Source organism: Pseudarthrobacter sp. MDT3-1, from assembly GCF_054510755.1.
In genome coordinates, this window is sequence record NZ_JBTNDX010000014.1 from 1 (window position 1) to 113185 (window position 113185).

The 113185-nt window shown below is 65.6% G+C and carries 107 protein-coding genes, 1 tRNA gene and 6 pseudogenes (1 of these 114 cut by a window edge); 41 read left to right on the forward strand and 73 right to left on the reverse strand.

Going from position 1 to position 113185, the window contains the following annotated elements; translation table 11 throughout:
* Positions 1-705, forward strand: a pseudogene (locus tag ACX80X_RS12295) (rhodanese-like domain-containing protein); the annotation flags it as partial.
* Positions 706-895: 190 nt separating this feature from the next.
* On the forward strand, positions 896-2095 hold the full coding sequence (locus tag ACX80X_RS12300; RefSeq protein WP_252614500.1) for an MFS transporter: 1200 nt from the start codon (positions 896-898) through the stop codon (positions 2093-2095).
* A 14-nt stretch (positions 2096-2109) separates the two neighbouring features.
* Here ACX80X_RS12300 and ACX80X_RS12305 read toward each other — a convergent pair whose 3' ends face one another.
* The gene (locus tag ACX80X_RS12305) at positions 2110-3333 is read right to left on the reverse strand and encodes a site-specific integrase (protein WP_252614499.1); all 1224 of its coding nucleotides are present in this window, start codon (positions 3331-3333) and stop codon (positions 2110-2112) included.
* A complete protein-coding gene (locus ACX80X_RS12310) occupies positions 3251-3928 on the reverse strand; it encodes a hypothetical protein (RefSeq protein ID WP_252614498.1) in 678 nt (225 codons plus the stop codon). Before ACX80X_RS12310 ends, ACX80X_RS12305 begins: the two co-directional genes overlap by 83 nt.
* A 56-nt stretch (positions 3929-3984) precedes the next feature.
* Here ACX80X_RS12310 and ACX80X_RS12315 point away from each other — a divergent pair.
* Positions 3985-6348: pseudogene (locus tag ACX80X_RS12315) on the forward strand (pullulanase X25 domain-containing protein); the annotation flags it as partial.
* A gap of 110 nt (positions 6349-6458) precedes the next feature.
* On the opposite strand, the gene ACX80X_RS12320 reads toward ACX80X_RS12315, so the two are convergent.
* The gene (locus tag ACX80X_RS12320; protein WP_252612033.1) at positions 6459-7151 is read right to left on the reverse strand and encodes a GntR family transcriptional regulator; all 693 of its coding nucleotides are present in this window, start codon (positions 7149-7151) and stop codon (positions 6459-6461) included.
* A gap of 141 nt (positions 7152-7292) precedes the next feature.
* Here ACX80X_RS12320 and ACX80X_RS12325 point away from each other — a divergent pair, with 141 nt between their 5' ends.
* Positions 7293-9032 (forward strand): L-lactate permease, encoded by a 1740-nt coding sequence (locus ACX80X_RS12325; protein ID WP_252612035.1) that lies wholly within the window; start codon positions 7293-7295, stop codon positions 9030-9032.
* The gene (locus ACX80X_RS12330; RefSeq protein WP_252612037.1) at positions 9032-11857 is read left to right on the forward strand and encodes an FAD-binding and (Fe-S)-binding domain-containing protein; all 2826 of its coding nucleotides are present in this window, start codon (positions 9032-9034) and stop codon (positions 11855-11857) included. Before ACX80X_RS12325 ends, ACX80X_RS12330 begins: the two co-directional genes overlap by 1 nt.
* A gap of 45 nt (positions 11858-11902) precedes the next feature.
* Here the strand turns inward: ACX80X_RS12330 and malQ are convergent, their stop codons facing one another.
* From malQ to ACX80X_RS12345, 3 genes and pseudogenes are all read right to left on the reverse strand, one after another.
* Entirely contained in the window at positions 11903-14125 is a 2223-nt protein-coding gene (malQ, locus tag ACX80X_RS12335) for a 4-alpha-glucanotransferase (RefSeq protein ID WP_459312195.1), read from the reverse strand.
* A 114-nt stretch (positions 14126-14239) separates the two neighbouring features.
* A pseudogene (locus ACX80X_RS12340) lies at positions 14240-15242 on the reverse strand (LacI family DNA-binding transcriptional regulator).
* 6 nt (positions 15243-15248) lie between these two features.
* Positions 15249-15833, reverse strand: a complete 585-nt coding sequence (locus ACX80X_RS12345) for an HhH-GPD-type base excision DNA repair protein (protein ID WP_252612048.1) — start codon at positions 15831-15833, stop codon at positions 15249-15251.
* A 607-nt stretch (positions 15834-16440) separates the two neighbouring features.
* Here ACX80X_RS12345 and ACX80X_RS12350 point away from each other — a divergent pair.
* Positions 16441-17358: an ANTAR domain-containing protein gene (locus tag ACX80X_RS12350; RefSeq protein WP_252614496.1), complete on the forward strand. Its 918-nt coding sequence runs from the start codon at positions 16441-16443 to the stop codon at positions 17356-17358.
* 122 nt (positions 17359-17480) lie between these two features.
* Here ACX80X_RS12350 and ACX80X_RS12355 read toward each other — a convergent pair.
* Positions 17481-17553, reverse strand: a tRNA-Lys gene (locus tag ACX80X_RS12355).
* Between the two features lie 205 nt (positions 17554-17758).
* Here ACX80X_RS12355 and ACX80X_RS12360 point away from each other — a divergent pair.
* From ACX80X_RS12360 to ACX80X_RS12370, 3 genes are all read left to right on the forward strand, one after another.
* The gene (locus ACX80X_RS12360; protein ID WP_056347859.1) at positions 17759-18418 is read left to right on the forward strand and encodes a hypothetical protein; all 660 of its coding nucleotides are present in this window, start codon (positions 17759-17761) and stop codon (positions 18416-18418) included.
* A 269-nt stretch (positions 18419-18687) separates the two neighbouring features.
* Entirely contained in the window at positions 18688-19305 is a 618-nt protein-coding gene (locus tag ACX80X_RS12365) for a DUF47 domain-containing protein (RefSeq protein ID WP_252602466.1), read from the forward strand.
* A 1-nt stretch (position 19306) separates the two neighbouring features.
* Positions 19307-20320 (forward strand): inorganic phosphate transporter, encoded by a 1014-nt coding sequence (locus ACX80X_RS12370; protein ID WP_252602467.1) that lies wholly within the window; start codon positions 19307-19309, stop codon positions 20318-20320.
* Between the two features lie 78 nt (positions 20321-20398).
* Here ACX80X_RS12370 and pstB read toward each other — a convergent pair whose 3' ends face one another.
* From pstB to pstS, 4 genes are all read right to left on the reverse strand, one after another.
* A complete protein-coding gene (gene pstB / locus ACX80X_RS12375; protein ID WP_058930354.1) occupies positions 20399-21178 on the reverse strand; it encodes a phosphate ABC transporter ATP-binding protein PstB in 780 nt (259 codons plus the stop codon).
* A 79-nt stretch (positions 21179-21257) separates the two neighbouring features.
* A complete protein-coding gene (pstA, locus tag ACX80X_RS12380) occupies positions 21258-22370 on the reverse strand; it encodes a phosphate ABC transporter permease PstA (RefSeq protein ID WP_252602468.1) in 1113 nt (370 codons plus the stop codon).
* On the reverse strand, positions 22371-23303 hold the full coding sequence (pstC, locus tag ACX80X_RS12385) for a phosphate ABC transporter permease subunit PstC (RefSeq protein WP_104063028.1): 933 nt from the start codon (positions 23301-23303) through the stop codon (positions 22371-22373).
* A 102-nt stretch (positions 23304-23405) separates the two neighbouring features.
* Positions 23406-24527 carry a phosphate ABC transporter substrate-binding protein PstS gene (pstS, locus tag ACX80X_RS12390; protein ID WP_252612042.1) on the reverse strand — a complete coding sequence of 374 codons (1122 nt, stop codon included), beginning with the start codon at positions 24525-24527 and terminating at the stop codon, positions 23406-23408.
* Positions 24528-24760: 233 nt separating this feature from the next.
* On the opposite strand from pstS, the gene ACX80X_RS12395 reads away from it, so the two are divergent.
* From ACX80X_RS12395 to ACX80X_RS12410, 4 genes are all read left to right on the forward strand, one after another.
* Positions 24761-25888: an FUSC family protein gene (locus tag ACX80X_RS12395; protein WP_104063030.1), complete on the forward strand. Its 1128-nt coding sequence runs from the start codon at positions 24761-24763 to the stop codon at positions 25886-25888.
* A 199-nt stretch (positions 25889-26087) separates the two neighbouring features.
* Positions 26088-27461, forward strand: coding sequence for a DNA repair protein RadA (radA, locus tag ACX80X_RS12400; RefSeq protein WP_252602469.1), 1374 nt, complete (start codon positions 26088-26090; stop codon positions 27459-27461).
* A 70-nt stretch (positions 27462-27531) separates the two neighbouring features.
* The gene (locus ACX80X_RS12405; RefSeq protein WP_252612044.1) at positions 27532-28506 is read left to right on the forward strand and encodes a hypothetical protein; all 975 of its coding nucleotides are present in this window, start codon (positions 27532-27534) and stop codon (positions 28504-28506) included.
* A gap of 11 nt (positions 28507-28517) precedes the next feature.
* Positions 28518-29204: a sensor histidine kinase gene (locus ACX80X_RS12410; RefSeq protein ID WP_252612046.1), complete on the forward strand. Its 687-nt coding sequence runs from the start codon at positions 28518-28520 to the stop codon at positions 29202-29204.
* Positions 29205-29214: 10 nt separating this feature from the next.
* Here ACX80X_RS12410 and ACX80X_RS12415 read toward each other — a convergent pair whose 3' ends face one another.
* From ACX80X_RS12415 to ACX80X_RS12470, 12 genes are all read right to left on the reverse strand, one after another.
* Positions 29215-30336, reverse strand: a complete 1122-nt coding sequence (locus ACX80X_RS12415) for an L-idonate 5-dehydrogenase (protein ID WP_459312199.1) — start codon at positions 30334-30336, stop codon at positions 29215-29217.
* Positions 30336-31106 carry an SDR family oxidoreductase gene (locus ACX80X_RS12420; protein ID WP_252614492.1) on the reverse strand — a complete coding sequence of 257 codons (771 nt, stop codon included), beginning with the start codon at positions 31104-31106 and terminating at the stop codon, positions 30336-30338. Before ACX80X_RS12420 ends, ACX80X_RS12415 begins: the two co-directional genes overlap by 1 nt.
* Before the next feature lie 190 nt (positions 31107-31296).
* Positions 31297-32238, reverse strand: a complete 942-nt coding sequence (locus tag ACX80X_RS12425; protein WP_252602481.1) for a 2-hydroxyacid dehydrogenase — start codon at positions 32236-32238, stop codon at positions 31297-31299.
* Positions 32239-32315: 77 nt separating this feature from the next.
* A complete protein-coding gene (locus ACX80X_RS12430; protein WP_252602483.1) occupies positions 32316-33065 on the reverse strand; it encodes an SDR family oxidoreductase in 750 nt (249 codons plus the stop codon).
* A gap of 80 nt (positions 33066-33145) precedes the next feature.
* Positions 33146-34486, reverse strand: a complete 1341-nt coding sequence (locus tag ACX80X_RS12435; RefSeq protein ID WP_252614491.1) for an MFS transporter — start codon at positions 34484-34486, stop codon at positions 33146-33148.
* A gap of 50 nt (positions 34487-34536) precedes the next feature.
* Positions 34537-35550 (reverse strand): 5-oxoprolinase subunit C family protein, encoded by a 1014-nt coding sequence (locus tag ACX80X_RS12440; RefSeq protein ID WP_252602487.1) that lies wholly within the window; start codon positions 35548-35550, stop codon positions 34537-34539.
* Positions 35547-36263: a 5-oxoprolinase subunit B family protein gene (locus tag ACX80X_RS12445; protein WP_252602489.1), complete on the reverse strand. Its 717-nt coding sequence runs from the start codon at positions 36261-36263 to the stop codon at positions 35547-35549. Before ACX80X_RS12445 ends, ACX80X_RS12440 begins: the two co-directional genes overlap by 4 nt.
* Position 36264: 1 nt before the next feature.
* Complete coding sequence (locus tag ACX80X_RS12450) at positions 36265-37053, reverse strand: LamB/YcsF family protein (protein ID WP_459312202.1); 789 nt, start codon at positions 37051-37053, stop codon at positions 36265-36267.
* Positions 37054-37280: 227 nt separating this feature from the next.
* The gene (locus ACX80X_RS12455; RefSeq protein WP_252602492.1) at positions 37281-38096 is read right to left on the reverse strand and encodes an ABC transporter permease; all 816 of its coding nucleotides are present in this window, start codon (positions 38094-38096) and stop codon (positions 37281-37283) included.
* Positions 38097-38098: 2 nt separating this feature from the next.
* Positions 38099-39019, reverse strand: a complete 921-nt coding sequence (locus ACX80X_RS12460) for an ABC transporter permease (protein ID WP_252602493.1) — start codon at positions 39017-39019, stop codon at positions 38099-38101.
* Positions 39016-40128, reverse strand: a complete 1113-nt coding sequence (locus tag ACX80X_RS12465) for an ABC transporter ATP-binding protein (protein ID WP_252602494.1) — start codon at positions 40126-40128, stop codon at positions 39016-39018. The genes ACX80X_RS12460 and ACX80X_RS12465 overlap by 4 nt, the downstream gene beginning before the upstream one ends.
* 49 nt (positions 40129-40177) lie before the next feature.
* On the reverse strand, positions 40178-41266 hold the full coding sequence (locus tag ACX80X_RS12470; RefSeq protein WP_252602495.1) for an ABC transporter substrate-binding protein: 1089 nt from the start codon (positions 41264-41266) through the stop codon (positions 40178-40180).
* Positions 41267-41582: 316 nt separating this feature from the next.
* Between ACX80X_RS12470 and nac the strand changes: the two genes are divergently transcribed.
* From nac to ACX80X_RS12485, 3 genes and pseudogenes are all read left to right on the forward strand, one after another.
* Positions 41583-42500 (forward strand): nitrogen assimilation transcriptional regulator NAC, encoded by a 918-nt coding sequence (gene nac / locus ACX80X_RS12475; protein WP_252612173.1) that lies wholly within the window; start codon positions 41583-41585, stop codon positions 42498-42500.
* A gap of 116 nt (positions 42501-42616) precedes the next feature.
* Positions 42617-42910: a hypothetical protein gene (locus ACX80X_RS12480; protein WP_252612171.1), complete on the forward strand. Its 294-nt coding sequence runs from the start codon at positions 42617-42619 to the stop codon at positions 42908-42910.
* 132 nt (positions 42911-43042) lie between these two features.
* Positions 43043-44535 (forward strand): annotated as a pseudogene (locus ACX80X_RS12485) (HNH endonuclease signature motif containing protein).
* A 133-nt stretch (positions 44536-44668) separates the two neighbouring features.
* On the opposite strand, the gene ACX80X_RS12490 reads toward ACX80X_RS12485, so the two are convergent.
* Positions 44669-45346, reverse strand: a complete 678-nt coding sequence (locus ACX80X_RS12490; RefSeq protein WP_252601669.1) for a 4-carboxy-4-hydroxy-2-oxoadipate aldolase/oxaloacetate decarboxylase — start codon at positions 45344-45346, stop codon at positions 44669-44671.
* Between the two features lie 26 nt (positions 45347-45372).
* Positions 45373-46581, reverse strand: coding sequence for an aspartate transaminase (locus ACX80X_RS12495; RefSeq protein WP_252610963.1), 1209 nt, complete (start codon positions 46579-46581; stop codon positions 45373-45375).
* Positions 46582-46850: 269 nt separating this feature from the next.
* On the opposite strand from ACX80X_RS12495, the gene ACX80X_RS12500 reads away from it, so the two are divergent.
* Positions 46851-47381 carry a hypothetical protein gene (locus ACX80X_RS12500; protein ID WP_252614489.1) on the forward strand — a complete coding sequence of 177 codons (531 nt, stop codon included), beginning with the start codon at positions 46851-46853 and terminating at the stop codon, positions 47379-47381.
* Positions 47382-47385: 4 nt separating this feature from the next.
* Here ACX80X_RS12500 and ACX80X_RS12505 read toward each other — a convergent pair whose 3' ends face one another.
* Positions 47386-48615, reverse strand: coding sequence for a beta-ketoacyl-[acyl-carrier-protein] synthase family protein (locus ACX80X_RS12505; RefSeq protein WP_252601674.1), 1230 nt, complete (start codon positions 48613-48615; stop codon positions 47386-47388).
* 6 nt (positions 48616-48621) lie between these two features.
* Positions 48622-50235, reverse strand: coding sequence for a peptide chain release factor 3 (locus ACX80X_RS12510; RefSeq protein ID WP_252601675.1), 1614 nt, complete (start codon positions 50233-50235; stop codon positions 48622-48624).
* 222 nt (positions 50236-50457) lie between these two features.
* Between ACX80X_RS12510 and ACX80X_RS12515 the strand changes: the two genes are divergently transcribed.
* Positions 50458-51654 (forward strand): Fic family protein, encoded by a 1197-nt coding sequence (locus ACX80X_RS12515; protein WP_252614488.1) that lies wholly within the window; start codon positions 50458-50460, stop codon positions 51652-51654.
* Positions 51655-51772: 118 nt separating this feature from the next.
* On the opposite strand, the gene ACX80X_RS12520 is transcribed toward ACX80X_RS12515, so the two are convergent.
* Together ACX80X_RS12520 and ACX80X_RS12525 are read right to left on the reverse strand one after the other, a co-directional pair.
* Complete coding sequence (locus ACX80X_RS12520) at positions 51773-52177, reverse strand: VOC family protein (RefSeq protein ID WP_252610954.1); 405 nt, start codon at positions 52175-52177, stop codon at positions 51773-51775.
* A 56-nt stretch (positions 52178-52233) separates the two neighbouring features.
* Positions 52234-53121, reverse strand: coding sequence for a GNAT family N-acetyltransferase (locus tag ACX80X_RS12525; RefSeq protein WP_459312228.1), 888 nt, complete (start codon positions 53119-53121; stop codon positions 52234-52236).
* Between the two features lie 98 nt (positions 53122-53219).
* Between ACX80X_RS12525 and disA the strand changes: the two genes are divergently transcribed.
* Positions 53220-54296, forward strand: coding sequence for a DNA integrity scanning diadenylate cyclase DisA (disA, locus tag ACX80X_RS12530; RefSeq protein WP_104060140.1), 1077 nt, complete (start codon positions 53220-53222; stop codon positions 54294-54296).
* Between the two features lie 34 nt (positions 54297-54330).
* Here disA and ACX80X_RS12535 read toward each other — a convergent pair whose 3' ends face one another.
* The gene (locus ACX80X_RS12535) at positions 54331-55014 is read right to left on the reverse strand and encodes a hypothetical protein (protein ID WP_252601685.1); all 684 of its coding nucleotides are present in this window, start codon (positions 55012-55014) and stop codon (positions 54331-54333) included.
* Positions 55015-55166: 152 nt separating this feature from the next.
* Here ACX80X_RS12535 and ACX80X_RS12540 point away from each other — a divergent pair, with 152 nt between their 5' ends.
* The 5 genes from ACX80X_RS12540 to ACX80X_RS12560 all read left to right on the forward strand — a co-directional run bounded on the left by ACX80X_RS12540 (position 55167) and on the right by ACX80X_RS12560 (position 58046).
* Positions 55167-56156 carry an HhH-GPD family protein gene (locus ACX80X_RS12540; protein WP_252614486.1) on the forward strand — a complete coding sequence of 330 codons (990 nt, stop codon included), beginning with the start codon at positions 55167-55169 and terminating at the stop codon, positions 56154-56156.
* Positions 56157-56221: 65 nt separating this feature from the next.
* On the forward strand, positions 56222-56653 hold the full coding sequence (locus ACX80X_RS12545; protein ID WP_252614485.1) for a DUF3592 domain-containing protein: 432 nt from the start codon (positions 56222-56224) through the stop codon (positions 56651-56653).
* Between the two features lie 3 nt (positions 56654-56656).
* The gene (locus ACX80X_RS12550) at positions 56657-57088 is read left to right on the forward strand and encodes a DUF3592 domain-containing protein (RefSeq protein WP_252614484.1); all 432 of its coding nucleotides are present in this window, start codon (positions 56657-56659) and stop codon (positions 57086-57088) included.
* Positions 57089-57124: 36 nt separating this feature from the next.
* Positions 57125-57619 carry a hypothetical protein gene (locus ACX80X_RS12555; protein WP_252614483.1) on the forward strand — a complete coding sequence of 165 codons (495 nt, stop codon included), beginning with the start codon at positions 57125-57127 and terminating at the stop codon, positions 57617-57619.
* Between the two features lie 133 nt (positions 57620-57752).
* Positions 57753-58046, forward strand: coding sequence for a DUF3040 domain-containing protein (locus ACX80X_RS12560; protein ID WP_252614482.1), 294 nt, complete (start codon positions 57753-57755; stop codon positions 58044-58046).
* A gap of 17 nt (positions 58047-58063) precedes the next feature.
* Here the strand turns inward: ACX80X_RS12560 and dhaM are convergent, their stop codons facing one another.
* The 5 genes from dhaM to ACX80X_RS12585 form a co-directional block, all read right to left on the reverse strand.
* Positions 58064-58771 (reverse strand): dihydroxyacetone kinase phosphoryl donor subunit DhaM, encoded by a 708-nt coding sequence (dhaM, locus tag ACX80X_RS12565; protein ID WP_252601703.1) that lies wholly within the window; start codon positions 58769-58771, stop codon positions 58064-58066.
* Positions 58768-59400 carry a dihydroxyacetone kinase subunit DhaL gene (gene dhaL, locus ACX80X_RS12570; protein WP_058930378.1) on the reverse strand — a complete coding sequence of 211 codons (633 nt, stop codon included), beginning with the start codon at positions 59398-59400 and terminating at the stop codon, positions 58768-58770. The genes dhaM and dhaL overlap by 4 nt, the downstream gene beginning before the upstream one ends.
* 2 nt (positions 59401-59402) lie before the next feature.
* Positions 59403-60404, reverse strand: coding sequence for a dihydroxyacetone kinase subunit DhaK (gene dhaK / locus ACX80X_RS12575; RefSeq protein WP_252601706.1), 1002 nt, complete (start codon positions 60402-60404; stop codon positions 59403-59405).
* Between the two features lie 244 nt (positions 60405-60648).
* Positions 60649-61158, reverse strand: a complete 510-nt coding sequence (locus tag ACX80X_RS12580) for an amino-acid N-acetyltransferase (protein WP_252601709.1) — start codon at positions 61156-61158, stop codon at positions 60649-60651.
* Between the two features lie 54 nt (positions 61159-61212).
* Positions 61213-61725 carry a VOC family protein gene (locus ACX80X_RS12585; RefSeq protein WP_252601712.1) on the reverse strand — a complete coding sequence of 171 codons (513 nt, stop codon included), beginning with the start codon at positions 61723-61725 and terminating at the stop codon, positions 61213-61215.
* Positions 61726-61798: 73 nt separating this feature from the next.
* On the opposite strand from ACX80X_RS12585, the gene ACX80X_RS12590 reads away from it, so the two are divergent.
* Positions 61799-62614 carry a helix-turn-helix transcriptional regulator gene (locus ACX80X_RS12590; RefSeq protein ID WP_252601714.1) on the forward strand — a complete coding sequence of 272 codons (816 nt, stop codon included), beginning with the start codon at positions 61799-61801 and terminating at the stop codon, positions 62612-62614.
* A gap of 118 nt (positions 62615-62732) precedes the next feature.
* On the opposite strand, the gene ACX80X_RS12595 is transcribed toward ACX80X_RS12590, so the two are convergent.
* The gene (locus ACX80X_RS12595; RefSeq protein WP_252601716.1) at positions 62733-65225 is read right to left on the reverse strand and encodes an ATP-dependent Clp protease ATP-binding subunit; all 2493 of its coding nucleotides are present in this window, start codon (positions 65223-65225) and stop codon (positions 62733-62735) included.
* Positions 65226-65380: 155 nt separating this feature from the next.
* On the opposite strand from ACX80X_RS12595, the gene ACX80X_RS12600 reads away from it, so the two are divergent.
* On the forward strand, positions 65381-65812 hold the full coding sequence (locus ACX80X_RS12600) for an anthrone oxygenase family protein (protein WP_252614481.1): 432 nt from the start codon (positions 65381-65383) through the stop codon (positions 65810-65812).
* Between the two features lie 15 nt (positions 65813-65827).
* On the opposite strand, the gene ACX80X_RS12605 is transcribed toward ACX80X_RS12600, so the two are convergent.
* The 5 genes from ACX80X_RS12605 to lysS all read right to left on the reverse strand — a co-directional run bounded on the left by ACX80X_RS12605 (position 65828) and on the right by lysS (position 69041).
* The gene (locus tag ACX80X_RS12605) at positions 65828-66193 is read right to left on the reverse strand and encodes a PxKF domain-containing protein (protein WP_459312209.1); all 366 of its coding nucleotides are present in this window, start codon (positions 66191-66193) and stop codon (positions 65828-65830) included.
* Positions 66130-66594, reverse strand: coding sequence for a hypothetical protein (locus ACX80X_RS12610; protein WP_252614479.1), 465 nt, complete (start codon positions 66592-66594; stop codon positions 66130-66132). The genes ACX80X_RS12605 and ACX80X_RS12610 overlap by 64 nt, the downstream gene beginning before the upstream one ends.
* A 257-nt stretch (positions 66595-66851) precedes the next feature.
* Positions 66852-67181, reverse strand: coding sequence for a histone-like nucleoid-structuring protein Lsr2 (locus ACX80X_RS12615; protein WP_104060154.1), 330 nt, complete (start codon positions 67179-67181; stop codon positions 66852-66854).
* Positions 67182-67326: 145 nt separating this feature from the next.
* Positions 67327-67506 carry a hypothetical protein gene (locus ACX80X_RS12620; protein ID WP_252601721.1) on the reverse strand — a complete coding sequence of 60 codons (180 nt, stop codon included), beginning with the start codon at positions 67504-67506 and terminating at the stop codon, positions 67327-67329.
* A 2-nt stretch (positions 67507-67508) separates the two neighbouring features.
* Positions 67509-69041 (reverse strand): lysine--tRNA ligase, encoded by a 1533-nt coding sequence (gene lysS / locus ACX80X_RS12625; RefSeq protein ID WP_252614478.1) that lies wholly within the window; start codon positions 69039-69041, stop codon positions 67509-67511.
* 67 nt (positions 69042-69108) lie between these two features.
* Here lysS and ACX80X_RS12630 point away from each other — a divergent pair, with 67 nt between their 5' ends.
* The 3 genes from ACX80X_RS12630 to ACX80X_RS12640 are packed head-to-tail and all read left to right on the forward strand — an operon-like array spanning position 69109 to position 71760.
* Complete coding sequence (locus tag ACX80X_RS12630; protein ID WP_252614477.1) at positions 69109-69993, forward strand: alpha/beta fold hydrolase; 885 nt, start codon at positions 69109-69111, stop codon at positions 69991-69993.
* 38 nt (positions 69994-70031) lie between these two features.
* Entirely contained in the window at positions 70032-70895 is an 864-nt protein-coding gene (locus ACX80X_RS12635; protein ID WP_256471135.1) for an alpha/beta fold hydrolase, read from the forward strand.
* A 34-nt stretch (positions 70896-70929) separates the two neighbouring features.
* Entirely contained in the window at positions 70930-71760 is an 831-nt protein-coding gene (locus tag ACX80X_RS12640; protein WP_252610929.1) for an alpha/beta fold hydrolase, read from the forward strand.
* An 89-nt stretch (positions 71761-71849) separates the two neighbouring features.
* Here ACX80X_RS12640 and ACX80X_RS12645 read toward each other — a convergent pair whose 3' ends face one another.
* Positions 71850-73313: a DHA2 family efflux MFS transporter permease subunit gene (locus ACX80X_RS12645; RefSeq protein WP_252614476.1), complete on the reverse strand. Its 1464-nt coding sequence runs from the start codon at positions 73311-73313 to the stop codon at positions 71850-71852.
* 231 nt (positions 73314-73544) lie between these two features.
* On the opposite strand from ACX80X_RS12645, the gene ACX80X_RS12650 reads away from it, so the two are divergent.
* Positions 73545-74447, forward strand: coding sequence for a serine hydrolase (locus ACX80X_RS12650; protein WP_252614475.1), 903 nt, complete (start codon positions 73545-73547; stop codon positions 74445-74447).
* 119 nt (positions 74448-74566) lie between these two features.
* Here ACX80X_RS12650 and ACX80X_RS12655 read toward each other — a convergent pair whose 3' ends face one another.
* Positions 74567-75199 (reverse strand): TetR/AcrR family transcriptional regulator, encoded by a 633-nt coding sequence (locus tag ACX80X_RS12655; RefSeq protein ID WP_252601742.1) that lies wholly within the window; start codon positions 75197-75199, stop codon positions 74567-74569.
* 127 nt (positions 75200-75326) lie between these two features.
* Here ACX80X_RS12655 and ACX80X_RS12660 point away from each other — a divergent pair, with 127 nt between their 5' ends.
* Positions 75327-75608 carry a hypothetical protein gene (locus ACX80X_RS12660; protein WP_252601745.1) on the forward strand — a complete coding sequence of 94 codons (282 nt, stop codon included), beginning with the start codon at positions 75327-75329 and terminating at the stop codon, positions 75606-75608.
* 9 nt (positions 75609-75617) lie between these two features.
* Here the strand turns inward: ACX80X_RS12660 and ACX80X_RS12665 are convergent, their stop codons facing one another.
* From ACX80X_RS12665 to dacB, 20 genes and pseudogenes are all read right to left on the reverse strand, one after another.
* A complete protein-coding gene (locus tag ACX80X_RS12665; RefSeq protein WP_252601747.1) occupies positions 75618-76328 on the reverse strand; it encodes a GAF and ANTAR domain-containing protein in 711 nt (236 codons plus the stop codon).
* A 9-nt stretch (positions 76329-76337) separates the two neighbouring features.
* Entirely contained in the window at positions 76338-77033 is a 696-nt protein-coding gene (locus tag ACX80X_RS12670) for a GAF and ANTAR domain-containing protein (RefSeq protein ID WP_252610923.1), read from the reverse strand.
* A gap of 126 nt (positions 77034-77159) precedes the next feature.
* Positions 77160-77417: a hypothetical protein gene (locus ACX80X_RS12675; protein WP_252601751.1), complete on the reverse strand. Its 258-nt coding sequence runs from the start codon at positions 77415-77417 to the stop codon at positions 77160-77162.
* Positions 77398-77619, reverse strand: coding sequence for a hypothetical protein (locus tag ACX80X_RS12680; protein WP_252610921.1), 222 nt, complete (start codon positions 77617-77619; stop codon positions 77398-77400). Before ACX80X_RS12680 ends, ACX80X_RS12675 begins: the two co-directional genes overlap by 20 nt.
* Before the next feature lie 292 nt (positions 77620-77911).
* Complete coding sequence (locus tag ACX80X_RS12685; protein WP_252614474.1) at positions 77912-78838, reverse strand: 4-phosphopantoate--beta-alanine ligase; 927 nt, start codon at positions 78836-78838, stop codon at positions 77912-77914.
* 1 nt (position 78839) lies between these two features.
* Positions 78840-79730: a Rossmann-like and DUF2520 domain-containing protein gene (locus ACX80X_RS12690; RefSeq protein WP_252614473.1), complete on the reverse strand. Its 891-nt coding sequence runs from the start codon at positions 79728-79730 to the stop codon at positions 78840-78842.
* Positions 79723-81288, reverse strand: a complete 1566-nt coding sequence (locus ACX80X_RS12695) for a PH domain-containing protein (RefSeq protein WP_252614472.1) — start codon at positions 81286-81288, stop codon at positions 79723-79725. Before ACX80X_RS12695 ends, ACX80X_RS12690 begins: the two co-directional genes overlap by 8 nt.
* Positions 81285-81797, reverse strand: coding sequence for a PH domain-containing protein (locus ACX80X_RS12700; protein ID WP_252614471.1), 513 nt, complete (start codon positions 81795-81797; stop codon positions 81285-81287). The genes ACX80X_RS12695 and ACX80X_RS12700 overlap by 4 nt, the downstream gene beginning before the upstream one ends.
* Complete coding sequence (locus ACX80X_RS12705; RefSeq protein WP_252601763.1) at positions 81778-82311, reverse strand: DUF3180 domain-containing protein; 534 nt, start codon at positions 82309-82311, stop codon at positions 81778-81780. Before ACX80X_RS12705 ends, ACX80X_RS12700 begins: the two co-directional genes overlap by 20 nt.
* Before the next feature lie 3 nt (positions 82312-82314).
* Complete coding sequence (gene folK / locus ACX80X_RS12710) at positions 82315-82854, reverse strand: 2-amino-4-hydroxy-6-hydroxymethyldihydropteridine diphosphokinase (protein ID WP_252601766.1); 540 nt, start codon at positions 82852-82854, stop codon at positions 82315-82317.
* A complete protein-coding gene (gene folB / locus ACX80X_RS12715) occupies positions 82851-83252 on the reverse strand; it encodes a dihydroneopterin aldolase (protein ID WP_252601769.1) in 402 nt (133 codons plus the stop codon). The genes folK and folB overlap by 4 nt, the downstream gene beginning before the upstream one ends.
* A gap of 11 nt (positions 83253-83263) precedes the next feature.
* Positions 83264-84184 carry a dihydropteroate synthase gene (gene folP / locus ACX80X_RS12720; RefSeq protein ID WP_252614470.1) on the reverse strand — a complete coding sequence of 307 codons (921 nt, stop codon included), beginning with the start codon at positions 84182-84184 and terminating at the stop codon, positions 83264-83266.
* A gap of 10 nt (positions 84185-84194) precedes the next feature.
* Positions 84195-84839 carry a GTP cyclohydrolase I FolE gene (gene folE, locus ACX80X_RS12725; RefSeq protein WP_252601775.1) on the reverse strand — a complete coding sequence of 215 codons (645 nt, stop codon included), beginning with the start codon at positions 84837-84839 and terminating at the stop codon, positions 84195-84197.
* A gap of 10 nt (positions 84840-84849) precedes the next feature.
* Positions 84850-86916, reverse strand: a complete 2067-nt coding sequence (ftsH, locus tag ACX80X_RS12730) for an ATP-dependent zinc metalloprotease FtsH (RefSeq protein ID WP_252601778.1) — start codon at positions 86914-86916, stop codon at positions 84850-84852.
* A gap of 187 nt (positions 86917-87103) precedes the next feature.
* Positions 87104-88007 (reverse strand): annotated as a pseudogene (locus ACX80X_RS12735) (LacI family DNA-binding transcriptional regulator).
* Between the two features lie 94 nt (positions 88008-88101).
* A complete protein-coding gene (gene hpt / locus ACX80X_RS12740; protein ID WP_056347981.1) occupies positions 88102-88653 on the reverse strand; it encodes a hypoxanthine phosphoribosyltransferase in 552 nt (183 codons plus the stop codon).
* A 30-nt stretch (positions 88654-88683) separates the two neighbouring features.
* The gene (gene tilS / locus ACX80X_RS12745; RefSeq protein WP_252614469.1) at positions 88684-89745 is read right to left on the reverse strand and encodes a tRNA lysidine(34) synthetase TilS; all 1062 of its coding nucleotides are present in this window, start codon (positions 89743-89745) and stop codon (positions 88684-88686) included.
* Positions 89746-89841: 96 nt separating this feature from the next.
* The gene (locus ACX80X_RS12750; RefSeq protein ID WP_252601783.1) at positions 89842-90975 is read right to left on the reverse strand and encodes a zinc-dependent metalloprotease; all 1134 of its coding nucleotides are present in this window, start codon (positions 90973-90975) and stop codon (positions 89842-89844) included.
* A 135-nt stretch (positions 90976-91110) separates the two neighbouring features.
* Entirely contained in the window at positions 91111-92097 is a 987-nt protein-coding gene (locus ACX80X_RS12755) for a hypothetical protein (RefSeq protein WP_252601785.1), read from the reverse strand.
* 496 nt (positions 92098-92593) lie between these two features.
* Positions 92594-94090, reverse strand: a complete 1497-nt coding sequence (dacB, locus tag ACX80X_RS12760) for a D-alanyl-D-alanine carboxypeptidase/D-alanyl-D-alanine endopeptidase (RefSeq protein ID WP_374209928.1) — start codon at positions 94088-94090, stop codon at positions 92594-92596.
* A gap of 154 nt (positions 94091-94244) precedes the next feature.
* Between dacB and ACX80X_RS12765 the strand changes: the two genes are divergently transcribed.
* The 3 genes from ACX80X_RS12765 to ACX80X_RS12775 all read left to right on the forward strand — a co-directional run bounded on the left by ACX80X_RS12765 (position 94245) and on the right by ACX80X_RS12775 (position 96932).
* A complete protein-coding gene (locus tag ACX80X_RS12765) occupies positions 94245-94733 on the forward strand; it encodes an inorganic diphosphatase (RefSeq protein WP_056347687.1) in 489 nt (162 codons plus the stop codon).
* Positions 94734-94893: 160 nt separating this feature from the next.
* Positions 94894-96183, forward strand: a complete 1290-nt coding sequence (locus ACX80X_RS12770) for a carboxylesterase family protein (protein ID WP_252610965.1) — start codon at positions 94894-94896, stop codon at positions 96181-96183.
* Positions 96180-96932, forward strand: coding sequence for a DUF429 domain-containing protein (locus ACX80X_RS12775; RefSeq protein ID WP_252601789.1), 753 nt, complete (start codon positions 96180-96182; stop codon positions 96930-96932). The genes ACX80X_RS12770 and ACX80X_RS12775 overlap by 4 nt, the downstream gene beginning before the upstream one ends.
* Here ACX80X_RS12775 and ACX80X_RS12780 read toward each other — a convergent pair.
* Complete coding sequence (locus tag ACX80X_RS12780) at positions 96929-99379, reverse strand: phosphoketolase family protein (RefSeq protein ID WP_252614502.1); 2451 nt, start codon at positions 99377-99379, stop codon at positions 96929-96931. The genes ACX80X_RS12775 and ACX80X_RS12780 overlap by 4 nt on opposite strands.
* A gap of 143 nt (positions 99380-99522) precedes the next feature.
* On the opposite strand from ACX80X_RS12780, the gene ACX80X_RS12785 reads away from it, so the two are divergent.
* A complete protein-coding gene (locus tag ACX80X_RS12785; protein WP_252601791.1) occupies positions 99523-100122 on the forward strand; it encodes a hypothetical protein in 600 nt (199 codons plus the stop codon).
* A 22-nt stretch (positions 100123-100144) separates the two neighbouring features.
* Here ACX80X_RS12785 and ACX80X_RS12790 read toward each other — a convergent pair whose 3' ends face one another.
* Positions 100145-100480 carry a DUF1761 domain-containing protein gene (locus tag ACX80X_RS12790; protein ID WP_252601793.1) on the reverse strand — a complete coding sequence of 112 codons (336 nt, stop codon included), beginning with the start codon at positions 100478-100480 and terminating at the stop codon, positions 100145-100147.
* A gap of 149 nt (positions 100481-100629) precedes the next feature.
* Between ACX80X_RS12790 and ACX80X_RS12795 the strand changes: the two are divergent.
* A pseudogene (locus ACX80X_RS12795) lies at positions 100630-101088 on the forward strand (ThuA domain-containing protein); the annotation flags it as partial.
* Between the two features lie 224 nt (positions 101089-101312).
* On the opposite strand, the gene ACX80X_RS12800 reads toward ACX80X_RS12795, so the two are convergent.
* A complete protein-coding gene (locus ACX80X_RS12800) occupies positions 101313-102173 on the reverse strand; it encodes an HAD family hydrolase (RefSeq protein WP_252610908.1) in 861 nt (286 codons plus the stop codon).
* A gap of 171 nt (positions 102174-102344) precedes the next feature.
* Here ACX80X_RS12800 and ACX80X_RS12805 point away from each other — a divergent pair, with 171 nt between their 5' ends.
* On the forward strand, positions 102345-102722 hold the full coding sequence (locus ACX80X_RS12805) for a hypothetical protein (protein WP_252601799.1): 378 nt from the start codon (positions 102345-102347) through the stop codon (positions 102720-102722).
* 64 nt (positions 102723-102786) lie between these two features.
* Here the strand turns inward: ACX80X_RS12805 and serS are convergent, their stop codons facing one another.
* Positions 102787-104067 (reverse strand): serine--tRNA ligase, encoded by a 1281-nt coding sequence (gene serS, locus ACX80X_RS12810; RefSeq protein ID WP_252614468.1) that lies wholly within the window; start codon positions 104065-104067, stop codon positions 102787-102789.
* Between the two features lie 92 nt (positions 104068-104159).
* Here serS and ACX80X_RS12815 point away from each other — a divergent pair, with 92 nt between their 5' ends.
* A complete protein-coding gene (locus ACX80X_RS12815) occupies positions 104160-105218 on the forward strand; it encodes a diacylglycerol/lipid kinase family protein (protein ID WP_252610905.1) in 1059 nt (352 codons plus the stop codon).
* 12 nt (positions 105219-105230) lie between these two features.
* Here ACX80X_RS12815 and ACX80X_RS12820 read toward each other — a convergent pair whose 3' ends face one another.
* From ACX80X_RS12820 to ACX80X_RS12830, 3 genes are all read right to left on the reverse strand, one after another.
* Entirely contained in the window at positions 105231-105440 is a 210-nt protein-coding gene (locus ACX80X_RS12820; protein WP_056347667.1) for a hypothetical protein, read from the reverse strand.
* A gap of 124 nt (positions 105441-105564) precedes the next feature.
* Positions 105565-106503, reverse strand: a complete 939-nt coding sequence (pheA, locus tag ACX80X_RS12825; protein ID WP_252601805.1) for a prephenate dehydratase — start codon at positions 106501-106503, stop codon at positions 105565-105567.
* A 39-nt stretch (positions 106504-106542) separates the two neighbouring features.
* Positions 106543-106869, reverse strand: coding sequence for a rhodanese-like domain-containing protein (locus ACX80X_RS12830; RefSeq protein ID WP_056347663.1), 327 nt, complete (start codon positions 106867-106869; stop codon positions 106543-106545).
* A gap of 111 nt (positions 106870-106980) precedes the next feature.
* On the opposite strand from ACX80X_RS12830, the gene ACX80X_RS12835 reads away from it, so the two are divergent.
* The 3 genes from ACX80X_RS12835 to ACX80X_RS12845 all read left to right on the forward strand — a co-directional run bounded on the left by ACX80X_RS12835 (position 106981) and on the right by ACX80X_RS12845 (position 109458).
* Positions 106981-107724 carry a Type 1 glutamine amidotransferase-like domain-containing protein gene (locus ACX80X_RS12835; protein WP_252610904.1) on the forward strand — a complete coding sequence of 248 codons (744 nt, stop codon included), beginning with the start codon at positions 106981-106983 and terminating at the stop codon, positions 107722-107724.
* Positions 107717-109171 carry an amidase gene (locus ACX80X_RS12840; protein WP_459312218.1) on the forward strand — a complete coding sequence of 485 codons (1455 nt, stop codon included), beginning with the start codon at positions 107717-107719 and terminating at the stop codon, positions 109169-109171. Before ACX80X_RS12835 ends, ACX80X_RS12840 begins: the two co-directional genes overlap by 8 nt.
* Positions 109172-109254: 83 nt before the next feature.
* On the forward strand, positions 109255-109458 hold the full coding sequence (locus ACX80X_RS12845) for a hypothetical protein (RefSeq protein WP_459312220.1): 204 nt from the start codon (positions 109255-109257) through the stop codon (positions 109456-109458).
* Positions 109459-109528: 70 nt separating this feature from the next.
* On the opposite strand, the gene ACX80X_RS12850 is transcribed toward ACX80X_RS12845, so the two are convergent.
* From ACX80X_RS12850 to ACX80X_RS12860, 3 genes are all read right to left on the reverse strand, one after another.
* On the reverse strand, positions 109529-111061 hold the full coding sequence (locus tag ACX80X_RS12850; RefSeq protein ID WP_252614466.1) for an acetyl-CoA carboxylase carboxyltransferase subunit alpha/beta: 1533 nt from the start codon (positions 111059-111061) through the stop codon (positions 109529-109531).
* Position 111062: 1 nt separating this feature from the next.
* Positions 111063-112280 (reverse strand): CaiB/BaiF CoA transferase family protein, encoded by a 1218-nt coding sequence (locus tag ACX80X_RS12855; protein ID WP_252610901.1) that lies wholly within the window; start codon positions 112278-112280, stop codon positions 111063-111065.
* A gap of 78 nt (positions 112281-112358) precedes the next feature.
* On the reverse strand, positions 112359-113185 hold the 3' portion of the coding sequence (locus ACX80X_RS12860; protein WP_252610900.1) for an SLC13 family permease. 541 nt of this gene lie beyond the right edge of the window; 827 of the gene's 1368 nt are visible here — the last part of the coding sequence; its start codon lies off the right edge, out of view; the stop codon is at positions 112359-112361.

The window sequence follows — 113185 nt, forward strand, 5'->3', positions numbered from 1 at the left end:
ACGGCCAGCCCGACGCCCACGCCTACTTCGGACGGATGAAGCGCGAAAACCGTGAAGGCCCGGCGGTCATGGGCGAACGCACCCCGCTTCAGGAACTGGACCCAGCCGACGTCGCCAAGGACCTCGCCCAGGACACCGTCACCTTCATCGACACCCGCCCCAACACCGAAGTCCACGAAGGCACCGTCACCCGCTCCTTGAACGTTCCCGCCGGCAAGTCCGTGGCCAGCTACGGCGCCTGGGTCGTGAACCCGGAAACCGACAAGAACCCGCTCGTNCGTGCTGCTCGCCGCCGGGCAGAAACAGGCCCAGGATATGTGGGACCACCTGGTCCGCGTCGGCATCGACAACGTCGCCGGCTACGTCACCACCATCGAGGGACTCCCCGTCAGCACCCCGCCCCTGATCCGGCCCGAAGAACTGGGCAGCTTCGATGCAGCCATGGTGCTGGACGTCCGCAACCGCACCGAGCACACCGCCGGGCACATCCCCGGCTCCCACCAGCTCAGCGGCGGCCGCGCCATGTGGCACCTGGACCAGCTTCCGGCCGAAGGAACCATCGTGACCTACTGCCAGTCCGGGGTCCGGAACTCCGTCGCGGCCAGCGCCCTGCGCCGCGCCGGGTACGACGTCGTCGAACTCGACGGCAGCTACGCCGCCTGGGACGCCTGGCAGCAGGAACGCGAATCCGTGTCCAGCAACTAAACAAAAGCACCACGAACCCTGGTTGAGAGCCTTGGCGGCGGCACAGTAGGCCCGGCCGCCGCCATAGCTTTGCCCTCGACCACCTCGCCCTGACACTTGGAGCACATCCGTGAGATCCGGCCACACCTCTTCACCGCCCAGGCAAAGGGATCCAATCAGACTGGGCCTGCGCCAGAACCTGGCGCAGTTCATGCTCCTCGTAGCCGTCAACGCCCTCGTGGGCGGCACCCTCGGCCAGGAGCGCACGGTACTGCCGCTGCTGGCCGAAAAAGTCTTTCACCTCGACCAGTACACCTCCGCCCTGACCTACATCCTGGCGTTCGGCCTGGCCAAAGCCGCCACCAACTACTTCGCCGGTACCCTCTCGGACCGGTACGGCCGCAAGCCGGTCCTGGTCGCCGGCTGGCTCATCGCCCTCCCCGTCCCCCTCCTGCTGATCTTCGGGCCCTCCTGGGGCTGGATCGTCACAGCCAACGTGGTTCTGGGCATCAGCCAGGGCCTGACCTGGTCCACCACCGTCATGATGAAAATGGACCTGGTGGGCCCCGAACGCCGCGGCCTCGCCATGGGGCTGAACGAAGCGGCCGGCTACCTCGGCGTCGCAGGCACCGCACTGGCCACCGGTTACATCGCTTCCTCCTACGGACTGCGCCCCGGGCCCTTCCTGCTCGGCGCTGCCTTCATCGCCGTCGGCCTTGGCCTGTCCGTGCTGACCATCGGCGAAACACACCACCACGCCAAAGCCGAAGCCGCAGTGCACGTCCCGGTCCACGCCGGCAGCCATGCCGGGCTGAGCAACCGTGAGGTGTTCACTCTGACCAGTTTCCGGGACAAGTCCCTGTCCTCCGTCAGCCAGGCCGGGATGGTGAACAACCTCAACGACGGCCTCGCCTGGGGCCTGTTCCCTGTCCTGTTCGCCACCGCAGGGCTCAGCATCGAACGCATCGGCATCCTCGCCGCCGTCTACCCGGCAGTCTGGGGCGCCGGTCAACTCGTCACCGGTCCCCTCTCGGACCGGATCGGGCGCAAACCACTGATCGCCGGAGGCATGCTCGTCCAAGCCCTGGCGCTGGGCATGGTCGCCCTCGGAAATGACTTCGGAACCTGGCTTGCCGCCGTCGTCCTGCTCGGTGCCGGCACCGCCATGGTCTACCCCACACTGCTTGCAGCGATCGGCGATGTCGCCCACCCCGAATGGCGGGCCAGATCAGTGGGCATCTACCGGCTGTGGCGCGACGGCGGGTTCGCCGTCGGCGCCCTGCTCTCCGGCATCATCGCCGACGCCTACGGCATCCCCGCCGCCGTCGCCGCCGTCGCCGCCCTGACTGCGCTCTCCGGCATCATCGTCGCTGTTCGAATGCGAAGCAGGGACCACCGCGGCCAGAGATGAACGAGGGAACCAATTCAAGGACGGATGACCGGGATGCCCAGGTCGGTCGGCCCCAGCCGGGCCAGCCGTTGTGCATCTGCGCGCTTGTCGTGGAGGAATCGGAGGGTCAGGTCGATGCCCTCGAGCTCGCCGAGCCATCCTTTTGTTTCGGCGAGCTCGCGTCGGGTGATGAGGTCTTCATTGATTTCGTCGAGGCGCTGGATCATGACAGGGTCGACTTGGAGCATCGGGCAGCGGATGCAGGCGTGTTCGTGCTCGCAGGGGGTGGCGTAGGGCCGCCAGCAGTTGCCGAGTTCGACCTTGCGTTTGTCGAAGTGCTCTTCGAATTCGGCCCATTCAGTGGTGGTCGGGGTCCTGTATTCCCGGGCGGCCCGGGCCGCCCGGCGGCCGGCGAGGTGGATCTGGTAGTGGCGGATGACGTCTTCCTGGAAGACGGTCACGTAGCCGTGGGTGGTCTGCACGTCCAGGTGTCCAAGGAGGGCGGCGCCAATGTGGATCGGCAGGCCGTGGTTGACGAGGTCTGTGGCGAACAGACGGCGGAAGTCGTGCGGGGTAAACCGGCAACCGGCCAGCTCAGGGTGCTCAACTGCCAGGGCGTCGCTGAGCTTGGCCAGTTCCGCGCGCAACGTTCCGGGATTGATGACTTCGGTGCGTTGCCCGATCGTGCGCTGGAACAGGAACGGTTGCGGTGCACTCGTGATTCGTTCGTACTTATCAAATCGCGTGGCCAGCGGCACGCCCCGCCGGTTCCGGGTGAGGCGGCGGATGATTGTCGCAATCACATGGAACAGCTCGGCGGTCATCGGGATCACGCGCTCACGGTCGGTCTTGGACGGGGCGACCACCAACAGGGCCACAACTTCCCCGTTGGGCCGGGCGTACTGGCGGATGCTCAATTGGGATAGCTCCAGAAGTTCCTCGCATCGCAGCCCGGTGTGCCGCAAGGTCTCAACGGCTGCCCACTGCCAGAACGCGGCGTCCTCAGTGAAGGTGACGTTGAGCTTCCGTCCGGTCGACTCATCGAGCACCCGGATGTTGGCCCGGCCGTGACGCTCGGCGTGCCGGGCGTCACCGACGGTGAACAGCCTCCGATAGTTCTTCGCTCCGACCGTCAGCGCCTGGTCGGGTTCGGCATCGGTCGCTGCCTTCAGAAGGTCATCCAGGTGGTCCCGGCGGGCGGTCACGGCGGCGACGAAGGCAGGAAGGAGCGGTTGAAGCAAGCGTATGCGGCCATCCATGCGTTCCTTGGCTCGGCGTTTCGTTTTCGCCTGTGACCTGGTTTCCCTGCTGCCGATGGGGCAGGGCGCAACCCATCGGGCCCAGCGTTCGGGCTCCTGGGCTGCCCAGCCCTGGATATCGAGGTAGAAGGCCCGAATCGTCGTCAGGACCGCGTCCGCGCTCAGACGCGTAAAAGGATGCGAGGACAGCCCGTGCGTGATTGATGGTCGCCGGCGCATACCCCTCAGCCAGCGGTCTTTTCCCGGTCCGTGGATTCATCACCCGTGCCCCGCTCCCCCGCCGCTGAGGATTCACGGCCGAGCGCATCCAGCCGACCATGACCTCGACCTCCAGACGGCCCGCCTGGTCCCACGGGACGCCGATCAGTTCCAGCACCCGCCACCAGCGCAGCAGGTCATTGCCATACGAACGCACCGTCAACGGGCTCATGTCCGTCAACACGAGATCGCGAAGAAACACCGAGAACACCTCGATCTCACGCCCTGCCTCGTCGACCACGGCGTAGGGCAGAAGACCTGCCACGTTTTGCCGGACAGCACCAATGCCAGGCAACCCGATCTGACCCTCGAGCAGCTTCAGCCGCATTTCGTCCACGATGACCACCTCTCCGGAAAGCCTGGGTTCAGTCTCCCCGAAGTTCAGTCAACAGGACGTCCTTCCCCTACGTTCCCGTTGTGGATAAAGCCGAGGAGAACCTGAAGGTCCCCGCCTGGCTGAACGATCCCACGCTGTACCACAACCGCGGCGACACCACCTTCCAAGGCGAGGACTCCTACTACGGCGACTTCTTCGGCCTGGATGACCTCTTCACCGAGAACCCCAAAGTGGCGGACGGCATGGAGGAGATCTACAAGACCTGGATCGGCGATTTCGGGGTGGACGGCTTCCGGATAGACACCATGAAGCACGTCAACAACGAGTTCTGGCAGGAATTTGGCCCGGAGATGCTCAGCTACGCCAAGGCACAGGGCAAGGACGAGTTCTTTATGTTCGGCGAAGTCTTCGACACGACCAAGTCCTTCACCTCGCAGTTCACCACCCGCAACCAGATGCAGGCCGTGCTGGACTTCCCGTTCCAGGAGGCCGCCCGGAACTTCGCGTCCAAGAGCCAGGACACCCGCTCGCTGGAGACGTTCTTCGCCGGCGACGACTGGTACACCGACGCCGATTCCAACGTCTACCAACTGCCAACCTTCCTGGGCAACCATGACATGGGCCGCATCGGCAGCATCATCGCCGCCGACAACCCGGGCTCAGCCGACACGGAGCAGGTGGCCCGCGACCAGCTGGCCCACGAGCTGATGTATTTTTCCCGTGGCAACCCGGTGATCTACTACGGCGACGAGCAAGGCTTTACCGGCCCCGGCGGCGACCAGGACGCCCGGCAGACGCTCTTCGCCAGCCAGGTGCCGGAGTACCTCGACGACGACCTGCTGGGCACCGACGCCACGCACGCCAGCGACAACTTCAACGCCGGCCACCCGCTGTATGCCAAGATCAGCCAGCTCGCGGCCCTGACCAAGGGCCACCCTGCCCTGCGCGACGGCGCCCACCAGCACCGCTACGCCTCCGAAGGGCAAGGGATCTATGCCTTCTCCCGCACCGATGCGGAGGACCAGCGTGAGTATGTTGTAGCCCTGAACAACAGCGAACAGCAGCAGACGGCGGACGTGCCCACCTACATCGGCAAGCGCAGCTACACGCAGATTTACGGTGCGGGCGCGGACACGGTGAAGACCTCAGCGGACGGAAAGCTGACAGTCACCGTCCCGCCGCTGTCGGCCGTGGTCTACCAGTCGTCGGGCCGTATTCCGCACTCCAAGGCGGCTCCCGCCGTCGCACTTCAGGAACCTGCCGCGGCACCGGCGGATAACGGCCGGATCAACGTGACGGCCGACGTCGGCGGTGCTTCGTTCTACGAGGTCACCTTTGAGGCCAGGACGGCGGGCGGTGGCTGGGCACCGATCGGCACCGACGACACCGCGCCGTACCAGGTGTTCCACGATGTCGCTGCCTTGTATGCAGGCACCGTCCTCGAATACCGCGCCACGGTGCTGGACAATGGGGGCCACCGTGCCACCAGCCAGTCCCGGGCAGCCGCCGTTCCGGCGCCGATCCTAACCATGCAGAAACCCGTCGAAGGCAGCAGCGTGGAGGGTTCCGTGGAGCTCAGCGCCACCGCAGATCCGGAAAAGTCCAGCCATATGGTGTCCTTCGAGCGCAGCATCGCAGGCGGCGGTTGGACTGCTGTGGGCTCTGACGACTCATCACCGGTGTACTCGGCGACCGATGACCTGGCAGGCCTGGAACTCGCCGACGGCACCGTGGTCCGATACCGCGCCGCCATGACCGGTCCCGGCTTCAGCGTGGTCAGCGAACCGCGGACGGTGACGTTGGGTGAGGCACCGCAGCCGGACTCAGTGACTGTTGCGGGGTCGTTTAACGCCGGGATGGGCTGTCCAAAGGATTGGGACGAGGCCTGCCCAGCGGCCTTCATGACCTTGGACCCGGCGGATAACATCTGGCGGCTGACCGTGGACCTGCCAGCCGGGCAGTACGAATACAAGGCCGCGCTCAACGGCACGTGGGGTGTCAGCTACGGCGCGGACGGGCTCCTTAACGGGAGCAACATCGTCCTTGACCACCCCGGCGGAGCGGTCACTTTCCGCTACGACAACCGCACGCACGTCACCACTGCCGTCTACGCATCCCAGCAGCCGCAGGCGGTTTCAGCGGTGGGAAGCATGGGGTTGGAGCTCGGCTGCGAGGATGACTGGCTGCCGGCCTGCGACCAGGCCCAGCTGACGCTGGACCCGGCAACGCAGGTGTGGAAGCTGGCCGTCGCGGACCTCCCGGCCGGCGACTACGAGTTCAAGGCCGCACTGAACCGGGGCTGGGACGAGAACTACGGTGCCAACGGCGTACGCAACGGCGGCAACATCTCCTACACGCACGACGGCGGCGCGGTCACCTTCCGGTACGACCACGCCACCCACCTGCTCACGGCGGGTTAGGGCCCAGCGCTGTTTTTCGCCGCGCCGCCTAGCACCGCGATGCGGGGCACCGTCGGTCCGTTCCGGAGTTTCGGAGCACCGACCGGTGACCCCGCATTGCTGTGTGCCGGCTACTCCGGCACCAGCCCTGACGGGTACTCAGCCTCTGGGCCAGCGGTTCCCCCCATAGCGGCGACCAGCCGTTCACGCGCCCGCCCAAGGTGTTCGTCCAGCAGTTCGGCCGCGGCCTCGCCCTGGCCGCCCTCGATCAGCTCAAGGATCTTCTGGTGTTCGGCCAGTATCAGCTCCGTGTCCAGGAGGTGCAGTGACTGGACCCGGACCATGCACAGCCGCACCTCACCCACAAGCGAGCGGTACATCCGGCTGATGCGCTCATTTGCCACTGCGTCGATCAGGCTTGTATGGAAGCGCATGTCAGGTTCCACAACGTCCAGCGGCGTACCCGACTTCGATGCCGCGATATCGCGGTTGGCCTGGACGGCCTCCTGCGGTATCTCCCTGGTGCGCGCCAGCCGGCGTAGTACTTCGCTTTCCAGATAGGCGCGTGCCAGGTAGATGTCCCGCACGGATTCCGGTCCCAGGTCCACGACCCGTGCGGTCTTGTGCGTGCCCCGGTCCAGCAGCCCCTCCGCCACGAGCTTCTCAATCGAGGCTTTGGCGGTTGGGCGTGCCACTTCATAGGACGTGGCGATGTCTGTCTCAGTGAGCGCCTCGCCGGAACCCAGGTCACCAGAGAAAACGCGGCTCCGCAGATCCGCAGCGATCGCGTCGACGATTGAGACTGCAGCAATGCGGCCGGCCATGTGCGCTTCTCCTGTAAAGTCTTTTCCCATTTCCCCCAATCTTGCCAGACAAGTCAACACATGCACTTGACCAACATGTGTACTTGTTAGACAATCGTTGGGCGCCACAGTGTTGTGACGCCTAACACAATCTGGAGACACATGTTTCAGCAGATCCTCGACCCCATTTCCGGGTCCCTAGTGATTTCAGCCCTTTGCGCTGCGCTTCCCCTCGTCCTGCTTTTCGTTCTGCTGGGCGTTTTCAAAGTCAAGGCACCCAAAGCTGCCCTGGCCAGCCTCGCCCTGTCCCTCGTACTGGCCATCGTTGGCTGGCAGATGCCGGTCAACCAGGCCCTGAGCGCCACCGCGGCAGGCATCTTCTACGGCCTGTTCCCTATCCTGTGGATCCTTGTTAACGCGCTGTGGATCTACCGGCTCACCGTGGCCACTCCTTGGTTCGAAGTGCTGGGGCGCACCATCCGTTCGATCTCGAACGACCTCAGGATCCTGTCCATCCTGATCGCCTTCTGCTTCGGCGCCCTGCTGGAATCCCTGGCCGGATTCGGCGCGCCCGTGGCCATCTCTGCAGCCATGCTTATGGCTGCAGGAATGAAGCCCTTGAAGTCGGCCATTGTCTCGCTGCTTGCCAACACTGCCCCGGTTGCCTTCGGCGCGATGGCCGCGCCGATCATCGCCCTGAACGGTGTCACGGGCCTGCCGCTGAATGAGCTTTCCTCAATGGCCGGACGCCAGACGCCGTTCATCGCCCTGATCGTTCCGCTGCTGCTGGTGTTCATCGTGGACGGCCGTCGTGGCGTGAAACAGACCTGGCCCGTGGCCCTCGTCGCAGGCGTCGCGTTCGGTGCGGCGCAGTTTGTAACCTCCAACTACTTCGCCGTGGAACTCACTGATGTTGTGGCCGCCGTCGTAACAGTGGCCGCCGTGCTGCTGATGCTGAAGGTGTGGCAGCCGAAGGAAACCGTCGGGATGGGAGGCGCCGTCCAGGCTGCACTGGAACCAGCCGAGGCAGCCGCCGTCGCTGCACGCGCAGGTGCCGGTTCGGTGAGCGGAGCCAGCTCAAGACACTTTGCCGAACGGCCCGCCTCGGGCAGCGCGGTGCCAACTGACAGTGCGGTACCCACCGATAACTCGCGGCCCGAGCCGCGGAAGATCTGGATGGCGATCGCCCCTTACCTGATCATCATCGCGGTGTTCTCGGTGGCGCAGATTCCGTTCGTCAAGGCCTGGCTGAGCCAGGTTGGCAGCGTCACGTTCGCCTGGCCCGGCCTGGACATCACCGACTCGGCCGGCAAGCCTGTCGCGGCCACGAAGTTCAAGCTGGACCACCTCAAGGCGACCGGCACCCTGCTGCTGTTCTCCGGCCTGCTCACCATGCTGCTGTACAAGATCATCGCATCACAGGGCCTTCGCATCTACCGGGACACCCTGGTACAGCTGCGCTGGACCATCGTTACCGTCACGGCCGTGCTGGGCCTCTCCTTCGTGATGAACCTTTCCGGCCAGACCACTACGCTCGGCTTCGCGCTGGCCTCCGCGGGCGGTTTCTTCGCCGTCCTCTCACCATTGATTGGCTGGATTGGTGTGGCACTCACCGGCTCCGATACTTCCTCCAACTCGCTGTTCGGCCAGATGCAGGCCACCGCAGCGGAGCAGACCGGCCTTTCTCCGGTGCTGATGGCCGCCTCCAACTCCTCCGCAGGGGTGATGGGCAAGATGCTGTCGCTGCAGAACCTGGCGGTGGCCTCGGCCGCGGTGGGCCTTGACGGTGCAGAGGGCACCCTCTTCCGGAAGCTCCTCGGCTGGAGCCTCGGCCTGCTGGCGCTCATCACCGTGCTGATCTTCCTGCAGTCCACCCCCGTACTGGGCTGGATGGTCCCCTGATGGCACCCCTGGACATAGCTGGCCTACGCGCGGCGGTGAAGGATCCCACCCAGGTGAAGACCCGGGCCATCGACCTGCACGCGAACGCCCACGATGCCTCGCACTTCCTCCTGATCCCGCAGGCTGTGGTCACGGCGGGGAGCGCCGCCGAGGTGGGCGGGCTGCTGCGTGCGAGCGCTGCCCAGGGTGTGCCGCTGACGTTCCGCTCCGGCGGAACGAGCCTGAGCGGCCAAGCGGTTACCGACGGCGTGCTGGTGGACGTGCGCCGCAACTTCCGGGACATCGAAGTGCTTGACGACGGCGCGCGGGTCCGGGTACAGCCCGGCGTCACCGTACGGGCGCTCAACGCGAGGCTCGCCCGCTACGGCCGCAAGTTCGGCCCGGATCCGGCCAGCGAGGCGGCGTGCACCATCGGCGGCGTGGTGGCCAACAACTCCTCCGGCATGAATTGCGGGACCGTGGACAACACCTACCGGACGCTGGAGTCGTTGACCGTAGTGCTGCCTTCCGGCACCGTGATCGACACCGGGGCGGTCGACGCCGACCAAAAGCTCCGCGCCCTCGAACCGGAACTCTACGAAGGTTTAGCCCGGTTGGCGGAGCGCGTCCGGAACAACCCCGACTCCGTCGACCGGATCCGGCAGCAGTTTTCCATGAAGAACACTATGGGCTACGGCCTGAACTCCCTGCTGGACTTCAAGAGCCCGGTGGACATCATGGCCCACCTGATTGTCGGCAGCGAAGGCACCCTAGGTTTCGTGGCAGAGACGATTTTCCGCACCATCCCGCGGCTCCAGCACGCCGCCGCGGGCCTGCTGGTATTTCCGGACCTCGAGGCGGCCAACGCGGCCCTGCCTGCCCTCGTAGAAACAGGGGCCGCAACCATTGAGCTGATGGACGCGCTGTCACTGAAGGTGGGCCAGACGCTCAAGGGAACGCCCGCCGTCGTGCAGGACCTGGCGGTCCGGGACCATGCCGCCCTGCTCGTGGAATACTCCGCCGGCAGCGCCGGACATTTGGCGGAGCTCCAAGTCAACGGCGAGGGCATCCTCATGGGCCTGGGGCTCTCCACCCCCGCCCGGTTCACCGGTGACGCCCGGGAACGGGGCCAGCTCTGGCAGTTGCGCAAGGGCCTCTACGCCTCCGTCGCCGGTGCGCGCCCCCAGGGCACCACCGCGCTGCTGGAAGACATTGTGGTCCCCGTCCCGGTGCTGGGCCGCACCTGCCGGGAACTGATCCGGCTTTTCGACAAGTACAGCTACGGCAACAGCGTGATCTTCGGCCACGCCAAGGACGGCAACGTCCACTTCATGCTCACCGACGGTTTCGCCACCGCCGCAGAACTGGACCGTTACAGCGCCTTCACCGAAGACATGGTGGACCTGGTCCTGGCCGAGGGCGGATCGCTGAAGGCCGAGCACGGCACCGGGCGCGTGATGGCCCCGTACGTCCGCCGGCAATACGGCGATGAGCTCTACGACGTGATGCGCAGCATCAAGCGGCTTTTCGACCCTGCCGCGATGCTCAACCCGGGCGTCCTCATGGACGAGGACCCGCTGGCGCACCTGCGGCACATCAAGACGGCGCCTCCGGTCGCCGAGGAGGTGGACCGCTGTGTCTCCTGCGGCTACTGCGAGCCGGTGTGCCCCAGCAAGGACATCACCCTCACGCCGCGGCAGCGGATCGTCACGCTGCGCGCCATCGAATCCGCGCGGCTGGCCGGAGACACTGCGCTGGTCACGGAACTGGAAAAGGACTACGAGTACGAATCCGTGGACACCTGCGCCGTGGACGGAATGTGCCAGACCGCCTGCCCGGTGGACATCAACACCGGATCGCTGGTAAAGAAGCTGCGGAAGGCCGACGCCGGCCCGCTCGCCAACGGGGCGTGGAATGCCGCCGCCAAGCACTGGGAAGGCGTCACCCGGGGTGCTTCGCTGGCCCTGACTGTGGTGAACAAGCTCCCGGCCGCCGCCATCGCCCCGCCCAATAAGGCCGCGCGGGCAGTGCTTGGGGAAGACACAGTCCCGCTGTATTCGGCCGAACTGCCGGGCGGCGGTTCGGTGCGGAAGCGTCCGACGCCGGCGGGCGAAGTGGACGCTGTCTACTTCCCTGCGTGCGTGGGGACCATGTTCGGGCCCGCGGGTACGGCTCAGGACGGCCAAGGGCACGGCGTCCAGTACAGCTTTGAACAGCTTTGTGCCAGGGCAGGGATTACGCTCCTTGTCCCGGAAGGGATCGATGGCCTCTGCTGCGGCACGCCCTGGTCCTCCAAGGGTATGGCCGCAGGCCAAAAAACGATGCGGGAGAAGACCCTGGCAGCCCTCCGGGAGGCAACCAAGGACGGCGAACTGCCCATCGTCTGCGACGCGTCCTCCTGCACCGAGGGCCTGCGCCAGGCCGTCGAATCGGACACGCCGGCAGCAGGGCAGCGTCCACTGCGCATGGTGGACGCCGTGGACTTCGCCGCGGACCGGATCCTTCCTGGGCTGCCCGATCACGGGAAGCTGGAGTCCCTGGCCCTGCACCCCACCTGCTCCTCCACCCGGATGGGCCTCAACGATGCCCTCGGTGCCGTGGCCGGCGCCGTCGCCGACCGCGTGGAGGTGCCGGAAAACTGGGGCTGCTGCGCATTCGCCGGGGACCGTGGGATGCTGCACCCGGAGCTGACGGCATCAGCTACCGCGAAGCAGGCCGCGGAGGTAGCGGACATGGGCGCTGCGGCGCACGCGTCCTGCAACCGGACCTGCGAACTGGGTATGACGCGGGCAACCGGCGCGCAGTACCGCCACGTGCTGGAACTCCTGGAGGAGGTTACCCGCTGACCCACGGCTAAGCGGGTTACCGATCGAGGTCAGCTGCGGCATGGGTCAGCCGCGCAGCGCCTCCGAAACCGCGGCCAGCAGGGAGTTGCACCGGGCGTTGTTGGGGAGGTCGTCAATGAGCATCGCGCGGCCGTCCGGATCACCGAGCGGGACCTGCCAGTTCGGATACAGCGCCTCGGTGGTGCCGGGCTGGTTCTGCACGCGCCGTTCCCCCACCGCATCCACCAGGGCCACGCCGAGAAGGACCGACGGCGTCTGGGCCAGCAGGCGGTGCAGCGCCTCGATGGTGCGTTCCTCGCTGCCGGTGCTGCCGTAGCCACCCTCAGGCAGCAGGCCGCGTTCCCGCAGCAGCCCCATCATCTTTTCGAGCGTGGCCGTGTGCTCCGCCCGCTCTTCCGCCTCGGGGCGTGCCAGGAGGCCCAGCCTGCTGCGAAGAGCCACGTGGTCGCCCGCCAGGTAGCCGGCGGTGGGCGGCAGGTCGTGGGTGTTGACGCTGGCGAGGGCCTGCGTGCGGTACAGCTCCGGCGGCAGGGGTGAATCGCCGTCGTTCTCGAACCAGAGGATGGAGGTGCCCAGGATGCCGCGGGCAGCGAGGTAGTCGCGCACCCATGGCTCGAAGGTTCCCAGGTCCTCGCCGATCACCACGGCGCCGGCACGCTGGGCCTCCAGTGCCAGGATACCGATCAGTGCTTCGTGGTCGTACGTGACATAGGCGCCGTCGCGCGGGGAGTTGCCGGCCGGCACCCACCAAAGGCGGAACAGGCCCAGCACGTGGTCCACCCGAATGCCGCCGGCATGCCGGAGTACGGTGGAGAGCATGTTGCGGAACGGCGCGTAGCCGGCCTCCGCCAGGCGGGCTGGATGCCACGGCGGCTGGTTCCAGTCCTGGCCGAGCTGGTTGTACATGTCCGGCGGCGCCCCCACGCTGATCCCGGGCGCCAGGACACCGCGGAGGGTCCAGGCGTCGGCGCTGCTGAGGTCCACGCCCACGGCAAGATCGTGCACCACGCCCAGCCGCATCCCCGCCCGGCGCGCCGCCTGCTGCGCGTTCTCAAGCTGCTCATCACAGATCCACTGGAGCCAGCGGTGGAACCCGATCCGGTCCGCAAGCTTCCGGCGCAGTGACTCCGCTTCAGGGGATCCCAGCGCGCAGTCCGGGTCGGCCCACAGCGGATGGTCCGGTGCCAGGTCTTCCCGGATGGCGGACCACAGCGCAAAGTCATCCAGCCCGGAGCCGGAGATCCGGCAGAATTCGTCGAACGCTGCCTGCCGCGCCGGCGAGCGCCGGGCGTGATACAGGAGTTCCAGGGCCTGGAGCTTGGCGGCGTACACGGCGTTCCGGTCCAGCCGTTCCCCGTCCTTGTTCAGGACCTGGACCTGCTCCTGCAGGCTGTCCACCGCTGCGCGCTTACGCAGCTTCAGGTAGGCGATTTCCGGGATGGCCTCCACCCGGATGTACAGCGGGTTGAAGAAGCGCCGCGTGGACGGCGAGTAGGGCGAGGGCTGGACCGGCGGCACGGGTTCCGCGGCGTGCAGTGGGTTGACCAGCACGTAGTCCGCGCCACGGGCGCCGCTGAGTGTGGCCAGGTCCGCGAGGTCGGCGAAGTCGCCGATCCCCCAGGACCGCTTGGACCGCACGGAATAGAGCTGGGTTGCCAGGCCCCACCCCCGCCGCTCCACCAAGGAATCGGCGGTGGTAAGCCGCGCCGGAACCACCACCAGCGCGCCCTCGGCTGTGACGCCGTCGGACTCTGCCTGCAGTGTGTGCCAGCCCAACGGCAACCCCTCCGGCACGGCAAACGTGGCCCGGCCGGTGGCCACACCATCCACCTCCTGGGGCGGCACCCAGACGTCCTGCTGGACAGCTTCCACGGGCTCGCCCGTACCGGCCTCGAGCACAACTGTCAGACGCGCTGTCGAACCGTCCCGGACGTGGACGGGAACCAGTGCGGTTTGGCCCTGCTGGACCACGACGGCGGGCGGCAGCATCCGCCGCCACGGCGCCACTTCCGCCTCGGCCAAGGCAGTTTCGATCAGTTGGTTCGTGTGGGCGGGGACGCCCAGCGCCGCCAGAACCTTGGTCAGGGTCTCCGGGGCGACGCTGTGCGGCAGCCCGTCCCAGCCGTGGAACGAGGTGCCCACGCCGTGAACGTCGGCGAGGCGTTGGAGCAGGTGCCGGTCCACGGGCTCATGACCGGCGGCATCACCATAGCCCGGTGGAACCGGTGTGCCGAAAATTTGAGCGTGCTGCTGGTCTGGAGCCTTCATGGATGTCCGCCTCGTCTGGTGTGATGGGCCCGAACTTACATTGCTTGCTGACGCACGGGAGCAACACGCCCCCGCGCACAACTGTTGCAGCCAACGATAGTCCGGCGGCAGCCCTCAGGGCGCCGAATCCCGGACTATCAGGTCAAAGCCCGCCTCCGCGTGGACCCCGTCTGCCCTCGCTTCCAGCCCGTCAATCCGGTCGATCAGCAACCCGACGGACCGTTCCGCAATCTCATCCATGCCGGGCGACACGGTGGTGAGCGACGGCGAGGCGAACCGTGCCTCGTCGATGTCGTCAAAGCCCGCCACGGCAACGTCCTGGGGCACCTTCACGCCACGGACGAGCAGTTCGTGCATGGCGCCCAGGGCGAGGGCGTCGTTGAGCCCGAAGACGGCGTCGAACGGAATGCCGTGTTCCAGGAGGCCGGCGACGGCGGCTGCTCCCCCGTCGCGGCGCCATTCCCCGGGTGCCACCAGGGCCGGGTCAAACGGGACACCGGAGTCCTCCAGTGCGCTCCGATAACCGTTGAGTCGCAGGCCGGCCGAGCCCGCTGATTCGCCAGGATGGGCGCCGAGCACGGCAATACGACGGCGGCCTCCGGCCAGCAGGTGGGCGGTGAGGGCCTGGGCGGCGTCCTGGTTTCTCATGGTGACCAGATCCAGCCGGGGAACCTGAATGTGCTCGCCGAGCAGCACCACCGGCTTGCTGCCGCGGTGGGAGGCGACGGCATCGGCCCTCATGACGAGTGGCGTGAACAGGAGTCCGTCGGTCAGCTGCCGCAGCGGACCCTGCAGGGCACCGAGTTCGTTGGCTTCCAGGGCGCCGGACTTCCACCAGCACGCGGTAGCCGCGCCGCTCCGCCGCCGCCATCACCCTTGAGGCCAGCTCTGCGTAGTACGGCGCCGCGAGGTCGGACAGCACCAGGCCCAGCATGTGGGTCTTCCCGGAGCGCAGGCTGCGAGCTGTCAGGTTCGCCTCGTAGCCCAGTGCGGCAATGGCATCCTGGACCCGTTGCCTGGTGGCCGGCCGGATGAACTCGTAGTCGTTGAGCACGTTCGACACGGTCTTCAACGACACCCCGGCGACGCGCGCCACATCGTTCATGGTCACTGCCATGAGCGGTCAGCCTTTGGCAGCCTTGGCCGCCGCCTTTGCTGCCTGCTTGCTGGCCCGCACCTTGGCGAGCGATTCGGGACTCACGATGTCGGCAACCGAAAGGAAGGCATCCTCCTCGCCGTAGTGGCCGGCGGCCTCGCGCCAGCCGGGTGCGTTCAGCCCGCGCTGCTTCCCCAGGAGCGCAAGGAATATCTTTGCCTTCTGCTCCCCGAATCCTGGCAGTGCCTGCAGGCGGCGCAGCACCTCCGGGCCGTCCGGGTCGCCCTTGGTCCAGATCAGCGTCGCGTCGCCGTCCCAGTCATGCTGCACCGTCTCGGCGAGCGCCTGGACACGTCCCGCCATCGAGCCGGGGAACCGGTGCACCGCCGGCCGTTCCTTGAACACGTCGACGAAAGCCTGAGGTTCGTACGCGGCCACCGCGGCCGGGGCGATGGACCCGATCCGGGCCCGGATCTTCTCCGGCCCGGCAAAGGCGGATTCCATGGTTACCTGCTGGTCCAGCAGCATGCCTGTCAGCAGCGCAAACGCGTCATCGGTCAGCAGTTGGTCGGCGGCCGGGTCACCGGTGATATGCAGTTCCATGGCCCTCATCTTTCCACCTCCCGCGGCCTGCGTCATGACCTGGAGTTTTTGTCCATGTAATGGGACTTCGCCAGTCGTTTTGCGCATTACGTGGACAAAAACTCGGTATCCGGACACGAAGTTGCCGCCCGGTACCGGACCGTGAAAACACCGAGTTCGCGGGTCAGTTCCAGGTGTTCGACGAAGGCGCCGAAACTCCGTCGCCGGAGGGGTCCGACGCTGAACGCCGGCTCATGGTGATCGTGCCGGCGGAGGAGAACTCATCAGCGCGGAGTTGAATAGTTCTTCCGAAAAACCAAGTACTACCTAATTTGAAAAACAAGTACCGATTACGCGGTTGCCGGGGGCCCTGCCAGAACTAAGTTCGACTAATGAGTTAAGACTCGCAAACCGCACTGGTTTGGATGTCTCACTAGGGGGTTGTGGGAAGGATGAATACACGACTCGGCAGCCGCGTTTTCCCGCTCCAAGGGGTCCGGGAAATAAGCGGGGCCGGCGACGAGGAGGTCTTAGAGACCAAGGCCTCTCCCCCAGCCGTCGCCGGCCCTTTGTCCTCCACGCTTCACATTCATCAAACGCTTCCAATCAGTTCCTGGTGTGCCGGCGGGAGGCGAAGGTGAAGTATTCCCGATCCGAGGCTTCCCAGGCACACGCGTCGGCGGGCAGGAGGCCAGCGCCCGCTCATCCGGCCCAACACACCACCCAGCATGCAGCCCCGCATCCGGGGCCGGCGGCAATCCCGGACCGCAGGCCCATCCCGGCACCGGGCGATCGTCCTGGCGCGGAACCGGCAGCCAAGGCGTTCACCATCGGGATGGTCGGCGCCGACGGGCTTATCCCTGACTTGGTCACCGGCTCGAAGGACCTGTCTGACTCCCTGGAGATCCTGGCCCACCTGGGAGCCGCCACGCTGAGCCGGCTCGCCGGCGTTCCCATCGAATGCGCCCTGGTCATGAGCCGGGCCAAACGCTCCAGAACCACCGCTGGAACGGGCACGCGGACCGCGACGTTGGCCCGGTTGGAAAAGGAAGTCGGCGAAGGCCCCCTGACCGAAGCCCTCACCGGCACAGGGACCGCGGCCATGAACCACGTGGCCTCCGACTTCCGCTGGGGACGCTACCGGCCGCACTTGCAGGACGCCGGGTTCGACAGCGTCCTGGGCCTGCGGCTTTCCCTGGATGAGGGCACCGAGGCCGCCCTCGCCTTCTTCGCAGCCAGCCCCCAGGCGTTCCCGCTGCACGTCACCGCCGAGGCCCGCAGTTTCGCTGACCTCGCGTCCCGCGGCCTCAGGCTGGCCCTTGAGTTGGAGTCGGCCAGCACCAGGGCGTCGGACCTGCAGTCAGCTTTGGAAAGCCGGACGTCCATCGACATTGCCTGCGGCGTCATCATGGCGCAGAACAGGTGCTCCTACAACGACGCAATTGCCATCATCGCCAAGGCATCCAGCCACCGGAACATCAAGCTCCGCAAGGTGGCTGAGGGCATCCTGGCGAACCTGCCAGGCGGAGCACCGGACACGCATTTCGAGCATTAGGCTTCCTCAGGTCATCCACGTTGGCCACCGCCAATGCCCATGCCCGTGCCCGTGCCCGTGCCCGTGCTGGGGTGTACACGAAAGAAGACCAGAGACGAAGTGTCTCTGGTCTTCCGCGTGGGTGGGCCCTGTGGGGATCGAACCCACGACCCACGGATTAAAAGTCCGATGCTCTACCAACTGAGCTAAAGGCCCCAGCCGACGGTCAAACGACCGATCAGCCCAGTCCATTTCTGGACGTAAAATACTTTACCCCACACACGGGGCGGCTTTGGCACGCAGGTTGTCCGCCGCCGTCGTATGTTCCGAATTCCGCACAGCGTCACCGGCGCTGGCAAGGTCCATCCTGGCTACAAACAGTACTCGATTTCCCGCGCGGCACAGGAGTAGCGTGGGGGGCATGAGCGAACAAGCAGGACCCAGTCACTACGGCGGAGCCAACCGGCATCACAAGCCCAAGCCGTTCGCCCCCATCGACTTTGAGCCGTTCGCAGGCGGCCCCGATCCTGCGCGCGTCTCCGAGGCCGCCCACCTCGCCGCCCAGGCACTGGTGCGCCACGGACGCGACAGCGACGATCCCGTCATCACCGAACGCCTGGTCAAGCTGACCGACGAGCAGGGCCTGGAGGCCATCGCGGAGATGTGGGCGGAAAGCCCGGCGCGTTCGCTGCCCGGCGCCCTCTGGCGGCTGTACGCCCTGCGCGCCGCCACCGTCCAGGACCCCGAACGGATCTCCGTGTACTTCCGGGCAGGCAAGGACACCGCGCAGGTTTCCAACGTGGTGGCCGGCGCCGCTGAACCGCCGGGAGCCGAGGAAATGCGGACCATGGCTGACGCCATTCTCTCCGGAGCGTTCGACGGCGAGTTCGACGTCGCGCTGGAACGTTCCGCCGCGTTCTGCCGCGTGGTGGCGCTGGGCCAGGCGACGATCGCCGACGGTGCCGAGCTCGGCAACGAGGCCCACGCAAGCAAGCTCACGCGGAACTCGCACCAGCTCGTGAAGACGGCCGAGGACCTTGAACATGCGGCAAACGCCTGGCGGCTGGGCGAGCTCGACTGAACCACCGGCGCAGGTCTGTCAATGTTGACTTGGGCCAAGCAACGTAGAACACTGAAACTGGTGTCGAGCCGCGAAACCCCCGGGCTTCAACAATTAGCCGCCTAGAGCGGCCTACCGCCGAGAGGCGTATCCGGTTCGGCACCATTTTTCTGCCTGTTTACAGGCCGCGGGCACTGGGCCGGTAGAATCAACATCAGCTGCTGGCCTGCGTCAAGTCACAAGTGGGCGGCCCCCGACCCCTGTACATCCCCGGAGACCGGTATCCCAACGTGAAGCTGCGCCTTTTTCCCCAGGAGCCCGCAGGGCTGACCCTGCTGTCCCAGATGGCCCAGCAAATTGTGCACGCCAGCGCCACCATGGCAGAGATCCTTGGCGTCCCCGCGTCCGAGCACGCAAAACTCGTGGACGACATGCACAACCACGAGGCCACGTCCGCCGAGCTTCACTTCGCCCTGCTCACCCACATGCGCACCAGCTTCGTAAACCCGCTACCCCGCGAAGACATGTACGCACTGTCCCGCTACCTCAACGAGGCCATCGAGAAACTGGATGCCGCCGCCGAGCTGGTGGCCCTGTACAAGCTGGAGCGGTTGCCAAAACGGGCGGCGGACCAGGTGGATGTCATCAGCCGGCAGGCCGAACTCACGGTGGACGCCATGCGCCGGCTGAACAACCTCGATGACCTGGAGGACTACTGGATCGAGATCCTGCGGCTGGCCAAGCGCGCCGAACGGTCGCACCGGGTCTGGGTGGCGGACATGATCCACGAAATGAAGTGGGCGCAGTATTCCCGCCACCGCGACATCGCCAACCAGCTGGTGGAAGTCACCAAGGACATGCGGCGCATTGCCACCCAGGTGGGCAGCATCATCGTCAAGGAATCCTGAGGTGACCGCAGTCATCTTTGCTGCGGTGGTTGTGCTGGCCGCGGGATTTGCCTTCCTGAACGGCTTCAGGGACGCCTCCACGTCCGTTGCGCTGGCTGTCCGCACCCGGGCGCTCACGCCAAGCGTGGCCGTGCTGCTTGCGGCCTTCTTCAACTTCCTGGGCGCCCTGCTCAGCGCCAGCCTGGCGGTAACCATCAGCCAGACCTGGATCAGCCTTCCAGACGGCACCAACGGCCTTAGCATGCTGGTTGCAGGGCTCGCGAGCGCCTGCGTCTGGGGTGTCCTGCTGTGGTGGCGCGGCATCCCGGCGTCCTCCACCCATGCCCTGGTGGGAGGGCTGGGCGGCGCCGGTCTGGCCAGCCTGGCCGTGGGCGGCGCAGGTGTGGGCGCGGTGAACGAGTCGCTGCTGTTCCAGGTGGTCCTGCCGCTGCTCCTGTCGCCACTGGTTGCTTACAGCGGCGCGTTCCTGCTGGTTTTCCCAGTCACGTGGGCGGCACGCTACACCCAGCCCAACGTTGTCAACCAACGCTTCCGCCGCAGCCAGTCCATCGCCGCCGGCGCCGTGGCATTCGGGCACGGCCTGCAGGACGGCCAGCGGATCAGTGCCGTGCTGCTGCTGGCCCTGCTGGCGGCTGGATATTCCGACGGCGGCACTATCCCCATGTGGGTGGCGCTGCTCTCCGCGGTGATGATAACGGTGGGAACGCTTTTCGGCGGCTGGCGGATCTCTCAAACCATCGGCTACAAAATCACCCGGATTGACCCGTTGCGGGGCTCTGTGGCCCAGATCTTCAGCGCGGTGATCCTGTTCGTGGGCGCCATCGGACTGCACTGGCCCGTGTCCACCACCCACATCGTGACGTCCGCCGTGCTGGGCGCAGGCGAGAACCAGAACTTCTCCGTGACCAACCGGAAGCTGGTGATCCGCATTCTGGGGCTGTGGGTCCTGACCCCCGCGGCAACCGCTGCCGGGGCGTTCGTGCTGGCCTTGGCGATGTCACCTTTGGCGGGCTGAGCGCAAGCTTTAAACGCCGCATCGACTGTCCCCACCGGCTCCCTGGCCGAGCTTGCGAGGTTAGGGAGCCGGTGGGGCTTATCCGAAGCGGCCGGAGACGTAGTCCTCGGTGGCTTTCACGTTGGGGTTGTTGAAGATGGTCTGAGTGTTCCCGTATTCGATCAGCTTGCCCGGTTTGCCGGTACCGGCGATGTTGAAGAACGCCGTCTTTTCCGAAACGCGGGCGGCCTGCTGCATGTTGTGGGTCACGATCACCACGGTGTACTGGTCCTTGAGATCGTTGATAAGGTCCTCGATGGCCAGCGTGGAGATCGGGTCCAGCGCGGAGCACGGCTCGTCCATGAGGATCACCTGCGGTTCCACCGCAATGGCACGGGCGATGCAGAGGCGCTGCTGCTGGCCGCCTGACAGGCCGGATCCTGGCTTCTCCAGGCGGTCCTTGACCTCGTTCCAGAGGTTGGCGCTCTGGAGGGACCTCTCTACGAGGACGTCGGCCTCGCCCTTGGAGATCTTCTTGTTGTTCAGCTTTACGCCGGCCAGCACGTTGTCGCGGATGGACATCGTGGGGAACGGGTTGGGCCGCTGGAAGACCATGCCGATCTGCGAACGCACCGTCACGGGGTCCACGCCGGGGCCGTAGAGGTTGTCGCCGTCCATCAGGACTTCGCCTTCGACGCGGGCGCCGGGCAGAACCTCGTGCATGCGGTTCAGGGTGCGCAGGAACGTGGACTTGCCACAGCCTGAGGGACCGATGAAGGCCGTTACGGACTTGGCCTCGATGTTGATGCTGACATCCTCCACGGCCAGAAAATCGCCGTAGTACACGTTCAGGTCTTTGACGTCGATGCGCTTAGACATGGTGTTCCTTCACTTGCTGGGGTACGGATTGAAGTCTAGGGTTTGGCCGCGAGGACCGGAATGGCCTGCTGTAAAAATTTCACCGGCCGGTCTTGGGAGCAAAGGTCCTGGCGACCAGCCGGGCGCCAAGGTTCAGCACCATTACCAGGATGATCAGCACCAGGGCGGCGCCCCAGGCCCGCTGCGAGGACGGGTCCGGGTTCGCCGGCGAGGTGGGGTTCAGGATCTGGGTGTAGATGAACGTGGGTAGCGAGGCCATCCAGCCGCCGAACACGTTGTTGTTGATGCTGGTGGCAAACCCGGCGGTGACCAGGATGGGCGCAGTCTCACCGATAACGCGGGCGATCGCCAAGGTGACGCCGGACGCGATGCCGGAGATCGCCGTCGGGATAACCACCTTGAGGATGGTGCGCCACTTACGCACACCCAACGCGTAGGCCGCTTCGCGCAGTTCGTTGGGGACGATCTTGAGCATTTCCTCGCTGGAACGCACCACTACGGGAATCATCAGGACCGAAAGCGCGACGGCGGCGACGGCACCCGTTTTGGTGCCGGGCCCCACCACGGCGAAGAAGAACGCTGCGGCGAACAGGCCGGCCACGATGGACGGGATGCCCGTCATAACGTCCACAAAGAACGTGATGGCACGGGCCAAACGGCCGTCGTGGCCGTACTCCACCAGGTAAATGGCGCTCAACAGTCCGACGGGCACGGAGATCAAGGTGGCTACCAGCGTGATCTGGATGGTGCCCAACAGGGCGTGGTAGATGCCACCAATAACGGGGGCACCCTCTTCAACGGCCTTATTGTCGTAGACGCCCGTGACGCCGTTCATGGAGCTGGTGAGGAAGCCCGGGGCGATGAGGCCGGGGACTCCGTTGACCAGCACCGTCCAGATCACGGAGATCAGTGGGAGCAGCGCGATCAGGAACGAGCCCACCACTAGGCAGGTGGCCAGCTTGTCCTTGGCTTTGCGTGAGCCTTCCACCGCCGCACTCCAGCCCACCAGGCCGGCAGCGAAGAGGATGGCCGAGACGATGCCCCAGCCAAAGGCATTGAACCCGATCAGTGCCAGGATTGCCGCGCCCACGATGAGCGCGAGTCCCAGGACAACGTACGGCGCGTACTTGGGTAGCTGGCCTTTGGTGAGGGCTGAACGCTTACTGCGCACGGGGGTAAGAGTGGAGGACATTTAGTTGGCTCCCGAGAATTCTTTGTGCCGGGTGATGATCCAGCGGGCAATCATGTTCACGCCTAGGGTGATCACAAACAGGACCAGGCCTGCGGCGATGAGCGTGCTGACCTTCAGGCCGCTCGCTTCGGGAAAGTTCAGGGCGATCTCCGCGGCGATGGTCTGGTTGCCGGACGTGATCAGGCTGGCTGTCAGGGCACCGGAAGAGAGGACCAGGGCAACTGCCATGGTCTCGCCCAGCGCACGGCCCAGGCCCAGCATGACGGCGCTGATGATGCCCGGACGGGCGAACGGCAGGACCGACATTTTGATCATTTCCCAGCGCGTGGCGCCGAGGGCCAGGGCGGCTTCCTCATGTAGCTTGGGCGTCTGCAGGAAGATTTCGCGGCTCAGGGACGTGATGATCGGCAGGACCATCACCGAGAGCACAATGCCCGCGGTCAGGATGGTTTTGCCCGTGGCAGAGGCGGGACCCTGGAAGATGGGCAACCAGCCCATGTTCTCGGCCAGCCAGTTGTAGGCGGGGGAGATTTCCTTGGCAAGGAACGCCGCGCCCCAGGCACCGTAAATCACCGACGGGATGGCGGCCAGGAGGTCCACCACATAGCCAAGGCCGGACGCCAGTCCGCGCGGGGCGAAGTGAGAGATGAACAGGGCCACGCCGATGGCGATGGGTGTCGCGATCACCAGGGCAATGGTGGCCGCAATGAGGGTGCCAATAACGATCGGCCAGATGTAGGCGAAGAAGCCTTCGCCGCCCTGGATCTCGGCGGCCGGGGCGGTGAGCGCCGGAATGGCCTGGACAACAAGGAAGAGTGCCACGCCGAACAAGACGGCGAGGATGAGGCACCCGGCGGTCAGGGCGGCGCCGGAAAAGATCTTATCCCCGGCGCGGCCTGCGCCCTGGGAACTAGTCAGGGGGGTGGCGGTCATTCCAGACCCTTCGGTTGTGGGCGGTGCCTAAATCGAGCTTACAAGCCAAAGTTCCCCGCCCCGCCTTTCGGCGTGGCGGGGAACATGGTTCAGGGACAGGTACTAGGACTTGACCTTGATGGATTCGATGGCCTTGACGGCCTTCTCGGCCAGGGCCGAGGACAGCGGCGCGGACTTGGCAGAATCGGCGGCGGCCTGCTGGCCTTCCTTGGAAACTACATAGTTCTCGAAGGCCTTGACCAGGTCAACGGTCTCCTGCTTGTCATAGGTGGCGCAGACAACGTGGAAGGAGACCAGGACGATCGGGTATGCGCCTTCAATTGTGGTCTTGCGGTCCAGCTTGATGGACAGGTCGTTGGCGGTGCGGCCTTCAACGGGCTTGCCTGCATCAACAGCCTTTGCGGCTGCGTCAGCGGAGATCTTGGTGAAGGACTCGCCAACCTTGATCTGAGCAACGCCGAGCTTGCCGCTGACTGCGGAATCATCTGCGTAAGTCACTGCGCCGGGGGTATCGGTGACGGTCTTGACAACACCGGAGGTTCCCTTGGCGTTCTCGCCCTGCAGGCTTGCAGGCCAAACGCCGGAAGCCTTGTCGGTCCAAACATCCGCAGCAGCAGCCGCAAGGTACTCGGTGAAGTTGGTGGTGGTACCGGAATCGTCAGAGCGGTTCACGGGAGTGACCTTCAGGTCCGGGAGGGAGACTCCCGGGTTCAGGGCGGCGATCGCCGGATCGTTCCAGTTGGCGACCTGGCCACGGAAGATCTTGGCAACGGTAGCTGCGTCAAGCTTCAGCTCGGTGATGCCCGGGAGGTTGAAGGCAACCGCGATCGGGGAAATGTAGACCGGGATGTTGATGGCGCCGTCAGGGCCACAGACGGTCTTGGAGGATGCGAACTCTTCGTCCTTCAGGTAGGCATCCGAGCCGCCGAACTGGGCTGACCCGTCCACGAGCGCCTTGCGGCCAGCGCCGGAGCCATCCGGGGAGTACTGCACGGTGGCGCCGGGGTTGGCGGCGGCGAAGCTGGTCTTCCAGGCGTCCATCGCTGCGCCCTGCGCGGAAGAGCCGATGCCCGTCAGCGTGCCGGTGACCTTGGGGCCGGCGGAAGTCTGGTTGCCTGCAGGCGTGTTGCCCGTGGCGTTATCTGAACCGCAGGCGGTGAGCGCGAGTGCGCCGACTGCGATTACAGCGATAGCCGCGTGGCGGCCGAAACGGAGTGCCTTCACTAGATGTACCCCTTCCAGGGATATTCAGCGGCGGCAGGACCGGAGACGCCCTGCAGCGCGATGCGTACGTTTTGTACCTTCAACGAAGGTATGGGCCGCAGGTAACGGGATGGGCGGCCGCAGATGAACAGGAGATTAACGACGGCAGCATATTGGCTTACAACTGCAGCGTCACCATTGCGCAGGTCACACTTTCGGGCGTAGGTGCCGGGCCGGCAAATAGACTGGAGGGCATGGCCGCAGCAGCAGGATTCTCAGCAAGCAGGCGTTTCCTGCGCGGACGCATCCGGACCGGCCTGGTCCGGAGCCGGAATTCCCTGGTTCCCGCCGTCCAGATGACCGCGTGCGCGGTGGGGGCGTATGCCTTCGCCGAGTACGTCCTGGGGCACTCCGGACCCCTCTTTGCGGCCACATCGTCACTGATCGCGTTGGGCTTCTCGCGTGACCCGCGGCTGCGCCGGGTGATGGAGGTGGGCCTCGGCTGCACCATCGGGATCGCCGTCGGTGATCTGCTGCAGCACTGGCTGGGCAGCGGAATCTGGCAGGCCGCCGTCGTACTTCTGTTCTCCATCCTGCTGGCCCGTTTCCTGGACAGCGGCAACATCTTCACCACGCAGCTGGGCCTGCAATCCTTGCTTGTGGTGCTGTTGCCGGCGCCGGACGGCGGGCCTTTCACGCGCAGCCTGGACGCCGTGGTGGGTGGCCTTTTCGCCCTCCTGGTGACCATCCTGATTCCGAAGGATCCGCGCCGGGAGCCCCGCAAGGATGTCCGGAAGCTGCTCCACGAACTGGCCGAAGTGCTTCGGGAATGCGCCACCGCCCTGACCGAAAGCGACTCCACGCAGGCCTGGCACGCGCTGATCCGCGGCCGGAACTGCCAGCCGCTCGTGGACGCGATGCGCCATTCCCTGCGCGCTTCCGGTGAAGTGGCCACCCTCGCACCGGCCCACCGCCGGCACCGCGACGAGCTGGACCGGCTTGAGAATTCCCTTGACTTCATCGACCTTGCGCTCAGGAACAGCCGCGTCTTCGCACGCCGGCTGACCAGCGCCATCAACCACGCCGCGCTTTCAGACAACGCCACCGCGAACATCGCCGACGTGCTCCAGGAAACCGCGGCCGCGATTGATGAACTGTCGCTCGGCCTGGCGGAAACGCAGGACGGCGTGCGCCGCGCCCATCTTCGGACGGCCCGGCAGGACTTCAGCGAGATCGCGATGAGGCTGCACCCCAAATTGCTGGAGGTCGAGCGGCTTGAGGGTGAGACTGTGGTGATGCTGTTCCGGCCACTCATGGTGGACCTCCTGGAGGCCACCGGCATGGATGCGCGCGAGGCCCGGGACGTGCTGCCGGGGTTGTAGCGCTGTCGCCCAGATGGCACTTCGCGCCAGTCCCGAGGCCTGCCATCGGCATGTGCTTTCATCTCGCGGGTCTTGAGCGTTCCTGTGCGTTCCCCGGCATCACCAGTGGTGCCTGCCCTCCAAATAGGTCAACCCCCCGCGCTGCATGCTGCCCTCTCTCGGGCCAATACTGTCGGTGCCCGCCAGTAGGGTGGAACCCATGGCAACAAAGACTTCCCGGGCGTCCAAAGCGCCGGCTTATAAGTGCGCCGAATGCGGCTGGACCACGGTCAAGTGGGTGGGGCGCTGCGGCGAGTGCCAGGCGTGGGGCACGGTTGAGGAAACCGGCGCCGCCGTAGCGCGTACGACGGCGGCAACCACAGTTCTGGAGCCGGCTCGCCGGATTGCCGAGGTGGATGCCACTACGGCGGCTTTCCTGCCCACCGGCGTGGACGAGCTGGACCGCGTGCTGGGCGGCGGCCTGGTCCCGGGTGCGGTCATCCTGCTGGCCGGTGAACCTGGTGTGGGCAAGTCAACCCTCCTGCTGGATGTCGCGGCCAAGTTCGCCCGCACGGCGCAGGATGTCCTGTATGTCACGGGCGAGGAATCCGCGGCGCAGGTGAAGCTGCGAGCCGAACGGATCGACGCCGTCGCGGATTCCCTGTATCTGTCCGCCGAAACGGACCTGGGGCAGGCACTGGGGCAGGTGGAGAAGATCGAGCCGCGGCTGTTGATTGTGGACTCGGTCCAGACGCTCAGCAGCGCAGACGTCGACGGCAGCGCCGGCGGCGTCTCGCAGATACGTGAGGTTGCGGCGTCCATCATCGCGGCGGCCAAGCGCCGGAACATGACCACGTTGCTGGTGGGGCACGTGACGAAGGACGGGTCAATCGCGGGGCCGCGGCTGCTCGAACACCTGGTGGATGTGGTCTGCCAGTTCGAAGGCGAACGTCACTCCCGGCTCCGGATGCTGCGCGCGGTGAAGAACCGGTACGGGCCCACGGACGACGTCGGCTGTTTTGACCTGAATGAGAACGGCATCGAAGGGCTGACGGACCCTAGTGGGCTGTTCGTCAGCCGCACCAAGGACCCTGTTTCAGGCACCTGCATCACGGTGACCATGGAAGGGCGGCGGCCGCTGCTGGCCGAGGTGCAGTCGCTGCTTGCGGAGAGCGCCAACTCGCAGCCCCGGCGGGCCACCAGCGGCCTGGACAGTTCACGGGTGTCCATGCTCCTGGCGGTGCTGCAGCAGCGTGCCGGCTGCCTGCTGCACAAGGACGATTCCTACGTGGCCACCGTGGGGGGTGTGAAGCTCAGTGAACCTGCCACTGACCTCGCCGTTGCCCTTGCCGTCGCGTCCGCGAAGGCCCGCAAGCCCCTGCCCATCCGGCTGATCGCTTTCGGCGAAGTAGGCCTGGCCGGCGAGGTCCGGCCCGTGCCCGGCATAAACCAGCGCATCCAGGAAGCACACCGTCTGGGCTTCACCCACGCAGTGGTCCCGGCCAGCCACAACGGACCCGGACCCGTGCCACCAGGCTTCTCCGTCCGGGAAGTGGAGCACCTTACGGAGGCGTTGAGCCTGCTGATCGGGTAGGGCAGCCAGGCTTTCACAACGACCTTCAGGCAGCCGGAGGTCATCACGGCTGTGTCTGGGGGACAGACTGATGCATCAAACGCAAGGAAATGGCTCGACGCCGGGCCAGGAACCGCCAAACGACGGTCTTCTCGCAGGGAGGATCGACGCGCTATTCGGGAGCCTTGACGCCCGCGGGCGCGTGGTGTTGAGCCACCTGCCGCTGACGGTGACGGTGGTCCTCATCGTGGCGGCCGCTGCGTTGTTCAGCCCTGAAACCCTCGTGGATGAGCGTTTCAGGCTGGCGCTGCTGGGCCATTCGGTCATCTTCGTTGCGTGTGCGGCTATCCCATGGGGCAGGCTGCCGGCCAGCGTGTTGAGTGTGATTCCGGTCCTGGATTGCCTTGCCATTGGCTTTACGAGGGAAGCCGGCGGGCCAAGCTTCAATGTCTTGAGCCTGATGCTCGTCTTCCCCGTGATCTGGCTGTCCGTGGGCCGCCAGCGCAGCAGGGTGCTCCTCGCTGTCCTGGGGGTCGTGCTCAGTACCGTCATCCCGGCCGCGGCCCTCGGCTCCCCGCCCACCCAGGGGTCGATGATCCGGACCGTCTTCCTGCCGTTGGTGATGGCCGCAATCGCCGTCTCCGCGCATATCGTCTCAGGAACACTCCACCGGCAGCGCAAAGCGCTGCTGCGGAAAGACCAGGCCCTGGCGGAAACGCTTGCTGAGAGTGTGGACCGCCAGCGGCTCCTGGACGCCGTGCTGGTGGCGGTGGGAGTGGGCGTCTGGGTGGTGGACAAGGACGGAAACAATGTCCTGATCAACCGGGCCATGCGCGATGATCCGACGTTGGCCCGACTGACCGAAGCGGAGAGCACTACCACCCTGCTGCTCAGCGACCGGGCGACGCCGGTGCCTTCCGGCGGGCTCCCCGCTGCCCGAGTTGCCCGGGGCGATATGTTCACGGACGAGCTGATCTGGGCAGGCGATGAAAAGGACCAGCGCGCCTTTCCGTCAGCGCGCACGCCATTTGCTCCAGGGACGGAGCGCGCAGCGGCGGTGTCATAACGTTGGTGGACGTGACAGCCCTGATCACAGCGCTCGCCGCGAAGGACGACTTCGTTGGCACCGTCTCCCACGAGCTGCGAACGCCCCTGACGTCCATTCTCGGCTACCTCGAACTCGTTCTGGAGGAACCCGGGCATGAAGGGATCGAAGCCGAACTGCAGGTGGTACACCGGAACGCGACGCAGCTGTTGGGCCTGGTGAACGATCTGATTGCGGTGGCCTCTGAACATGTGGACCTTTCGCTGCAGGAGGCCGACCTCGCCCGGCTCCTCGCCGACGTCGTCGATTTCACGCTCCCCCAGGCCGCCAACAGGGGCCTTGAACTGGTCCTGGAGGTGGAGCCGTCGCTCACCGCCCGGATGGACATCCCGCGGATCCGCCAGGTGGTCAGCAACCTGCTCTCCAACGCGATCAAATACTCTCCCGACGGCGGCCGCATCACCGCCCGGGCGCACCGCACCGGCACGGACCTCGTCTGCTCGATCACCGATCCCGGCGTCGGCATGAGCCCGGAAGACCAGGAGCAGGCGTTCACCAAATTCTTCCGCTCCGCGCGGTCCCGCGAAACGGCCATCCCCGGGGCGGGCCTGGGGCTCCCCATCAGCAAGACCATCGTCGAGGGCCACGGCGGTTCCATGAGCCTGACCAGCGCTCCGGGCGCAGGCACCACGGCGACATTCGTCCTGCCGGCGTCCTGAACGACAGTTCTCAGGGCTGGAGCACTGCGCCTGCCGGTTGGAAGTTGAGGAGTACTTTTCCTGATGTGGCGGAGTTCCTGGCTGTTTCGAAGGCTTCCAGGCCTTGGCTGAGGGGGTATTCGTGGGTGATGACGGGGCCGATGTTCAGGGTGCCGTCGGCGAGGGCTGTGATGACGTCGTCGATTTCGTTGTTGAAGCGGAAGGATCCGCGCAGGTCCAGTTCCCGGGTGATGGCCAGGGAGATCAGGACCGGCTGGGGTCCGGTGGGCAGCAGCCCGACCATGACCACGGTACCGCCGCGCCCCGCGCCCTGAATGGCTGAGGCCAGGCCGTGGTGGCTGCCCGAGGACTCGATGACCACGTCGGCCTGCACCGCGGCGATCGCGTCCTTATCCCCGGCCTGCAGGGTGTGATCCGCGCCGACGGCGGCGGCGATCTCCAGCGGTTTGGCATGGACGTCGACGGCGGTGATCCGAGCCGCGCCGGCACGTTTGAGGACCGCGACGGCCAGGGCGCCGATCGGGCCGCAGCCGATCACCAGCACACTCTTGCCGGCCACGTCCCCGGCACGTCCGACGGCGTGCCAGGCCACCGACGCGGGTTCGATCAGCGCCGCGGTCCGCAGATCAAGACCGGCCGGGAGCGCCCGCAACATCCGGGACGGCAGGTTCACGTACCGGGCGAACGCCCCGTCGGTGTGCGGGAACCGTGCCGCGCTGCCCAGATACGTACAGCCCGGGGACAGGTTGGGCCGGTCCGCCGGCCACCGCACCTCCCCCGCACCCGGACCCGGGGTGGCCGGATGGACCGCAACCGGGGTGCCCGCGGCCGGGCCGGTCCCGTCCGCCGCGGCCCGGACCACGGTCCCGGAAATCTCATGCCCCAGCACCAGCGGCGCCCTCAGGACGGACTCCCCCGCCGCCCCGTGCAGCCAGTAATGCAGATCCGACCCGCAGATCCCGCCATAGGCAACCTCCACCACGGCCTCGTCCGCGGCCGGTGCACCCAGCGGGACCTCCTCGATCCGCAGATCCCCCGCCGCATGCGCCACCACCGCCAAACCCGACACCGGCACCCCGGAACCAGGCAGGGCTGTTGCTTCGGTCCCCTGAGCCACTGCTGAAGCGCCCATCAGACCACCACCGTCATTCCGCCGTCGATAAAGATCGTCTGCCCGTTCACAAAATCCGACCCGTCCGAAGCCAGCCACACCGCCGGGCCGGCCAGGTCCTGGACCGTGCCCCACCGGTGCGCCGGGGTCCGGCCCAGAATCCAGGCATTGAACTGCTCATCATCCACCAGGTTCTGCGTCATCTCCGTGTGGATGTAGCCCGGGGCGATCCCGTTGATCTGCAGCCCGGAGCCCGCCCACTCCGCCGTCATCGCCCGGGTCAGGTTCCGCAGCCCGCCCTTGGCCGCCACATACGGGGCGATCGTGGGCCGGGCCAGGTCCGTCTGCACCGAACAGATATTGATGATCTTGCCCCTGCCCCGCGGGATCATGTGCCGTGCCGCCTCACGCCCCACCAGGAACGCGCCCGTCAGATCCGTCCTGATCACCCGCTCCCAATCCGCCACATCGAGCTCCAGCATCGGCACCCGGTGCTGGATCCCGGCATTGTTCACCAGGATCTGCAACGGACCCACCTGCTCCTCCACCCACGAAACACCCCGGGCAGCCTCGGCATCACTCGTGACATCAAACGCGACACCATGCACCCGCCCCGGCGCGAAGTCCGCGGCCATCGCCGCCTCCGCCGCCTTCAACCGCTCCGCATTAATCCCGTTCAGCACCACCGTCGCCCCGGCATCAGCCAACGCCCGCGCCAACGCGTTGCCAATCCCCCGGCTCGAACCCGTCACCAGGGCAACCCGCCCCGTCAAATCAAAAAGTGTATTCATAGTTGAGCAGCTCCTTCGCCGCGGTTTGTGCTGTTTGGCGCCGATCGCTGGGGCGCGGTGGTTGTTCCTGGCCGTCCACGTTGGGACGGCCGTTCTTTTCGCGCGAACGGACACTTGGGCCCTGCGGTGAGGGCCCCAACTGTCCGTTCGCGCTTCTCAGAGGGCCCCAACTGTCCGTTCGCGCTGCTCCCTAGAAGGGGCCGTTCTGCACGAGGTTGGCCGGAAGGCGGCCAGCTGCCAGCGCTTCCAGCTGCTGCGACAGGAGCTTGACCATCCGTGGTTCGAAGGCGGACGCGTTACCCCCAATATGGGGCGTGATCAGGGCGTTCGGCGAACGCCACAGCGGGTGGTCAGCCGGGAGCGGTTCCGGATCCACCACGTCGATGGCGCACTGCAGCCGGCCGGACGCTACTTCCTTGGTCAGCGCGGCCGTGTCCACCACGGCTCCCCTGCCCACGTTGACCACCAGCGCGCCGTCGGGCAATGCTGAGAGGACCTTCTCCCCGATCAGGTGGTGCGTCTGGTCACTCAGGGGCAGGACTGAAATAAGGATGTCGTGGCTGGCGGCGAGTTCTGCCAGTTCGGAGGACGCGTGCACGTGCCCGTGGTCGTCGTCGCGCGCGGCGCTCCCCACGCGCGTGACAGTCACCTCGAACGGTTCCAGGCGCTTTGCTATCTCCTGCCCGATGCCGCCGACGCCGGCCAAAAGCACCCGGCGGTCTGCGAGGGACTGGCGGCGCTCGGGCCGCCAGGCAGCCTGCAGCTGATCCCTCACCGCCTGGTCAATCCCCCTCAGCTTGGCAAGGATGAGTCCCACCGCCAGTTCCGCTGTGGCCGCAGCGTGCACACCGGCGGCACTGGACACACCGGCCGCCGGACCGGCTGCTTCCCGGACACCGTCAAAACCCGTGGACTGGGTCTGGACGAACTTGAGCCCTGGCACGTTGGCCAGCGCCGGCAGCACCGCCCCGGCGTCGATGTAGGGCAGGATCACGGCATCGATCTCAGCCAGGGTTCCGCCCTGGGGATCGGACCGGAGGTCCCAGACGACGCCCCGGAGCCCGCCCGGAAGCGGCTCCAGATCGGCGAGCAGCTGCTGGTCGGGGAAACTGACCGTACGGATGTTGTGCATCAGGGGACCTATCGGTTTCTGCTGTTGGCGGTGCGGGGGCTGTTGCCCGTCACGGGCTGTGATCAGGGGCAGTCAGATCAGCGGCGGTCGAAGGTAAGTCCGCCGGGGACCTGGAAGGTGGGCATGAGTTCCAGCATGCCGACGTTCACGTGCTGGGGTGTTTCGACGGCATAATCCAGCGCATTGACGATGTCGTCAGTCGTGAGGGACTCATAACCCTCGTAGTAGGTCTTCCATGCTTCCTCCATGGCTTCGGGTGTGCCGCCCATGTTCCGGCCGAAGATTTCGGTCTCCACCCGGCCTGGGCAGATCTCCGTGACTCTGATGCGTTTGCCCACGGTATCGTTGCGCAGCTGCCGGGAGACCTGGTGCACTGCTGCCTTGGTGGCGTGATAAACGGTGTGGCCATAGAAGTTGTAGACGCCGGCGATGGAGCTGATGTTGACGATGTGGCCCTTGTCCCGCTCCACCATGCCGGGAAGCACCAGGCGGGTCAGCTGAAGAAGGGAGCGCAGGTTGACGTCCACCAGCTCGTCGATGTCGTTTTCGGTGGAGTCCAGGATGTTTCCGGGGCGGGAGACGCCGGCGCAGTTGACGAGCACGTCCACGTTCAGGCCCTCCACCGCTGCGGTCAGCGCCGCAGTGTCCGTGAGGTCAACGGTGTGCGGGATGGCTCCGGTGCGGTCCGCCAGTTCCTGCAGGCGTTCTTCATTGCGGGCGAAGGCATGTACTTGGAGTCCGCGCTTGGCCAGGCGTTCAGCGATGGCGGCGCCCATGCCGGTGGAGGCGCCGGTCACGAGGGCAGTTGAATAGTCTGAAAATGACATGGAAGTCTCCAATGAGTGGGGTTGGCAAAAGAATGGATGGCTTGGACGCGGGGGCCAAAGCCTCAGTCTCGGCGAGTGGTTCAGGCGTCCCGGAGCGGCTGGTGCGCCCGGTCTTTGACCGTGCTGACGGCGGCAAGGGTGCCAAGGGCGGTGATCACGGCGTAGAACGCCGGCATGTAGATGTTTCCGGTGGAGGAGATCAGCCAGGTCATCAGCAACGGCGCCGTGCCGCCGAAGAGAGCCGAGGAGACGTTATACCCGAGGCCGTAGGCCGAGTACCGCACCCGGGTGGGGAACAGTTCGACGATCAGGATGTGGATGACGGCGGTGTGGCCGGCGAAGACCACTGCCATGATGCAGGCACCCAGGATGGCCAGTGCCATCTCGCCGGTGGCGATGAGGGCGTAGGCCGGAATTCCGACGATGGCCATCGCGATTGCGGAGCCGGCGATGACTTTTTTGCGGCCGACCCGGTCGGAGAGGGCTCCCATGAACGGGATGGCGATGCAGATGACAACCAGGCTGCAGGCGGTGACGAGGAGTGCTTCGCCGATGGTGAAGTTGAGCTGCTTGCCCTTGAGGAACGTGGGCATGTAGGAGAAGAGGACGTAGTAGCCGGAGCCGTTCATCAGCGGGATGAAGAGGGCCAGCAGCATGGCACGGCGGTGTTCGGCGGAGGCGAAGGCTTCCTTCAGCGGGTTCTTGGACAGACCGCCTTCTTCCTTGAGCTTCTCAAAGTTGGGGGTATCGCTGATCGCCTTGCGGATGTACCAGCCGATGATGCCCATGGGGACGGCGACCAGGAACGGGATGCGCCAGGCGAAGGAACCAAACCCGCCGCCGTCGATCGCTGCCTGGGTGAGCCACGGGGACATGGAGTAGGCAACCATCGTGCCGGTGAGCAGGGCCGCGAAAGAGGCGATCTGGGCGTAGGAGGTAATGATGCCGCGCTTGCCTTCCGGCGCGTGCTCGGCGAGGAACGTCATGGCGCCGGCGGACTCGCCGCCGACGGAGAAGCCCTGCAGCATCCGGAGCAGCACAAGGAGCGCCGGGGCGGCGACGCCGATTGCCGAGTAGGCAGGCAGCAGGCCGATGCCGGCGGTTGCCACACTGATGAGCAGGATAACGAAGACCAGCAGTTTCTGCCTGCCGATGCGGTCACCCAGGTAACCGCAGACCACGGCACCCAAAGGGCGCACGAAGAAGGACACGGCATAGCCTGCGAAGACAAACAGCAGTGCGTTGTCCGGGTTGCCGGGGGCGAGGAACACCAAGGCAAGGGTTCCGGCCATAAAGGCGAAGATGCCGTTGTCGTAGAGTTCCACGAAGATGCCCACACAACCGGCGGTAACCACCTTCCGGGTTTGCCTGGCATCCAGGCGGTCGTTCTGCGGACCGGCCGCTCGCGTTGACGTTGACATCTTGATCCTTACTTTGTTTCTGGTGACTGAGGCGGGACGTAACGGTGGTCTCAGGTTCCGGACGCCGGCATGAGTTCCCGCCAGCTTGCCGGGGCTCCCACACCCAGTAAGCCAAAGACTGTATTTACTGACGTGCGCAGCGCCTCGAGTTCACGCATTGCGGCTCGGTGCCGCGCAGTGGCTTCGGCCACGGTGGTCTTGCGGAACCGGATGGTATGCCCGGGCCTGGCCTGGGCAAGGACATCCAGCGAGCGGCTGGTGACGACGCCGAGTACCGGGTATCCGGCCGTCACGCCCCGTCCCCGGTGAAGCACCAGGAGCTCGTCCCGGGACGGGACCTCGATGGCCCCGACTGGAACGCCCCTGGAAAGGACTTCCGCTGCTGACTGCCGTTCCGGAAGCGCCCCGCCGAGGCGGAGGCCGATGTGGTTGCTCCGACCGCTCACGGTGTAGCTGGTGTTGAACAGGAGATCGGCGGTGTCGCCGAATTCGGCGATGTCCGGTCCGTCGGTGACGTCAATGACCGGGCTGGCGCTGGTTCCCGGGCGGGTCAACCCCAGCCGGAACAGCGGAAGATCAAAGTACGGCTGCCTGATCGGCGGCACGGTTTTGCGGGCCCCCAGGACAGTGCCCTCCGCAAGTTTCAGGCCGAACCCGACGACGGTGTCCGGCGCGCAGCTGCCCAGCAGCGTCGGGGCGTCCAGGGCGCCGTGGACGGCGACGTAGACGCGCAGCCCGGTGTTCATGCCGTGCAATGCCACGGTTTCCCCGGCCAGGACCGACACCGGCTCCCACTGCGGACATTCACGCCCGCCCACGGTCAGTGTCAGTGGCGCACCCGTGACGGCGATGAGCAGGTCTGAGTCTGCCCGCATCCGGAAGTCCAGTGCTGTGACTTCGAGGAGCGGATCGTTGTCCGGGTTGCCGGCCAGGATGTTGGCAGCCCGTGCAGAAAACTGGTCCAAGGCCCCGTTCACAGGGAGGCCGTAGCGCGGCCCCTTGAACCGGCCGAGGTCTGTGACGACGGAGTGGCCGGCTTGCTGGATGGTCAGGGTCCCGCTCATGCGGATGCCTCCAGTTCAAGGCCGGCAAAGTGCTGAAATTCGGCGGCCGGTATTTCGTGGAACCGGAGCAGGTCGCCGGGCATGTACGGGACCAGGGGCTGCTTGTCCGGGTTCAGAACGGTCAGCGGCGTTTGGCCGATCACGCACCACCCGCCGGGAGCGGAGGCCGGTGCGATCACTGCCTGCCGGCCGGCGACGGAGACGGCGCCTGCGGGCACGGAAAGCCGGGGGTCCTTGAGCCGGGGTACGGGCAGGGGGAAGTCCGGGCCGTCCATCATGGGCGATCCGGCCGGGGCCCCCAGGCAACGGATGACGTAGGACTTGGCCGTGTGGAGGGCGATGATCGCGGCAACGGAGAGTCCCTCGTGGTCCGCGACCTTCTGGAGGTCGGGTCCGTACTCGCCGCCGTAGACTACGGGGACATCGAACTGCCGGGGCGTGCGGGCCGGGGTGCCGACGTAATCCAGCTGGCGCATGCCCAGGAGGACGAAGGCCCTGATCTGGCGGGCTGATGTGACGTAGGGGTCGAACTCCACCAGCACCGAATCGTAGGTGGGAACCGCGCCGTGTACACCGTCGACGTCGGCCGTCTCAAGCCATGTCGCCAGGGCGTGGACCGCGGCCCAGTTCCGCTCCCGGTCAGGGGAGGTGGCGACGACGCGGAGGGCGGCGTCGCCTGATTCGTGTACCTCGATAGGGGTTGCAGCGGTCATCTCAGGCGGCTTCCGTTTTGGCCGCGAGCACCTGGGGCAGCGGGGCAATGGTCACGCCGGCCGCGGTGAGCTCCTTGCGGATGATGCGGGCCAGGTCCACGGCGCCCGGGTTGTCCCCGTGCAGCAGGACGGTGTCCGCGATGACGGAAAGCTTTACGCCGGACGCCGATTCGATTATTCCTTCGCACACCATGCGGATGGTTCGGTCGACGATGGTTGCCGGGTCATGGATGACGGCGCCGGGCTGGCTGCGCGGCACCAGTGTTCCGTCGTCCTCGTACGCCCGGTCGGCGATGCCCACGATGGCCACGGGCAACCCGCGGTCGGTGGCGGCCTGGGCAAGCTCGCCGTCCTGGGCCAGGACGATCAGGTCTGCGCGGAAGCGGCTGGCGGCATCGGCGACCGCGGTGGCGTAATCCTGGCGGGTGGCGACGAGGTTGCCCAGCCGGCCGTGGGGGGCGATGTGGGCGACGCTGGTGCCGTGGTAGGCGGCGAAGGCGGACAGGGCTCCGAGCTGGTAGAGGACGTCGTTGCGGACTTCAGCCGCGGTGAGATCCATGGCGCGCCGTCCGAAGCCCCGCAGGTCCGGGAAGCTGGGGTGTGCACCGATGCTGACGCCGCGCCGGACGCATTCGGCAACGGTGCGGTCCATGATGTCCGGGTCGCCGGCGTGGAATCCGCAGGCGATGTTCGCGCTGGAGACGATTTCCAGAAGTGCGCTGTCGTCACCCAGGGAGTAGGCACCGAAGCCTTCACCGAGATCTGCCACAAGATCAACCGTGCGACCCATAGTGTGTGCCTTCCTTCGTGGTGTTCTGAGCTGTTGTGCCCGTGGGGGGCCGGAAAAACTTGAGGGGGAAGCGGCCGCCGCGTGGTGAGTCATCGCCATTGCTTATGGCTGTAAACCGCGGTTCCGGCCCTACCCAAAAGTCTGGCACCGTGCGCTGCCCCACACAAAGACGTAATCCATGTCACGGGATAGGCCACCGTTATGACCCCGGGGCCTATCCCGGGCGCCTAGCGCAGGGCTTTGCGCAGGCCCATAGCACGCTCTACGACTACGACGACGGCGAGGGAGATCAGGATGAGGATGACGGACAGTGCCGCCACGGCTGCGTCGGCAGAGTTCTCCACGTACCGCAGGACCTGCACGGGCAGCGTCGGCAGCCCTGATTCGGCCACAAACAGCGAGATGACTGCTTCGTCGAAGGAGACGATGAACGCTATGACGCCGCCGGCGATGACCCCTGGCTGGATGATCGGAAGGGTGATTCGCCGGAAGACGGTCCACGACCCTGCCCCGAGGATCCTTGCCGCCGCCTCGCAGGACGTGTCGGTGGTGGCCAGGCTCATCAGCGTTGTCCTGATCACGAACGGGATGGTGATGGCCACGTGGCCGATGATGATGCCGGTGTAGGTGTTGTTCAGGTTCAGCGGACCAAACAGCAGGACCATGCCCAGCGCCAGGACGATGCTGGGGATCAGCAGTGGCGAGAGGAAGAATGACTGCACCGCTGCCTTGGCTTTGAACTCAAACCTGTCCAGGGCCAATGCCACCGGAACTCCGAGCGCCAAAACGATGACCGTGACGATCACGGCGACAATGAGGCTGACCCGCATGCCGTTCATGAAGGTGCTTTCCTCCGGCAGCATCTCGTACCACTTGAACGTCAGGCCCTCCGGCGGAAAGGACAGGTACTGGTTGGAGGCAAACGAGACAACAAAGACGATCAGCAGCGGCGCCAGGAGGAACAAGTAGAGCAGGAATACCAGGATCCCGAACGCGGGCTTGGCCGGGTTGAACCGCGGCTTGAACAGGCGGGCCTCGGACATGGCTAGCCTCCGATCTTTTTGGTGAGGCGCTGGTAAACGGCGATGATCAGGCCGAACAGGACCAGCAGGATGACGGAGAGTGCTGCCGCAAACGGCCAGTTGAGCAGCCCGGTGGTCTGATCGTAGATTTCCGTGGCGAGCACCTGGACGCTGCCGCCGCCGAGGAGGCGCGGGGTGATGAACGTGCTGATCGACAACACAAAGACCAGCAGGAATGCCGTGAGGATGCCGGGCAGGCTCAACGGCAGAGTCACCCGGGTGAAAATCTGCAGCTTGCTGGCGCCCAACGATCCGGCGGCTTCTTCCAGCTGCGGGCTGAGGCGCCCGAAGCCCGAGATCATCGCGAGGATGGCATAGGGCATAAAGATCTCAACAAGACCGATGGTTACGCCGGTCATGTTGTTGGTCAGCTTGAGCGGCGTATCGATCAGGCCCATTCCGTCCAGCGTGGAGTTTACCAGGCCGTTCGTGCCCAGGATGACCATCCACCCGTAGGTCCGCACAACCGCCGAGGTCAGCAGGGGTGCGATGGCGACGGCGATGAGCAGCCCGCGGTATTTGCTGGTGCTCCGAGCGAGGAAGAGGGCCACCGGGTAGGACACCAGGACGCAGAGCAGTCCCACGGTGACACCCATCTGGAAGGTGTCCAGCGTGACCCGCCAGTAGTACGGATCGGTCAGCGGCTGGATATACGTGTCCAGCGTCAAGGTTTCCTCGATGACACCGTCCGGCGCACCCTTGTTGAAGGACATCCGGACCATGTAGGCCAGCGGGAAAACAAAGCTGACCACGAGTCCGAGAACGCCCGGTATCAGGAGGGCAAGGTAGGTCCGCCGGTTGCGGCGTCCTGTGGACTTTTCCAGCTCGCCTTCAGCCGCGCCGGCCCGGCGGGCGGCCGGGGCCTCGGTCTGGGTGACGGTCACGCTGCCGGCTCTTTCACTGGGGTGGGCAGCAGGTAGGCATCCTGCTCGTTCCACGAAAGATAGGCTGCATCGCCAGTACGGGGCAGGTCGCCGCTGGACGTGGGCATCTGGGACTGCAGGACGCGGTCGCCGGCCTTGACAGCTACGGAGAGGGCATCGCCGGTGTAGTTGACCCGTTCGATGACGCCCGCAATGGTTTCGGTCCCGGCCGGCTGGAGGGACACCCTGAGCCGGTGGGGGCGGATGACGAGTTCATGCGTGGATCCGGTCAGGCCGGGCGCGCCCACCGCACCGAACTGGCCGAGCCCGTCGATGGAGACCCTGTAGTGGGTTTCGCCCTTGGCCGCGGAACCCGTCTCGGAAAGGACCCGGGCGTTGAGGAAGTTCGCCTGGCCGATGAAGTTCGCCACGAACCGCGTCCGTGGCCGTTCGTAGACGTCGGTGGGCGACCCAAACTGTTCGATCAGGCCGCCGTTCATCACGGCGATGCGGTCGGCCATGTCCAGCGCCTCGTCCTGGTCGTGGGTCACGAACAGCGTAGTGGCCCGGGTCCGCTGCTGGATGGAGCGGATCTCGGTCCGCATGGTCTCGCGGAGCTTGGCGTCAAGGTTGGACAGGGGCTCGTCGAGGAGCAGGAGCGTGGGCTCCACTACGAGGGCGCGCGCCAGGGCGATGCGCTGCTGCTGCCCGCCGGACAGGTCCTTGACCTGCCGCTTGGACAGGTGGCCGAGCTGGACCATGTCCAGCGCCCCGGCCACCCGGCGTTTCTGCTCGGACTTTGAGGTCTGGCGCATCTGCAGCCCGAAGGCCACGTTCTGTTCCACATTCATGTGCGGAAAGAGGGCGTAGGACTGGAACACCATGCCCATGCCGCGCTTGTTCACAGGGGTGTGGGTGATTTCCTTGCCATCCACCACAATGGAGCCGGCGGTGGGGTCCATCAGGCCGGCCACCATCCGCAGGGTGGTGGTTTTGCCGCAGCCTGACGGGCCGAGGAGCGCCACCAGGTGCCCCTCCTCCACCTCCATGTTCAGGCGGTCGACGGCCGGGTCAAGACCGGCTGCGTATCTCTTGGTCAGATCCACGATCGACAGTTTTGATTCAGTCACGATTTCAGTTCTCCTGAAGCAGATGGGGGGAGGGGCGCCGTGGGGACGGCTACTTGGTGATGATCTGGCGCTTCCAGGTGTCAGTCCACTTGTCCCGGGCGGAGGACAGGAACTCAACATCGAGGGGGACGATGTTCAGGGAGCCGTCAGTGGGAACCACGCGGTCCTTGACGTCCGCCGGCAGGTCGGCGTTGGTCACGGACGGGGCGTAGAAGAGAGCCTTGGCGAAGGCGGTCTGCGCTTCGGCGGAGAGCGCATAGTCAACGAATGTCTGGGCGGCGGCCTTGTTGGGCGCATCCTTGACGACGTTGACGGTGTTGATCTGGTAGACGGTGCCCTCCTTGGGGAACGTCACGCCCATCTTCTTGTTGCTCTGGTCGCTGTAGAACTGGCCGCGGGCGTTCTGTCCCAGCCCCAGGACCGTCTGGCCGGTGATCACGTTCTGGTATTCGTCGGGGTTGGGGGCGAACGTCTGGACGCCCGGCGCCATCTCCTTAAGGCGGGCAACCGCCTTGTCGATGCTCTTGGTGTAGTCCTCGCCCTCCATCTTGGACGTGATCGCAGTCAGGGACAGACCCAGCAGCGACGGCGGAGCATTGACGTTGATCTTGCCTGCGTAGGCCGGGTCCCAGAGCACATCCCAGCTCTCAGGCGCCTTGGGGAAAGTTGCCGTGTCATAGAGCAAACCAACCGCATCCAGCATGACTACCGGACCGAATCCGCCCTTGTTCTTGAACTGCTCGGGTACGTTCGCCAGGTTGGGAACCGCAGCGGGGTCGATCTTGTCGAAGAGACCCTGCGTGTTGCCCGTGGTGGATACGGAGTTGTCCATGATGGCCACGTCAGTGGCCGGATTGTTCTTCTGGCCCTGGAGTGCGCTCAGCATTTCGGCGGAGGAGCGCTTGGAGGAGTAGTTGATCTTGATGTCCGGGTATTTGGCCTTGAAAGGTTCGATAACGGCAGCCGTGTACTGGTCCTGCCAGACACCGGAGTAGGCAATCAGGTTCAGCTCGCCCGACGTGGCGCTGGAGTTTCCGCCGCTGCTGGACCCTGCGCTGCCCCCGCAGCCGGTCAGCACCAGGGCTGCGGCTGTCGCGGCAGCGGCTAATGCGATTTTGCCTTTAGTGATAACTCTCATTTGAGTCTCTTCCTTAGTCAGGTGGGAATCCGTCGGATTCTGGAGGATGCTTCTAAAAGGTATGGAGCGTATATTTCGTGGACGTAAAAGAAAGCGACGCTTTCTGTAAACGGAGTGATTATGCAAAAGCCATATAGGGGCATCATCGCCGCTTATGGATGGAGGGGTATAATCTGTTTGTCACAGAAATTGTGTTCTGAAGATCAACCTAGTGTCCGAGATGTGGATCACACAAAGACCTATTGCGTATCCCTCCATAAAATCCGGATATGACCCGTCGGGGCTTCAGGGCGCCGCAGACGAAAGAAACGCCGGTATGGACACTCGAAAACTCGCCTACTTCGTGAAGATTGTTGACTCAGGGAGCATCACGAAGGCTGCCGCAGCCCTGCACGTGGCCCAGCCTGCCCTGAGCCAGCAGGTCTCCGCACTGGAAACCGAGCTGAAGCAGCGGTTGCTCATCCGCAGTAAGCAGGGCGTGCAGCCCACAGCCGCCGGCCACACGCTCTACCGGCACGCTCAGACCATCCTTCGGCTGGTCGAACAGGCACGCCAGGATGTGGCGAGTTCGGGGGCCGCCCCTGCCGGCCGCGTGTCAATAGCGATCGCACCGTACAGCATGGCTTCGAGCCTGACGCCGCGCATTATCAGTGAAGTAGCGCGGCGCTACCCGGACATCGTGCTCCACCTGACGGAGATCTACGGCGGTGTGCTGAGCGAGGCCATCAAGAACGGCAGGCTGGACATGGCCCTGATCTACGAGCCTGGGCCCATCCGCGGCGTGCAGTTCACCACCATGATCGTGGAGGATCTTCACCTGGTGGTGAACGGCAAGAACACGGCGGCAGCCAAGTCGGGCGAGATCACCCTTGAGGAGGCAGCGGAATTCGGCCTGTTCCTTCCCGAGCAGAACCACACCCTGCGCCAGATTGTCGAGACCGGCATGCGGGACAAGGGACTCAGCCTTCGCTTGGTGGGCGAGGTGGAATCCGTGCCTTCCCTGACCCGGCTCCTGCGGGCGGACATGGGCGCCACCATCTTGCCGAAGTCAGCAGCCGACGCACTTTTCCACGAGGAAGACTTCCGGGTCCTGCGGATTTTTGATCCAGGGCTGCAGTGCAAAATAGCACTCTGCACGCCGGATCACGAACCACTGTCAGAGGCGGCATCGGCCGTCCTGATGGTGTTGAAGGAAATGCTCCAGGAGATGCTGAGCGCTAAATACACAAGGTAGCTTTGGATCCAAAGCTTTTCCTTATCAGGGCATGTGGATTTGGTCTTAGTAAACTCGCTTCCGCGAAACTAATCTTGAAATATGAAATGTCGGATGAACCGGTAATCATTTCTTCAGTGGAATTAGTTGATTGGGAGCACATCGTGAAAAAGATCAGCAGTGCGCACCGGGTCCCTTCGAGCGGGAGCCGCTTGGCGGCGAGAACCGGATCCCACTGCCCCGCGAACGGGTTCTGGCTTCCCGAAGGACAGCCCGGTCAGTCCGTGTTTGTGTTTGAAGGCAGCATCATGCCCAGGGGCGCGTCAGGGGCGACGCTCTGGCTCCTGGACGAAACCGCCACCGGCCCGGCCGCTTATCCCCTGCCCGGACCGCAGCTTGCCGTTTCCAGGGCCCACTCGCTGGTTGGCTGAACTCGTTGGTCGGCAGAAATAAGCAGGATCGACACCATGCGTAACCGGACACCTCTGGCGTCGACGACCGTGAAGGCAGGGTAAGCCTGGCCAGCCGCGGAAAATGTCAGACCCCCGCTGGATGATTTAGACATGGGAAACCCAGCAGTGGCGAAGGCATTCAAGGACATCAATGCCGCCATTGCTGTGCTTACTGCCGTTGTGGCTGAATCAGGCTCCGATGCGTTTTATAGGGCGATCCGCGGCATGGGTTGGCCGAAGATTGCCTGGACGTTCTGGCCGGGGCGGCGGCGTCGGATGCGCGTATGGCTGCCCTGAAAGCCCAGGCCGCCGCGAAATTCGCTAAAACGGCGGAATCTGTAGCGCCTCCCGGCGCCTCACCGGGGGAAGGTTCGGCGCAAGAGGCCGCGGTGACCGCGGAGATCGCATGCGTCCTGGCCATCGGCGACAGGGCTGCGAGGGCGTTGCTGAACCAGTCCCAGCTGCTGACGACCGCTTTGCCGCTGACGCTGTCCGCCCTGCAGGAGGGCACCATTTCGTGGCAGCACGCGCGGGCCATGGTGGATGAAGCCGCAACCCTTGACCCGGCCGGTGCCGCGTCGCTGGAGGCCCACTTTCTGGACCCGGATGCGCCGAACGCGGCCGGTGGCTGTCCCGCAGGGGAAATGCCGGCGTTCCGGTTCCGTCACAGGGCCCGCACCTGGCGGGAACGCCACCATACGGAGAGTATCGAGAAGCGGCACGCAAAGGGTGTCCTGGATCGTCGGGTCGAGTACGCCCCGGATCAGGACGGGATGGCATGGCTCTCGGCCTACCTCCCCGCGGACCAGGCGGCCGGGATCTGGAACCGGACCACCGCCGTCGCCCGTGGTTTGCAGGGCCCGGACGAGCCCCTGACCCTCACACAGCTACGGGCCGACATCTTCGCCGCCGCCCTCCTCGGCGGCGGGAACCCCGCAGAACATGATCCCGGGCAGGTTCCGCCGCCCCGGGCCCTCGTGATGGTGACGGTCCCGGTGTTTTCCCTGCTCGGCGCCACCGAGGAACCGGCGATGCTTGACGGCTACGGCCCGATCCCGGCCTCGATGGCCCGGGACCTCGTGGCGAACGGGGCCGATTCGTTCTACCGGGTCCTGGTTGACCCGCGGGACGGGGCACCCCTGGAGATCGGCCGCGCCAACTACCGTCTGACCAAGGCCATGCGGAACTGGCTCCGGCTGCGCGACGGCAAGTGCCCCTTCCCTGGCTGCAGTAACCATTCCCTGGACAACGAGGCGGACCACATCCTCGCCTGGGACAAGGGCGGAACCACCGGCGTATCGAATTTGGGTCAACCCTGCCCTAAACATCACCGCATGAGACACACGAGCGCCTGGGAACCCACACCAGCCACAAAGAACGAACCACCCGGCTGGATCTCGCCCACTGGCCGGCACTACAAGAGTGAACACCAGGACTGGGAACCACCACACTGGCCAAAAGGACTGAAACCGGAGCTGACATCAAACGGGCGCGCGCCCTACTCCGCCCCGTGTGATGCCCCCGGCTGCCAGCCGGACATTGTGCACCTCGGGATATCCCTCGGTGAGGGCCGATTGGAACGGTTCCTCCACGCCCGCGCCTGAGCGCCTGACTGGCTGCCCGACACACAGACAAGACGGACAGACAGACAGCACCACGCAGAATCCACCCGGCGGTCGACTCTGCGGCGGCACTGTCAGGTCTGCGGCGGCACTGCCAGGCGCGGAGGAGCCGTTGCTAGGCCTCTTCGACCAGCAGGCCCTTGGCCTTGAGTACCTCGGTGAGGTTGCACAGCTCGATGGTGGTGCCGCCGGCCTTGTACAGGCCGATAAGTTCGCGCTCGGCGTCGTCCCGTTCCTGGGAGAGCCGGATGACATCTTCCACTTCGTCCTTGCGCACCACAACCACGCCGTCGGCGTCGCCGCGCAGGATGTCACCGGGGTAGATGATCTCGTCGCCAAAAACCACAGGGTGGTTGATGGGGCCGATGGTTTCCTTGACCGTTCCCTTGATGCTGACGCTGCCGGAGAACACCGGCAGACCCAGTTCGATCAGGTCCTGGGTGTCCCGGACCCCTGAGTCGGTCACCATGGCGGCAAGACCCTTGGCCTTCATGGCGTTGCCCAGGACGTCGCCAAACGTCCCGGCCTCTTCGAACTCGCCCGCGGCAACCAGGACAACGTCGCCCGGCTCCGCATAATGGATGGCAACCTGCAGCATCAGGTTGTCGCGGGGTGCGCAGCGGACCGTTGTGGCGGGTCCACAGAAGGACATGCTGCGGTCAATCGGCTTGATCTTCGAACTGAGCGCACCCTTCCTGCCCTGGGCTTCGTGGATGGTCGCAGAGGAGAACTTGGACAGCCTGAGGACGGCGTCCGCCGTCGGCCTGTCAACGTTTGTCTTGACGTGGATCATGTTGTGTCCTTCGGTTTGGGGATTGATCAGCTGAGGGCCTGGACTGCTTTGTCGATGGCGGCGGCAGCCTCTTCGATGACGGCCAGGCTGGTTGCATACGAGATCCGGAAGTAGGGCCCGAGCCCATAGGCGGAGCCCGGAATGGCAGCGACGGATGCGTGGTCGAGGAGGTAGAGCACAAAGTCCTGGTCATCTCGGATGACGCTGCCGTCCGGCGTCGTCTTCCCAAGTACCCCGCCGCAGTTCACGTACGCGTAGAAGGCCCCCTCCGGCGTCGAGCATGACAGCCCGGAGATCGCGTTCAAGCCTGCGACGGCGGCGTCCCGGCGGCTGCGGTACACCTCGCCGCTGGTGCGGATGAAGGACTGGTCTCCCGTGAGGGCGGCCGCGGCCGCCGCCTGGCTGACCGACGACGGGCACGAGGAAATCTGTGACTGCAGCTTGTTGATGGCCCCGATCAGGCCGGCCGGACCCGCGCCGTAGCCGAGCCTCCAGCCCGTCATCGCGTACGCCTTGGAGACGCCGTTGATTACCAGGACGCGGTCCTTCAGTTCGGGAGCCGCTTCCACGAGGCCTGTCAGCTTGCCTGCACCGAAGTAGATCTGGTCATAAATTTCGTCGGTCAGGACAAAGACGTGGGGAAAGCCGGCCAGGACGTCCGTGAGCGCGCGCAGTTCGGTGCGTGAGTAGACGGCCCCTGTGGGGTTGGAGGGTGTGTTCAGGATCAGCCACTTGGTCCGGTCGGTGATGGCAGCGCGCAGGGCGTCGGGGGTGAGCTTGAACCCCGAGTCCTCGCCGCAGGGGACGATCACGGGCCGGCCGTCGTTGGCCAGGACCATGTCCGGATAGGAGACCCAGTAGGGGGCGGGAATGATGACCTCGTCGCCGTCGTCCAGGGAGGCCATAAACGCGGTGAAGATGACCTGCTTGGCCCCGCCGCCGATGGTTATTTCGTTGGCGGAGTAGTGCAGGCCGGTGTTCAGCTCCAGGGTCTGCAGGATGGCCTTCTGCAGTGCGGGCGTCCCGGTCACGGAGGTGTATTTGGTTTCGCCGTCGGCGATTGCCTGCACGGCGGCGGCCTTGATGTGTTCCGGCGTATCGAAGTCCGGCTCCCCCACGGTGAGGTCAAGAATGCTGCGGCCCTCTGCTTTGAGCTCCCGGACGCGGGCGGCAGCGGCCACGCTTGGAGACGATTTGATGCGTGAAACACGCGATGCAGGCACGAATTCAGACATGTTCTCTTCCAATGGTTCATCAGTGAGGGGACTTGTGTCATTCGAGCCTATGGACTGCAGGCGGCTGTGGATAAGACGTATTCTGCGTGGACAGATAAGGAAGCCTTATGGCCCCGACCCCACACGATTCACTTATTGCCGCACCGGATTTAGGTATTTCCCGGGAGCCGCGGACACGCCTAGCGTTGTGCGTACTGTTCAAGGGAGAGGAACCGATGGCCCGCCATCAACCAGCAACGGCAAGGGACGGCGGGGCACTCCGGAGCCCGGTGCGATCCCCAGCCCGGGGAGGCTACCGCTATCGAGGCGAGCAACGCCGGCAAGCGGCGGATCAGCAACGGGCAGAGCTCAGCCGGCTGCTCACGGACAAGCAGGGCGCCATCCGCTTCCGGTCGAGCCGGATCCGGGCTCTCGGGGCAAGCCTCAACCAATTTGTGGCGCAGGCCATCCGGGACGGTACTCCCGTCGCGGACCTGGCCCGGATCACCCACCTGTCCGCCCTGGCGGTGCGGCGGACCGGCCGCGCCTTCGACGACCTGCAGCCGATAGGACTCGCGGCGGCCGAGCACCTCAGTGCGATCACACGATTGCTGCGGGAACTGACCGCCTTGGAGGACTCGAAGGCAGCAGTCGAAATGGAGCGCCTGCACCTGCTTGCCGAGGCCAGCAGGCAGCAGATTCTGGACGAATTCGAGCTGGCATCCCTGACGGGGCTCAGGCCTGAACAGATCAAGAAAATGACCCGCGGTGTCGCGGCGCAGCCCCGAAGGAATTTCGCGGACCACCGCGCAACCGGCTGACCGGCTAGCTGGCGGTGATCACAAGGGCAACGCTGTGTCCGCCGAAGCCAAAAGCGTTCACCAGGCCGGCGGGGGCCGAGCCGGGCGCCAGCGTGTGGGCATTTTCAGTGACGATGTTCAGGTTCACTTCGGGGTCCAGCGCTTCGACGTTCGCGGTTCCGGGGAGCTGTCCGGTCTGCAGGGCCTGGACCACCACAACCGCCGCGAGCGCACCGGCGCCGCCCAGGAGGTGGCCGGTGTGGCCTTTGGTGGAGGTCACGGGCACGTCGGCACCGAAAATGGCGTTGATGGCCTGGGCTTCAAGCCGGTCCCCTACCGGGGTGGAGGTGGCGTGCGCATGGACGAAGCCGATCTCCGAAGCCTGCATTCCGGCCGACTCCAGGGCCTTCTGCATGACCCGCCGCTGCATGGCCGGGTCCGCGGCCACGATGTCGTTGGCGTCGGAGGTTACCGCCCCGCCGGCCACTGCGCCGAGGATGGCGGCGCCGCGCGCCAGGGCGTGGGCTTCACTCTCAAGCACCACAATGCCGGCGCCTTCCGCGAGGACAAAGCCGTCGCGGCCGCCGTCGAACGGGCGCGACGCGAGATGGGGTTCGCCGTTGCGCGTGGAGAGTGCCCGGATCTGGGAGAAACCGGTGATCACCAGGTCGTTCACGGAGGCGTCCACGCCGCCGGCAATCACGACGTCGGCCGCGCCGGAGCGGATCATTTCGGCGCCTTGGACAATTGCTTCCGCGCCGGACGCGCAGGCGCTGACCGGGGTCCGGGCTCCGCCGCGGGCGCCGAGGTCAATGGAGACCCAGGCCGCGGGGCCGTTGACCATAAGCCGGGTGAGGGTGTGCGGCGAGACCCGGCGCGGGCCGCCGCTGGCGAGCGCACGGTCCTGTTCTAGGGTGGAGCCCAGGCCGCCATAGGCGGAGCCGATCACCACGGCGAACCGTTCGGGGTCGACGTCGGGCGCCCCGGCCTGCTGCCAGGCTTCCCGGGCAGCCACCAGCGCCAGTTGCCCGCACCGGTCCATGCGCTTCAGCTCGCGCGTGGTGAGGTGCTCCGAGAGATCCGCGGTGACCTGTCCGGCGATGCGCACGGGCAGTTGTTCCGCCCAGTCCTCGTCCAGTGCGGCGATGCCGGACTGTCCCGCCAGCAGGCCGGTCCAGGTTTCCGCCACGGAGGAGCCGAGCGGGTTGATGGTGCCGGCGCCGGTGATCAGCGCGCGGGGTTGGTCTGCAGGCATTGGTCGCTACTTTGCTGGGTTGTGGGTGCCGATGGGCACGAGGGTCAGATCGGGGTGGTTCTTCTCGATCCGGCGCAGGGCCCAGACGTCGTTGAACAAGGCGAGGTATTCGCCGTCGGACCTCAACAGCACCTCGGCGCCGGGCACGTTGGCCAGCGCGGGCATGGCGTCCGCCGTCGAAATCCTGGCGATGGAGTACGGCAGGCGTTCGAGCCGCATGGGGGCGCTGAAGTCATGCGCCATGCGGTCCTCCACCACCTCGAACTGCATGGGGCCGACGGCGGCAAGCACCGGCGCCTGGTCGCCGCGGACGTCGGAGCGGAGCACCTGGATGACGCCCTCGTGCTCGAGCTGCTCGATGCCGCGGCGGAACTGCTTGAACTTGCTGGGGTCCTTGGACCGGGCCACCTGGAAGTGTTCCGGGGCGAACAGCGGGATGGCCGGGTACTCCACGGCGCCTTCGAGGAAGAGGCTGTCGCCCACGCGAAGTGTGGAGGCGTTGACCAGGCCCACGACGTCGCCGGGGTAGGCCTCGTCGATGACCTCGCGTTCGCGGCCGAACACCTGCTGGGCGTACTTGGTGGCGAAGGACTTTCCGGTGCGGGTCTGCGTGACCACCATGCCGCGCTCAAAGATGCCGGAGCAGACGCGGATGAAGGCGACGTGGTCGCGGTGGGCCTTGTTCATGCCGGCTTGGACCTTGAAGACAAAGCCGGAGAAGGATGATTCAACCGGGCGCGGGCTGCCCTCAACGTCGGGCCGGGGTGCGGCGTGCGGCGCGAAATCGACCAGGGCGTCGAGCAGTTCCTTCACGCCGAAGTTCAGGGCGGCGGAGCTGAACAGGATGGGGGTGGCGGTGCCCGCATGGAAGGCTTCGACGTCGAATTCGAGGTTGGACTCGATGACCAGGCCGGCCTCGTCCACGGCGTCGGTCCAGTTGCTGCCCTGCGTCTCGGCGGCCTCTTCGGGCGTGAAGTACTCGGTCAGCGCGATGTTGGCGCCGGAATTGTTGCGCTGGAAGCGGGCGAAGCGGTCCTGGCGGAGGTCCCAGACACCGCGGAAGTCACCGGAGATGCCCACGGCCCAGGTCAGCGGCATGGGCTGCAGGCCGGTGCGCTCGGTGAGCTCGTCCATCAGCGCCAGCGCGTCCAGGCCGGGCCGGTCCCACTTGTTGATCACGGTGATGATGGGCAGGTTGCGCTGCTTGCAGACCTCAAACAGCTTCATGGTCTGCGTTTCCAGGCCCTTGGCGGCGTCCACGAGCATCACTGCGCAGTCGACGGCGGCCAGGACGCGGTAGGTGTCCTCGGAGAAGTCCGCGTGGCCGGGGGTGTCCAGCAGGTTGATGACGGTGTCCCGGTAGGAGAACTGCAGGGCGGCGGAGCTGATGGAGATGCCGCGGTCCTTCTCCATCTGCATCCAGTCCGAGACCGTTTCCTTGCGGTTGGCCTTCCCGCTGGAGGCCCCGGCGGTGCCGATCACCTTCGCGTGCAGCGCCAGTGCCTCGGTGAGGGTGGACTTGCCGGCGTCGGGGTGCGAAATGACAGCAAAGGTCCGACGCCGGGCCGCCTGTTTGTGAATCTCGTTGACCCGGGCGGGGCTAAGGACATCTTGGGACACGGTGCTACTTTCGCTGCGGTGGGGTTACCCCAAGGCGCTCGGCAGGCCTCAAGGGGAAGCATGGCTCTGTGACAGCCAAGTTCCAAGTTTATCGCAGCGGCGGGCCCGCACCGAAGGTGGCAGCCTATCGCCCCGGAAACCAGCACTTCAGACTGCGGACAAGCGCAGAAAACGAGAAGCCATAACAATGGATAAGTGAATAAGCATTGGTAAACTCGATCCATGTCCACGTTTGAGGAGAGGTCGTCCTGGCCACCGCTTGGCTATGAGGAACGGCCCTGGCACAGCGTCCAGGACGAGTATGGCTCACGAACGCAGAAGCGTTTGGCCGCGGGTCCGTACTTGGCGGCGGTGCCCGCATTCATCGCCGACCAGTCGATCTCGCTCGATAGCGAGCTGCACGCGCTGACTGAAGAGGCCGCGAGCGAGCTGGCCCGCTTCGATGCGGAAGTAGGTCAAATCGCGGCACCATTCGCGTCCATTCTCCTGCGCACCGAGAGCGCCTCCAGCTCGGAAATCGAGAACCTCACGAGCGGCGCACGGCAGATCGCCTTGGCGGAGCTCGGTGAGCACGCCTCGAAGAATGCGCAGCTCATCGTCGGCAACGTCCGAGCCATGCAAGCAGCTCTTTCGCTGTCCGAGTCCATCGACGGCCACGCCATCCTGGAAATGCATCGCGCACTGCTCGAGCAAAGCAATCCCGAAATCGTCGGCCATTGGCGTGACCAGCAGGTCTGGATCGGTGGCGGGGGCCTCGGACCGCACACCGCACAGTTTGTCCCTCCCCATCAGGATCGGGTCCCCGCGCTCATGGACGACCTCTGCACCTTCGCCAATCGCGCCGACCTTCCCGTGCTCGTTCACACCGCGATCGCTCACGCCCAATTCGAGACAATCCACCCGTTCCCCGATGGCAACGGAAGGGTCGGTCGCGCTCTCATCCAGTCGATGCTGCGCGGCGGACAGCTCACTCGAAACGTTGCCGTTCCTGTCTCCGCAGGTTTGCTCCACAACACCAGCCATTACTTTGATTCCCTGAGTGCGTACCGGTCCGGAGACATCGCCCCGGTTGTTCGTTCACTCGCCGAGGCATCCTTCGCGGCGGTGCACAACGGCCGTATCCTCATCAACGACCTGGAAATCGTGCAAGTCGAATGGCGAGGGCGCATCAGCGCAAGACGAGACTCGGCAGCCCACCGGCTCGTAGACGTTCTCCTTCGCCAACCCGTGATTGGCGCAGCCGCAGCCGCAGCTCAGCTTGGCATATCGGCTGTCAACGCTCAGGTCGCCATCGACCGCCTCGTTGACGCCAACATTCTGACCCAAATCACAGACGGAAGACGAAACCGAATTTGGCTTGCGAAGGACGTCGTTCAGATCCTTGACGATTTCGCCGCCCGAGCAAAGCGGCGCCGATAGTCTGACGGTGAACGGACACACTCAGAGCGGACCGAGCGCTGCCCGATTTGGCGTCCAGCTCCTGCCCGCAACGGAACCCTCTACGGGACATCGATGAAGATATGGCTAGCGAGTGGTCCTATTGAGTGGCCACGAGCTCTATTTCGAAGCCGTCTGAATTCTCGAGGTAGGCGGCGTAATGCCCGCTGCCTCCTGCATGTGGATACTTCTCCCGGAACAACTGCGTCCAGCCGTACTCAGCACCGTCGTTAGCCAGCGTGTCCACACGTAGCCGGCTAGCCACTATGAATGCCAGATGATTCAAACCAGGCGCTGTTCGTTGATGATGCAGGCCACTCAAGTCCGGCGATTCTTCTAGAACTATGTAAGTAGGGCCTTTCAGCCAACTGATTCCCTGGGGCCAAGTCTGGTAGGTCGCGTACCCCAAGGCAGACAAGATCCAGCCCCACTCAATCGTGGCCCTAGTAAGATCCGGCACCCACAGTTCGATATGGTGCAAGGCACCTTCTGACTCGTCATTCACTGTGCGAGTCTTTCACGCTGATTTGTCTGAGGCTCTCAGTTTATGGGGCGCACCATTCAATCGCGGGCGCCCATGTCGGAGTCCCGCTTGGGGAGCCTTCGCCGGGACAGGATGTAGCGGCGTTCCAGCCGGCCCGCCGAGTTGCGGACCTTGGTCTCGGACGTCGGAATCCAACCGGCACTTTCGTAGGAGGAGATTGCTCTCTTGTTGTCGGCGATAACCCAGAGCTCCATAGGAGTCTGTGCCTCAACCGAGTGGTGTCGGAGGTGGTCAAGGAGTTGCCGCGCATGACCCTTGCCCCAAGCTTCCGGGTCAACTGCGAGGTAGAGCACTTCCAAGACATCCACATGAGGGACGACGATCGAGAACGCCATCGCGCGATCGCCTATGCGCATCATCAGTAGTAACGCCCCGTCCAAGGCAAGCGCCGATTTAATACCCGGCAGCTTGTCGTCGAGCGGTGGAATGACGGGGAGCTGATCCCGCAGAGCGGTAGCACGAGCCCAGATTCCGGCCGCGTCCCGGGTGGGGCACTTCCCTGCTCCGCACGAACGTCTGGAAGTCGTGATGAGTTCATCCGTCGATCGTGCGGCCCAGGGCGAACTCGCGTCGTTCCGGATCCTCCAACGCCAGCCGTCACAGCGAGAGCGGCCGATAACGGCGCAGTTACGCCGGTTCTTCGGGGGACGCAGCGGCAACAAGGTCCGATACGCGCGTCTGCTCGTCGACGCATTGCCGGCCGGACATGCGCCTCCGCCGCTCGACCGCCTCGTTTCATCATTCTGATGTGACCACCCCGTCCGGCGGGCTGTTTCGGTGAAACGCCACAAAATGCTTATCAGACAGCCGCCGTCGTACGCGTTCCCGAGGCACTTCGCGGCACCCACTAAAGGGGCACTTTGGGGCTTGTCCGTGCGGTTGTTGCCGCTTCTTACCTCTATCATTGAGCTTGCGGGAAACTGAGTACTTTTGATCCTGCCGGCTGAGTGTAAAAAACCGGCGTACCTGCGGGCGGTAGTCTGCACCTTTGAAGGGAACACCTATGGCTCGGAGCCCCGAAGAATCGCTCAAGGCGACTCTGGGCAGAGTGGCTCCAGGCACGCCGTTGCGCGATGGGCTGGAACGCATCCTCCGGGGGCGGACCGGTGCGCTGATTGTGCTGGGCTCGGACCGGACCATCGATTCCATCTGCTCCGGCGGTTTCGACATCGGCATCGACTTCTCCCCCACAAGGCTCCGTGAACTGGCCAAGATGGACGGCGCCATCATCTGCGACAAGGACGCCGGCAACATTCTGCGCGCCGCGGTCCAGCTGGTCCCGGACTCAAGCATCGAAACCCAGGAATCCGGCACCCGGCACCGCACGGCGGAGCGTGTGGCCATCCAGACCGGCGTTCCCGTGATTTCCGTCAGCCAGTCCATGCAGATCATCGCCCTGTACGTGAACGGGCTCCGGCACGTGCTGGAGGGATCCGAAAAAGTCCTGGCCCGCGCCAACCAGGCCCTCGCCACGCTGGAACGGTACCGTTCGCGGCTGGACCAGGTGACCAGTTCCCTGTCCGCCCTGGAGATCGAGGCCATGGTGACCGTCCGCGACGTCGCGGTCACCCTGCAGCGCCAGGAAATGGTCCGCCGGATCTCCGAGGAAATCTCGCAGTACGTCCTGGAACTTGGCGAGGACGGGCGCCTGCTTTCCCTCCAGCTCGATGAGCTGACAGTGGGCCGCGGTCCCGGCAGCGACGTCATCATCCGCGACTACGCCGGACCGGACGCGTCCGCGGAGGACATCGAACGGGCCGTCAGCGCGCTGGTGAACCTCGGCCCCACGGAGCTGATCGACCTGGGCAAGATCTCCGGGATCGTGGGTTTTGCCGGCGGCGAGGCCAACCTCGACGCCGTGGTTCAGCCCCGCGGTTACCGGCTGCTGTCCGGCCTCAAGGCAGTCCCCAAGGCTGTTGCCGACCGCCTGGTGGACCACTTCGGCGGCCTGCAGTTCCTGATGGCGGCCACCATCGACGACCTCATGACCGTTGACGGCATCGGCGACCAGCGCGCCCGGACCGTCCGCGAAGGCCTGAGCCGCATGGCCGAAGCCAGCCTGCTGGACCGCTTCCTCTAGATTCCCCGCCGGCGTGGGCCCAAGGTAGGGCGGATCAGCTGAGCTGGAACACGGCCTTGGGGCTGGCCCTCGAGCCGAGCTTGGCCGTGAAGATGTAGTACGCCCCGCCGGCCCCTGGTCTGGCCTCGATGGGGCTGCAGCCTTCCAGCGTGCGGTTCCGGCTCCACGGGAAGTTCGCCGTATCGCTGGCGCCCGGGGCAATCGTCTTTACGAGGTCTTGGCTTTTGGCCTGGCAGTCCTTGGACGAGAAGATCCTGTCCGCGCCGCTGGTCACCAGGAACTCCATCTGGGACGTTCCGATGTTCACCTCGCACGGCATGGTTCCGCCGTTGGTCACCTTCAGGGTAAGCAGCGGGTTCTCCTCGGGGCCATAGGCGGCTTTGTCGGTCGAAGCGGAAACCGTCACCAGGTTTTGGTTGCAGGAAGGCGTGGGTGTGGGAGTGGGTTCGCTGCCCGCAGTTTCCGACGGCGATGCGCCGGGGGCGGGGGCCGTTTCAGTGGCGCCGTCGGTCGAGGATGCCTGCTCGGTGCCGCTGAAGGCGCCGGCCACCGCAAAGCCACCGAACGTGAGCGCCACCGCCATCAGCAGGGCGGTTCCCACAAAAAGCCGACGACGGCGGTAGACAGCTGCGCTCGGCTGCCGGGTAGCTCCGGACCCGCCCCGGGAACCGGATGCGGATGCCGTCTTGCGCGGTGATGAATTGCCTTGCCTGCCCATCCTTCTAGGCTAGAGAACCCACCGGATTCTGCCGTCCCACCACGCCGGTCCCCCGGCCAACGCTAGGTCACAGTTTGTCCGCGGCATCTTCGCGCGGGCGCCCGGGAATCCACTACAGTGTTGGGATCGACGCTACAACCCTTTCCCCATCCATGCCCGCGGACGGCGCCCCCGCTACGGCCCCGTTCGGCACCGATGACCTCCGCCCCGGCCAGCTCGCGGCGCTGCACGGCAGGATCACCGGCTGGTTCGCTGAGACGGCGAGGGACTTGCCCTGGCGCGAACGCCACTGCTCACCGTGGGGAGTCCTGGTCAGCGAGATCATGCTGCAGCAGACCCCAGTGGTGCGGGTGCTTCCTGTCTGGCGGGAATGGCTCAAGCGCTGGCCCACCCCCGCCGCCCTCGCCGGCGAGCCTGCAGGGGAAGCCGTCCGCTCCTGGGGCAGGCTCGGCTACCCCCGCCGGGCACTCCGCCTGCACGCAGCCGCCGCTGCCATCGTCCGCGACCACGGCGGCAAGGTCCCCGGCAACTACACGGAGCTGCTGGCCCTGCCCGGGGTGGGCAGCTACACGGCCGCGGCCGTTGCCGCCTTTGCCTTCGGACTCCGGGAGACTGTGGTGGACACGAACATCCGGCGTGTGCACGCGCGCCTGGTATCCGGCGTCGCGCTCCCCTCGCCATCGCTGAACGCTGCGGAGATGCGGCTCGCGGCGGAACTGCTGCCGGACGACGTCGGGACCTCCGTGCACTGGAATGCTGCGGTAATGGAACTGGGGGCGCTGGTCTGCACGGCGCGGGCGCCCAAGTGCGCGGACTGCCCGGTGCGGGACTCCTGTGCGTGGCTGGCAGCCGGCGAGCCGCCGCCGTCGTACGCTCCCAAAGGTCAGGCGTGGCACGGAACTGACCGGCAGGTCCGGGGTGCCGTGATGGCTGTGCTCCGGCGTGCGGACGCACCCGTGCCGGCGGAAATGTTCCAGCGGGAGCCTGCTGACCTGGGCTTCGCCGCGGACGGAATCGGCGTGCCCCTGTCCGCACTGCACCGCCTGAACTCCGCGCCGGAACAGCTCGAACGTGCCATTGCCGGCCTCCTTGGCGACGGGCTGGCCGAGCTACACCAGGGCGGTTACCGGCTGCCAGCCTGAGGCCCCTTTAGGGTGGCCCGCGCCCGGATGGCATACTTTCTGGTGACTCAAACCGGGGGAAATTCATGAGAATCGTGTTGTACGTCATCTGGGCACTGTTTGTTGCGGGCGTTATTTTTGCGCTGGTCCGTTCGCTGCGGAAGACCAAGCGGCAGGAAAAACTGATCGCCGGCTGGCCAAAGGTCCAGGCGACCGTCACCGGCAACGTCGCGGGCTGGACACATGGCGGAGGCGGCTCAACGCGGAGCCGGCGCTTCTACCCCACGTACCAGTTCGCCGACCCCAACGGGACCCTGTATGCCGGCGAATCCGAGGTCTCGTACGCCAACCGGCAGGCACCGGGATCGCCCCTGGCAGTGGCCTACAACCCGGCGAATCCCAACCAGTCTTTCCAGGTGGCGTCCGAATCGAAAATCGTGATCGGGTGCCTGATGCCGGTCTTCGTATTTTTCGCCCTGCTGCTGTTCTGGGTCGCCGGCGCCTTCCCGGTGGGCTGAACCGTGGAGTCCCTGAAACTGCTGTTCATCGTGCTGCCCGGGCTTTTCCTTGCCGCAGGCCTGATCCTGATGGGGCTGTCCCTGGCCGCGTCCTTCCGCCGGAAACGTTCCATGGCGGGGTGGCAGGAGGCTTCGGCCACCGTCACGGGAAACCTGCACGGCACGGACGGACCCGCGAGCAACGGCCGGAACCGGTTTGCGCCGTCGTACGAATTCGCGGACGCCGGGGGCAAACGCTGGCTGGGGCAGGCCGATATCTACAGCCAGGACCAGGCGATCATCGGCACCCACATACCCGTGGTCTACAACCCGGCAAATCCCGCCGAATCCACCCTGCCGGTCTTCGCTGTTGCCAAAGGCCGGCTGGCCACAGGTCTCATTATGGTGATCTTTGGGGCCACAGCCATAACAATGTTTGCATCACTTTCCTGGTAGCAATGCGGGCTTCCGGCTCCGGATTTACGCTGAAGTATGGGCAAGCCCGGGGTACTTCTGGCACTGATGACGACGGCGGTTCTCACCTCCGGCTGCCACTACTACTACCCCGTGCCGGAGCCGTGCCCTGCCATCGCCCAGGCCACTGCCGTCTCCGTTACCGTGGCGCGGGAGTACGTGGCGCACGTGGGATCGTTGCGCCTGAAGGCCTGCCAGGACGGCGTCTGCAAGGAAGCCCCCGTCGAGCTGTTTCACGGAACGGCATCCATCGACCAAGGCTGCACACCGGACGGCGTCTGCTCTGCCACGGCTTCCCCGGACGGGACCATGATCGGGATGCTGATGCTGGAGTCCCTCACGGAGGCCCCGATGGCGCTGACCGCCACGGGTACTTCTGCTGGCGGATCCGCCCTCCCTGTGCGCACCTTGGATTTCCGGCCCCGCGGGGCCCACCCCTACGGGGAGCATTGCGGGAGGTTTGTCACGGCTTCGGTGATTCTCGACGCCGAGGGACTGCGACAAGCCGTTTGACCGCCCTCGCTGGCGACAAATAAGCCCCGTCAAACCCCGCCCTTGACTTCCACTCAGGACACTTCTACGGTCTGTATTACCAGCATCGGCAACGTTGGATTTAGAACAGGTTCCCCGCCGGGAAGGGGTAAGGATGCCACTTTCAGATCGGGAGCGGAAACAGCTCGAGGAGCTGGAATCGGGCCTGGCGGCAGACGATCCGAGGCTCGCCGAGGAACTCTCGACCGGCTCCGTGGGCCTCAGGTTTGGGCGCCGTATCTACCTCGGTGCCATCGCATGCCTGATCGGGCTGGTGTTGCTTATTGTCGGGGTCAGCACGCAGATCATCGTGGTCGGCGTCGGCGGTTTCCTGCTGATGGGAGCCGGCACGTACCTGCTCGTGGACAAGCGGTCCTTTAGTCTGGGCCGCAGCCGCCAGGTAAAATAGGCAACTCAGGCCACGGCCTACGGCTCGCCGAAGCCTGCCTGCACCAGGCCGCCGACGTAGTTCAGGGCACGCTCGGCGTCGGGCCCCCAAGCCTCGATATGGAGCAAGGATCCCTTGCCTGCCGCCAGGGTCATCAGGGATGTCATTGACGCGCCATCCACGCCGTTGACCGTGACCTCGGCGTTGAGGGACGCCAGACCGCCCGCGATCTTGGCGGCCGGACGGGCGTGCATGCCGGCCTCATTCACCAGTTCGAAGTCGCCGGTGAAGTCCGGCCCTGAACCGGTGACGGACCCTTCAGCCACGGTGCTTTCGGCGAGCACCCGCGAAGCAGCCGCCACCTCCGGTCCCAATCCGTAGACCGCTTCGGCGGCACGTTTGACTGCCTTCACGTCGGCGCCGCCCTGTGCGGCCACGGCGGCAGCCACGAGGCCTTCCACCAAGGGCGCGTCCGCCAGGAGCACGCCGGCTGGCTCCTCCACGAGCTCCAGGGCCGATTCCGCCGTCATCACTGCAGATCCCAGGTCCGTCAGGACCACCACGCCATCGCCGCCGGCCGCCTGGTCCAGGGCAGACATGACTTTCTCCAGGCTCGTTCCGATCCTGCCGTCGGCGGTGCCCCCGGCGGCGAGGATGACGACGTCGGGCGCCATCTGGGCGGCGAGCTCCACGGCGCCGTCGGCAATTTTCTCGCTATGGGACACCACCACCAGGCGCACCGTCACGCTGCGGCCCCAACGGCGGCCCGCAGAATGAGGGCGCTGGAGGCGGCGCCCGGATCGCGGTGCCCCGCGCTCCGCTCCCCCAGATAACTGGCGCGGCCCTTGCGGGCGACCAGGGGCTCGGTGGCCACGGCGCCAGCCTCAGCCGCCTCAGCGGCTGCGACCAGCACTCCAAGGACGGTGCCTGCGCCGTCCGCCGCAGCGGCCTGCGCTGCCTCCGCGGCGGGGGTCCAGGCATCCACCATGGTCTTGTCGCCGGACTCAGCCTTGCCCCTGGCCACGATCCCATCGCGGGCAGCCACAAGCGCGTCGGCGAGCCGCCCCGGATCAATCTCGGCGGCATCGCCCAAAGCAGTGGAAGCGCGCAGGAACGCGGTTCCGTACAAGGGACCTGCGGCGCCGCCCACCTTGGACATAAGGGTCATGGCAGTCAGCTTCAGGGCCGCGCCGGGCGTCTCAGGCTGCGCTTCAGCCAGTTTCTCCAGCACCGCCTGGAACCCGCGGTCCATGTTCTCGCCGTGGTCCGAGTCCCCGATCGCACGGTCAAGTTCGATGAGCCACACCCGGTTTTCCGCCATGGCCTGGGCGCAGAGAGTCAGCCATCTGACGGCCCATTTCACGTCCAGCACCACGGTTACACGCCCCAACGCAGGGCTGCGGTGTGCACCGGAGCGTCCCACAGGTGCGTCAGTTCATCGTCGAGCCGGAGCACCGAGATGGAGCAGCCCTGCATTTCCAGGGACGTGATGTAGTTCCCTACCAGCGAGCGTTCGACGGCGGCTCCACGTTCTGCGATCACCTGGGCAGCGCGGCGGTAAACAATGTACAGCTCGCTCAGCGGGGTCCCGCCCATGCCATTGACAAACAGCAGGACTTTCTCTCCCCCGGTGATGCCCAGGTCGCTGAGGACCGGGTCCAGCAGGCGGTCCGTGATGCCGTCAGCGTTCTCCATCGGGATTTTGTGCCGGCCGGGCTCGCCATGGATGCCGATGCCGATCTCGATCTCATCATCCGCCAGGTCGAAACTGGGCGTTCCCGCATGCGGTACTGTGCACGCGGACAGCGCAACCCCCATGGTGCGGACGTTGCTGTTGACGCGGTCACCGATCGCGGCCACGGCATCGAGGCTGTCACCACGTTCAGCCGCGGCGCCGGCGATTTTCTCGACCAGAACGGTGCCGCCCACTCCGCGGCGGCCTGCCGTATACAGGGAGTCCTCCACCGCGACGTCGTCATTGACCAGGACCGTGCGGATGTCCACGCCTTCGGCCTGCGCCAGCTCCGCTGCGGTCTCAAAGTTCAGGACGTCGCCGGTGTAGTTCTTCACGATATGGACGACGCCGGCACCCGAGTTAACGGCGAGCGTCGCCGGAAGAATCTGGTCCGGCGTCGGCGAGGTGAACACCGCCCCCGGCACGGCGGCGTCGAGCATTCCCAGCCCGACAAACCCGGCGTGGAGCGGCTCGTGGCCGCTTCCCCCGCCGGAAACTAGTCCGACCTTCCCTGCCACCGGCGCGTCTTTGCGCGTGACGTACTTCGGATCGGCAGTGACGGTGACCAGTCCAGCGTGGGCCAGACCGAATCCCTCGACGGATTCGTCAACCACGGAACGGGGATCATTGATGAGCTTTTTCATGGCAGAACTCCTGGGGTGTGGGTGCGTCCTGGAGGATGCACTTTGACCCTACTACCGGCGCCTGAAGTCCGGTAGCCTGCGACGATGCGGCGGAAGCGGTAAGGGACAGCCCCCCAATGGCTGTCCCTTACGGCAGGCCCCACACTGCAACCCTGTCAGTTTATCCATCAATTCGACATAAAGCTATTTATGTCACAGGGTGACTTCTTGCCGCTATCGTCGGCGGCAGGGTGATTGGGGGTGTCTAGAGGGTCTTGATCATGCGGGTGTTGCCCAGGGTGTTGGGCTTGACCCGCGCCAGGTCCAGGAACTCGGCAACGCCTTCGTCATGGGAACGCAGCAGCTCGGAGTAGACCACCGGGTCCACGGCCGTCTGGTCGGCCATGACCTCGAAGCCATGGCGTTTGAAAAAATCCACCTCGAACGTGAGGCAGAAGACTCGGGCCACGCCCAGTTCACGGGCCTCGGCCAGCAGGCTTTCCACCAGCACGTGACCTACACCCTTGCCGCGCCACGCGTCCGATGCGGCCAGCGTGCGGACTTCGGCGAGATCCTCCCACATAACGTGCAGGGCGCCGCAGCCGATGACTTCGCCGTCGTCGGCTTCTGCGATCCGGAACTCCTGGAGGCTTTCGTAATAGGCAACGGTCTCTTTCGCCATGAGAATCCGCTGCTCAGCCAACGGCGCCACAAGGCGCTTGATGGCGGCCACGTCACTGGTACGTGCAGAACGGATATGGAAGGAGTCAGTCACAGGGTCCATCCTACGATGGCAGCCCGGCGTCCTCGGCGCTCCCGGAGGACGCAGTCAGCCTTGTTTGGCGGCCCAGTCGGCGACGCGCTGGGTGCTTTCCTCTTCGGAGAGGTCCTCCACGCGAGTCATGACGGACCAGCGCACACCGTAGGGGTCCCGGATGCTGGCGAATCTGTCTCCCGAGACAAATGTGGACAGCGGATCCCGAACGGTAGCCCCCATCCGCTCGGCCCGCGCAATAAGAGCGTCCGCGTCGGCGCAGTAGAAGCCGATCGAGTAGCAATCATCGTCGCCGTTCGGCGCCGGAACGAGGTGGTAGTCCGGGTTGGGCTCTCCAATCTGGAGTCGCCCCTGACCGAAGTCAAGTTCGGCGTGGACGACGATTCCGCCGATCTCGGTGACATTTACTGTGCGCGCGCCGAAGACGTCCTGGTAGAAGGTGATCGCCTCCTTGGCAGAAGGGATCGCAAGGAACGGCGTGAGGCTCGTGAAGCCGTGCGGGATGCCGGATTTCGTGTGCTTGCCATCGGCGGCGTTGGTCAGTTCGGGGCTTGTAGTATCAGTCATAGATCTCACGGTACGCACAGGCCGGCTCAGCGGCTTGGAGAATTGCGACAGCCTGGATAAGGAGTGTCCCCCCATGGTGGGTTCGTACAAGGGAATCCTCTACCCGGCCCGGCTCCCCACATTTCACCGTGTGCCGGCGTCTGAGTCCGTCACGAACCTGGTGCAGTGGTTTTGGATCCCCGAGTGGGACATTGAGCCAGGGCACACGTCCCGCCAGCACGTGATCGCGTTCCCGACGTCCAATCTTGTGGTCCAAAAGGATCTCGTTGAGTTCGCAGGCCCAACAACCCGTCGATCGCATCGCGATCTCACGGGCCGGGGCTGGGCGGTTGGGGCCCTCCTGCGTCCCGCGCTGGTTCCACGTTTCACGGATGACCCGGGGAGCCTGCGGGATTCCCAGCTGCCACTACCGCTCGCGGATCTGCATGCCTCGGTGTCGGAGGCGATGAGGGGAACCGATCCAGGGGAACGTCGACAACGCGCGGTGGAGGCTTTCACCGGCTGGCTAGTAGCGCAGAGTCCAGAGGTGTCCGAGGAAGGCATCCTTGCCAACGCGATGATGGACATGATCGGAACATGCGCCGACGTGACCCGCATTGAAGACGTTGCCGCGCGTCTATTTGTTTCGCCGAGAACCCTGCAACGGGCAGCGCGGAAGTACATCGGCCTGAGCCCGTCCGCGCTTATCCGAAGGCGCCGCCTGCAAGAGGCCGCTGACCGGTCACGGACCGACCCGGCGACAGACCTCGCGGCGATAGCTGCCGAACTCGGCTACACCGACCATGCCCATCTGACGAACGACTTTCAAAAGTTCCTAGGATTCACGCCAAGCACGTATCGACGATCAGTCCTCCAGGACCAGGCCGAGAATCATGACGGCGGTGGATAGCTGAGGGCCCGGTGTCTTGCGCAGACCGCGTCGGGGTCATGGCATGGACGAGGACCCGGACAACGCAAAGGCCCCGCCTGCTCCTCTGGGGCGCGGGCGGGGCCTTGGCTGTCTTGCCTTAGACGCTGGGGGCGATCTCCGGGATGCGCGGCTTGGCGTTGCCGGCGAACGTGAACTTGGCGTCGTCGCCTTCGCCGTCCACGTCCACTACAACGATGTCGCCGGCGTGGAGCTCGCCGAACAGGATCTTCTCGGAGAGCTGGTCCTCGATCTCGCGCTGGATGGTGCGGCGCAGCGGCCGGGCACCCATGGCGGGATCGTAGCCGCGGGTCGCCAGGAGCACCTTGGCCGCGGTGGTGAGCTCGATGCCCATGTCCTTGTCCTTGAGGCGCTTCTCCAGGCGGCCAACGAACATGTCCACGATCTCGATGATCTCGTCCTGGGTGAGCTGCGGGAACACCACAACGTCATCCACACGGTTCAGGAACTCCGGACGGAAGTGCTGCTTGAGCTCTTCCGTCACACGGGCGCGCATCCGGTTGTAGCCGGTCTGCGTGTCTGTGCCGGACTGGAAGCCGGTGGCCACGCTCTTGGAGATGTCCCGGGTGCCCAGGTTTGTGGTCATGATGATCACGGTGTTCTTGAAGTCCACCACGCGGCCCTGGGAGTCGGTCAGGCGGCCGTCTTCCAGGATCTGCAGGAGTGAGTTGAAGAGGTCAGCGTGCGCCTTCTCCACTTCGTCGAACAGGACCACGGAGAACGGACGACGGCGGACCTTCTCGGTGAGCTGGCCACCCTCTTCGTAGCCGACATAGCCCGGAGGGGCACCGAAGAGCCGTGAAACGGTGTGCTTCTCCGAGTACTCGGACATGTCCAGCGTGATGAGGGCGTCCTCGTCACCGAACAGGAATTCGGCCAGGGCCTTGGCGAGCTCGGTCTTGCCGACGCCGGTGGGGCCGGCGAAGATGAACGAGCCGCCCGGACGCTTGGGGTCCTTCAGGCCTGCACGGGTACGGCGGATTGCCTGGGACAGGGACCTGATGGCCTCGTTCTGGCCCACCACACGCTTGTGCAGTTCGTCTTCCATCTTCAGCAGGCGCGTGGACTCTTCCTCGGTCAGCTTGAAGACCGGGATGCCGGTGGAGTTGGCCAATACCTCGGCGATGAGATCCTCATCCACCTCGGAAATGTCATCCATACCGCCGGACTTCCAGTGGCGTTCCTTCTCGGAGCGCTCGGTAATGAGCTTCTGCTCCTTGTCCCGGAGCGAAGCGGCGCCTTCGAAGTCCTGCGCGTCGATGGCGGATTCCTTCTCCATCTTCAGCTTGGCGATCCGCTCATCCATGGCCTTCAGCTCCGGCGGAGCGGTCATCCGGCGGATGCGCAACCGGGCACCGGCCTCATCGATCAGGTCGATGGCCTTGTCCGGCAGGAAGCGGTCCGAGATGTAGCGCTCGGAGAGGTTCGCGGCCGACGCGAGGGCGCCGTCGGTGATGGTGACGCGGTGGTGCGCCTCGTAGCGGTCACGCAGGCCCTTGAGGATCTCGATCGCGTGCGCGACGGAGGGCTCCTTGACCTGGATCGGCTGGAAGCGGCGCTCAAGCGCGGCATCCTTCTCGATGTGCTTGCGGTACTCATCCAAGGTGGTGGCACCGATGGTCTGCAGTTCACCGCGGGCCAGCATGGGCTTCAGGATGGACGCAGCATCGATCGCACCCTCGGCCGCACCGGCACCCACAAGCGTGTGGATCTCGTCGATGAAGAGGATGATGTCGCCGCGGGTGCGGATTTCCTTCAGGACCTTCTTCAGGCGCTCTTCGAAGTCACCGCGGTACCGGGAGCCGGCCACGAGTGAACCGAGGTCCAGGGTGTACAGCTGCTTGTCCTTGATGGTTTCCGGGACGTCGCCGCGGACAATCGCCTGGGCGAGGCCTTCGACGACGGCGGTCTTGCCGACGCCGGGCTCACCGATCAGGACAGGGTTGTTCTTGGTGCGGCGCGACAGGACCTGCATAACGCGTTCCATCTCGGACTCGCGTCCGATCACCGGGTCCAGCTTGTTCTCGCGCGCAGCCTGCGTGAGGTTGCGGCCGAACTGGTCCAGGACCACGGAACCGGCGGGAGTGCCCTCGGGCTGGCCGGGACCGACGCCGGCGCCGGTAGTCTCCTTGCCCTGGTAGCCGGAGAGGAGCTGAATGACCTGCTGGCGGACGCGGTTAAGGTCTGCGCCGAGCTTGACCAGCACCTGGGCGGCCACACCCTCACCCTCGCGGATGAGGCCCAGCAGGATGTGCTCCGTGCCGATGTAGTTATGGCCCAGCTGCAGGGCTTCCCGCAGCGAGAGTTCCAGCACCTTCTTGGCGCGCGGGGTGAAGGGGATGTGGCCGGATGGGGCCTGCTGGCCCTGGCCGATGATCTCCTGTACCTGTTCGCGCACGCCGTCGAGCGAAATGCTCAAGGACTCAAGAGCTTTGGCGGCAACGCCTTCACCTTCATGGATCAGACCCAAGAGGATGTGTTCGGTACCAATGTAATTGTGGTTCAGCATGCGTGCCTCTTCTTGGGCAAGCACAACTACGCGACGGGCACGGTCCGTAAATCGCTCAAACATTTTCGCCACACTCCTAGCTACGACGTACTTTGATGCTACGTGGCGGACCCCCACTTGGGGAGCGTGTTCGCCACAGGGGAAACATGACGTGTTCAACCTCCCGTCACCCTGCACCGCTTGGATCAATGCAAGAACCTCAAGCAAGGAGAAACGTCATGGAAGTCATCACCCTGCTCATGACCGCCGCGACCGTAGCCCTCGCCGGGATTGGCGGGCTCTACTACTCCTACGCCTGCTCGGTGATGCCGGGGCTGCGCGCCACCGATGATGCGACATTTGTCAGTGCCATGTCCGGGATCAATACCGCCATCCAGAATCCGGTGTTCGCGCTGAGCTTTGTCGGCGCCTTCCTCGCATTGGCGGGCTCGGCAGCCTTTTCGTGGGCCGACGGGCTTGCCAGCGCACTCCCCCTCTCTGTTTCCCTGGCCTGCTACACGGCCACGCTGGTCATCACCTTCGCCGCGAACATCCCCTTGAATAAATCGTTCGAACGCCGGTGGACCCGGTGGAACATCCACCGCACCTGGCTGTCGCTGGCCGCACTGGTCGCGCTCAGCGTTGCCTGGGCAGCGTTGGGTCAGCCGTGAGATTGCAACAGCGCGCTACTTCCGGAAGTCGAACAGCGCCGTGTGTGTTGTCCCGTCGTTCAGTCCCAGTGTGAATTGCCGGCACGTCCCTGCCCAGTCTTTCTGGGTTTTCCACACGTAGGTGTAGGTATCGGAGCCGGCCGCGTAGCTCAGCGAACTGCCTCCCGCGGCGACAGTCTGCTCCACTTCGTCCGGCGCGGTGCCGCCGGGGCACGCTATAGCGGACGACGACGGTGCTCCCGCCGCCAGGATATCCAGCCCCCGGTTCCCGCCGACCCCCAACTTGATGGGCGCGGCAGCGCCTGCCTTCATGGCGTTCAGGGTGCCGCCGTTATCCACCGGCTGCAGGAACCCGCGGAACGGCCAACGCGGCTGGCCCACGGCGAACTGTCCTGGTAGCCAAGCAATTCCGCGAAAGCGCCGTCATCGCGGCCTGAAGATGCTGTGTACCAGCTTTCAAGGAATCCTGCGGCGGTGGTCCTGATCTTGTATGTTCCATTCGTCAGATCGAACGACGTGCTTGCCACGCCCGAACTTGCCGTTTGCGGGATCGCAAGCACAAGGCCGCCATCAATGGCGTTGAAGACCTCAAAGGTGACGTCGGTGGCAATTGCGGGGCCCGGACTCGCATTGATGCTGGCCAGGAGTTCCGTCGAATCCAGGACGACGCTTAAGCGCACTTCATCATCCGCGAATGCCGGAGCGCCGAGAGGCACAGCCAGCAGGAGAATCAGCGTCGCCAGGACTGCCGTAAATCGCCGAGACCCGCTAATTCCAGACATTCCAGGCTCCCGCCGCGTATACATTCGAGTGGGCGAATTCGAGCGGGCGTCCCAGACCGAAGGCTCAAACCGAATCGCCGGCTCATCCCAAGGAAATTGCGCGACGATTAGCCCAACGGTACGACCGGAGGCCGTTAGTCAGCAAGGATTTTGCGCATACCCAAGCCCGTCTTTGCGCATTCAAAATTGGCATCAAAAAACCCTGCCCCCACCCGAAGGTGAAGACAGGGCCTAATACGCCGTCGGAGAGGCGTAGGTCAGGAATTTGCCTTTTGGTAGGCTTCCTGGATTTCAGCCTGAATTCGGCCGCGGCTGTTAACCGTGTAGCCGTTATCCCGCGCCCATTGACGGATCTGCGCGGAGTCGTTGGTACGGGGACCTACCACCGCTTTGGTGCGGGTGGCTCTGCCGGCCGAGGTCTTGCGCCCGGCAGCAACAAAGCGCTCCAGGGCAGAACGGAGCTCGGCCGCGTTGGCCGAGGACAGATCGATTTCGTAGCTGACCCCATCGAGGCCAAAACGGACGTTCTCGTCCGCAGATCCCCCATCCAGATCATCGACGAGGATGATGTTTACTTTCTGTGCCATTAAATATGTCTTCCTCTTGGAAAGGTTCGGTTGTCAGAAAATGAGGATGTTCCTATTAAAAGTATGAACCTCTTTATGGCAACGCGTCAAAGCGTCGGATCGTTCCTGTGGATATCCACAGGAGTCCGCAGAAAGCTCTTCCGAGCTATTTGTCCGTTTCCGGGTTCTGTTCCTTCAATGGCGCGGTGGAACGCGCGTCCGCCTCGGCTTGGGCACGCTTTTCCGCCTGCCGCTCGGACTTATCGGCATTGAAGATGGATTTCATGGCGAACCAGAAAAGCAGGCCAACCACGAGCGACGGCAGCAGTACGGCTACATATTCCATGATTAGTGGCCTTCGGGCTTCAGAAGCGGGAAAAGGATGGTTTCGCGGATACCGGCGCCGGTGAACAACATAACCAGCCGGTCAATACCCAGACCGATGCCGCCCATGGGCGGCGCGCCGTATTCGAGGGCCCGCAGGAAGTCCTCGTCCAGCTGCATGGCCTCGACATCGCCCGCAGCAGCGTGCCGCGACTGTTCGGTCAGCCGCTCACGCTGGATGACGGGGTCGATCAGCTCGGAGAAGGCCGTGCCGCGTTCCATGCCGCCGATGATGAGGTCCCAAGCTTCGATCAGCCGGCCGTCCTCCCGGTGCGGGCGGGCCAGCGGCTGGGCAGACGGCGGGTAGTCGTACACAAACGTGGGGTTCAGCAGTGTGGGCTCCACAATTTCGCCGAACAGTTCCACGGCCAGTTTCTCGGCGTCCCACTTCGGGTCCACCTTGACCTCGTGCTTTTGGGCGATTTCGCGCAGCACCTCAAGCGACGTATCAGGTGTGACTTCCTGGCCAACGGCGTCGGACAGTCCCGGGTAGACCGAAACCCAGGCCCAGTCGCCGTCGAGGTTGATTTCCCCGGCTTCCGTCTGGAGGGTTCGGCCCACACCCGCGGCGTCAGCGGCGTCGAGGATGATCTCCTTGATGCGCTCGGCCATGACGAACTGGTCCGCCCATGCTTCGTAGCACTCAAGGGTGGTGAATTCGGGGCTGTGGGTGGAGTCCACACCCTCGTTGCGGAAGACGCGGCCCATGTCGTAGACGCGGTCGATCCCGCCCACGACAGCACGCTTGAGGTAAAGCTCGGTGGCAATGCGAAGGGTCATCTTCTGGTCGAACGCGTTCATGTGCGTCTCGAACGGGCGGGCCAGGGCGCCGCCGTGGACCAGCTGCAGGATGGGGGTTTCCACCTCGACATAGCTGTGGCGGTGCAGGCTCTCGCGGATGGAACGGGTAATCGCGGCGCGGGTGTAAACCATTTCCCGGGCTTCGTCGCGCACCATCAGGTCAACGTAGCGCTGGCGGACGCGGGTTTCCTCGTTCAGTTCCGCGTGCAACACCGGCAACGGACGGAGTGCTTTGGAGGCCATGGACCAGGACTCGGCCATCACGGACAGCTCGCCGCGGCGGGAGGAAATCACTTCGCCCTTGATGAACACGTGGTCGCCGAGGTCCACCAGCGCCTTCCAGTCAGCGAGCGCTTCCTCGCCCACGTTGGCCAGGCTGAGCATCGCCTGCAGCCGGGTGCCCTTGCCGTCAACGCCGCCTTCCTGGAGCGTGGCGAAGCAGAGCTTGCCGGTATTGCGCACAAAAACCACGCGGCCCGTGACGCCTACAACGTCGCCCGTGGTGTCGTCAGCCTCAAGGTGCGCGTACTTTTCGCGGATCTCCGTGAGGGAATGCGTGCGTTCCACACCCACCGGATATGCCTCGGTGCCCCGCTCGATCAGCTTTGCACGCTTGTCCATGCGGATGCGCATCTGCTCGCTGGCGTCGAGCGGCTCTGGGGCATTTTTTGGGGTGGGGGTGTTTTGGGAAGTCACAATCCCCAAGTTTACCGGGAGTTCGCGCCGCCGGCTCCCGGCGGACGCCCAGGCATAGACTCGGGCTGTGGAGACGTGGAAAGTTGAAGCGGAGGACGGCGGGCGCCTCGACGTGCACTCCTTCCGCACCCCCGCGGGGCTGGACCCGGCGACGGCGGGACCTCCCGGCGTCGTACTCATCCACGGCACTTTGGTCACCGACGCCCTCTACCGGCCCTTTGCCCGGAAGCTCAGCGTCCTGCTGTGCCGGCCGGTGCACTGCTACAACCGGCGCGGCAGGGCGGGGTCAGCCCCGCAGCCGGAGGACTATTCCGTGAAGACCGAAGTCAGTGACCTTGCCGCGGTCATGCGCCAGACCGGCGCGACGGATGTGGTGGCCCACAGCTACGGCGGCTTCGTGGCGCTGCAGGCGGCCCGGACCCTGCCCGTGGGCCGGCTGGTGACCTATGACGCCGCGGTGTCGCTGTCCGGAAACCTGAGCCACCGCTGGCGGCCGGAGCTTGAGGATGCCGTCACTGCGGGCCAGCTCAACCACGCCTGGGCGCACCTGGTCCAGGGCCTGGCCACGGCGGGCCCGCTGTCCTACCTCCCGCTCGGCGCGCTGCGAATGCTGAGCATCCTCTCGGCCAGGACCAACCTGGGCGCGGAGATGCGCCAGCTGCTGCCCACGGCCGTCACCGAAATGCGTGCCGTACTCGACGCCGAAGCCGAACTGGACCATTTCACCGCCCTCACCACCCCCGTCCTGATGCTCAGCGGCGGCTGGAGTCCGGCGTATTTTGCCGAGACGGGGCGGCAACTGGCGGCCGCCGTGCCGTCCATCACCTTCCAGGTGGTCCCCGGCCAGCTGCACGAGGGGCCCATCCGTCCCGGCAAGGGGCTCGCCGTACGGATTGCCCGGTTCATCAGCGGCAGCGACGGCCAGGCCCGGAAGCTGGGGAGGCGCCGGTAGGTCGCTTCGCCGATGGGGAGCTTTGCCGCGCGCCTAGGATGAGGAGCGTGAAAGAACAGGAAGTCCCCACGCACGACGGCGGCAGGCTGGCTTTGTACAGCTACGGAACCGAGGATGCGCCGGGAGAGCGCCGGGTAGTGGTCATCGGCGGTGCATTCCTCACCGCCCTGATCTACCGGCCGTTCTCGATGGCATTGGCCGACGGGCTGGGCGACGGGTGGGCCGTGGATGTCTATGACCGGCGCGGCAGGGGCAACTCCACCGAGCAGCCGGCCGACTACTCCATGGCCACGGAGATCGCCGATGTCCGCACGGTCATGGATGCCACGGGCGCCCGCAACATCCTGGGCCACAGCCTCGGCGGATCGGTTGCCCTGAACGCCGTCCAGGAGTTCGCGGGCACCCCGCACGAACCGGACAAGCTGGCGGTCTACGACGCGGCCGTCAACATCGACGGCAGCGTCGACATGTCCTGGCTGGACGATTTCGAGGCTGCGGTGAACGCCGGCAAGGTGGGGCATGCCATGGCCCGGATGAAAAAAGGCATGCAGCCGGGCACCGCGCTTTCAAAGATCCCCGAGCCGGTCCTTGCTGGGCTGATGGCCGTGGTGTCCCGCACCAAGGTGAACAAGATGCTCCGGGAGCTGATGCCCACCGGCGTGGGCGAACTGCGCGCCGCGTATGACGAAGCCGAGCATGCCAGGAACTTCGCCGTCCTGCCCGCCAACACGCACTTTATGGTGGGCGGCAAGAGCCCGAGCTACTACAAGGTCACGGCCCAGCGCCTTCATGCTGCCGTCCCGGGGAGCACGTTCGAGCTCTCACCCAAGGGCTTCCACGGCTCCATTCCCGCCGCGGTGAAGGAACTTGTCACTGACATCGCGGAATACTTCAGGGGCTAAGGCTTTCCGCAGGTTGCTCGGCTAGGCTCGGATCATGACGAGCGAGAACATCAAGACCCCCGACGGCGGCACGCTGGAGCTCTACTCCACGGGTGCTGAACTGGCGTCCGCCGGCTCCGGCGTGGTTGTGGTCCCGGCCTCCATGGTGACCGCCGCCGACTACACAAAGTTCGCCCAGAAGCTCAGCGCAGCCTTGGGCCGCCCGGTCCACACCTTCAACCGCAGGGGCCGGGGTTCGTCGTCGCCGCAGGCCGAGGACTACACGCTGGACGCGGACATCCGGGACCTGGACGCCGTTATGAAACACACGTCCAGCACCGACGTCTTTGGCCACAGCTTCGGCGGCGCGGTGGCCCTGCACGCGGCCCGGACCCTTCCGGTGGAGCGGCTGGCCGTGTATGACCCGGCTGTGTCCGTGAACCACAGTGTGAAGGCCGACTGGACCACTGAATACGAACGCGCCACGGCTGCCGGGGACGACGACCGCGCCCTGGCCGTGCTCACCAAGGGCCTGGAGACCGGCGCCTTCTCACGGATGCCGCTGTCCATGCTCACCATCGCCAACAAGCTCACCGCCGGCACCCACGTAGGCAAGCAGCAGCGTGAACTGATGCGCACCGGCGTCCGGGAAATCAAAGCGATCATCGCCGCGGACATGCCAGCCGAGCCCTTCCTGGAACTGCCCCTGGAAACGCTGATTATTGTGGGCGAGAAGAGCCCCGCGTACTTCGGTGTCGCCTGCGGCCAGATCCATGACATCCTGACCGGCTCCAGCTACACCATCCTGCAGGGGGCCGGCCACGACGGCGTCCTCCGCGCCCCGGACAAGCTCATCACCGAGCTGAGCGACTTCTTCGCCGGCTAGCCTCCATCACTCCAACGCGGGTCACTTATCGCCCCATCCGGCGGTCCGGAAGGGCGCAATGTGACCCCGCGTTGGATTGGCGGTGTCCGCTAGTGGACGCCGTTGCCCGGGGCGGCGCCTTCTGTTTTGCGCATCATCGCGGAAAGTACGACGGCGGCGAGGGCTATGACGGTTGCCGTCAGGAACGCTGCGCTCATGCCGGCAACGAGGCCGGACGCGGCCGAGACGACGGCGAAAATGGATACCAGCAGCGCCGTGCCGGCGGCGCCGGCTACCTGCTGGGCGGTGCTCATGATCGCCGAGCCGTGCGAGTAGAGATGCGGCGGCAGCGGGTTCAGGCCGGTGGTAAATGCCGGGGTGAACAGCAGCGCCAGGCCGAAACTCAGCCCCACGTGGAGGGTGACGATCCACCAGACCGGAGTGCCGGCGTCGAGCGTTGTAAATTGCCACAGCGCCAGCACCATGAGTATGGAACCGGTGACGGTGAGCGGCAGCGGGCCCACTTTGTCGAACAGCCGGCCGATGAACGGGCCCAGCAGGCCCATCGCCAGCCCGCCCGGAAGCAGCGCGAGCCCGGTCTCCAGCGAACCCAGGCCGCGGATTTCCTGCAGGTAGAGCGGCAGCAGGATCACGCCGCCGAAGAGCGCCATCATGGCCACCACCATCAGCAGCACGGAGACCGTGAACATCCTGAAGTTGAAGGCGCGGAGGTCCAGCAGCGGGGCTTCGGCCTTCTGCAGCCGGAGCTGGCGGAGCACAAAGACCGTCAGGCTGGCGACTCCGATGACCAGCGCGGCGATGGCCACGGCGCTCGGACCGCTTTGGCCGCCGCCGATCTGGCTGAGACCGTACACCAGGCCACCGAAAGCAGGAACCGTCAGAAGTACGGAGAGGAAGTCGAGCTTGGTCTTCTCGGTTTCGCCCACGTTCGTCAGGTACTTGGCGCCGATGGCCAGCGCGGCCAAGGCGACCGGCAGGACAAAGACGAACATAAAGCGCCAGGTGAAGTGCTCCAGGATCAGCCCGGAGACTGTCGGCCCCATGGCCGGTGCCACGGAGATGGCGATACTGACGTTGCCCATCACAGCGCCGCGCTTGGCCAGCGGGACGAGGGTAAGGATGGTGGTCATCAGCAACGGAAGCATGATGGCCGTGCCGCCGGCCTGGACGATGCGGGCCAGGAGCAGGATCTCAAAACCTGGAGCCACTGCGGCCAGGGCGGTGCCGCCGGCGAAAAGTCCCATGGCCAGCATAAAGACGGCCCGCGTGGACAGGCTTTGGAGGATGAACCCGGTAGTGGGGATGACCACGGCCATGGTGAGCATAAAGCCGGTGGAGAGCCACTGGACGGTGGGCGCGTCCACGCCAAGGTCAACCATCAGCCGCTGCAGGGCAACATTCATGATGGTCTCGTTCAGGATCACCACAAAGGTCGCCACGAGCAAGGTGGCGATGATGGTCACCGATTCGCGGGACATCTTCTCCGGCGCGGGCTTCGGCGCCGCAACCGGCCCGGGCCGCCCGGAGGCGTTCGAAGAGACTTCTGTAGACATGGGTGTTCCCCCAGGGAGTAAGAATGAAGTGGCTCGCGAGCATCGTCGCTGCAGGTTCAAACACTCTACCGGCCGGAGTAATTCCGGCGAACAGGATTTTCTTCGGCACGGGCTTTTTCTGAGCGGTCGTTTTGGCTGGCCGGTGTGGTTTAATCAGCGCACTTAGTTATGAGTCGGGGCTGGGGCCTCTAGTGATGTTCGACCGCGCAAGCGGTCAGGCAGGAGCCCCAGTTGGACGCGTACTCCTCCGCATATCCGGCAGGCCGCCACTACCACGGCGCTGGCCGAAGCCCGTTGTCCCTGGTTCTTTCGGTGGCTGCCGCTTTGATGGTTTTGCTGGCTGCCGTCACTTCGGCCGTGGTCCGCTCTGAGGGCGTCACCGGAACCGTGAATGCCCCCTTCGCCGGGACCGGGCCGGTTGGCGCCATGGCCGCGGTTGGTGCAGGCGCCGAGGACGGGAGCATCGCGAGGATTATCAGCAGGGTCTCCGGCTTCCGCGTTGGCGTGGCCGTCGCGGATACAGCGGGCGGACCGGTCCGCACTTTTGGCGACACGGCGGCCTATCCTGCGGCCAGCACTGCCAAGCTCATCACCGCAGCGGCCTATCTCAAGCTTGTAGAGGCCGGTGAAGTGCGCCTCGATGAGACGCTGGGGAACTTCACTGCCGCGTTCCAGCTCAAGTCCATGATCAACAGCAGCAACAATGATTCCTGGCTTCTGTTGATGGACAGGCTCGGCTACCAGCGGCTGATCCAGTATGCCGCCTCGATTGGCATAGCCTACGATCCCGAAGACAACCGGCTGACTCCCGGGGAAGTGGCCCAGGTCCTGACGAAGCTGTACGCCGGACGGCTGCTTAACCCCATCAATACCGCACAGTTGCTGGGGTACATGCAGGAAACCAACAACGAGGAACTAATCCCCGCCGCCTCGGGGCCCGGCATTACCGTCTATCACAAATACGGCCAGCTTGGAGGAAACCTCCATGACGCAGCCCTTTTGGAACATGGCGGGACAACGTATGCGCTGGTGATCTTCACCGAAGGCGCCGATAGCACCGACGAGGCCGAACGGACCGAAATGATCCACGATCTGACGCGGGCAGTCGTCGGGACGCTCTTTCCGGCGGGATAGGCAAGGTGCTGTTGACTCCGTGCAATCCGGCGCTCGGCATTGAGGGAACGGAGCATTCGTGGGCAGGTGGCTTAAGTGTCCGCTCGCGCCGGGGCTTAAGTGACTGTGAGACCGGGTGGTCAGCTGCGGTGGTGCTCAATCAGCCAGCTGGCCATCTGCTGGGCCCGCTTGGCCGCTTGGGTGTCCCCTTCGGTGGCTGAGACGATGGACCCCTTCATCAGGATGTGCCACGACCGGGCGAAATCCTCGGGGCGGTCCAGCCCGGCCTGCTCCGCGAGGGCCTGCACATGGCCCCTGATCCTGGCCAGGTAGTCAATGCTGGCCTGGCCCAGCGGATGGGCCGGGCCCATTTCCAGCAGGATGTTGATGAAGGAGCAGGCCTCGAAGTCGTCGCGCAGGAACCAGTCGCCGAAGACGTCGAAGATGGCAAGGAGCTGTTCAGTGGGGGTAGTGCCGCGCAGTTTGGCCTGGCCAACGATGGCATCAACTGTCCATACCTGGTCCCGCTGCTCCAGGAACGCCAAGACCAGTGCATCCTTGGACGGGAAGTGCCGGTAAAAAGTTGCCTTTGCCACGCCGGAACGTTCGATCAGTTCGTTAACCCCCACGTCCCGCACACCGCGGCGGGAAAACAGTTCGTAGGCTACTGCAAGGATCCGGCCCCGGGAATCGGCAGGAAGAAATGGCGCCTCGGCGGCTAACTCCGCAGGAGACAGCGCGGGTTCTGCAGTGTGGTCTGCATCGGAAATCATCGTACGAATAGTTTACTCCAAGGCGCAGACAGACCGGTCTTACTCGCTGTAGTGTTTTTCCCAGACGCAGTGCGATGACGCCGGCGGGACCCTCTAAAGCCCGTCGGCCTGGCGCAAGGAGGCCCCGATGTCAGCAGAGCGAACGTTCGATTTTATCCCGTGTGGCGACACTGACCCCTGGATAGAAAGCACCGATGCGTCCGCCGAGGTCCGGCACTTCGCGCGGGAATCCTTGCGGTGGCAGGCGCAGGAAATCATTGATGAAGTGCTCCGTGGAACGGCTCCCGGCGAGGAGCTGGCCCGGGCCAGGTTGCGCCGCTGCGTCGCCCAGAACCCGGGCAAGCCCGAACGTGCACTCCTTGAACAGCTGATGCTCAACCGCGACCCGCAGGGTGAATCAACGCAGTAACAGCCTGCCTTACAACGTGAGGCTGCGGTCCACAATGCGCCCGGCGGTCATGTGCAGGCTCTGGCTGTTGGCGCGGGCATGGTTCCGCAGCAGGTTGAATGCCGCGTCCATGTCCACCCCGGCGGTATGGGCAATGACGCCCTTGGCCTGCTCAATCAGCACCCGGGTGTTCAATGCCAGCTGCAGCTGCTCGTTGACCAGTACCGCTTCCCTGATGGTGCGTTCCTGCATAAGGCTGATAGTGGCGACGTCGGCAAGGGCCTGGCCGATCGCGGCATCCTCTGCAGTCAGGAAACCCTCCCGGGCCCCGAACAGACCCATGGCCCCGATAATCCTGCCGTGAACGCGCATGGGCACAGCATGCACGGAGCGGAAGCCCTGCGACAGCGCGGCTTGGCGAAAACCCAGCCACTTGGTAAGCCCGGCAATGTCGTCCACTGAGACTGCCGACCCTGTCACGTAGCACTCAACGCAGGGACCGGCTCCGGCTTGAAGCTGGAGCACCTCGACGAGTTGGCTCTGCTCGCTGGTGGATGCGACAACCTGCAGTTCTCCGCTGGGATCGGCAAGCAACAGACCCGCGGCTGCGACGTCAAGGAGACCCACGGATTCCTCCACCAGGATATGCAGAAGATCCACGACGTCGTAGTCGGCCACCAGCGTGTCAGTGAGCTTGACGAACGCCGCACTGGCGCGCTCGGCGCGGGTACTGGTTACCATGGCCCTATTTTACTGCAGGGCAGATCCGCTGGCCCCACCCTTGTCGGTGTCGAAGCTGAGCCTTCTTTCGAGCACAGCGGCGGCCGTCTCCCCCAACGTGAGGTCATTGGCAAAAGCGTAGGCACGCAACAAAAGCAAGGATTCCGCTGCCGTAGCACCAGACTGCGCCAGTACCATCCCGGTGGCCTGGTGGATCTCGCGGCGCGACATAAGCGCCGGCTCCAGGGCTGGATCCGTATCCGTTGAGCTGAGGCTCAGGATCTTGCGCAGGAGGTACCAGGAAGTCTGCCCGGCAAGTACGGCCGCCATCGACTGGTCCGACCGGTTCAGGTTTCCACGAACGGCGTGATACAGCTCAACAACACCGAGGTCCATCGCGCCTACTGTGAGTGGAAAAACGAACAGCGCGGCTGCGTCCGTCCCGGCGATCGCCTGCCGGAACATGGGCCATTCGTCGTCGGCTGTGGACTGTGCGTCGGGGATCAGCACGGGCAAGCGGGTCTTGTGGGCCCGCCACCGCGGGCCTTCGCCGAGGTTGAACTGCAGTTCGTCCAGGCGGGCGGCGAGTTCGTCGCTGGCGGAGACCAGGGTCTCCGCGGCAGAGCCGCCGAAGAGGGACACCGCGGCACCCGTTATGGGCAGCTTCTCCAGATATGGAGCACACACGTTCTGGTCACCGGCAACCATATCGGGTGCAATGTCCATGGTGAGCCTCTGATCCCTGAATCATCCCGCAGTGAAAGATCCGGCGGCAGGCTGAACCGGAACGGCGGAGTTGTCACTTCAAGGATACAGATTGCGGCGAACCCGCCCGTCGTCGCCGACCGGGCCTCAGTCCGGCCCTTCCTGTCCGTTGGCATTGGCCATCTCTGAGGTGACCATCAGGTGGTCACGCAACGCCCGTTCCGGTGCGCCCGGGTGGGCGGCCACACACCTGCGAAGGCGCCATTTGACGTCAGCCAGATCCGGTGCCGGGTCCTCCAAGATCGAGTAGATAATTTCGTAGGCCTGCCATCCGATCGGCGTGAATCCGTCAGCTGCGACGTGGTTGGCCATCGCCCCCTCCACCTTAGGGATCGTGGCGCTCACGGGTCTCGCCGAAAAGTACGGCCTCGCTGACCATAACGGTATAGGTGTCGTGTGCGTGGCGGGTTACCAGAATCCCGCACAGGCCAGTGCTGGAGGCAAACTGGCGGGCCATGTCAACGGCCGAATTCAAATAGTCGTCCAGGACGGACGCGTGATTCACTTTGACGAGATAGGACAGCCCGTCATCGATTGTGCGGATCATTGGATTCGCTCCTGACTTGAGCGTGGCCGGTAGGCCACGGGGATAGGGAATACACGCGAGCATCCCGCTTGCCGTGTATGCGGCTGCGCCGGGCAGACAGGAGCCGGGCAACACAAAAGGCCGAGGATAACTGCGGAAGAAGTTTGGGGTGCCCTGCGTGAAATTTGTCCTCCTGGAGTACGCCGACATAAGGCGATGCCAGGGTCTGGGGCAACAAGTTCAGCATAGCCCATGCCGAGACAGACGGACAGGAATCCGAGGCCTTGAGCGCCCCGGAAGCGGACCCTACATGTCAGCTGCTCAGCGGCACGTTGTCGATCAGCCGGACCGGCCCCACCTTGGCGGCGATGAGAGCCAGGCCTTCGCCGCGGAACGGGACTTTCCAGCAGTTCTCGGCCAGCGGCTCAAGGGTGAGCGGATCCACGACGTCGAAGTAGTCCAGTCCCACCAACGACTGCGATTCAACCATGGCCCGGGCCGATTCCAGATCAAGCGGCTGGTGGGCAGTTGCCCGCTCCGCCAGGAGCCGCAGCGCCCGTGACAACACCAGGGCGGCCTCGCGCTCCTCTGCGGAGAGGAACCGGTTGCGGCTGGAAAGGGCCAGCCCGTCCGCGGACCGGACGGTGGGCACGGCAACAATTTCGACGGGGAAATTCAGGTCCGCCACCATACGGCGCACCAGCGCCAGCTGCTGGGCGTCCTTTTGCCCGAAATAGGCCCGATAGGCCGGCAGTCCCCCGCCGCCTGAGGCAAAAGCACCGGCCGGTGGAAGCCCTGCGCCGGGGATGCCGTAGTGCAGCAGCTTGGCAACCACGGTGAGGGCCCCGTCGAAATGGCCCGGCCGTGTGGCGCCTTCCCACTTTTCCCCCAGGGTGCCGGCGGTCACGCGGACCAGCGGCTCGCCGCCGGGATAGACCTCTTCCACCGGAGGCGCAAACACGAGGTCCACGCCCTGTTCCTCAAGCAGGGCAAGATCGGCGTCGAGCGTGCGCGGGTACCGGTCCAGATCCACCGCATCGCCGAACTGGAGCGGGTTCACAAAGATGGACGCCACCACTACGTCGTTCTGTTCGACGGCGGTGCGCGCCAGCCGGGCGTGGCCTTCATGCAGCGCGCCCATGGTGGGCACCAGGCCCTGGGACCTGCCCGCCTTCTGTGCGAGCAGCCGGGCACTCGCCTCCCTGAGCTCTGCGGCCGTTGTCACCAGTTGCGTGGCCATGTCAGTTTCCCTCTTCCAGGGCCGCGCGGAGGGCCCCCACTTGATCCTCTTTGAGCAGCCCCCGGCTGCTGGCCCGCCGTGCCGTGGCACGGGCCATGGCGACGTAAGCCTCCAGCACATCGCCGTGAGCACCGGCGTCGTACTCCCTTAACGCCTCGGCGTGGGCCGCCACTGTCCCCACATCGCCGCGGGCCACCGGCCCGGTCAGCGCCGATTCGCCGGAAGCGAGCGCGTTCTCCAGCGTGGCCCGCAGCAAAGGCCCCAGCATCCGCTCCGGCGCGTCGACGCCAACGTCGCGGAGCAGCTGCGAAGCCTGCGCCACCAGGGTGACCATATGGTTCGAGCCATGGGCGAGGGCCGTGTGATAAAGCGTCCGGTCCCCCTCCGCGATGGCCACGGGTTCGGCACCCATCTCCACCACTAGCGCCTGGGCAATGGGCAGCATCGCGGCATCAGCGGTCACGCCAAAGGTGCAATCCAGCAGTCGTGTCAGGTCCAGGCCCATCCCCGTGAACGTCATGGCGGGGTGCAGTGCAAGGGGGATGGCTCCGGCGGCGCGCACCGGGCGAAGCACCCCCACGCCGAACCTGCCCGAGGTGTGCGCCACAATCTGTCCGGGCTGCCACGCCCCGAGTTTGGCGAGTCCGTCCACCAGTCCGGCCAAGGCGTCGTCGGGCACGGCCAGAAGCACCAGTTCAGACCGTTCCACAATCTCCTGGATCTCCAGGATGGGCACGCCGGGCAGCAGCGTCTCCGCCCGTTCACGGCTGGCCTCGGACACCGCAGAAACCCCGACGACGGCGTGCTCGGCTGAGCGCAACGCCGCACCAAGGACGGCGCCCACTTTCCCGGCACCGATGATTCCGACGCCAAGGCGCCCGGGCTTAGCCACGTTGCGGGCCTTCCTGTGGGGGACTGGTTTCGGCAGGCTCAACCACCGGACTAGCGGGTTCGACAGGCTCAATCACCGGAGCTGGCTCAGCCACCGGAGCGGGCGCCACCGTTGCCAGCCATTGTTCACTGGTCTGCCGCTTGCGGGCGAGCCGGGCGCGGGCGGACTGGGCATCAAAAAGGCCCCGGGCCTCGTCAAGTCCGGCCTGGGTGAGCCGTGGCGAGACCGGCCCCGCCGTGGTGTGCAGGACAAGGTCCGCCACACGGAACCGCCGGGCGAGCGGACCCTGGTGCAGTGCCATTGACTGGGTGCGCTGGTGCGGGACCACCACCAGTTCCCGCCACCACCGGCCCGAGCGGATCAGCAGGGCGGTGTCAGTGGTGGCGAAGCCATTGCGGCGCCAGCCCAGCGGCGCGAGGAACCTGCCGCGGTGCGGCGTGGTGACAAATCCGCCGTCGGAATCCAGCCCCGTGAGCCCGGCAGCGAAGGTGCGGCCGGGCTCTGGTGTGCCGGGATCCGGCAGCACGAGCGCGAGCATGGACATCACGTCGGGCAGCTTGCCTACGGGCAGCAGCGTGGTCCGGGACGCTGTCTCGCCATTGCTCCCGACTGCGCCGTACCCGGCCACGTTGACCTGGATCCGGTACCAGCCGAACATCCGCCATAGTGGGGACTGTGCCACTTTCAGCGCCTGGACCCTGCCCGGGGGCAGCGTCTGCGCCTGCGTGTCCAAGAGCCCGTAGCGGAGCCGGATCCCGTCCGGCGAAATGGCGGCGGTGAAGTTGTAGCCCTTGTTAAAGAAGCCCCAGTAGCTGGCTGCGAGGCCCAGCACCGCCGGGATCAGGTAGAAAAAGAAGCTCCGGTTGTCCGTCACGGCGGACAGGATCACGGCGGCGATGCCGCCCACCACCACAAAAAAGCTCTGCTCACTGAGCAGCAGGGAACCGATAAGGCGCGACGGCGGCACGGAGAGCACCGGATATTCGGGCGCCTCGGGCGCGGCCCCCTGCGGCCGGGACGGGTCCGGGACCACGCCTGCGGCCCGTGCCAGGATGGTGGCCCGGAGCTGGCGGGCATCGTCCATCCGCAGGTACGCCAGCTTGACGGCCGATTCACCGGCGTCGGCCACCTCGAACTTGAGTTCGGCGAGGCCGAAGATCCTGGCCAGGAGGGGCTGCACGATGTCGATGGCCTGGACGCGGTCCAGCCGGGCCTGGCGCTGCTGGCGGAAGAGGAAGCCGGAGTTGACCCGGACGTACCCTTCGGCGACCTGGTACTTGGTGAAGTACCAGGTCAGGATGAAGCCCAGCACGGTCACCACAAGGACGATGCCGCCGCCGGCCACCAGCCAGGGTGCCCGGCCGGCGAAGTCCTCCTCGAACAGAGGACGGCCTTGCAGCAACCGTTCGAAAAAGTCCCGCCCGAAGAAGAAACCGATGGCTGCCAGGGCCACCCAGCCGCGCACAAATGGGGACGCCGGGTGCACACGCAGCCACTCGCCGTCGGGCGCCACCGGAACCGCAGTCGGTGCGCCGGCCTCCGGAACGTTTGACGTCACAGCCCTGCCAGCCTCGCTTCACCGCGGGCGGCGAGCTGCTCGCGCAGGCGTGCCCCTTCCACAGCGGGCAGGCCGGGGATGGTGGCGTTGGTTCCGGGCGAGGCGGTGTGGAGTTTGAGCGTGCAGAGTCCCAGCCCGCGTTCCACCGGGCCCACGCCGATGTCCACGTATTGCATGCGGCCGTAGGGAACCGCCATGGTCCGTTGGAAAAAGATGCCGCCCCGGATCAGCAGGTCATCGTCGCGCTCGGCGTAACCGATGGCGCGCACCTGGCGCGGAATCAGCAGCAGCCGCCAGATGGCCAGAACCAGAGTCACCGCCGGGACGGTGATAGCCAGCCACAGCGGGGGCCAGCGCCACCAGCCGAGCAGGACAAGAACGAGGGGCAGGCTCAGGACGACCACCGTGACCAGATTCCCTATGGCCCACTGCACCAGCCGCACCGTGACGTATTTCGGGGATACCCGCTGCCAGGTAATGCCCGGCGGATCAATCGCCTCTGTACGCATATTCGCCTTCCCCTGCGGCTTCGCCGCGTACCCCGCGGCCGGGTTTCCCCTCACCGGGCGTTGCATCGGTGTCTTCGGGCGGGATCTTGCAGAACCGCTCCACCAGCAGGCCGACGACGATCATCACCAGACCGCCGGCAGCGATCGCGATTGCCACCCAGGTGATGTCCTGGTCGCTGCGCAGGTTCCAGATGCGCAGCTGGTCCAGGAAGATCCCCGCGTGCCAGCCCAACAGGACGGTGCCCGCGTAGGCGCACGCCTGGGCGAGCACCAGGGTCCTGGCGGCAAGGATCGGGTCCAGCGCCTTCTTGCGTTTGGTGCTGTTGCGCCACCGGAGCACGCGGATGCCAAGAACCAGTGTGATGGCAACAATCACGCCCATGGTGGCCAGCGCGGTGGCCGGAAGAACCGGCGTGGCCATGCTGTAGCGCGTGGTCACCACGGTGGCCGACCAGCCGGCCACGGTCAGGACCAGGCCGATCAGCAGCAGGCGGACAGGGTTGATGGGCTTCACTGGTTACTCGACCGCCCCGGCTGTGGGGACGCCGTCGTAATCGCCGAAACCGTCGAACGGGGCGAGGTCGCCAAAATCGGGGGCGCGGGTGGCCAGCTCGCTGATGCGTTCCCCGCCCAGGGTTGCCGCCGGCTCGATGAGGGACCACGGATACAGCACAAAGGCGCGTCCGGCGGCACGCGGGTGCGGCAGGGTCAGCACCGGGTCGTCACTGGTGAGGTCACCGTAGGTGATGATGTCGACGTCGAGTGTCCGGGGTCCCCAGCGCACTTCACGAACGCGGAGGTGCTTGTTTTCCACCGCCTGGCAGTGCTTCAGCAGCTCCGCCGGGGACAACGTGGTTTCCACGGTGATGATCATGTTCAGGAAGTCTGGCTGGCCGGCCGGGCCGCCAACGGCTTTGGTCTGCACCACCGGGGAAACGGCCTGCAGGCGCACCTCCGGCGGGTCCACCAGGTCAGCAACGGCCTCGGACAGGGTGTCGTTCCGCTCGCCCAGGTTGCTGCCGAGGGCAAGGACGGCTTTGGTGTACCCGGAGCTCATGACCGCTGCCCGTCCTGCCGCGCTTCTTGCCAGGCACTGTGTGTCCTGTTCCGGTGCACGCTGACAGCCACATCGCCGAAGGGCACCTCGATGGGCGCCTTGGGCTTGTGGACGGTGATGTCCACGGCCTGGATGCTGAATTCTGCGAGCAGGCCATCGGCGATCCGGACGGCCAGGGCCTCGATCAGGTTCAGCGGCTCCCCGGTGATCCAGTCCTTGATCCGCTCAGCCACTTCGCCGTAGTGGGCAGTGTCCCGGACGTCGTCGGATACTGCGGCTTTGGCGAAGTCCAGGTGCAGCACGGCGTCCACCACAAACGGCTGGCCCTCGCGGCGCTCGAAATCGAAGACGCCGTGATGGCCGACGGCGGTGACGCCGCTCAGCGTGATCTTGTCCATGGGTGCCCGGCCTAGGTGGTGGTAGGGGCGGCGGCCATCCGCGCGGCCACCTTGACGGCGTCAAGGCTTGGACCGACGTCGTGCACACGGACGGCCCAGGCCCCCCGGAACGCGCTGATCGCGGTGATGGCGGCCGTGGCGGACTCGCGTTCCTCCGGTGCGGCGGACTTGCCGGCGACTGTGAGGAGTGTGCCCAGGAAGCGCTTGCGGGAGGCGGCCACCAGAACCTTGTGCCCCAGGGTGTCCAGCTGGTCCAGGTGCTGCAGGAGCTCCCAGTTCTGGGCGTCGTTCTTGGCGAAGCCCAGGCCCGGGTCAACGATGATCTGCTCTTTGCTCACCCCGGCTGCGTAGAGCTTGTCGCGGACGCCGGCCAGTTCTGCCACCACTTCGCCGGCCACATCCTGGTATTCGGCCAGCGAGTTCATGGTGCGGGCGTCGCCGCGGCGGTGCGTGAGGACATACGGCACTTTGGACGCGGCTACGAGCTCGGCCATCTCCGGCTCGATGGTCAGCCCGGAAACGTCGTTGATGATGGCGGCGCCGGCCTTCAGGGCAGCAGCTGCCGTGGCGGCGTGGGTGGTGTCGATGCTGACCAGGGCGCCCGCTTTGACCAGGGCTTCGATGACGGGGATCACCCGGCGCTGTTCTTCCTCCGGGCTGACGTCCTCCGCGTCGGGGCGCGTCGATTCGCCGCCGACGTCGATGATGTCCGCTCCGGCGTAGAACATCCGCAGGCCCGCCGCGATGGCGGTGTCCGCCGTCGCATGCTTTCCGCCGTCGCTGAAGGAGTCCGGGGTGACGTTCAGGATGCCCATGACCAGGGTGCGGCCGGTGGGCAGGTCCGCGAATTTCGCGGCCGGGCGCGGTTTGCGCAGGATGGGCAGCGGAGATGTTGCGGGCCCGGTTCCCGGGGCTGCAGCGAGTGAGTCCATGGTCTGTTACTTACCTTCCGAGGATGAGGCTCATGGCTTCGGCACGGGTGGCCGGGTCATGAAGCTGCCCGCGGACCGCGCTGGTGACGGTCTTTGCTCCGGGCTTGCGGACACCGCGCATGGACATGCACATGTGTTCGCATTCGACAACGACAATCGCGCCACGCGGCTTGAGGTGGCTGACCATTGCTTCGACGATCTGCGTGGTGAGGCGCTCCTGCACCTGGGGGCGCCGGGCGTAGATATCCACGAGGCGCGCCAGCTTGCTGAGTCCGGTCACTTTGCCCTCGTGGGAGGGAATGTAGCCGACGTGGGCAACCCCGTGGAACGGCACCAGGTGGTGCTCGCACGTTGAGTAGAACGGGATGTCCTTGACCAGGACCAGTTCTTCGTGGTCCAGGTCGAAGGTGGTGGAAAGGACGTCCGCAGGATCAAGGTGCAACCCTGAGAACACCTCAGCGTAGGCCTTGGCCACCCGCCTGGGGGTGTCCACAAGGCCGCCGCGGTCCGGGTCCTCCCCGATGGCCAGGAGGATTTCACGGACGGCCGCCTCAATCCGGGGCCGGTCCACTTTCTCGTGCTTTTTGTGGTGGGATCCGTCCTCCGCCGGGTGTCCGGCGGAGGCGGGAGCGTCGTCGTCGTCGAAGTGAGTCACAGAAGAAAGCTTAGCCGTGCGTGGCGTCAGGCCCCGAGTCGGGGATGCCGCCCTGGAACGAGGCGTCATCCGGGACACCCTGCGGGTGCAGCGGCAGCGCGTCCAGCGGTTCCTCGAGACGGGCCTGCTTGGCTTCCTCCTGGGCTTCGCGCTCAGATTTCTCCAGGCGGGATTCCACGGGGCCGGCCTGCTGGACCGGACGGGTCTCCTTGGACAGCCACACCTCGCGGAAGTCACGCTTGCGGATGTCCGTGAAGATGTGCGCGATCTCAGCCTGGTTGAGGGTCTCCCGTTCCAGGAGTTCCAGGGCCAGCTGGTCCAGGACGTCCCGGTTTTCGGTGAGGATGGCGTAGGCCTCGTCATGCGCCTGGTCGATCAGGCGGCGCACTTCCTCATCCACCACGTAGGCGATCTGGTCCGAGTAGTTGCGCTCGTGCCCTGCGTCGCGGCCCAGGAAGGGTTCGCCGCCGCCCTGGCCCAGGCGTACCGCGCCGACTCGTTCGCTCATGCCGTACTCGGTGACCATCTTGCGGGCCGTGGAGGTGGCCTTTTCGATGTCGTTGGAGGCTCCCGTGGAGGGATCGTGGAAGACGATCTCTTCCGCCACGCGGCCGCCCATCGCGTAGGCCATCTGGTCCAGCAGTTCGTTGCGGGTGATGGAGTACTTGTCGTTCTCCGGGACCACCATGGTGTAGCCCAGGGCGCGGCCGCGGGGCAGGATGGTGATCTTGGTGACCGGCGCCGAGTTCCGCAGGGCTGCCGCCACCAGGGCGTGTCCGCCTTCGTGGTACGCGGTGATCTTGCGTTCGTGTTCCTTCATCACGCGGCTGCGCTTCTGCGGGCCTGCCATGACGCGGTCGATGGCCTCGTCCAGGGCGCGGTCATCGATGAGGTTGGCGTTGGAGCGTGCGGTCAGCAGGGCGGCCTCGTTCAGGACATTCGCGAGATCCGCGCCGGTGTAGCCGGGGGTTTTCTTCGCGACCGCCTTGAGGTCAACGCCCGGGGCCATCGGCTTGCCCTTGGCGTGCACCTGTAGGATCTGGTCGCGGCCGATCAGGTCCGGGGCGTCCACCGAGATCTGGCGGTCAAAACGGCCCGGACGCAGCAGGGCCGGGTCCAGGACGTCGGGGCGGTTGGTGGCCGCAATCAGGATGACGTTGGTTTTAACGTCGAAGCCGTCCATTTCAACCAGCAACTGGTTGAGGGTCTGCTCACGTTCGTCATTGCCGCCGCCGATGCCGGCACCGCGGTGACGGCCGACGGCGTCGATCTCGTCGACAAAGATAATGGCCGGAGAGTTGGCTTTGGCCTGTTCAAAGAGGTCGCGGACACGGGACGCGCCCACGCCGACAAACATTTCCACGAAGTCCGAGCCGGAGATGGAGAAGAACGGCACGCCGGCCTCACCGGCGACGGCACGGGCCAGGAGGGTCTTGCCGGTTCCCGGAGCGCCGTAGAGCAGCACGCCCTTGGGGATCTTGGCGCCCACGGCCTGGAACTTGGCCGGTTCCTGCAGGAACTCCTTGATTTCCTGGAGCTCCTCCACAGCCTCGTCCGCGCCGGCAACGTCAACGAAGGTCACCTGCGGCATGTCCTTGTTGACCATCTTGGCCTTGGACTTGCCGAACTGCATGATCTTCGAGCCGCCGCCCTGCATCCGGGTCATCAGGAACCAGAACAGTGCACCAAGCAGGATGACGGGGATCAGCAGCGAGAGCAGGCCGGAGAACCAGTTGCTTTCAATCGGCTGGTCCGTGTAGCCATTGGCGGGCTTGGCGGCTGTGACGGCCTTGACGACGTCGATGGCGCGGGCGTCGACGAAGTAGAACTGGACGCTCTTGCCCTTGTCCTGACCGTCGACCTGCAGGGTGTCTTTCAGGACCAGGTCAACGCGGTTTTCGCCGTCGAAGATCTTTGCCTGCTCCACCTTGCCGCTGTCGGCGAGGAGCTCGAGGCCCTTGTCCGTGTCGATCCGTGCCGCACCACCGGGAGCCAGTGTTGCAAAGGCCACGAGAAGCATGGCGATCACAACAACGATCCAGATGCCCGGGCCCTTGAAGAAACTCTTAGCTTTCATCTGTTCGGGGGCTGGCCCCGTCCCTCCTGGTAGTGCTGCACGGCGAATGGTCTGCGCGCGTGTGATGCTGCATCAGCTACTAGCTATACACCGTTCGGAGTAATTCACGCACGGTGCTGCGCAAAAGTTCCCTCTGGGCGTAGCGGGATGTGGGAGGCAAACGGGACTCCCCAGATCAGCCAACGGATCAGCGCGCGGGCGCCGCCACCGAATCGCGCAGTACCGGCGGGCAGTCCAGGATGGTCGGGTGGAGCGCCATGAGGGCCAGGTCCGTCTTGCCCTCGATGGCGTCGATCAGGTTCTCGGCCGCCCAGGCACCCATTTCGTAGTGCGGCAGGGCCACCGTAGTCAGGCCCGGGTACAGGTTTGCCGCGATGAGTTCCTGGTCATCGAAGCCCACCACAGACAAGTCCCCGGGGATGGACAGCTCCAGCTCCGCAGCGGCCCGGTAGGCGCCCATGGCCATCCGGTCGTTGTAGCAGAACAGCCCGGTGGGCCTGTCTTCACGCCCCAACATCCGGCGGACCGCCGCATAGCCTCCCTGCACTTCGGAGAGCTCCGACTCGACAGGTGCCGCGTCGCCGTCGAGGCCAGGAGGATTCCGACGGCGGTGCGGGCACCGCCCTCCTCGTCGGGCACCACGGCCGTGATGCCGCCGCCGGTGCTGACGGAGTCCACCAGCACCGCCGGTACGCTGCCAAGGTTGACGGGCAGCTGCACGTGGCGGTGGTACATGGTGGCGTAAAGGATGCCATCAACCCGGGGCTCGCGGATCCGGACGTATTGATTATCATCAGGTTGTAGCCGCGGGCACGGGCGGCCTCGTCCGCGCCCAGGATGATGCGACCTGCATGGAGTGTGGTGGCGATATCCTCGCTGACCAGGCCCAGCATTCCGGTCCGCCGGGTGCGGAGCGCCTGGGCCAGGCGGTTAGGGCCGTAGCCGAGCTGCTCAGCGGCGGACTTCACCTTGTCCCTGGTTTCCGGGCTGATCCGTGCGTACGACACGTCATTCAGGACATGGGAGACCGTGGTAACAGACACCCCGGCGGCGACTGCTACGTCCTTGATCCCAATGTTCTTGTTGCTCAACGGTCTCCCACGTCCTCTGCAATGCAGCGAGATGGCATTTCACGGCAGCGTCCGTTGGTGCGACTGCCGTGAAATGCCATCTCGGCGAGAGTGGCTACTCGTAAACGTGCGGGGCGAGCGTGCCCACGAAGTCCAGGTTGCGGTACTTCTCGGCGTAGTCCAGGCCGTAGCCCACCACGAACTCGTTGGGGATGTCGTAGCCGACGTACTTGACGTCGATCTCCACCTTGGCGGCCGTGGGCTTGCGGAAGGCGGTGCAGATCTCCACGGAAGCGGTGCCGCGGGATTCCAGGTTGGTCTTGAGCCAGGACAGGGTCAGGCCGGAGTCAATGATGTCCTCGACGATCAGGACGTCCTTGCCCATCAGGTCCGTGTCCAGGTCCTTGAGGATCCGGACAACACCCGAGGACTGGGTGCCGGAGCCGTAGGAGGACACTGCCATCCAGTCCATCGAAACGTGGCTGTGGAGCGCGCGGGCGAGGTCGGCCATAACCATCACAGCGCCCTTGAGTACACCGACCAGAAGGATTTCGCGGCCTTCGTAGTCCTTGTCGATCTGCGCAGCGAGCTCAGCGATCCGCTGTTGGATCTGTTCCTTGGTGTAGAGAACGTGCTTGAGGTCTGCCTGGACGTCGTTTGAATCCACCAATGGCTCCTGTGTAGATGCGGGGTGCGACTATTCTTGGGGCGGTTTTTGAGGCCGGAATACTAGCTTCCCACAGCGGGCCGCTTCACGGGGAACGGGGGCGCCGCCGTCGGGACCGTCGGGCCGCGTTTCCGCAGCGTCCCGCTGGGCCAGCTCGGCGAGGGACAGCCGGTACACGCTCACACCGCCAGGCAGCTCCACGGGACCGGCGGAACCCTGCCGGCGCAGCAGCGCTTCCGCTGCCAGAAGGCGCTGGTAGCTGGGCTGTTGGCCCCCGACGTCGGCCGCTGCCTTGGCGATGACCCGGAACCTGATGGCCGGGGAAAGTTCCCCCAGAGCCTCCTCCCGGAGGCTGACCTCCGGTCCGGACCGCTCGGCCAAGGCTGCAAATGTGCGATCTGCCACGTCCTCCAGATAGTCGGCGTCCAACTGCAGGATGGACGCGGTCCGGGCCAGGGATTCAGCCACGCCGGGCCCGAGTTTTTCCTCGAGCATCGGCAGCACTTCCACCCGGGTCCGGGAGCGGGCAAACGACGGGTCTGCATTGCTGGGATCGTGCCAGGGCTCGAGGTCTTCGACATCGCAGATCTCCAGGGTCTCTGCGCGGCGCAGGCCGAGGAAGGGCCTGAGCAACAGGCCGCGGGCTGGCCGCATTCCAGCCAGCGAGCGCGTGCCGGAGCCGCGGGCAAGACCCAGCAGGACCTGTTCGGCCTGGTCGTCCAGCGTGTGGCCGAGCAGGATGGCCGCGGCTCGGTGCTCGTGGGCCGCAGCCTCCAACGCTGCATGGCGGGCATCCCGGGCGGCGGCCTCCGGGCCCATCCCGGTGCTGGCGACGGTGACGGTCCGGAGGTCCACCGGGGAAAGACCCAGTTCCTTCAGTGTCTGGACTGTGGCCGCAGCCACCTGGGCCGAGCCCTCCTGCAGCTGGTGGTCAACCACGACGGCGCCGACCGTCAGTGGGTACCCGTCAACGTGGCCGCGGCGGGCAAAATAGGCTGCCACCGCCGCGAGGGCCAGCGAATCCGGTCCACCACTGCAGGCCACCAGCACGTGGGCCGGATAGCCGGCGTCCGCCAGGGCGTTCTGGACCATTTTGCGCGCCTTGCCGACGACGGGCGCAAGCCGGCCGGGCCGTCGTCGTCCGCTTGAAGCCGTGCGGGCGTCCGGCACCTTTGGGGCGTGCGGCACCTATAGGCCCATCCGGTCAACCCACAGCTTGGGATCGTGGATTTCAGGCTCGGTGGGAAGGTTATCCGCGGATTCCCACACCCTGTTGAAGCCCTCCATGCCAACCAGCTCCACTACGGCGCGGACAAACTTGGCGCCGTCGGAATACTGGCGCATCTTGGCGTCCAGGCCAAGGAGGCTGCGGATGAATTTCTCCATCACGCCGCGGTCTTTGCCACGGTCGGTGAAGCGCTGCCGGATGGTCCTGACCGAGGGGACGATGCTGGCGTCGACGGCGTCCATCACCACGTTGGCGTGGCCCTCCAGCAGGCTCATCACTGCCGTCAGGTGCGACAGGGACGCCTTCTCCTCGGGGTTCTGCAGCAGGTCCAGGATGGCGCCGCGGCCGGGCGTATTGCCGGTGGCGGTCCGGTCCTTGAGGGAACGCGCGGCGGCGGAGGCACGCTCCATCAGCGAATCAACGTTGCCCAGCAGGTGCCCGCTGAGGTTGTCGATCTCGGAAAGCATGTGGTGGCGGAGCCAGGGCGCAGCCGCGAACTGCACCCGGTGCGTCTGCTCGTGCAAGCAGACCCAGAGCCTGAAATCCTCCGGCGTGACGTTGAGCTCGCGCTCCACAGCCACGATGTTTGGCGCCACAAGCAGCAGCCGGCCAGCCGCGGGCGCGTTGGAACCTTCGGCGAGCGCGGCGAACGGATCGTACTGGCCCAGGACTTTGCTGGACAGGAACGCCAGGACAGCGCCGAGCTGGCTGCCCGTGATGGCGCCGCTGACGCTGGCCGCCGCCGGGCTGACGTTGCCGCGGCGGCTTTCGAGCATTTTATCCATGGCGGGTTTGAGCATCACGGCGAAGCTCTGTGTGTTTGCCTTGGCCCAATTGGCCCGGTCCACCACCAGGACAGAGGAGTCGCGCAGGTCCCGCGCGGCTTCGAGGCCCGTGATTTCGTGGACGTGCGGGACGGAGGCGTCGGCGAGGCGGCGCAGGCTGTCCACGGCTTCGCCGATTTCCGCCGAGTTGAGGGTTGGCCCCGCGGAGGCCAGCCGGGCCGCCGTGGACGCGGCCAGGTCCCAGTTGATCAGGGCCGGGGCCGGGCTGGATGATGCCGGGGCTGACGAATCACGCACAGTGGACTCCATAGCCCCATCACATCACAGCGGACGGCGGATGGTCCTTAAGTTCGCTGACCGGCGAACGGCTCGGGGCATCCGGTGACCTGCGCCTGTGTGTGGTTCGTTTCAGAAATCGGCCGGTTGCGCTGTCCTTCACCCACGTCACGGAGTCTTGGTGGCAACTTCGGCAGGAGCCGTCTTGGCGTAGACGTCCTTACTGACCTCATATCCGTGCTGGTCGAGCTCAAGTGCTTGTTCATTGACGTCGGCCAGTTGGGCGTCGGAGAGCTGTTCGATTTTTTCGAGGTCCAGGGTTTCCTGTTTCACGCCACCCTCGGCTGTCACCCTTACCAGCCCAGTGCCGGCTGAATAGAACTTACGCTGGTGGCCTACATCCGGTTCCAGCGGATTGTGCTCATCAATCACCAGCACGCCTTCGTAGCAGTCGGTGGGGACGCATAGCGCTACGTTGTCCTCGTAGGCACGCGCGCAATCGAGGAAACCCACTGAAGCCGCGTGAGCCTGAACATATTCCGGCGTGCCGGTCCGTGGCTGCGCTTGCATTGCAATGCCGGCTTGGCTCCCCGAAATCCCGTGGATGAAAGTATTGGGCGCCCCAATAAATTTGTCGTTTTCGAACTCCTCGGGATACTCACCGAAGAGCCAAACCGCTCCAGCGTTATCCTGGGCAAAAAAGGCCAGCTCCGATTCAACCAGCGCCCCGTCCTGGTAATCGCGGTCCCACATCACCAGGGTTTTCACACCGTCAATGACCTTGGTCAGGCCGGTTACGGTGTGTGTGACCCTGCGTTCGGTGGTGTCATCTTCAGCGGCGACCGTGCCGGTGGTGGAATACACGGTGCCTGGCTTTAGCGGAAACCACTTGTTGTCGATCGTCGGAGAGCTTTGGAAGGTGGTCTTGTCGAAGTTGACCGCAGACCCTGGCCCGCACAGCTCTGGCGCCTGCGACGTCGCTGTCGGCGACCCTGACGGCGATGCCGGCTCCGAAGTGCCGGTGGAGGTGGGCTGCGCTTGCCCGGCATCCGGCGCCGCGCACGACGCCACCGTCGACATTGCCAGAAGCAGCGTGAAAGCGGAACTAAGGGCTGATAGTCGTTTATTTGGCTGGAACATCATTGTGGCCTTCACTCTCGGAATTTATTGCTTTCAGCAACTGTCACGGGCGCCCCGTTTAGGAGCTCACCGAGGGGCAGCGCTGTCGAAACCGCGCCGGGTCTGGGACCGATCCGAAGACCTCTGTACGGGAGCGCGGAGAGCCGCCGAACACGCGGCCTCGAGCACAAGGTCAGGCCGTGCCGCGCCTTGGCGGGAGCGGGTCGGGACGCCATCACGGAATTTGATCGGAAATGGACACCAGCCTCACCCCTAATGACGGTTTCGACGTCGGAGGTTCCGTGCGTAGCCAAACACGGAGCCCGCGTGTGGTTGAGCCTAGGGCTGGCCTCCGTCAAGTGTCACGAGTAGCCGGTACTTGTTTTTCCGCCCGCCGCGCCGCAAGTACTTGCTCCCAAAAGAGCAGGCCCGCATAACAGCGGTCCGGACCCGCACGAACGGTGTTGCCCGGCACCGCTATTGCGGCGCAGGGCAGCGGTTACGGTAGGAACCCGGTTGCGGTAGGAGCAGGTCAGCGGCAGCCGCAGGCGGCGAGCGCCGTGGCGGCTCGGTCCAGGGCTTCCCGGTTCCCGGCGGCGCCAGGCTTCAGGTCGTTGCCGATGAAGGAGAAGACCAGGAGCCGGCCGTCGGCGTCCACCACGTAGCCGCTGAGGGCGATGACCGAATTCAGGGTCCCGGTCTTGGCCCGCACCAGGCCGGCACCGCGGGCCGTGGAGCCATCGACGTAGCGGGTGTCCAGTGTTCCGGTCAGCCCCGCGACCGGAAATCCATCCAGCGCGGCCCGCAAACGGGTGTCGGTCCCGCTGGTGATGGCACGCACCACTTCCGCGAACTGGCGGGCAGAGACCTGGTTGCCCAGCGCCAGCCCGGACACGTCCGCGAGCCGCATGGTGTCCGTAGGGATGCCCAAATCCGCGAGCTGTGCGCGGACTGCTCCAGTGGCGCCGTCGTTGCTGGCGGGCTCCCCCGCAGCCGCCGAGGCCATTCGGCCCAGGACCTCCGCCAGGTAGTTGTCCGAGGTCTGCAGCATGAGGTCCACCTGCTGGCCAACCGTGGCGGACTGGACCTCGGCAAGCACCGCCGGCTCTTCTGCCGGGGGCGCATCGCCCGAGGGTGCGGTGTAACGTACGACGCCGGCCGCTACCGTGAGTCCCGCAGCGGCACCCGCCGTCTTGAGCTGCGCCGCAAACGCCTCGGCGGCGGTGATTGCAGAGTCCTGCGGGCGGGGTCCGGTGGTCACGGCCGGGTCAAAGCGCGCCGAGTTCAGCGCAAGCGGGTACAGCGGGGCAACCTCGCCCGCCGCAACGTCCCCGTCCGCCCAGGCGGGGTTCAGCGTTGGGCCGGTGAACAGGGAGTCATCCACCAGGACCGTCAGCTCGCCGGTTGTTCCGGCGGCTTGGAGCGCGTTCACGGTGGCGGTGGCGAGGGTGGCGAGTCCGGCGCGGCCCATCACCTGGTTGGGCGCAGATTCCCCGGCACCCAGGAGGACGTCGCCACCGCCGGTGAGCACCACCTGATTGGCAGCGGGCCCGGCCAGGACCTTGGTGCTGAAACGGTGGTCCGGCCCGATTGCGCGCAGGGCGGCCACGGCAGTGAGCAGCTTCATATTGGAGGCGGGGATCCGGCTCTCCGAACCTCCGCGGTCAAACAGGACCTGGCCAGTGAGCGCATCCTGGACCAGCCCCGTGAAGCTGCCGTCGCCGTCGGGCTTTAACAATCCGCCCAACTGAGCGGCGACCGCGGAGGGCAGCGGGATGGGCGCCGACTCCGTGAGCGGAGAAAGGCCCATTCTGGCGGAAAGCGCGGTGGGGGCCTGCTGCCAGGCGGGCACTTCGGGTGTCGCCGCAGGACGCGGGCTGACGAAAGCAGGGACAACCAGCCACGCGGCGGGAAGGGCCAGCATAACGATCACGGCCAGGAGCAGCGCGTTGGGCCAGGCACGCAGTCTGCGCTGGACCGTGCGCCTGAACGCCGCCCTTATCCCTGCGGGACGCGATGTTTCCTTCATGCTGGTGCTGGTCCTCAAGTCCTGAAATTTCCCCGCAAGTTCCTGAAACCTGGGCCTCTCGCTATATCCTCAATAGTAGTCGGCGGCACCGACACTCCTTTTTGTTGTTCGTCTCCTGTGCCGCGAACCCCCTGCAATTGCCGAGGAGCATTCCATGAAGCATGACGTGACCATCGAGATCCCCAAGGGATCTCGCGTCAAGTACGAAGTTGACCACGAGACCGGCCGCGTCCGCCTGGACCGCGTCCTCTTCACCTCCATGCAGTACCCCACGCACTACGGTTTCTTCGAGAACACCCTGGGCGAAGACGGCGACCCGCTGGACGCACTGGTGCTCCTGCAGGACTTCGACCTGCACCCCGGCGTCATCGTTGAGTCCCGCCCCATCGGCGTTTTCAACATGACCGACGACGGCGGCGGCGACGCCAAGGTCCTGTGCGTCCCGGTTGACGCCCGTTTTGACCACATCCAGGAAATCAGCGATGTCAGCGAATTCCTGATCAAGGAAATCGAGCACTTCTTCACCCGTTACAAGGACCTGGAGCCGGGCAAGTGGGTCAAGGCCGAGGGCTGGGGCGACCGCGCCGCCGCCGAGGCCGAGCTGGAAGCCTCCATCAAGCGTTACGTGCCGGCAGCGCACTAGTCCGCACGGTCTCAGCAACGCGGGGTCACTTCCCGCCCATTCCACCTCCGGAATTGGGCAGGAAGTGACCCCGCATTGTGGTTTAAGGTGGAGGGTGAGTTCCGAGCCTTCGAATCCCCCGTATTTTGAGCCGCCGTATTTTGAACCGCCGTGCGGGCCCATCACAGGGTGGCGGGACGGTGAGGTGGTTCGCGCAACCGGTATCCCCTACGCCACCGCGGGCCGCTTTCAGCCTCCGGTGACAGCGCCCGACTGGACTGCCGGTTTTGCTGCCACCACCCTCTCGCCCGCCTGCCCGCAGGGCCCCGTTCCGTTCCTGGACGACGTCCTGGGTACCCGGTACGGCGAGCTCCCCGGAAGTGAGGACTGCCAGCGCCTGTCGATCACGGCTCCGGCCGGGCTTGCCGACGGCGAACAGGTCCCCGTCATGGTGTGGCTGCACGGCGGCTCCTACACGTCCGGCTCCGGCGACCTGGCGATCTTTGATGCCCAGTCTCTGGTATCGGAGAACCGGGTCATCGTGGTCTCCGTGACCTACCGCCTGGGCCTGTTCGGATATTTGGCCACCGGCACCGGCCGGCCCGCGAACCTCGGCCTGCTGGACCAGTTGGAAGCGTTCCGGTGGGTGCAGCGCAACATTTCGGCCTTCGGTGGGGATCCGGGGCGGGTCACCGCGTTCGGGCAGTCCGCAGGCGGCGACTCCGTAGCCCACCTCATGGCGACGCCCGAGGCACCGTCCCTGTTCCAGCGGGCCATCATCCAGAGTGCACCGCTGGGGATCACCCGCGGCCGGCACAAGATGAGCCGTGCCATGGGCATCGCCGCCGAAGCCGTCACGGAGGACACCCCGATGCTGGACATTGTGGCCATCGAAGACCACGTGTCACAGGTGGCCCGGAAGTACGGCCTGATGGCGGCCATGCCGTTCGGCACGCAGTACAGCCACGCCCCGCTGCCGCCGGAATCACGCGTCGAGGCCGCCTGGAACGCCACGGCCCCGGGCATCGAAGTGCTGATCGGGCACACGTCCGACGAGGCCCGGCTGTTCCTGCCCCGCAGTCCCGTGGTCAGCCTGCTGGGCAAAGTCCCGGTGCTGGGTGCGGCCGCCGTGAAAGCCATCAACTGGGCGGTGACGGAGGCGGTCTACGGCCGGGCAGCCCGGAAGTTTGCCCGCCGTCACGCCCGCGCGGGAGGCAAGGCCTACAGCTACCTGCTGTCCTGGGGCGCACCGGGAAACTTCTACCGCGCCGCACACACCGTTGACCTGCCGCTGCTCTTCGGAAACCAGCAGACCTGGGCCGCCGCCGGGCTCCTCAAGGGCGCAACCTGGGCTGAGATCGACGCCGTGGGCCGCGAGATGCGCCGGCTGTGGGCTGACTTTGCCCGCGGCGACGGCCTTGAGCAGGCGGGCAGGATTCCCGGCGCGCTGCAGTACCGTGCAGCGCGATGAGGACACTGGGCGTCGATCTAGCAGCGGCGACCAAAAAGACGGCCGTCGCCGTCTTGGAATGGGATGCTGGCACTGCGCGCCTGGAGCACCTCGCCCTCGACGTGCATGACAGGGAAATTGTGGAACTGTTCGGCGCCAGTTCGATGACCGCGATCGACTGCCCAGTTGGCTGGCCGGACGCCTTCTTGCCGTTCCTGACAGGCCACCTGAATTTTGACGCGCATCCAGTCCTGGACCACGACGGCATCGAGGGACGCCGACTGCTGGCCTACCGGGAAACTGACCGCTTCGTCACGGGGCACACCGGGCTGATTCCGCTAAGCGTCTCCGCCGACCGGCTCGCCCACCCGGCCATGCGGTGTGCTGTGATTCAGGCCAAGATCGCCGCTGAGTACGGGCCGCAGGCCAGGGACGGGTCCGGCCGCTTAGCAGAGGTCTACCCTGCAGCGTCCCTCAAAGTCTGGGGTCTCCAGGCCCGTGGCTACAAAGGCCGGGGCACTCCTGAGTCCAAGCGTCTTGGTGTGATTCTGGAGCAGCTGGTCGCGGCGGCGCCATGGCTGGACCTTGCCGGCAACGAGGACCGGCTGACTGCCTCCGACGACCTTTTTGACGCGGTGATCGCCTCTTTGACCGCCCGCGCCGTGGCGGCGACCCAGACTCTCCGTCCACCGGACCTTTATGCTGCCGCAGCTCTAACCGAAGGCTGGATCCACGTTCCGTCCGGCCAGCTGGCCGATCTCTTGGCCTAGCTGCTTTCCTTTTGGGCCATCAGCGTCCAGTTCCGGATCTCCTCCGGGTCCTCGCCGTGCGTGCGGGTGTGTTCGCGGGCCTGGATCCGCCGGTCCTGAAGGTCCTGCCGCAGCAGCGAGTGCTTTTCGGCCAGGCCGGGTACGCGGTCAATGGCGTCGATGGCCAGCTGGAAGCGGTCGATCCCGTTGAGCATGGCCATGTCGAACGGCGTGGTGGTGGTCCCTTCCTCCTTGTAGCCGCGCACGTGCAGGCCGTCCTGGTTGGTGCGGCGGTAGGCCAGCCGGTGGATCAGCGAGGGATAGCCGTGGTAGGCGAAGATGATCGGTTTGTCCGGGGTAAAGATGCCGTCAAAGTCCGACGCCGGAAGGCCGTGCGGGTGCTCACTCACGTCCTGGAGCCGCATCAGGTCAACCACGTTGACCACGCGGACCTTCAGCCCCGGGACGCCCCGCTTCAGCAGTTCGGCCGCGGCCACTGTTTCCACCGTAGGCACATCCCCGGCACAGGCCAGAACAACATCCGGGTCCTCCCCTGGCACCTCCGAACCCGCGAATTCCCAGATGCCCAGGCCGCGGCGGCAGTGGTTCGCTGCGTCGCCCGGGCCCAGCCAGGTGGGCGACGGCTGCTTGCCGCTGACCACAATGTTCACGTAATCGGTGGATGCCAGGCAGTGCTCCATGACCGAGAGCAGCGTGTTCACGTCCGGCGGCAGGTACACCCGGATGACCTCGGCTTTCTTGTTCACCGCGTGATCGATGAATCCGGGATCCTGATGCGAAAAACCGTTGTGGTCCTGCTGCCACACATGGGACGAGAGCAGGTAGTTCAGCGACGCCACGGGCTGGCGCCACGGGAGCTTGAGGTGGACCTTGAGCCACTTGGCGTGCTGGTTGAACATGGAATCCACAATGTGGATGAAGGCCTCGTAACAGCTGAACACCCCGTGCCGGCCGGACAGGAGGTACCCTTCCAGCCAGCCCTGGCACAGGTGCTCGCTGAGCACCTCCAGAACCCGGCCCGAACGCGCAAGGTGCTCGTCGACGTCGTCAATCCGGTACTGCCAGACCTTGTCCGTCACTTCGTAGACGGCCTGAAGCCGGTTGGATGCCGTCTCATCCGGCCCGAAGAGGCGGAAGTTCTCCATGTTCAGCGAGATAACGTCCCGCATCCACGAGCCCAGGGTGATCATGGGGCTGATCCGTTCGGTTCCCGGCGCCGCGACGTCGACGGCGTGGGCTGCGTAGGCGGGCAGCTTCAGCGGTGTGCGAAGGAGTCCGCCGTTGGCGTGCGGGGTGGCGCTCATCCGGAGGTTTCCGGTGGGCGCATTCGTGGCTACGTCGGGCCTGAGCCTGCCCTCGGCGTCGAACAGCTCCTCCGGACGGTAGGAGTTCAGCCACTCCTCCAGCTGTTTCAGGTGTGCGCTGTTGGTGCGGACTTCCGCCAGCGGGACCTGGTGGCTCCGCCAGGTGCCCTCCACCTGGAGTCCGTCCACTATCCGCGGTCCCGTCCAGCCCTTGGGCGAGCGCAGCACAATCATGGGCCAGTGCGGCGCAGCGGCGCTTCCTGCGGCACCGGCCGCAGTGCCGCCGTCGTCCGCTGTCCCGCCCGCCCCGTCCGCCCCGCCCCGGCGGGAGTCCTGGATGGCGCGGATCCCGGTCAGGCAGGTGTCGACGGCGGCCGCGAAGTCCCGGTGCGCCTGCTCCGTGTCGTTCGGGTCCTCGACGGTCACGAAATACGGTTCGTGGCCGTAACCGCGCAGCAGCTGCTCCAGCTGTTCCTGCGGCATGCGCGCCAGGATAGTGGGGTTGGCGATCTTGTAGCCGTTCAGGTGCAGGATGGGCAGGACGGCACCATCCGCGGCCGGATCCAGGAAGTTGTGCGAGTGCCAGCTCGCCGCGAGCGGCCCCGTTTCGGCCTCGCCGTCGCCGATCACGACGGCGGTGATCAGCTGGGGATTGTCGAACACGGACCCGTAGGCGTGGGCCAGCGCGTACCCGAGTTCACCGCCTTCGCTGATGGAACCCGGGGTTTCCGGCGCCGCGTGGCTGGGAATGCCGCCGGGGTAGGAAAACTGGCGGAAGAGTTCGGCCATTCCTGCCTCGTCGGGGCCCACCTGGCCGTAGATTTCCGAGTACGTGCCCTCAAGCCAGGCGTTCGCCACAACAGCAGGACCGCCATGGCCCGGGCCGGCAACGAAGAGCATCTCCTGTTGGTCCCGGCGGATCACACGGTTGAGGTGTGCGTACACAAAGTTCAGCCCGGGAGTGGTGCCCCAGTGGCCCAGGAGCCTGGATTTGGTGTGGTCCGCAGCAAGGGGTTCCCGCAGCAGCGGATTTGAGCGCAGGTAGATCTGCCCCACGGAAAGGTAGTTCGCGGCCCGCCACCAACGGTCCACGAGGTCCAGTGTTTCCTCCCCCAAGTTGTCCTGCCCCATGCTGCCGGCCATGACCATCCTCACGTAGCTGCGCGCCGCCGTCGGCAGCCGAGCCTCCATCGCAACACCTATCGGTACGCGGCACAACCCTGGCCCTGAAGGACTCCTGGCCGACTTGCCCTGGGCCAACTACTAACCGGTAGTCTGTGTTTCACATGTTCACGTTGACCATCAACCAGACCGACAGCCGGCGCGACGGCGACCGCGTCCCTCAGCTGCTGAAGGACCTGCGGCACATACCCGCGCGCCTGGATTTCGACCGGTCTGTGGAGGATGAAGTCCAGGGCATCGTGGACTGCCCGCATCAGGCCGTGGAGGCTGCCCTGATCGCCCTGCGCTGCGGCTCCTGGTACGTGGGGCTCGGCGTCGGGCCGGTCAACGAGCCGCTTCCCAACCAAATCAAGGATGCCTCCGGCCACGGCCTGATCTATGCCCGGCGCGCGGTGGACAGGCTCCGGAACAGCAAGGAACGCATCCCGGTCGCAGTGGAAGGACCATTGGCAGACGTCGCCCACGAGGCCGAGGCCGTGCTGCGGCTTTTGGGCCATATAGTGCGGGACAGATCCGGGGCTGAATGGCGCGTGCTGGACCTCATGACTCCCGGCGTCCGCGGACAGCAGAAAGCGGTGGCCCAGGAACTCAGCATCACCACCCAGGCCGTCAGCAAAGCAGTGGCCCGGTCCCAATGGAACGAGGAACACGCTGCCCGCCCCGCTGCTGCACGGTTGCTTGCACTCATCCTTGAGGTGCGCTGAACGCAGCTGACTCACGCCGCCGCTACTGCATGGCGCCGATGATCGCCCCCATCGCCGTGAACGTCACGATGTTGTAGCTGGCATTGATGGCGAACAGCATGAGGCTGCGGCGTTCAAAGAGGTAGTTGACGCCCAGGGCAGCCGCAACCCAGGCCGCGCCCGCAGCCAGCCCGGCCAGGGCACCGAATCCGGCACCGCCGTCGCCGATAAACGCCGCGAGCACCACGGCCATCACCGCTGCGAGCAGGAACGATCCCACAAAAACCCGCACGGTCCCGCTCTTCAGCTGCTCAGCCGTGACACCGGCCTCGCGCTGCCATACCTTAGCGAAGAGCACCGAGTACCAGAGCCCTCCCACGATGAAGCTCGCTAGGGCGGAACGAGGGCGTCCACGAGGCCCTCAACGAGCCGTCCCACATCGGGGAGATCTACCCTGACGGCATCCACGGTGCCATCGCGGCCGGGCTGCGCTCCTACTACCCAGACGCCGAGATCACGACGGCGGTCCTGGCCACCGACGATGAGCACGGCCTCGACGAGGACATCCTCGCCGACACCGACGTCCTGCTGTGGTGGGGCCACATGGCCCACGCCGAGGTGAGCGAGGCCGTCGTCGAACGCGTCCACCGCCACGTCCTGGGCGGGATGGGGCTCATCGTGCTCCACTCGGGGCACTTCGCCAAGGTTTTCACGCGGCTGCTGGGCACCAGCTGCTCCCTGGCGTGGCGGAACGACGGCGAACGCGAGCTGGTGTGGACCGTCAAGCCGTCGCATCCCATCGCCGAGGGTGTAGACAGTCCCATCGTCATCCCCGAGCAGGAGATGTACGGCGAGCTGTTCGACATCCCGGACCCCGACCACCTGATCTTCATCAGCTCGTTCGCCGGCGGCGAGGTGTTCCGGTCCGGTGTCACGTTCACCCGCGGCAAGGGCCGGATCTTCTACTTCAGCCCCGGCGACCAGGAATACCCGGTGTACCACCACCCGCAGATCCAGCGGGTCCTCGCGAACGGCGTGCGCTGGGCGGCCCAGCCTGAGCTGCACCGATCCGTACCGGCCCTTCCCGGGGCTGGTTCGAGGGGGCTTAGCGTTTGGCAAGCACCCACGAGTTTTGTCCAGATAATGCCCGTTTGGAGGCGTTTGGCGGCATTATCTGGACAAAAACTCCAGGCAAGTCGGCAGAAGCAGCTCTACGACAGGAGGCTGCGCAGCACGTGCGCGGCGCCGTCGTCGAGCACCGAAAGCGTGACCTCATCCGCGGCGGCGATAACTTCCTCCGGGGCCTGGCCCATGGCGACTCCGCGCCCGGCCCAGCCCAGCATTTCGATGTCGTTCCGGCCGTCGCCAATGGCCACGGTCCGGTGGGGTTCAGCCCCCAACTGGCCGCGGAGCCGTTCGAGCGCGCTGGCCTTGGTGACGCCGGCTGCGGCGATATCCAGCCACGCCGTCCAGCCGACCGAGTAGGTAACGCCGGCCAGTCCGATCTCCTGGATGGTTGCGGTGAACTCTTCCGGGGTGTTTTCGGTGCTGAACACCACCAGGCGGACGGCGGTGGCTTCGAGCAGAGTCTGGAAGTCGACGCCGATGGCCTCGACGCCGAAGCTGGCGTCTTGGAAGCGTTCCGTGGACAGGAAGTTGCCGTCCTCGTCCTCCAGCGCGTACTTGGCCGTGGGCAGCTTCTGGCGTAACGCCCTCAGCGCCGGGGCCGGATCGAAGGTGGCCTTGTGGATGATTTCATATCCGTCGGTCAGGTCCGGATCCAGCCGGAGCGTCACGCCGCCGTTGCAGCAGACGGCGTAGCCGCGGTCGATGCCGATCTGCTCGATGATGGGCAGCGTGGCGTTCAGGGAACGGCCGGTGGCGATGAGGACGTCGTGCCCTGCAGCCACCACGGCCTGGGCGGCCTCACGGACAGGCACTGACATGTGGCCGTCGTGGTCCACCAGGGTTCCGTCCACGTCCAGGGCAACCATGAACTTGGCGGTGCTGTTTTCGCTTGCGATCCGCTGGTCATCGATGCCAGCGACTGTGGTTTCAGTCAATGTAGTCATACATCCAGTAGACCAGAGACCCCCTAAAACCGGCTAGGACGCAGGCCACAGCGCGCATGAACACCCGGTTAATACTCACAGGGTTATCCCCAGTGTGAGTGTTAACCTTGGGCACGCTGTCCGCCTCCCGGCCAGCCGTAGATTCCCCGCCGGGTCCTGGAGGTACTCGAATTGGCTGACGAGGCTTCGGAATCCGTAGGCGAGTCCCGGAGCAGAGCACTCATCCACATCTTGGGGCTCCCGGCTCCGGTCCTGCAGCATTCCTTTTATGACCATGAAGGTTTCATTGCACGGACGGACTTCTTCTGGCCTGAATGCGGCGTCGTTGGGGAGTTCGACGGCGACGCCAAGTACCTCGACGACGACCTCCTGGACGGCCGCAGCACACGGGAAACCGTCCTGGCCGAGAAGAAGCGTGAAGATCGGCTCCGGGCGCTTGGCTACAAGGTCGTCCGCTGGGACTGGAAAGCCGTAACCGACCCGGAGTTATTGCGGCGGAAACTTGAACGCGCCGGAGTAACACGCAAGAATCCCCGCCGCGTGGCCTAATCCCCCTCGCGTTACAAGGGGAATCGACCACGCGGCGGGGAATTGTCAGCGAGGCAGCCGGAGCCTAAAGGACCGGGAAGACTTCCATGCCGCCGAGGTACTTCTGCAGTGCGGCCGGGACGTTGACCGAGCCATCGGCGTTCTGGTGGTGCTCCAGGATGGCCACGATCCAGCGGGTGGTGGCCAGCGTGCCGTTGAGGGTGGCTACGGCACGGGTGCCCTTGGCAACGCCTTCGTCGTTGACCACACGCTCGCGGATGTTCAGGCGGCGGGCCTGGAACGTGGTGCAGTTCGAGGTGGAGGTCAGCTCACGGTAGGCGCCCTGCGTCGGAACCCAGGCTTCGCAGTCGAACTTGCGGGCCGCGGACATGCCGAGGTCGCCGGCGGCGGTGTCAATGACGCGGTACGGGAGCTCGCACTTGGCCAGCATCTCCTCTTCCCAGGCCAGGAGCCGTTCGTGTTCGGCTGCGGCCTTCTCCACCGCGGTGTAAACGAACATCTCCACCTTGTTGAACTGGTGGACACGGATGATGCCGCGGGTGTCCTTGCCGTGCGAGCCAGCCTCACGGCGGTAGCAGGAGCTCTGCCCGGCGAACCGGATCGGGCCGGTCGTCAGGTCCAGGATCTCGTCCGCGTGGTAGCCGGCCAAGGCAACCTCGGAGGTGCCCACCAGGTAAAGGTCGTCCTCGGCGAGACGGTAGATCTCGGCGTCGTGCTTTACATCAAAGCCTGTGCCCTGCATGGTTTCGGGGCGCACCAAGGTTGGGGTGATCATGGGAACGAAGCCGGCCTCGATGGCCTGGTCCATGGCCATCTGCAGCAACGCCATCTCCAGGCGTGCACCCACGCCGCGCAGGAAGTAGAAGCGTGAGCCCGAAACTTTCGCGCCGCGCTCCATGTCGATGGCGCCGATCAGCTCACCGATTTCCAGGTGGTCCTTCGGCTCGAAATCGGGGAACTCGCGGGGCGTTCCAACGGTTTTGACCACCACGTAGTCGTCCTCGCCGCCCTCGGGGACGCCGCCCTCAATAAGGTTCGGGATACTGCGCAGCAGTTCGTCCTGCTTGGCCTGGGCAGCGTCTGCTTCGGCCGATGCGGCCTTCACAGTGTTGGCCAGTTCCTTGACCTCGGCGAGCAGGGCTTTCTTCTCATCGCCCTTGGCCTGCGCCACCTGCTTGCCGAAGACGTTCTGCTCGGCGCGGAGGTTTTCAAACCGGATCAGGGCGGCACGCCTGGCGGAGTCTGCGGCCATGATCGCGTCCACCACTGATTCGTCTGCGCCGCGGGCGCGCTGGCTGGCACGGAACTTATCCGGGTTTTCGCTGAGGTCTTTTACGTCGATCACCAGACAAGAGTATCGAATCCGGCGGAACCAACACTGCCGGGCCGGACGGGGGGGGAATCGCGGCGCCGCGGCCGGGATACTGTTGAAGCACCATGAACGACTGGCTTCTCTACGTCCTGAGCGCGGCGGCGCTGGCTTTCGCCGTATCCAGCTGGTGGGGCGTCCGGAAGCTCAAGGCCCTGCACGTCCGCAGCGCGGTCCATGAAGAAGCGCACGAAACGGGCCTCACCCAGCAACGCGTGGTCGTCATCCTCAACCCCGTCAAGGCACGCGCCCCCGAAGCGAAGGAAGCCATCCGGCGCGCCTGCCTAACAGCCGGCTGGGACGAACCCCTCTTCCTGGAGACGACCGCCGAGGACCCGGGATACTCCCAGGCCCGGTCGGCCCTGAACTACAAGGCCGACGTCGTTCTGGTGGGCGGTGGCGACGGTACTGTGCGGGTGGTGGCAGAGTCCCTCGCACACACGGATGTGGCCATGGGCCTGATTCCGCTGGGGACGGGAAACCTCCTGGCGCGAAACGTGGATCTGGATGTCAACGACCTTCACGCCAACGTGCAGACAGCGCTTTTCGGCCACCAACGCTACATCGATACCGCGCGGATGGGCATCGAGAATTCCCGCACGGGACACTCGTCTGAGCACGCATTCCTGGTTATCGCCGGGATCGGCATGGACGCCGAAATACTCGCTGATACCAATGCCGGCCTCAAGAAAGCCGTGGGTTGGCTTGCTTATACCGAGGCCGGAATGCGTCACATGCCCGGGCGGCGACGGAAGGTATCAGTCGCGCTGGATGACAAGCCGGAGCAGGTCCGGAACATCCGCAGCGTCCTCTTTGCCAACTGTGGGCTGGTCCCGGGCGGGATCGATTTCATCCCGGAAGCCATGATCGATGACGGCATGCTGGACGTGGTGGTCATGAGCCCCCGCAGCGCCATCGGCTGGCTGGCCATGTACGCGAAAATCCTCTTTAAACACAAGGGCAACCTGCCCATCATGACGATGTACCGGGCCGGCCGAATCGTCATCAAGTGCCCGGAGCCCATGCCGACACAGATCGACGGCGACACGTCCGGGTTGGCCACCAAGCTCACCGTCCGGGTGGAGCCGCGCTCGCTTCTGATAAGGGTCAAGGGCCAACCAGCCTGAGCCGGTCCCGTCTCAGGCGGTTGCCTTCTTGGCAGCTCCAGCCTCTGCAGCAGCTTTCGCGGCACGTGCCTCGGACTGCTCACGGATCATGGCCTGCTCCTCTTCGAAGCGCAGGCGGTCGGCGCGGTCAGCGTCATCCCCGTCCCAGTCCTGGTTGTCGGCTGTGGGCTTCGGATTAACGATCATGCCCTGGCCGTCGTTGTCTGTGCTGCTGGTACTCATGACCTGTTCCCTTCATTAGGGGCCATCCCCCAAGTGGATCAAGCAAGCATACGCACAGTAACTATCACAGGGAAGTACCTTGGCCTACGCTGTGGGCGAAGCCTCGGGCGGCGTCAAGCTCCGTTCATTCCCCCTGCAGAATCCGCCCGACCCATTCATGCGCCGCCCGGAATGCCTCGTCAGATGTGTGTTGCGCGACGCTGGAGCTTTGGGCGTCCGCCCGTCCATAGGAGCCAAGGAAGCGGGTGGCCGGGCTGATGCGGTGAAGGCCAGCCAAGGCGTCGGCCACACGGGCGTCCGCGATGTGCCCATCGGCGTCGATGCTGAAAAAGTAGTGTCCCAGATACTGACCCGTCGGCCGGGATTCGATCCGGCTGAGGTTCACGCCCCTCGTGGCGAACTGGTCCAGGATTTCCATCAGCGCACCCGGGCGGTCTTCCGGAAGCGGGACTACGACGGTGGTCTTATCCGCACCGGTCCGTTCAGGTAATGCGCCCGGCCTGCTCACCAGGATGAACCGCGTCACCGCACCCGGGTTGTCGCCGATGTTTTCCGCCAGGACGGTCAGCCCCGGCTGCTCCTGGGCCACAATGGGCGCACAGATCGCGGCGTCGTAGTGGGCGTCGCCGCCCAGGAGCCCCATGGCGGCCGCCGCGGTGGAGGAACCGGCAACATATTCTGCACCTGGAATATTCGCATCCACCCAGAGACGGCACTGTGCCCAGGCATGGCCGTGAGTGGAAATGCGGCGGATATCATCAATGCCCACTCCGGGTCGGGCCACCAGGACAAAGCTGATGGGGACCAGGACTTCGCGGATGATGCGGAGTTCCTGCCCGCCGGCGATGGCGTCCAGGGTGGCCGTGACCCCGCCTTCCACCGAGTTCTCAATGGGGACCATCGCTGCGTCCGCAGAGCCATCGCGGACCATGTCCAGCGCAGCGTTGACGTTGGAGGCCGGGATGCGATAGGCCTCTCCGGCATCCGGAACCTGCATCAATGCCGCCTCGGTAAAGGTGCCCTGAGGCCCGAGGAAAGTGTACGTAACAGGTGTCGCGGGCATGGATTCCTCTGTGGTGACGGGACGCAGGTTCGGGCTGAACTAAAGAATGAGCGGCTTGAGGCCGTTGTCGGACACGAGTGGCTTGCCGGACTCGAGCCACTGGTCCATTCCGCCGGCCACGTTGATGGCTGTATAGCCCTGTCCGGTGAGCCATTGCGCGGCGCGGAAGGACCGTCCGCCAGTGCGGCAGATGACATAGACGTCCTGGTCCGGGTCCAGTTCGTCAAGCCGCGCCGGAAGCTGGTCCAGGGGAATGTGCACAGCGTCCTCAGCGTGTCCGGCTACCCATTCGTAGTCTTCGCGGACATCCAGGATCACGGCGTCGGCTGGGACGTCGTTGACGGGCACGGTATCAAAATCGCTCATGGGAGTCCTCTTTCGGAGAATCACGGGTCTCCTTCCAGCCTAGCGCCAGCCGATCGTCCCGCTCCCGAAACCAGGGACAAGTTACGCTGTTGAAGACCCGTAGGAGGATCCTTGCCCGCTGAGCAGCCCACCATTTTGGCCACGTCTGGAGGCTACAGGCAAGGTGCTCGAACACGCTTGGAGTTTGACCGCCTGCTGCACTACGCCGTGGAGCTTTCCGGAGCCAGCGGACGCCCGCCGCGGGTCACCCACGTGGGTACGGCCGCCGGGGATCAGCGCGGGTTCAATGCGGAAATGGATGAGGCCGCGCGGCTGGCGGGCTTCGACTTCAGCCACCTCAACCTCTTCACCATGCCAAACCACGCAGACCCGGAGGCGCATCTGCTGGAGCAGGACGTGGTGTGGGTGAACGGCGGCTCCGTGGTGAACCTGCTTGCCGTCTGGCGTGCCCACGGGCTGGACGGCATCCTCCACCGCGTGTGGCAGCACGGAGTTGTGCTGGCGGGGGTTTCGGCCGGATCAATCTGCTGGTACCAGGGCGGCACCACTGATTCGTTTGGGCCGGAGCTGCGTGCAGTGCCCAATGGCTTGGCCTTCCTCCCGTACGCCAATGGCGTCCATTACGACTCAGAGGAAAGGCGGCGCCCGCTGGTGCACCGGCTCGTGGCTGACGGAATGCTGGGTGAAACGCACTGCACGGACGACGGCGTGGGGCTGGTCTACCACGGCACGGAACTTGTGGAAGCGGTTGCCGAGGTACGGGGCAAGGGCGCTTACATCGTCACCGCGGAAGCCGGTGGAGCGGATGGAACCACCGCTTCCGAGAGGCGCCTGGAGCCTCGCTTCCTTGGCTGACATCCACAAACTGCCGGCTGTTCGGCTCCGGGATGCGCTCCGCGCGGGAGAGCTTTCAGCGCGGGAAGCCACAGCCCATTTCCTGGCCCGGATCGCAGAGCAGAACCCGTTGCTGGGCGCCTTTGTCACGGTCACGGCGGATCAGGCGATGACCGACGCAGCCGCCGCCGATGCCCGGTTCGTCCAGTTCCGAAAAGACTCCGGGCACGACTCTGCGCGGGACTCCGGAGGCAGCGCGGGCGCCCTGCCACTTCTGCACGGCATGCCGGTGGCATTCAAGGACCTGACCGACGTCGCCGGCGTGGTGACCACCCATGGAAGCGCTGCACTTGACCACAAACCGGCGCCCGCCGATGGCGCAGTCGCCAAAGTCCTCAAGGCCGCTGGCGTGGTCTCACTGGGCAAGACGCAGGTTCCGGAGTTTGGACTGACGGCGTACAGCGAAAACCGCATCGCACCGCCGTCGCGCAATCCCCATGCCCCGAGCCGGAGTTCCGGCGGCTCCTCGGGAGGCAGCGCTGCCGCGGTGGCCGCTGGCCTACTTCCGTTCGCGCCAGGGACCGACGGCGGCGGTTCCGTCCGCATCCCGGCCGCCGCCTGCGGCCTCGTGGGACTCAAACCCGGCCGCGGCGTGGTGCCGTCGGGCGAGAGTTCAGGCGACCCCGCCCGCCTGGTCGTAGCGGGGCCCCTGGCCCGCAGCGCAGCCGACTCGGCCCTGCTGATGGATGCAATGGCGCCGTCCGCTGGCAACAGTTATCTCGACGCTGTGGCACACGAACCGCGCCCGCTGCGCATAGGCCTGACCCTGGACAGCCCCTGGTTCGCCACGTTTCCGTTCACGCCCGAACCCGAAGCCCTGGCCGCGCTGCAGGCGGGCACCGAAATGCTGGAGCATGCCGGGCACGCCGTCAGCGAAGCCGCCATCCGCTACGACAACCGCTACCCGGACGCCTTCACCACCGCGTGGACCGCCGCCGTCGGAACCGCCCGGATCAGTCCGCACCGCGAAGCGCTTCTGGCCCCGCTGACCCGTACGTTCAGGCGCCGGGCCCAGCAGCGCAGCGCCGCAAAACTCAATGAATCGCTGGCGTTCCTGCGGCAATTCGAACGCGACACGATCACGCAGTACGGCGGCTGGGACCTGATGCTGATGCCGGCCCTGGCGCAGACGCCGCGCCCCGTGGGCTGGTTTACCGGCGCCACGCACGGCGACGAACCGTGGCCGGCAGCAGAATGGCCCGGGGACGCCGACGGCGACTACCGCCGGCAGTGCGAATTCGCCCCGTGGTCCTCCATGGTGAATGTCTGCGGCCTGCCTGCCATCACCATTCCCGTGCACTGGACCGGCGGGCAACCAGCGCATGGCCTGCCGATGGGGATCCAGCTTGTAGGACCGGCGGGATCGGAACTGCTCCTGCTCCAGGTGGCGGCCCAGCTCGGCTTCTGATGCCAGTTTGAACGGCTCCGGGTGTCGACTCCGGGGCCGATCCGGAGGACGATTAAGGGGCAGTCACTATGAGGAGGTCTGTGATGTGCTATTCATCGATGGAGGATTTCGGGTGGCGTAACAAGAGAGAAGCCGACCGGAAACCCGAAGCGCACCAGGAAACACCGCCGGACCGGCCGGAGCCGCATTACACGGCCCAGGACTTCACCTTCTGGGCCTTCCCGCGTCGCCGGCGGACCCATGAAGCCCAGGAACCGGCCCCTGAGCGCAGGCGCGAGAAAGTCTGATTTTGCGAGTCAGGCCCACCTGAAGAAAGGCCCCCTGACGGGGGCCTTTCCGCTGCCCGGACGTGGGCGCCTACCCGCCGAGCTCCCGGAACTTCCTGGACCGTGCCGCCAACAGTTCAGAAACCGGAACACCAGCCAGGGTCCCCAGCTCGTATTCGATGGCCCGGGCCATCCGGGCGCAGAACTCCCTGGGCTCCAGTGACGCGTCGTCCCGTTCATCCACGATGTGGTCCACCAGGCCGTTGGCGTAGAGCGCGCCTACATTGACGCCTTGGGCGTCGGCCATCTGCGGCGCAAAATCCGTGGTGCGGTGCACAATCGCGCTGGCCCCCTCGGGCGGCAGCGGCGACAGCCAGCTGTGCTGGGCGGCGATGGTCCGGTCCGCCGGGAGCAGCGCCAGCGCGCCGCCGCCGGCGCCCTGCCCCAGCAGCACCGAGACCGACGGCGACTCCAGCCCGATCAGTTCGTGGAGGGACCGTGCGATCTCGCCGGCCAGACCGCCTTCTTCCGCTTCCTGCGACAAGGCCGCACCTGCGGTGTCGATGACAGTCAGCAACGGCAGACGGAGTTCCTCGGCAAGCTTCATCCCCCGCCGCGCCTCCCGCAGGGAACCGGGACCCATTCCGGCTGCGTCCTTGCGCAGGGGGCGGGCATGGCCCAGGACGATGCAGGACTGTCCGCCGAACCGGGCCAGGGCCAGCAGGAGGCCAGGGTCCTTTTCGCCCTGGCCTGTTCCGTTCAGGGGAAGGGCGTCATCGGCGCCGTACCGGAGGAGCTGGCGCAGGTCCGGGCGGCGCGGCTGCCTGGAAATGCCGATGGACGTCCACGCGTCCACGGCCGCCGGCCGCACGGCGAGGGTTGCCGGTCGGTGAACGGGCCCGGCAGTGGGACTCGCAGTGGGACTCGTCGTGGGCTTCGCCGCGAGGATGTCCAGTGCCCGCCCGATAATCTCCGCAAGCTCTGACGGTTCCACGACGGCGTCGATCAGGCCCTTGCTGAACAGATTCTCCGCCACCTGCACACCGTCCGGAAAGGCCTCCCCGTGCAGGGCTTCGTAGACGCGCGGGCCCAGGAAGCCCAGCAGCGCCCCCGGTTCGGCCACGTTGATGTGGCCCAGCGAGCCCCAGGAGGCCATCACTCCCCCGGTGGTGGGATGCCGCAGGTAGACCAGATACGGCAGCCCGGCCTGGCGGTGGGCACGCACGGCCCCGGTGATCTTTACCATGGACAGGAACGCCAGGGTCCCCTCCTGCATACGCGTTCCGCCTGAAGCGGGGCCTGCCAGCAAGGGGAGCCCTTCGGCGGTAGCCCGCTCCACGGCGGCGACGATCCGCTGGGCTGCCGCATGGCCGATCGATCCGGCCAGGAAGGAGAATTCGCTGACGATGACCGCCACCCGGTGTCCCCGGATCCGGCCGGATCCGGTGATGACTGATTCGTCCGTTCCGCTCCGTTCCCGCGCCTTTGCGAGGTCGCGGGCGTAGTCCACGTTCGCGTCCGGCTGCCGGACAGGCATGTCCCAGGAGACGAACGTGCCCGGATCAACAACGGCCGCCAGCAGCCCGGCCGCGTCCAGGTGCCTGACCTTTTCCGTCGTCAGCACCTTAGTTCACCCCCGCAACGGCCGCAGACATGCCCAGCCACTCGCGGATTTTCTGTCCGTCCCCGTTCAGAAGGGGCGGCGCATCGTGTTCGGTCGGGGTGGTCTCTGCTGCGTCGCCGCGTGAGAAAAACCTCAGCGGGGGCCCGGGCAGGCTGACCTTCCCAAGCACCGGATGCTCCACATCAACCACCAGCCCCTGCGATGCCACCTGCTCCCAGGCGTACACCTCGTCCAGCGAGCGCACCTTCCCGGCCGGGATCCCGGCGTCGTTCAGTTTTTCGAGCAGCTCGGCGGCACCATACGCGGCAAAAACGCGTTCGACGGCGGCAATCACCGCCGTGCGGTTTCGCACCCTCTCCGCGTTACTGGCGAAGCCCGTCGCTGCCGGATCGAGGCCAAAGGCCGCGGCGAACGAGGACCACAGCTTTTCGCTGCCGACGCTGATCTGGACGGACCCGTTACGGCACGCGAACAGGCCGTAGGGGGCGATGGACGGGTGGTGGTTGCCCTGGGCCTGGGGTACTTCGCCGGCGACGGTGGTGCGTGTCCCCTGGAAGGCGTGGACGCCGATGAGCGACGCCAGCAGTGAGGTGCGGACGATCTGCCCGGCGTCGGTCCTGTCCCGCTCCACCAGCGCTGCGAGGACGCCGAAGGCCCCGTTCATTCCGGACAGGAGGTCGGCGATGGGCACACCCACGCGCTGGGGGTCCTCCGGCCCGGAGCCGGTGAGCGACATCAGCCCGGCCTCGCCCTGAAGGATCTGGTCATAGCCGCTGCGCTGGGACTCCGGGCCGTCGTGCCCGAACCCGGTGATGGAGAGGATCACCAGCCGCGGATTGAGGTCATGCATCGCGGCGGTGGAGAAACCGAGCCGGTCCATCACGCCGGGGCGGAAGTTTTCAATGACGACGTCGGCACGTTCCAGCAGCCCGCGCAGCACCTCCTGCCCGTCAGTGCCTTTCAGGTCCAGGCTGATGGACTCCTTGTTCCGGTTGCAGGACATGAAATAGGTGGACTGCAGATCGTCCTCGGGCCCGACGAACGGCGGGCCCCAGCCGCGGGTGTCGTCACCGGATCCGGGGTTCTCCACCTTGATGACGCGGGCACCGAGATCGGCCAGCATCATGCCGGCGTGCGGTCCTGCGAGCGCCCGGCTCAGGTCCACCACGAGGTGCCCTGACAGTGGGCCGCTCCTGTGGTCTTCGTCTGTTCTGCTCATTGCTGGATTCCTTCGGGGTGAGGTTGGTGCACAATTGCCGGCAAAGCGGCCCGTGCTGGGCGGGATCGGGGCGGGCACTTAGAGCCAGCCCGGAACCACCAGGGCCAGCCACGCGAGGAGCGGTCCGGCCACGATGACGATCCCGCTGTAGCCGAGGATCTGCTTGTAGAAGCTGTCCTTGTCCACGCCTTCCGGGGCATTGGCCAGGACCAGTGCCCCGTTGGTAGAGAACGGGGAAACGTCCACGATGGTGGCGGCGACCGCGAGCGCACAGATCACGCCGACGGCGCCGATCTCACCGGTGGAGAGGAACGGCACGGCCAGCGGGATGAGGGCGGCGAGGATGGCCGTGGAGGATGCGAACGCGGACACAACGGCGCCGATGTAGCAGATGAGGAGGGCCGCCAGCAGCGGCATGCCCATGGCGGCCACGCCGTTGGAGACAAACTGGATGGTTCCGGCCTCCTCCAGGACTCCGACAAACGTGAGCATGCCGCAGATCAGGAGCACCGTTGACCAGCTGATCTTGTTGATCGCGCCCTTCTGGGCCTTCGGCGAGACCAGTGCCAGCACGATGGCGATGGTGATGGATACAAAGCCGACGTCGACTTTGAAGCCCAGGGCAATGACGGCCAGTGCGATCAGGCCGGCGATGGTCACCAGCTGGGGGATCCGCTCCGACCGCTCCTTGGTGGCTGCGACGCCGTCGCCTGCATGGTCGCGGGGGCCGTACATGCCGGAGCCGAAGCCCTTGAACGGAACATCTGATCCTGCCTTGGCGCCGACACTCACGGCCATGCGGGCTTCGGCAGCCTGCTCTACGAAATGGCTCACCCGGGAGGACAGGAGGGCCCGGCCGCCCAGGACAATGAACAGCACGAGTGCGATGACGAGGTTGAACACCA

Excerpts from the sequence above, each read along its gene's own strand:
- ACX80X_RS12300 (WP_252614500.1), top strand. The coding sequence starts at position 896 with ATGCTCCTCGTAGCCGTCAACGCCCTCGTGGGCGGCACCCTCGGCCAG.
- ACX80X_RS12305 (WP_252614499.1), bottom strand. The coding sequence starts at position 3,333 with ATGGATGGCCGCATACGCTTGCTTCAACCGCTCCTTCCTGCCTTCGTC.
- ACX80X_RS12320 (WP_252612033.1), bottom strand. The coding sequence starts at position 7,151 with ATGGCCGGCCGCATTGCTGCAGTCTCAATCGTCGACGCGATCGCTGCG.
- ACX80X_RS12325 (WP_252612035.1), top strand. The coding sequence starts at position 7,293 with ATGTTTCAGCAGATCCTCGACCCCATTTCCGGGTCCCTAGTGATTTCA.
- ACX80X_RS12330 (WP_252612037.1), top strand. The coding sequence starts at position 9,032 with ATGGCACCCCTGGACATAGCTGGCCTACGCGCGGCGGTGAAGGATCCC.
- malQ (WP_459312195.1), bottom strand. The coding sequence starts at position 14,125 with ATGAAGGCTCCAGACCAGCAGCACGCTCAAATTTTCGGCACACCGGTT.
- ACX80X_RS12345 (WP_252612048.1), bottom strand. The coding sequence starts at position 15,833 with ATGAGGGCCATGGAACTGCATATCACCGGTGACCCGGCCGCCGACCAA.
- ACX80X_RS12360 (WP_056347859.1), top strand. The coding sequence starts at position 17,759 with ATGAGCGAACAAGCAGGACCCAGTCACTACGGCGGAGCCAACCGGCAT.
- pstB (WP_058930354.1), bottom strand. The coding sequence starts at position 21,178 with ATGTCTAAGCGCATCGACGTCAAAGACCTGAACGTGTACTACGGCGAT.
- pstA (WP_252602468.1), bottom strand. The coding sequence starts at position 22,370 with ATGTCCTCCACTCTTACCCCCGTGCGCAGTAAGCGTTCAGCCCTCACC.
- pstC (WP_104063028.1), bottom strand. The coding sequence starts at position 23,303 with ATGACCGCCACCCCCCTGACTAGTTCCCAGGGCGCAGGCCGCGCCGGG.
- ACX80X_RS12395 (WP_104063030.1), top strand. The coding sequence starts at position 24,761 with ATGGCCGCAGCAGCAGGATTCTCAGCAAGCAGGCGTTTCCTGCGCGGA.
- radA (WP_252602469.1), top strand. The coding sequence starts at position 26,088 with ATGGCAACAAAGACTTCCCGGGCGTCCAAAGCGCCGGCTTATAAGTGC.
- ACX80X_RS12405 (WP_252612044.1), top strand. The coding sequence starts at position 27,532 with ATGCATCAAACGCAAGGAAATGGCTCGACGCCGGGCCAGGAACCGCCA.
- ACX80X_RS12415 (WP_459312199.1), bottom strand. The coding sequence starts at position 30,336 with ATGGGCGCTTCAGCAGTGGCTCAGGGGACCGAAGCAACAGCCCTGCCT.
- ACX80X_RS12420 (WP_252614492.1), bottom strand. The coding sequence starts at position 31,106 with ATGAATACACTTTTTGATTTGACGGGGCGGGTTGCCCTGGTGACGGGT.
- ACX80X_RS12425 (WP_252602481.1), bottom strand. The coding sequence starts at position 32,238 with ATGCACAACATCCGTACGGTCAGTTTCCCCGACCAGCAGCTGCTCGCC.
- ACX80X_RS12430 (WP_252602483.1), bottom strand. The coding sequence starts at position 33,065 with ATGTCATTTTCAGACTATTCAACTGCCCTCGTGACCGGCGCCTCCACC.
- ACX80X_RS12435 (WP_252614491.1), bottom strand. The coding sequence starts at position 34,486 with ATGTCAACGTCAACGCGAGCGGCCGGTCCGCAGAACGACCGCCTGGAT.
- ACX80X_RS12440 (WP_252602487.1), bottom strand. The coding sequence starts at position 35,550 with ATGAGCGGGACCCTGACCATCCAGCAAGCCGGCCACTCCGTCGTCACA.
- ACX80X_RS12445 (WP_252602489.1), bottom strand. The coding sequence starts at position 36,263 with ATGACCGCTGCAACCCCTATCGAGGTACACGAATCAGGCGACGCCGCC.
- ACX80X_RS12450 (WP_459312202.1), bottom strand. The coding sequence starts at position 37,053 with ATGGGTCGCACGGTTGATCTTGTGGCAGATCTCGGTGAAGGCTTCGGT.
- ACX80X_RS12455 (WP_252602492.1), bottom strand. The coding sequence starts at position 38,096 with ATGTCCGAGGCCCGCCTGTTCAAGCCGCGGTTCAACCCGGCCAAGCCC.
- ACX80X_RS12470 (WP_252602495.1), bottom strand. The coding sequence starts at position 41,266 with ATGAGAGTTATCACTAAAGGCAAAATCGCATTAGCCGCTGCCGCGACA.
- nac (WP_252612173.1), top strand. The coding sequence starts at position 41,583 with ATGGACACTCGAAAACTCGCCTACTTCGTGAAGATTGTTGACTCAGGG.
- ACX80X_RS12490 (WP_252601669.1), bottom strand. The coding sequence starts at position 45,346 with ATGATCCACGTCAAGACAAACGTTGACAGGCCGACGGCGGACGCCGTC.
- ACX80X_RS12495 (WP_252610963.1), bottom strand. The coding sequence starts at position 46,581 with ATGTCTGAATTCGTGCCTGCATCGCGTGTTTCACGCATCAAATCGTCT.
- ACX80X_RS12505 (WP_252601674.1), bottom strand. The coding sequence starts at position 48,615 with ATGCCTGCAGACCAACCCCGCGCGCTGATCACCGGCGCCGGCACCATC.
- ACX80X_RS12515 (WP_252614488.1), top strand. The coding sequence starts at position 50,458 with ATGTCCACGTTTGAGGAGAGGTCGTCCTGGCCACCGCTTGGCTATGAG.
- ACX80X_RS12525 (WP_459312228.1), bottom strand. The coding sequence starts at position 53,121 with ATGATAGAGGTAAGAAGCGGCAACAACCGCACGGACAAGCCCCAAAGT.
- disA (WP_104060140.1), top strand. The coding sequence starts at position 53,220 with ATGGCTCGGAGCCCCGAAGAATCGCTCAAGGCGACTCTGGGCAGAGTG.
- ACX80X_RS12535 (WP_252601685.1), bottom strand. The coding sequence starts at position 55,014 with ATGGGCAGGCAAGGCAATTCATCACCGCGCAAGACGGCATCCGCATCC.
- ACX80X_RS12540 (WP_252614486.1), top strand. The coding sequence starts at position 55,167 with ATGCCCGCGGACGGCGCCCCCGCTACGGCCCCGTTCGGCACCGATGAC.
- ACX80X_RS12545 (WP_252614485.1), top strand. The coding sequence starts at position 56,222 with ATGAGAATCGTGTTGTACGTCATCTGGGCACTGTTTGTTGCGGGCGTT.
- ACX80X_RS12555 (WP_252614483.1), top strand. The coding sequence starts at position 57,125 with ATGGGCAAGCCCGGGGTACTTCTGGCACTGATGACGACGGCGGTTCTC.
- ACX80X_RS12560 (WP_252614482.1), top strand. The coding sequence starts at position 57,753 with ATGCCACTTTCAGATCGGGAGCGGAAACAGCTCGAGGAGCTGGAATCG.
- dhaK (WP_252601706.1), bottom strand. The coding sequence starts at position 60,404 with ATGAAAAAGCTCATCAATGATCCCCGTTCCGTGGTTGACGAATCCGTC.
- ACX80X_RS12585 (WP_252601712.1), bottom strand. The coding sequence starts at position 61,725 with ATGACTGATACTACAAGCCCCGAACTGACCAACGCCGCCGATGGCAAG.
- ACX80X_RS12590 (WP_252601714.1), top strand. The coding sequence starts at position 61,799 with ATGGTGGGTTCGTACAAGGGAATCCTCTACCCGGCCCGGCTCCCCACA.
- ACX80X_RS12595 (WP_252601716.1), bottom strand. The coding sequence starts at position 65,225 with ATGTTTGAGCGATTTACGGACCGTGCCCGTCGCGTAGTTGTGCTTGCC.
- ACX80X_RS12600 (WP_252614481.1), top strand. The coding sequence starts at position 65,381 with ATGGAAGTCATCACCCTGCTCATGACCGCCGCGACCGTAGCCCTCGCC.
- ACX80X_RS12610 (WP_252614479.1), bottom strand. The coding sequence starts at position 66,594 with ATGTCTGGAATTAGCGGGTCTCGGCGATTTACGGCAGTCCTGGCGACG.
- ACX80X_RS12615 (WP_104060154.1), bottom strand. The coding sequence starts at position 67,181 with ATGGCACAGAAAGTAAACATCATCCTCGTCGATGATCTGGATGGGGGA.
- ACX80X_RS12620 (WP_252601721.1), bottom strand. The coding sequence starts at position 67,506 with ATGGAATATGTAGCCGTACTGCTGCCGTCGCTCGTGGTTGGCCTGCTT.
- ACX80X_RS12635 (WP_256471135.1), top strand. The coding sequence starts at position 70,032 with ATGAGGAGCGTGAAAGAACAGGAAGTCCCCACGCACGACGGCGGCAGG.
- ACX80X_RS12640 (WP_252610929.1), top strand. The coding sequence starts at position 70,930 with ATGACGAGCGAGAACATCAAGACCCCCGACGGCGGCACGCTGGAGCTC.
- ACX80X_RS12645 (WP_252614476.1), bottom strand. The coding sequence starts at position 73,313 with ATGTCTACAGAAGTCTCTTCGAACGCCTCCGGGCGGCCCGGGCCGGTT.
- ACX80X_RS12655 (WP_252601742.1), bottom strand. The coding sequence starts at position 75,199 with ATGATTTCCGATGCAGACCACACTGCAGAACCCGCGCTGTCTCCTGCG.
- ACX80X_RS12660 (WP_252601745.1), top strand. The coding sequence starts at position 75,327 with ATGTCAGCAGAGCGAACGTTCGATTTTATCCCGTGTGGCGACACTGAC.
- ACX80X_RS12665 (WP_252601747.1), bottom strand. The coding sequence starts at position 76,328 with ATGGTAACCAGTACCCGCGCCGAGCGCGCCAGTGCGGCGTTCGTCAAG.
- ACX80X_RS12670 (WP_252610923.1), bottom strand. The coding sequence starts at position 77,033 with ATGGACATTGCACCCGATATGGTTGCCGGTGACCAGAACGTGTGTGCT.
- ACX80X_RS12680 (WP_252610921.1), bottom strand. The coding sequence starts at position 77,619 with ATGATCCGCACAATCGATGACGGGCTGTCCTATCTCGTCAAAGTGAAT.
- ACX80X_RS12685 (WP_252614474.1), bottom strand. The coding sequence starts at position 78,838 with ATGGCCACGCAACTGGTGACAACGGCCGCAGAGCTCAGGGAGGCGAGT.
- ACX80X_RS12700 (WP_252614471.1), bottom strand. The coding sequence starts at position 81,797 with ATGCGTACAGAGGCGATTGATCCGCCGGGCATTACCTGGCAGCGGGTA.
- folK (WP_252601766.1), bottom strand. The coding sequence starts at position 82,854 with ATGAGCTCCGGGTACACCAAAGCCGTCCTTGCCCTCGGCAGCAACCTG.
- folB (WP_252601769.1), bottom strand. The coding sequence starts at position 83,252 with ATGGACAAGATCACGCTGAGCGGCGTCACCGCCGTCGGCCATCACGGC.
- folP (WP_252614470.1), bottom strand. The coding sequence starts at position 84,184 with ATGGACTCACTCGCTGCAGCCCCGGGAACCGGGCCCGCAACATCTCCG.
- ftsH (WP_252601778.1), bottom strand. The coding sequence starts at position 86,916 with ATGAAAGCTAAGAGTTTCTTCAAGGGCCCGGGCATCTGGATCGTTGTT.
- tilS (WP_252614469.1), bottom strand. The coding sequence starts at position 89,745 with ATGGTCCAGAACGCCCTGGCGGACGCCGGCTATCCGGCCCACGTGCTG.
- ACX80X_RS12750 (WP_252601783.1), bottom strand. The coding sequence starts at position 90,975 with ATGGAGTCCACTGTGCGTGATTCGTCAGCCCCGGCATCATCCAGCCCG.
- dacB (WP_374209928.1), bottom strand. The coding sequence starts at position 94,090 with ATGAAGGAAACATCGCGTCCCGCAGGGATAAGGGCGGCGTTCAGGCGC.
- ACX80X_RS12765 (WP_056347687.1), top strand. The coding sequence starts at position 94,245 with ATGAAGCATGACGTGACCATCGAGATCCCCAAGGGATCTCGCGTCAAG.
- ACX80X_RS12775 (WP_252601789.1), top strand. The coding sequence starts at position 96,180 with ATGAGGACACTGGGCGTCGATCTAGCAGCGGCGACCAAAAAGACGGCC.
- ACX80X_RS12780 (WP_252614502.1), bottom strand. The coding sequence starts at position 99,379 with ATGGCCGGCAGCATGGGGCAGGACAACTTGGGGGAGGAAACACTGGAC.
- ACX80X_RS12785 (WP_252601791.1), top strand. The coding sequence starts at position 99,523 with ATGTTCACGTTGACCATCAACCAGACCGACAGCCGGCGCGACGGCGAC.
- ACX80X_RS12800 (WP_252610908.1), bottom strand. The coding sequence starts at position 102,173 with ATGACTACATTGACTGAAACCACAGTCGCTGGCATCGATGACCAGCGG.
- ACX80X_RS12815 (WP_252610905.1), top strand. The coding sequence starts at position 104,160 with ATGAACGACTGGCTTCTCTACGTCCTGAGCGCGGCGGCGCTGGCTTTC.
- ACX80X_RS12820 (WP_056347667.1), bottom strand. The coding sequence starts at position 105,440 with ATGAGTACCAGCAGCACAGACAACGACGGCCAGGGCATGATCGTTAAT.
- pheA (WP_252601805.1), bottom strand. The coding sequence starts at position 106,503 with ATGCCCGCGACACCTGTTACGTACACTTTCCTCGGGCCTCAGGGCACC.
- ACX80X_RS12830 (WP_056347663.1), bottom strand. The coding sequence starts at position 106,869 with ATGAGCGATTTTGATACCGTGCCCGTCAACGACGTCCCAGCCGACGCC.
- ACX80X_RS12845 (WP_459312220.1), top strand. The coding sequence starts at position 109,255 with ATGTGCTATTCATCGATGGAGGATTTCGGGTGGCGTAACAAGAGAGAA.
- ACX80X_RS12855 (WP_252610901.1), bottom strand. The coding sequence starts at position 112,280 with ATGAGCAGAACAGACGAAGACCACAGGAGCGGCCCACTGTCAGGGCAC.